96 protein-coding genes, 1 tRNA gene and 1 riboswitch (2 of these 98 cut by a window edge) are annotated in these 115,343 nt (G+C 63.9%); of the genes, 43 read left to right on the top strand and 54 right to left on the bottom strand.

Going from position 1 to position 115,343, the window contains the following annotated elements:
* Window positions 1–445, bottom strand: the 5' end (the start) of a protein-coding gene (locus D3227_RS01600) for an ABC transporter substrate-binding protein (RefSeq protein WP_120011929.1). It extends 566 nt beyond the left edge of the window; 445 of the gene's 1,011 nt are visible here — the first part of the coding sequence; it begins with the start codon at window positions 443–445; the stop codon falls past the left edge of the window.
* Window positions 446–1,231: 786 nt separating this feature from the next.
* Here D3227_RS01600 and D3227_RS01595 point away from each other — a divergent pair.
* From D3227_RS01595 to D3227_RS41055, 3 genes are all read left to right on the top strand, one after another.
* Window positions 1,232–1,768, top strand: coding sequence for a FecR domain-containing protein (locus tag D3227_RS01595; RefSeq protein ID WP_120011928.1), 537 nt, complete (start codon window positions 1,232–1,234; stop codon window positions 1,766–1,768).
* A 5-nt stretch (window positions 1,769–1,773) separates the two neighbouring features.
* Window positions 1,774–3,639 carry a CHASE2 domain-containing protein gene (locus tag D3227_RS01590; protein ID WP_120011927.1) on the top strand — a complete coding sequence of 622 codons (1,866 nt, stop codon included), beginning with the start codon at window positions 1,774–1,776 and terminating at the stop codon, window positions 3,637–3,639.
* 595 nt (window positions 3,640–4,234) lie between these two features.
* Window positions 4,235–4,456 (top strand): hypothetical protein, encoded by a 222-nt coding sequence (locus tag D3227_RS41055; RefSeq protein ID WP_147377568.1) that lies wholly within the window; start codon window positions 4,235–4,237, stop codon window positions 4,454–4,456.
* A 140-nt stretch (window positions 4,457–4,596) separates the two neighbouring features.
* On the opposite strand, the gene D3227_RS01585 is transcribed toward D3227_RS41055, so the two are convergent.
* Both D3227_RS01585 and D3227_RS01580 read right to left on the bottom strand, forming a co-directional pair.
* Window positions 4,597–4,672, bottom strand: a tRNA-Ala gene (locus D3227_RS01585).
* Between the two features lie 173 nt (window positions 4,673–4,845).
* Window positions 4,846–5,238 (bottom strand): TIGR02300 family protein, encoded by a 393-nt coding sequence (locus D3227_RS01580; RefSeq protein WP_120011926.1) that lies wholly within the window; start codon window positions 5,236–5,238, stop codon window positions 4,846–4,848.
* A gap of 193 nt (window positions 5,239–5,431) precedes the next feature.
* Between D3227_RS01580 and aroA the strand changes: the two genes are divergently transcribed.
* From aroA to rpsA, 3 genes are all read left to right on the top strand, one after another.
* Window positions 5,432–6,790, top strand: a complete 1,359-nt coding sequence (gene aroA, locus D3227_RS01575; protein ID WP_120011925.1) for a 3-phosphoshikimate 1-carboxyvinyltransferase — start codon at window positions 5,432–5,434, stop codon at window positions 6,788–6,790.
* A gap of 277 nt (window positions 6,791–7,067) precedes the next feature.
* Window positions 7,068–7,718 carry a (d)CMP kinase gene (cmk, locus tag D3227_RS01570; RefSeq protein ID WP_120011924.1) on the top strand — a complete coding sequence of 217 codons (651 nt, stop codon included), beginning with the start codon at window positions 7,068–7,070 and terminating at the stop codon, window positions 7,716–7,718.
* A 206-nt stretch (window positions 7,719–7,924) separates the two neighbouring features.
* Complete coding sequence (rpsA, locus tag D3227_RS01565; protein ID WP_006204006.1) at window positions 7,925–9,622, top strand: 30S ribosomal protein S1; 1,698 nt, start codon at window positions 7,925–7,927, stop codon at window positions 9,620–9,622.
* 76 nt (window positions 9,623–9,698) lie between these two features.
* Here rpsA and D3227_RS01560 read toward each other — a convergent pair whose 3' ends face one another.
* From D3227_RS01560 to D3227_RS01550, 3 genes are all read right to left on the bottom strand, one after another.
* Entirely contained in the window at window positions 9,699–10,406 is a 708-nt protein-coding gene (locus tag D3227_RS01560; RefSeq protein WP_120011923.1) for an SDR family NAD(P)-dependent oxidoreductase, read from the bottom strand.
* Window positions 10,407–10,584: 178 nt separating this feature from the next.
* The gene (locus D3227_RS01555) at window positions 10,585–12,165 is read right to left on the bottom strand and encodes a 5-guanidino-2-oxopentanoate decarboxylase (protein WP_120011922.1); all 1,581 of its coding nucleotides are present in this window, start codon (window positions 12,163–12,165) and stop codon (window positions 10,585–10,587) included.
* A complete protein-coding gene (locus D3227_RS01550) occupies window positions 12,162–13,010 on the bottom strand; it encodes a dimethylarginine dimethylaminohydrolase family protein (RefSeq protein ID WP_120011921.1) in 849 nt (282 codons plus the stop codon). Before D3227_RS01550 ends, D3227_RS01555 begins: the two co-directional genes overlap by 4 nt.
* A gap of 221 nt (window positions 13,011–13,231) precedes the next feature.
* Between D3227_RS01550 and D3227_RS01545 the strand changes: the two genes are divergently transcribed.
* The 7 genes from D3227_RS01545 (at window position 13,232) to D3227_RS01515 (ending at window position 19,669) form a co-directional block, all read left to right on the top strand.
* A complete protein-coding gene (locus D3227_RS01545) occupies window positions 13,232–14,044 on the top strand; it encodes an ABC transporter ATP-binding protein (RefSeq protein WP_120011920.1) in 813 nt (270 codons plus the stop codon).
* Between the two features lie 57 nt (window positions 14,045–14,101).
* Window positions 14,102–14,896 carry a transporter substrate-binding domain-containing protein gene (locus tag D3227_RS01540; protein ID WP_120011919.1) on the top strand — a complete coding sequence of 265 codons (795 nt, stop codon included), beginning with the start codon at window positions 14,102–14,104 and terminating at the stop codon, window positions 14,894–14,896.
* A gap of 215 nt (window positions 14,897–15,111) precedes the next feature.
* Window positions 15,112–15,777 carry an ABC transporter permease gene (locus tag D3227_RS01535; RefSeq protein WP_120012204.1) on the top strand — a complete coding sequence of 222 codons (666 nt, stop codon included), beginning with the start codon at window positions 15,112–15,114 and terminating at the stop codon, window positions 15,775–15,777.
* Window positions 15,777–16,586 carry an ABC transporter permease gene (locus D3227_RS01530; protein ID WP_120011918.1) on the top strand — a complete coding sequence of 270 codons (810 nt, stop codon included), beginning with the start codon at window positions 15,777–15,779 and terminating at the stop codon, window positions 16,584–16,586. The genes D3227_RS01535 and D3227_RS01530 overlap by 1 nt, the downstream gene beginning before the upstream one ends.
* A gap of 85 nt (window positions 16,587–16,671) precedes the next feature.
* Window positions 16,672–17,673 (top strand): Ldh family oxidoreductase, encoded by a 1,002-nt coding sequence (locus tag D3227_RS01525; protein WP_120011917.1) that lies wholly within the window; start codon window positions 16,672–16,674, stop codon window positions 17,671–17,673.
* A 383-nt stretch (window positions 17,674–18,056) separates the two neighbouring features.
* Window positions 18,057–18,509 carry a DoxX family protein gene (locus tag D3227_RS01520; RefSeq protein WP_120012202.1) on the top strand — a complete coding sequence of 151 codons (453 nt, stop codon included), beginning with the start codon at window positions 18,057–18,059 and terminating at the stop codon, window positions 18,507–18,509.
* Window positions 18,510–18,694: 185 nt separating this feature from the next.
* Window positions 18,695–19,669: a complex I NDUFA9 subunit family protein gene (locus tag D3227_RS01515; protein ID WP_120011916.1), complete on the top strand. Its 975-nt coding sequence runs from the start codon at window positions 18,695–18,697 to the stop codon at window positions 19,667–19,669.
* 23 nt (window positions 19,670–19,692) lie between these two features.
* Here D3227_RS01515 and D3227_RS01510 read toward each other — a convergent pair whose 3' ends face one another.
* Window positions 19,693–21,069, bottom strand: coding sequence for a cytochrome P450 (locus D3227_RS01510; protein ID WP_120011915.1), 1,377 nt, complete (start codon window positions 21,067–21,069; stop codon window positions 19,693–19,695).
* A gap of 199 nt (window positions 21,070–21,268) precedes the next feature.
* Here D3227_RS01510 and D3227_RS01505 point away from each other — a divergent pair, with 199 nt between their 5' ends.
* From D3227_RS01505 to gyrB, 3 genes are all read left to right on the top strand, one after another.
* A complete protein-coding gene (locus tag D3227_RS01505) occupies window positions 21,269–21,838 on the top strand; it encodes an NADPH-dependent FMN reductase (RefSeq protein ID WP_120011914.1) in 570 nt (189 codons plus the stop codon).
* 87 nt (window positions 21,839–21,925) lie between these two features.
* Window positions 21,926–24,544, top strand: a complete 2,619-nt coding sequence (locus D3227_RS01500; protein ID WP_120011913.1) for a caspase family protein — start codon at window positions 21,926–21,928, stop codon at window positions 24,542–24,544.
* A gap of 161 nt (window positions 24,545–24,705) precedes the next feature.
* Window positions 24,706–27,177: a DNA topoisomerase (ATP-hydrolyzing) subunit B gene (gyrB, locus tag D3227_RS01495; RefSeq protein ID WP_120011912.1), complete on the top strand. Its 2,472-nt coding sequence runs from the start codon at window positions 24,706–24,708 to the stop codon at window positions 27,175–27,177.
* A gap of 42 nt (window positions 27,178–27,219) precedes the next feature.
* Here the strand turns inward: gyrB and D3227_RS01490 are convergent, their stop codons facing one another.
* On the bottom strand, window positions 27,220–28,989 hold the full coding sequence (locus D3227_RS01490) for a hydantoinase B/oxoprolinase family protein (protein ID WP_120011911.1): 1,770 nt from the start codon (window positions 28,987–28,989) through the stop codon (window positions 27,220–27,222).
* A gap of 1 nt (window position 28,990) precedes the next feature.
* The gene (locus D3227_RS01485) at window positions 28,991–31,063 is read right to left on the bottom strand and encodes a hydantoinase/oxoprolinase family protein (RefSeq protein WP_120011910.1); all 2,073 of its coding nucleotides are present in this window, start codon (window positions 31,061–31,063) and stop codon (window positions 28,991–28,993) included.
* Window positions 31,064–31,273: 210 nt separating this feature from the next.
* Here D3227_RS01485 and D3227_RS01480 point away from each other — a divergent pair, with 210 nt between their 5' ends.
* From D3227_RS01480 to D3227_RS01460, 5 genes are all read left to right on the top strand, one after another.
* A complete protein-coding gene (locus D3227_RS01480) occupies window positions 31,274–32,101 on the top strand; it encodes a ferredoxin--NADP reductase (protein ID WP_120011909.1) in 828 nt (275 codons plus the stop codon).
* 165 nt (window positions 32,102–32,266) lie between these two features.
* Window positions 32,267–33,316: a deoxyribose-phosphate aldolase gene (deoC, locus tag D3227_RS01475; RefSeq protein ID WP_120011908.1), complete on the top strand. Its 1,050-nt coding sequence runs from the start codon at window positions 32,267–32,269 to the stop codon at window positions 33,314–33,316.
* A 47-nt stretch (window positions 33,317–33,363) separates the two neighbouring features.
* Window positions 33,364–35,736, top strand: coding sequence for an aldehyde dehydrogenase family protein (locus D3227_RS01470; RefSeq protein ID WP_120011907.1), 2,373 nt, complete (start codon window positions 33,364–33,366; stop codon window positions 35,734–35,736).
* A 190-nt stretch (window positions 35,737–35,926) separates the two neighbouring features.
* Window positions 35,927–36,658 (top strand): SDR family oxidoreductase, encoded by a 732-nt coding sequence (locus tag D3227_RS01465; protein ID WP_120011906.1) that lies wholly within the window; start codon window positions 35,927–35,929, stop codon window positions 36,656–36,658.
* Window positions 36,659–36,816: 158 nt separating this feature from the next.
* Window positions 36,817–37,662, top strand: a complete 846-nt coding sequence (locus D3227_RS01460) for a fumarylacetoacetate hydrolase family protein (RefSeq protein ID WP_120012200.1) — start codon at window positions 36,817–36,819, stop codon at window positions 37,660–37,662.
* 207 nt (window positions 37,663–37,869) lie between these two features.
* Here D3227_RS01460 and D3227_RS01455 read toward each other — a convergent pair whose 3' ends face one another.
* The 6 genes from D3227_RS01455 to D3227_RS01430 all read right to left on the bottom strand — a co-directional run bounded on the left by D3227_RS01455 (window position 37,870) and on the right by D3227_RS01430 (window position 44,165).
* Window positions 37,870–38,868, bottom strand: coding sequence for an ABC transporter ATP-binding protein (locus tag D3227_RS01455; RefSeq protein ID WP_120011905.1), 999 nt, complete (start codon window positions 38,866–38,868; stop codon window positions 37,870–37,872).
* A gap of 15 nt (window positions 38,869–38,883) precedes the next feature.
* Entirely contained in the window at window positions 38,884–39,945 is a 1,062-nt protein-coding gene (locus tag D3227_RS01450; protein ID WP_120011904.1) for a Gfo/Idh/MocA family protein, read from the bottom strand.
* The gene (locus D3227_RS01445; protein ID WP_120011903.1) at window positions 39,942–40,781 is read right to left on the bottom strand and encodes a carbohydrate ABC transporter permease; all 840 of its coding nucleotides are present in this window, start codon (window positions 40,779–40,781) and stop codon (window positions 39,942–39,944) included. The genes D3227_RS01450 and D3227_RS01445 overlap by 4 nt, the downstream gene beginning before the upstream one ends.
* A 10-nt stretch (window positions 40,782–40,791) precedes the next feature.
* Window positions 40,792–41,721, bottom strand: coding sequence for a carbohydrate ABC transporter permease (locus D3227_RS01440; RefSeq protein ID WP_120012198.1), 930 nt, complete (start codon window positions 41,719–41,721; stop codon window positions 40,792–40,794).
* A gap of 222 nt (window positions 41,722–41,943) precedes the next feature.
* Complete coding sequence (locus tag D3227_RS01435; RefSeq protein ID WP_120011902.1) at window positions 41,944–43,203, bottom strand: ABC transporter substrate-binding protein; 1,260 nt, start codon at window positions 43,201–43,203, stop codon at window positions 41,944–41,946.
* A 2-nt stretch (window positions 43,204–43,205) separates the two neighbouring features.
* Window positions 43,206–44,165, bottom strand: coding sequence for an N-acetylmuramic acid 6-phosphate etherase (locus tag D3227_RS01430; RefSeq protein ID WP_120011901.1), 960 nt, complete (start codon window positions 44,163–44,165; stop codon window positions 43,206–43,208).
* Between the two features lie 199 nt (window positions 44,166–44,364).
* Here D3227_RS01430 and D3227_RS01425 point away from each other — a divergent pair, with 199 nt between their 5' ends.
* Genes D3227_RS01425 through D3227_RS01405 form a run of 5 tightly spaced genes read left to right on the top strand, consistent with a single transcriptional unit; the run spans window position 44,365 to window position 49,351 of the window.
* On the top strand, window positions 44,365–45,246 hold the full coding sequence (locus tag D3227_RS01425) for a glucosamine kinase nucleotide-binding domain-containing protein (RefSeq protein ID WP_120011900.1): 882 nt from the start codon (window positions 44,365–44,367) through the stop codon (window positions 45,244–45,246).
* A complete protein-coding gene (locus D3227_RS01420) occupies window positions 45,243–46,022 on the top strand; it encodes a GntR family transcriptional regulator (protein WP_006202301.1) in 780 nt (259 codons plus the stop codon). Before D3227_RS01425 ends, D3227_RS01420 begins: the two co-directional genes overlap by 4 nt.
* Window positions 46,019–47,053 (top strand): SIS domain-containing protein, encoded by a 1,035-nt coding sequence (locus tag D3227_RS01415; RefSeq protein ID WP_120011899.1) that lies wholly within the window; start codon window positions 46,019–46,021, stop codon window positions 47,051–47,053. The genes D3227_RS01420 and D3227_RS01415 overlap by 4 nt, the downstream gene beginning before the upstream one ends.
* Window positions 47,050–48,228: an N-acetylglucosamine-6-phosphate deacetylase gene (nagA, locus tag D3227_RS01410; protein ID WP_120011898.1), complete on the top strand. Its 1,179-nt coding sequence runs from the start codon at window positions 47,050–47,052 to the stop codon at window positions 48,226–48,228. The genes D3227_RS01415 and nagA overlap by 4 nt, the downstream gene beginning before the upstream one ends.
* 10 nt (window positions 48,229–48,238) lie before the next feature.
* Complete coding sequence (locus D3227_RS01405; RefSeq protein WP_120011897.1) at window positions 48,239–49,351, top strand: NAD(P)/FAD-dependent oxidoreductase; 1,113 nt, start codon at window positions 48,239–48,241, stop codon at window positions 49,349–49,351.
* Between the two features lie 36 nt (window positions 49,352–49,387).
* Here D3227_RS01405 and D3227_RS01400 read toward each other — a convergent pair whose 3' ends face one another.
* The 13 genes from D3227_RS01400 to bcoG form a co-directional block, all read right to left on the bottom strand.
* On the bottom strand, window positions 49,388–50,917 hold the full coding sequence (locus tag D3227_RS01400) for a malonate--CoA ligase (protein WP_120011896.1): 1,530 nt from the start codon (window positions 50,915–50,917) through the stop codon (window positions 49,388–49,390).
* 63 nt (window positions 50,918–50,980) lie between these two features.
* Window positions 50,981–51,727 (bottom strand): GntR family transcriptional regulator, encoded by a 747-nt coding sequence (locus tag D3227_RS01395; RefSeq protein WP_120011895.1) that lies wholly within the window; start codon window positions 51,725–51,727, stop codon window positions 50,981–50,983.
* 343 nt (window positions 51,728–52,070) lie between these two features.
* Window positions 52,071–52,748: a ribulose-phosphate 3-epimerase gene (gene rpe, locus D3227_RS01390; protein WP_120011894.1), complete on the bottom strand. Its 678-nt coding sequence runs from the start codon at window positions 52,746–52,748 to the stop codon at window positions 52,071–52,073.
* A gap of 792 nt (window positions 52,749–53,540) precedes the next feature.
* A complete protein-coding gene (locus D3227_RS01385; protein WP_245451609.1) occupies window positions 53,541–54,953 on the bottom strand; it encodes a hypothetical protein in 1,413 nt (470 codons plus the stop codon).
* A 116-nt stretch (window positions 54,954–55,069) separates the two neighbouring features.
* The gene (locus tag D3227_RS01380) at window positions 55,070–58,918 is read right to left on the bottom strand and encodes a DUF7929 domain-containing protein (protein ID WP_120011893.1); all 3,849 of its coding nucleotides are present in this window, start codon (window positions 58,916–58,918) and stop codon (window positions 55,070–55,072) included.
* A gap of 10 nt (window positions 58,919–58,928) precedes the next feature.
* Window positions 58,929–60,890 (bottom strand): hypothetical protein, encoded by a 1,962-nt coding sequence (locus D3227_RS01375; RefSeq protein WP_120011892.1) that lies wholly within the window; start codon window positions 60,888–60,890, stop codon window positions 58,929–58,931.
* 420 nt (window positions 60,891–61,310) lie between these two features.
* Window positions 61,311–62,252, bottom strand: coding sequence for an alpha/beta hydrolase (locus tag D3227_RS01370; RefSeq protein WP_120011891.1), 942 nt, complete (start codon window positions 62,250–62,252; stop codon window positions 61,311–61,313).
* 21 nt (window positions 62,253–62,273) lie between these two features.
* Window positions 62,274–63,056 (bottom strand): carnitinyl-CoA dehydratase, encoded by a 783-nt coding sequence (locus D3227_RS01365; protein ID WP_120011890.1) that lies wholly within the window; start codon window positions 63,054–63,056, stop codon window positions 62,274–62,276.
* Window positions 63,049–65,127 carry an acetate--CoA ligase family protein gene (locus D3227_RS01360; RefSeq protein WP_120012196.1) on the bottom strand — a complete coding sequence of 693 codons (2,079 nt, stop codon included), beginning with the start codon at window positions 65,125–65,127 and terminating at the stop codon, window positions 63,049–63,051. The genes D3227_RS01365 and D3227_RS01360 overlap by 8 nt, the downstream gene beginning before the upstream one ends.
* Window positions 65,128–65,179: 52 nt before the next feature.
* On the bottom strand, window positions 65,180–66,343 hold the full coding sequence (locus tag D3227_RS01355) for an acyl-CoA dehydrogenase family protein (protein ID WP_120011889.1): 1,164 nt from the start codon (window positions 66,341–66,343) through the stop codon (window positions 65,180–65,182).
* A gap of 4 nt (window positions 66,344–66,347) precedes the next feature.
* Entirely contained in the window at window positions 66,348–67,442 is a 1,095-nt protein-coding gene (locus D3227_RS01350) for a carnitine 3-dehydrogenase (protein ID WP_120011888.1), read from the bottom strand.
* Window positions 67,439–68,068 carry an HD domain-containing protein gene (locus D3227_RS01345; RefSeq protein ID WP_120011887.1) on the bottom strand — a complete coding sequence of 210 codons (630 nt, stop codon included), beginning with the start codon at window positions 68,066–68,068 and terminating at the stop codon, window positions 67,439–67,441. The genes D3227_RS01350 and D3227_RS01345 overlap by 4 nt, the downstream gene beginning before the upstream one ends.
* 25 nt (window positions 68,069–68,093) lie before the next feature.
* Window positions 68,094–69,011 (bottom strand): 3-dehydrocarnitine:acetyl-CoA trimethylamine transferase BcoG, encoded by a 918-nt coding sequence (bcoG, locus tag D3227_RS01340; RefSeq protein ID WP_120011886.1) that lies wholly within the window; start codon window positions 69,009–69,011, stop codon window positions 68,094–68,096.
* Between the two features lie 77 nt (window positions 69,012–69,088).
* Between bcoG and D3227_RS01335 the strand changes: the two genes are divergently transcribed.
* The gene (locus tag D3227_RS01335) at window positions 69,089–70,069 is read left to right on the top strand and encodes a GlxA family transcriptional regulator (protein WP_120011885.1); all 981 of its coding nucleotides are present in this window, start codon (window positions 69,089–69,091) and stop codon (window positions 70,067–70,069) included.
* Between the two features lie 87 nt (window positions 70,070–70,156).
* Here D3227_RS01335 and D3227_RS01330 read toward each other — a convergent pair whose 3' ends face one another.
* Both D3227_RS01330 and xylA read right to left on the bottom strand, forming a co-directional pair.
* Window positions 70,157–70,360: a hypothetical protein gene (locus D3227_RS01330; RefSeq protein ID WP_006202320.1), complete on the bottom strand. Its 204-nt coding sequence runs from the start codon at window positions 70,358–70,360 to the stop codon at window positions 70,157–70,159.
* 203 nt (window positions 70,361–70,563) lie between these two features.
* Window positions 70,564–71,889 (bottom strand): xylose isomerase, encoded by a 1,326-nt coding sequence (gene xylA / locus D3227_RS01325; RefSeq protein ID WP_120011884.1) that lies wholly within the window; start codon window positions 71,887–71,889, stop codon window positions 70,564–70,566.
* 110 nt (window positions 71,890–71,999) lie between these two features.
* On the opposite strand from xylA, the gene D3227_RS01320 reads away from it, so the two are divergent.
* On the top strand, window positions 72,000–72,362 hold the full coding sequence (locus tag D3227_RS01320) for a nuclear transport factor 2 family protein (RefSeq protein ID WP_120011883.1): 363 nt from the start codon (window positions 72,000–72,002) through the stop codon (window positions 72,360–72,362).
* Between the two features lie 32 nt (window positions 72,363–72,394).
* On the opposite strand, the gene xylB is transcribed toward D3227_RS01320, so the two are convergent.
* From xylB to D3227_RS01305, 3 genes are all read right to left on the bottom strand, one after another.
* Window positions 72,395–73,849 carry a xylulokinase gene (gene xylB, locus D3227_RS01315; RefSeq protein WP_120011882.1) on the bottom strand — a complete coding sequence of 485 codons (1,455 nt, stop codon included), beginning with the start codon at window positions 73,847–73,849 and terminating at the stop codon, window positions 72,395–72,397.
* An 82-nt stretch (window positions 73,850–73,931) separates the two neighbouring features.
* Complete coding sequence (locus tag D3227_RS01310; RefSeq protein ID WP_120011881.1) at window positions 73,932–75,254, bottom strand: tetratricopeptide repeat protein; 1,323 nt, start codon at window positions 75,252–75,254, stop codon at window positions 73,932–73,934.
* Window positions 75,255–75,377: 123 nt separating this feature from the next.
* On the bottom strand, window positions 75,378–76,001 hold the full coding sequence (locus D3227_RS01305) for a LysE family translocator (protein ID WP_120012194.1): 624 nt from the start codon (window positions 75,999–76,001) through the stop codon (window positions 75,378–75,380).
* A gap of 228 nt (window positions 76,002–76,229) precedes the next feature.
* On the opposite strand from D3227_RS01305, the gene D3227_RS01300 reads away from it, so the two are divergent.
* From D3227_RS01300 to D3227_RS01275, 6 genes are all read left to right on the top strand, one after another.
* The gene (locus D3227_RS01300; protein ID WP_120011880.1) at window positions 76,230–76,991 is read left to right on the top strand and encodes a L,D-transpeptidase; all 762 of its coding nucleotides are present in this window, start codon (window positions 76,230–76,232) and stop codon (window positions 76,989–76,991) included.
* A 99-nt stretch (window positions 76,992–77,090) separates the two neighbouring features.
* A complete protein-coding gene (locus D3227_RS01295) occupies window positions 77,091–78,257 on the top strand; it encodes a diphosphate--fructose-6-phosphate 1-phosphotransferase (RefSeq protein ID WP_120011879.1) in 1,167 nt (388 codons plus the stop codon).
* Window positions 78,257–78,991, top strand: a complete 735-nt coding sequence (locus D3227_RS01290; protein WP_167480562.1) for an MBL fold metallo-hydrolase — start codon at window positions 78,257–78,259, stop codon at window positions 78,989–78,991. Before D3227_RS01295 ends, D3227_RS01290 begins: the two co-directional genes overlap by 1 nt.
* A 217-nt stretch (window positions 78,992–79,208) precedes the next feature.
* On the top strand, window positions 79,209–80,750 hold the full coding sequence (locus D3227_RS01285) for a DegQ family serine endoprotease (protein WP_120011878.1): 1,542 nt from the start codon (window positions 79,209–79,211) through the stop codon (window positions 80,748–80,750).
* A gap of 134 nt (window positions 80,751–80,884) precedes the next feature.
* On the top strand, window positions 80,885–81,496 hold the full coding sequence (locus D3227_RS01280; RefSeq protein ID WP_120011877.1) for a molybdopterin-dependent oxidoreductase: 612 nt from the start codon (window positions 80,885–80,887) through the stop codon (window positions 81,494–81,496).
* The gene (locus D3227_RS01275; RefSeq protein ID WP_120011876.1) at window positions 81,493–82,239 is read left to right on the top strand and encodes an FAD-binding oxidoreductase; all 747 of its coding nucleotides are present in this window, start codon (window positions 81,493–81,495) and stop codon (window positions 82,237–82,239) included. The genes D3227_RS01280 and D3227_RS01275 overlap by 4 nt, the downstream gene beginning before the upstream one ends.
* 11 nt (window positions 82,240–82,250) lie before the next feature.
* Here the strand turns inward: D3227_RS01275 and D3227_RS01270 are convergent, their stop codons facing one another.
* Complete coding sequence (locus D3227_RS01270; RefSeq protein WP_120011875.1) at window positions 82,251–83,351, bottom strand: FAD-binding oxidoreductase; 1,101 nt, start codon at window positions 83,349–83,351, stop codon at window positions 82,251–82,253.
* A 12-nt stretch (window positions 83,352–83,363) separates the two neighbouring features.
* Complete coding sequence (locus tag D3227_RS01265) at window positions 83,364–84,611, bottom strand: aromatic ring-hydroxylating oxygenase subunit alpha (RefSeq protein WP_120011874.1); 1,248 nt, start codon at window positions 84,609–84,611, stop codon at window positions 83,364–83,366.
* A gap of 113 nt (window positions 84,612–84,724) precedes the next feature.
* A riboswitch (cobalamin riboswitch) is annotated at window positions 84,725–84,927 on the bottom strand.
* 512 nt (window positions 84,928–85,439) lie between these two features.
* Between D3227_RS01265 and D3227_RS01260 the strand changes: the two genes are divergently transcribed.
* From D3227_RS01260 to D3227_RS01250, 3 genes are all read left to right on the top strand, one after another.
* Entirely contained in the window at window positions 85,440–85,646 is a 207-nt protein-coding gene (locus tag D3227_RS01260; RefSeq protein WP_120011873.1) for a DUF680 domain-containing protein, read from the top strand.
* A 71-nt stretch (window positions 85,647–85,717) separates the two neighbouring features.
* Window positions 85,718–85,924: a DUF680 domain-containing protein gene (locus tag D3227_RS01255; RefSeq protein WP_120011872.1), complete on the top strand. Its 207-nt coding sequence runs from the start codon at window positions 85,718–85,720 to the stop codon at window positions 85,922–85,924.
* 69 nt (window positions 85,925–85,993) lie between these two features.
* Window positions 85,994–86,233 carry a DUF680 domain-containing protein gene (locus D3227_RS01250; protein WP_120011871.1) on the top strand — a complete coding sequence of 80 codons (240 nt, stop codon included), beginning with the start codon at window positions 85,994–85,996 and terminating at the stop codon, window positions 86,231–86,233.
* Between the two features lie 103 nt (window positions 86,234–86,336).
* On the opposite strand, the gene D3227_RS01245 is transcribed toward D3227_RS01250, so the two are convergent.
* From D3227_RS01245 to D3227_RS01225, 5 genes are all read right to left on the bottom strand, one after another.
* A complete protein-coding gene (locus tag D3227_RS01245) occupies window positions 86,337–87,449 on the bottom strand; it encodes an ABC transporter ATP-binding protein (protein WP_120011870.1) in 1,113 nt (370 codons plus the stop codon).
* Window positions 87,450–87,479: 30 nt separating this feature from the next.
* A complete protein-coding gene (gene bglA / locus D3227_RS01240) occupies window positions 87,480–89,144 on the bottom strand; it encodes a beta-galactosidase BglA (protein ID WP_120011869.1) in 1,665 nt (554 codons plus the stop codon).
* Window positions 89,145–89,149: 5 nt separating this feature from the next.
* Window positions 89,150–90,304, bottom strand: a complete 1,155-nt coding sequence (locus D3227_RS01235; RefSeq protein ID WP_120011868.1) for a carbohydrate ABC transporter permease — start codon at window positions 90,302–90,304, stop codon at window positions 89,150–89,152.
* Window position 90,305: 1 nt separating this feature from the next.
* A complete protein-coding gene (locus D3227_RS01230) occupies window positions 90,306–91,319 on the bottom strand; it encodes a carbohydrate ABC transporter permease (RefSeq protein ID WP_120011867.1) in 1,014 nt (337 codons plus the stop codon).
* A gap of 227 nt (window positions 91,320–91,546) precedes the next feature.
* Window positions 91,547–92,902 (bottom strand): ABC transporter substrate-binding protein, encoded by a 1,356-nt coding sequence (locus D3227_RS01225; RefSeq protein ID WP_120011866.1) that lies wholly within the window; start codon window positions 92,900–92,902, stop codon window positions 91,547–91,549.
* 362 nt (window positions 92,903–93,264) lie between these two features.
* On the opposite strand from D3227_RS01225, the gene D3227_RS01220 reads away from it, so the two are divergent.
* Window positions 93,265–94,287, top strand: coding sequence for a substrate-binding domain-containing protein (locus D3227_RS01220; RefSeq protein WP_120011865.1), 1,023 nt, complete (start codon window positions 93,265–93,267; stop codon window positions 94,285–94,287).
* Between the two features lie 191 nt (window positions 94,288–94,478).
* Here D3227_RS01220 and D3227_RS01215 read toward each other — a convergent pair whose 3' ends face one another.
* The 13 genes from D3227_RS01215 to puuE all read right to left on the bottom strand — a co-directional run bounded on the left by D3227_RS01215 (window position 94,479) and on the right by puuE (window position 109,020).
* The gene (locus tag D3227_RS01215; protein ID WP_120011864.1) at window positions 94,479–95,951 is read right to left on the bottom strand and encodes a S8 family serine peptidase; all 1,473 of its coding nucleotides are present in this window, start codon (window positions 95,949–95,951) and stop codon (window positions 94,479–94,481) included.
* Complete coding sequence (locus D3227_RS01210) at window positions 95,941–96,609, bottom strand: anti-sigma factor (RefSeq protein WP_120011863.1); 669 nt, start codon at window positions 96,607–96,609, stop codon at window positions 95,941–95,943. The genes D3227_RS01215 and D3227_RS01210 overlap by 11 nt, the downstream gene beginning before the upstream one ends.
* A complete protein-coding gene (locus D3227_RS01205) occupies window positions 96,606–97,172 on the bottom strand; it encodes a sigma-70 family RNA polymerase sigma factor (protein ID WP_120012190.1) in 567 nt (188 codons plus the stop codon). The genes D3227_RS01210 and D3227_RS01205 overlap by 4 nt, the downstream gene beginning before the upstream one ends.
* Window positions 97,173–97,350: 178 nt before the next feature.
* Window positions 97,351–98,190, bottom strand: coding sequence for an alkaline phosphatase family protein (locus tag D3227_RS01200; protein ID WP_120012188.1), 840 nt, complete (start codon window positions 98,188–98,190; stop codon window positions 97,351–97,353).
* 98 nt (window positions 98,191–98,288) lie between these two features.
* Entirely contained in the window at window positions 98,289–99,944 is a 1,656-nt protein-coding gene (locus tag D3227_RS01195) for an ABC transporter ATP-binding protein (protein ID WP_120011862.1), read from the bottom strand.
* Window positions 99,944–100,768, bottom strand: coding sequence for an ABC transporter permease (locus tag D3227_RS01190; RefSeq protein ID WP_120011861.1), 825 nt, complete (start codon window positions 100,766–100,768; stop codon window positions 99,944–99,946). Before D3227_RS01190 ends, D3227_RS01195 begins: the two co-directional genes overlap by 1 nt.
* A gap of 10 nt (window positions 100,769–100,778) precedes the next feature.
* Window positions 100,779–101,738 (bottom strand): ABC transporter permease, encoded by a 960-nt coding sequence (locus tag D3227_RS01185; protein WP_120011860.1) that lies wholly within the window; start codon window positions 101,736–101,738, stop codon window positions 100,779–100,781.
* Between the two features lie 16 nt (window positions 101,739–101,754).
* Window positions 101,755–103,341 (bottom strand): ABC transporter substrate-binding protein, encoded by a 1,587-nt coding sequence (locus tag D3227_RS01180; protein WP_120011859.1) that lies wholly within the window; start codon window positions 103,339–103,341, stop codon window positions 101,755–101,757.
* A 154-nt stretch (window positions 103,342–103,495) separates the two neighbouring features.
* Window positions 103,496–105,481, bottom strand: coding sequence for a CocE/NonD family hydrolase (locus tag D3227_RS01175; RefSeq protein ID WP_120011858.1), 1,986 nt, complete (start codon window positions 105,479–105,481; stop codon window positions 103,496–103,498).
* 83 nt (window positions 105,482–105,564) lie between these two features.
* Complete coding sequence (locus D3227_RS01170) at window positions 105,565–106,158, bottom strand: nucleoside deaminase (protein WP_120011857.1); 594 nt, start codon at window positions 106,156–106,158, stop codon at window positions 105,565–105,567.
* Window positions 106,158–106,661, bottom strand: a complete 504-nt coding sequence (locus D3227_RS01165) for an ureidoglycolate lyase (protein ID WP_120011856.1) — start codon at window positions 106,659–106,661, stop codon at window positions 106,158–106,160. Before D3227_RS01165 ends, D3227_RS01170 begins: the two co-directional genes overlap by 1 nt.
* Window positions 106,658–107,521 (bottom strand): bifunctional allantoicase/(S)-ureidoglycine aminohydrolase, encoded by an 864-nt coding sequence (locus D3227_RS01160; RefSeq protein WP_120011855.1) that lies wholly within the window; start codon window positions 107,519–107,521, stop codon window positions 106,658–106,660. The genes D3227_RS01165 and D3227_RS01160 overlap by 4 nt, the downstream gene beginning before the upstream one ends.
* 74 nt (window positions 107,522–107,595) lie before the next feature.
* Window positions 107,596–109,020 carry an allantoinase PuuE gene (gene puuE / locus D3227_RS01155; protein WP_120011854.1) on the bottom strand — a complete coding sequence of 475 codons (1,425 nt, stop codon included), beginning with the start codon at window positions 109,018–109,020 and terminating at the stop codon, window positions 107,596–107,598.
* A 175-nt stretch (window positions 109,021–109,195) separates the two neighbouring features.
* Here puuE and uraH point away from each other — a divergent pair, with 175 nt between their 5' ends.
* The 4 genes from uraH (at window position 109,196) to xdhC (ending at window position 114,358) form a co-directional block, all read left to right on the top strand.
* Window positions 109,196–109,567, top strand: coding sequence for a hydroxyisourate hydrolase (uraH, locus tag D3227_RS01150; protein ID WP_120011853.1), 372 nt, complete (start codon window positions 109,196–109,198; stop codon window positions 109,565–109,567).
* Between the two features lie 3 nt (window positions 109,568–109,570).
* Window positions 109,571–111,052, top strand: coding sequence for a xanthine dehydrogenase small subunit (gene xdhA / locus D3227_RS01145; protein ID WP_120011852.1), 1,482 nt, complete (start codon window positions 109,571–109,573; stop codon window positions 111,050–111,052).
* Window positions 111,052–113,394: a xanthine dehydrogenase molybdopterin binding subunit gene (gene xdhB, locus D3227_RS01140; protein WP_120011851.1), complete on the top strand. Its 2,343-nt coding sequence runs from the start codon at window positions 111,052–111,054 to the stop codon at window positions 113,392–113,394. Before xdhA ends, xdhB begins: the two co-directional genes overlap by 1 nt.
* Before the next feature lie 61 nt (window positions 113,395–113,455).
* The gene (gene xdhC / locus D3227_RS01135) at window positions 113,456–114,358 is read left to right on the top strand and encodes a xanthine dehydrogenase accessory protein XdhC (RefSeq protein WP_120011850.1); all 903 of its coding nucleotides are present in this window, start codon (window positions 113,456–113,458) and stop codon (window positions 114,356–114,358) included.
* Between the two features lie 22 nt (window positions 114,359–114,380).
* Here xdhC and dps read toward each other — a convergent pair whose 3' ends face one another.
* The gene (gene dps / locus D3227_RS01130) at window positions 114,381–114,869 is read right to left on the bottom strand and encodes a DNA starvation/stationary phase protection protein Dps (protein WP_120011849.1); all 489 of its coding nucleotides are present in this window, start codon (window positions 114,867–114,869) and stop codon (window positions 114,381–114,383) included.
* A 246-nt stretch (window positions 114,870–115,115) separates the two neighbouring features.
* Here dps and D3227_RS01125 point away from each other — a divergent pair, with 246 nt between their 5' ends.
* Window positions 115,116–115,343 carry the 5' end (the start) of a PhzF family phenazine biosynthesis protein gene (locus D3227_RS01125; RefSeq protein WP_120011848.1) on the top strand. 609 nt of this gene lie beyond the right edge of the window, so the window shows 228 of its 837 coding nt (coding positions 1–228); the start codon lies at window positions 115,116–115,118; its stop codon lies off the right edge, out of view.

Raw genomic sequence — 115,343 nt, 5'->3', positions numbered from 1 at the left:
GCGGCGAATCGAGTGTAAAGACCCCAACACGCTTTCCCCGCAAGTCCGAGATACGTTTGACACTGTCGTTGGCGATCAGTTCGAGGCATCCGGAGTGCAGTCCGGTCAGTACCCTGATCGGCACGCCTGCATCGATCGACGCCAGATGAATCGGCACATAATTCACACTGAAATCCGTCTCGCCGTTTGCGATCCACGCCGAATGATCAACCTTCTTGTCACCTTGCACATAGCGGACATCGGTGAACCCCTCGGCGCGCAGCATCTCTCCGGCGAGGTACAGGCCCGCCCAGCAATAGGCGCCGCCGATGTACCGCGGGAGGCGGACGGAGGTGGTCTCCGGCGGCGGCTCGGCCCAGGCGGGTGTCGAGGTGCCGATAAGGCCCGCGGCGCTGGCTGCCGCAGCGCCGGCCAGGAATCGGCGGCGGGTTTGCATGATCTGCATCCGAACGCTGCTCTCCCGAATCGCAAACGACAATTCTGGCCGGAACCGAGCAAAAGAGGTTTCGGCAGAGGCAGATGGTCTCGTGGGCGCGACGAGTAGTTGTGGATTCTAGCGCGCCCAGTCCGCTGCGGGAGTCTTGCGCTCTCAGTCGACGGCTCATTTATTAGCAACCGACGATATGCCACGATACGCCCAATTTGTGTTGGCTGCGAGCGCAAAACTTACTCGCGCCAAACGTCACGCCAGCGCCTGGCTGTCAGGGAGACCGCTTCCGCGGTTGCGAGTGCCACTTCGAGTCTACTGCGGCCTGCATCGGGTCAGGTTCAGACCCTGGTCTCACCGGGCTGAACGTCCGCTGTCGTTCTTCGGACACCAAAAGCCGCCATTCCGCTGTCGGTCCAACTGCGGTCATTCGAGAACTGGCGGTGGATGTCCGTTTTTGGCGCTCGTGGTCGGTTGGCGCGTTCAGATTTCAGATTGTCTGATGAGGATCGGGAAGGTCCGGCCGGGGTGGAAAGTTGCCGCTCGGCAGCGTCGCCGCGTGACGTTCGCGACATTCGCATCGCGGCCGCTTCAAACGGCTTGATGTCGCCTTATTTGGTGTTGGAGCAAGCTATCATGTTAAGATCGCTGGTCGGCATCGTGCTACCTTTAGGGCAACGCGGCTGCAAGTGCCGATTCGTACGCATGACGCATGACGCATGAGTATACTGCCAAGCTGCTGACCGCAGAAGACAATGCAAAGATTTTCTTGCCGCAGATTTTCGCAAAAGCAAGGAGGCGTTCATGAGCGCAAGTGGCCGATATCTCCGGAGCCTGGTGGCATGCATGCTTGCCTGTGTCTTCTGGGTGGATACCGCTTCAGCGCAGTCGAATAACGCCGGCTGTACGTTCGAACTGGTAGCAGGTACGTCCCGACAAATTCTGAGATGCCGGGAAGGCCTTACCATCATTGCGGAAGATGGCGCTCGTTTTGCGCTGGTGGACCGTGATCGAAATGGTAGTGCCGATGCGGTCAGATTACGGCGCAAGGCGCTGTTGCTCGATGCTCCAGCCGGTAGGGTCCGGGGTGGCTTCGCTGTCGTCACACCGCAGGCGATCGCCGCGGTGCGAGGTACAAAATGGGCAGTCGACGTTGCCCGAGGCAAGACGTCTGTTTTCGTCGTCAAGGGTCGCGTCGCCGTGCAAAGGCCGGCGTCCAATGCTGGCGTAGTCCTCGGGCCGGGCGAAGGCGTCGATGTGGAAGCCGGAACAGGCACACTGACGGTCAAGCGCTGGCCCGCCGCACGTGTTTCGGCTTTGATGGCCCGTTTCGGTCAGTAAGCTAAATGAGCGGGCGAGCGCTTCAGACGCTGATCGCGCTCGTTCTGGCGGGTCTTTGGGGGGCCGGCCTTGGCTTTGCGCACTGGCGCGGCAACATGTGGTCCCTCGATCGTGTCGAAGCAACGATGACGGATCTTCGAACGCTTGTTCGGGGAACGGCAAAGCCGCCGGAGCTGATTACCATTGTCGCAATAGACGACGAAGCGGTCCGAAACGAGGGCCGCTATCCCCTCAGCCGCGCCACGCTTGCCCGGATTGTCGATACGATAGCTCGCTTTGGACCGAAAGCCATTGCGGTCGACCTGCTGCTGGTCGATCCCGGGAAAAAAGGTGATGATGAGGCGCTCGCGCGTTCGCTGCGTGGGACTTCAAGCGTAATCGCTGCTGCAGCGGTCTACTCGGGAGGTAAACAATCGATTGCAGCCGAGGGCGATGGCCCTCTCGCCCGAGTGCCGAATGCCAAGCGGTTTCTGTGGCCCCTGAAAGCGTTCTCGGATATCGCCGCTGTCGGCGTCGTGAACGTGGTTACCGACTGGACGGGAACGCCTCGGTTCGTCCCGTTGCTGTTTCGGGCCGGAGATCGGACGGAAGCGTCTTTCTCCCTGCGCGTTGCCGCCATGGCGGTGGGAGAGGATCCGGGAATTGCGCCCGACTATCTATCTCTGGGCGGACAGCGGATTCGGACGGACATTGGTCACATACTCCCTCTGACATTCTATGGCCCCCGCGGCACGATCCGCACGATCAGCGCCACGACGGTGCTGGGGGGCCAAGTCGATGGCGGCATTATTCGGGATCGAATTGTTGTGATCGGAGCAACTGCAACCGGCGCCGGCGATGTTTTCCCGACACCGTTTGATCCCGTGCTCCCAGGCGTCGAGGTCATGTCGACGGCCATTGCCCATCTGATGACCGGCGACGGCTTAGTGCGAGATCAGTACGTTCGCCTTGCAGATGCCGGCTTTGCAGTGGTGCTGCCAGTGGTTCTTGTGGGGCTGTTGGCATGGCGTCGCAACGCCATCGGCCTTGCAGCGATCGTCGGCGTGGTTGTGCTCTGGTTCGTGGTCAATATGACCGCATTCTCACACCATATCTGGCTGAGCGCGGCGTTGCCGATGGCCGCCGCCGTTCCGCCAGCTATTTTGTTCGGGGCCGCGCAGCTTTGGTTGGGCAGGAACCAGGCCCAGTATTTCGCCACGCAGAGCGAATTGCTTCAACGAGTTCAGGCCCCGGGCTTTGCGGGGTGGCTCGCGAAGCATGGCGACTTTCTCCTGGAACCTGTCCGGAGGGACGCCGCCATCATATTCATTGACCTGTCCGGTTTCACCGGACTGAGCGAAACATTGGGGCCGAACGCCACACGCGAACTTTTGAACACGTTCCATGCGTTGGTGGACGAAGAGGTGACAAGCTGCGGTGGCGTTGTCACGAATTTCATGGGTGACGGAGCCATGATCCTGTTCGGTCTACCGGAAGCAGCGACAGATGATGCTTTCAATGCTGCCCGCTGCTGCGCAGCGCTCGCCAGCCGTACCAACAACTGGCTCGTCTCGTTGCCCGCATCAACTGCATCTAGGCTCGGCTTCAAGATCGGAGCGCATTACGGAACAATCGTTGCGTCGAGACTCGGTGGCAAAGGCCGTCAGCACATCGCGATTACGGGTGATACGGTTAACGTCGCCAGTCGCCTGATGGAGATCGCGGCCGACCAAAATGCCGAAGTCGCGGTGAGCGACAAAATGCTGCAAGTCGCCGGCCGCGACTGCGAGTTGTTCAAATCTGGTGCTCTAAGAGGACCTGTGGAAGCACAGGTCCGCGGGCGTTCAGGCTCGCTCGCAATCTGGCTGTGGCAGAGTTCGCAGACGCTGTAGGATACCGGGCCCCGCGAACAATGATGGTACCGGAATGTCTGAATGGCGCCCGTTTGGCCGCGACACTTCAAATCCTGCGTGAGGCCTCGGCCAACCCGAACGGGAGATTCTGAAAAAATCCGCATTGATGGAAGGCAGCTTCGGGTCATGGGCGTGAATTCGGCCGGGGGCGAACGAGCTTCCGCTTAGGGTCGTATCAGGCTGTAGCGCGAACGGCAGGTTTGGAGAAGCGCAATTAAGGTCGGCAAATGGCGCCACCACGACCTCCAGCGCGGTCGCCTGCGACGTCAGCTTTCAGGACACGGCAAAGCGGATCTATACGGCCGAGATTGGCGCATTCCGGAACTTCGCAACGCGAACACCTGCGGCTACGGATGGATTGGAGCTGGGACTGCTTCTTACCTGGCTTTTTCGAAATAGCTAACCGCGAAGGCACATTCGGCTGGACTTCGTTCCGCAGGCAAGCATTGCTTGCTTAGCGGCATGGAGGTCGTTCGCCTCTGCCTCGACCAAGGTCCACTCCAGCCCGATAGCGGGCTCAAGTCAGTACAGGCGCCGGATTGGCCGGCAACTGCAAAACTGATGGAGAAAGACGATGGCAACGCCCAACCCCGAGAAGAGCAGTGTATCGGAGCGCGACGAACTTCAAATCCCGCCGACCCCGCATGAGCACATTTGGGATGCTCCGCCGACAACACCCAAGCGAGAGCCGCATCCTCGCCCCATCATGGCGGCCCATGCCCAGATTGCTCCTCGTCCGAGTGATATCGCAAGCATCAACTCTGAAAACGGCTGGAACGGCTATCAGGTCTCCTGAGACTAAGCGCCCGCGAAAGCGGAAAGGCCGCCGAATCTTAAGTCTCTCGTCCAGGCGTTTCCAGAAACACGGAGCTAAGCCTCGGAAAAGACGAAACTATTTTCCAGAGTCCGGAAAACTGTGGTTAGAAAAGGACTGTTTGGTGGAGCCAATCGGAATCGAACCGACGACCTCTTGAATGCCATTCAAGCGCTCTCCCAACTGAGCTATGGCCCCACTCCCGGCAGTCAGCCGGCGCCGTTTCCGGCGAAGAGATCGACGCGGGTTGTGAAGACCGCGCCGTTAGTGCAGGCGGCTTCTAACCCCGCCTTCCGTCAATATCAAGCCTTCCAGAGCCGCTTTTTCGTCACAACCCAAGAAAGCCTGCGGGCGCTTGCGCCCGCGGCCGATCAGACTTCGTCGTCGTCGTCGCCAACACCGATCATGTCGGCAACATCGTCGTCTTCTTCCTCTTCGTCGGCGAGGAACGTGTCGTCCTCGTCGTCGCCAAGGTCCACATCGTCTTCGTCGTCGCCCAGATCGGGAAGATCGTCGCCGCCCTTCGCCTCGTCGTCAGCCTCTTCGAGCGAGACGACCTCGGCGCCCTCTTCCTCCTCGGCGTCGACTTCCTTCTCCGCGACTTCCTCGTCCTCCTCGATCGCGGTGATCTTGCCTTCGTCGAAATAGGAACGCGGATAGCTCTTGCCAGTATAGGGCGAGACGATCGGGTCCTTGTTCAGGTCATAGAATTTGCGGCCCGTTTCCGGGTCTATGCGTTTGGTGCCAAGTTCGGGTTTTGCCACGGCAAGCCTCGTAGATAAAAGGTTGGTCCCCTTAACCACTGTTTACGGCGCTGTCAAAGCCAAAAGCCGGCGTTACAAAAGCCGGCCGTCGAGGGCCCGGCACAAGGGGATGACCATTTCCGTCCGCCGTGATACGAGACCGCCGCAACAAAAGAAAATGGCCGGTCCGCCGGCATTCCATCCAGGGAAAACCATGTCTCACGCTGCCGCCCCGAAACCGGCCACGGCCCGCAAATCACCAGCTCTTTCCGGCGCCGCGCGCGTGCCCGGCGACAAGTCGATCTCGCATCGCTCCTTCATGTTCGGCGGCCTGGCCTCCGGCGAGACCCGCATCACCGGTTTGCTGGAGGGCGAGGACGTGATGCGCACGGGTGCGGCCATGAAGGCGATGGGCGCGCATATCGAGAAGCATGGCGACGAATGGGTCATCCGCGGCACCGGCAATGGCGCGCTGTTGCAGCCGGAAGGCCCGCTCGATTTCGGCAATGCCGGCACCGGCTCGCGCCTCACCATGGGTCTGGTCGGCACCTACGATATGGAAACGACCTTCATCGGCGACGCTTCGCTGTCCGGCCGGCCGATGGGCCGCGTGCTCGAACCGTTGCGCCAGATGGGCGTGCAGGTACTGAAGGCGACGCCCGGCGACCGCATGCCGATCACGCTGCGTGGTCCAAAGCATGCCGCCCCCATCACCTACCGCGTGCCGATGGCGTCGGCGCAGGTGAAGTCGGCGGTGCTGCTCGCCGGCCTGAACACGCCCGGCATCACCACCGTCATCGAGCCGGTGATGACGCGCGACCACACCGAAAAGATGCTGAAGGGGTTCGGCGCCAATCTGACGGTCGAGACCGACGAGCGCGGCGTGCGCCACATCTTCATCGAGGGCCAGGGCAAGCTGACCGGACAGACCATCGCGGTGCCGGGCGATCCGTCTTCTGCCGGTTTCCCACTGGTGGCGGCACTGATCGTGCCGGGTTCCGACATCGTCATCGAAAACGTGCTGATGAACCCGACCCGCACCGGGCTGCTGCTGACCTTGCAGGAAATGGGCGGCCGGATCGACATCCTCAACCCGCGCAATGCCGGCGGCGAGGACGTCGCCGATTTGCGCGTGCGTTACTCCGAACTGAAGGGCGTCATCGTGCCGCCCGAGCGGGCACCATCGATGATCGACGAGTACCCAGCGCTGGCGGTAGCGGCGAGCTTCGCCGAAGGCGAGACGCTGATGCAGGGGCTGGAGGAACTGCGGGTGAAGGAATCCGACCGGCTGTCGGCGGTGGCCAACGGGCTGAAGCTCAACGGCGTCGACTGCACCGAGGGCGAGGCGACGCTTGCCGTGCGCGGCAGGCCGGGCGGCAGGGGCCTGGGTCAGCACCCGAATGGACAGGGCACGACGGTGCAGACCCATCTCGACCACCGCATCGCCATGAGCTTTCTGGTGATGGGGCTGGCGACGGAGAAGCCTGTCACGATCGACGATCAGGCGATGATCGCGACCAGTTTTCCGGAGTTCATGGGGCTGATGAAGGGATTGGGCGCGGAAATCGGATAGCGGTCGATGGCAATGGCAACCTTGGGAAATTGGCGCCTGACATCTCTCCCTTCGTCATCCTGGGCGGAGCAAGGAGCGAAGCGACGCGGCGCAGACCCCAGGATCCATGCCGTTACATCGAAGCGCCGCTACGGTGCAGAATTCTGGTCCGCAGCAATCTTCGGCTGATGTCACGGCATGGATCCTGGGGTCTTCGCTCCGCTTTGCGTTCGCTGCGCCCTGGGATGACGAAGGCGCGAGGGCATGCTGCCAAGCGAACAAGGGCGTTGACCTACTAATGACCTCAACCTTCACCATAGCCATCGACGGACCCGCCGGAGCCGGCAAAGGCACGCTCGCCCGCCGGCTCGCCGACCACTACCGGCTGAACCTGCTCGACACCGGCCTCACCTATCGCGCGGTCGCGCATGCGCTCATCCAGCACGCCCTGCCGCTCGACAATGTCTCGGCGGCCGAGACCGCGGCGCGTCAGGTCGACCTTGCCAAGCTCGACCGCGCCGTGCTGTCGGCGCATGCGGTCGGCGAGGCGGCCTCGAAGGTGGCGGTGTATCCGACCGTGCGGCGCATCCTGGTCGAAAAGCAGCGCGACTTCGCCAAGACGCCGCCGGGTGCGGTGCTCGACGGGCGTGACATCGGCACCGTGGTGTGCCCCGATGCCGACATTAAGCTCTATGTCACCGCAAGCGCCGAGGTGCGGGCGCAGCGGCGGCTGGCCGAGATCGAAAGCATCGGCGGCACCGCCAATTTCAACGAGATCCTCGCCGATATCATGCGCCGCGACGAGCGCGACATGGGCCGCGCCGACTCGCCGCTGAAGCCGGCAGCCGACGCGCACTTGCTTGATACCAGCGAAATGGCTATAGAAGCCGCGTTTCTTGCAGCCATGGCGATCATCGACGACGTGCTGGCCAAGAGAAACAAGGCCTGATCCAGGTTTTTCCTCGCGCTGCCGATTGCCGGCGGCGAAGAAAATACCCATATCGGGCACGAACCAGCCTGCCAGCATTCTTCATGCGCCGGAATTGCCGCTTAAAGCGGCCCAGGGCTTTTGTAGCCCGGAACGCCGGCAGGCCAACGCAACGCTAACCCACGGCGCCCGTCCCGCTTGAGATGCGGGGCACTCCAGGAGAAAATATGTCAGCTGCAAATCCCACTCGCGATGATTTCGCGAGCCTGCTCGAAGAATCTTTTACCGCCGGCCATTCCGGCGAAGGCCAGGTCGTCAAGGGCACGATCACCGCGATCGAAAAGGACATGGCCATCATCGACGTCGGCCTCAAGGTCGAAGGCCGCGTGCCGCTGAAGGAATTCGGCGTCAAGGGCAAGGACACCACCCTCAAGGTCGGTGACACCGTCGAAGTCTATGTCGAGCGCATCGAGAATGCGCTTGGCGAAGCGATGCTTTCGCGTGAGAAGGCTCGTCGCGAAGAGAGCTGGGTCCGTCTCGAAGAGAAGTTCACCAAGGGTGAGCGCGTCGAAGGCGTCATCTTCAACCAGGTCAAGGGCGGCTTCACCGTCGACCTCGACGGCGCCGTGGCCTTCCTGCCGCGCAGCCAGGTCGATATCCGCCCGATCCGCGACGTTTCCCCGCTGATGCACAACCCGCAGCCCTTCGAGATCCTCAAGATGGATCGCCGCCGCGGCAACATCGTGGTGTCGCGCCGCACTGTGCTCGAGGAGAGCCGCGCCGAACAGCGTTCGGAAATCGTGCAGAACCTCGAAGAGGGCCAGGTTGTCGAAGGCGTCGTCAAGAACATCACCGACTACGGTGCGTTCGTCGACCTCGGCGGCATCGACGGCCTGCTGCATGTCACCGACATGGCATGGCGCCGTGTCAATCATCCGACCGAAATCCTCAACATCGGCCAGACGGTCAAGGTGCAGATCATCCGCATCAACCAGGAAACCCACCGCATCTCGCTCGGCATGAAGCAGCTCGAGAGCGATCCGTGGTCCGAGATCGGCACCAAGTTCCCGATCGGCAAGAAGATCAAGGGCACCGTCACCAACATCACCGACTACGGCGCGTTCGTCGAGCTGGAGCCGGGCATCGAAGGCCTCATCCACGTTTCGGAAATGTCGTGGACGAAGAAGAACGTGCATCCCGGCAAGATCCTGTCGACGACCCAGGAAGTCGACGTGGTGGTGCTCGAAGTCGATCCGGCCAAGCGCCGCATCTCGCTCGGCCTCAAGCAGACGCTGGAAAACCCGTGGGAAGCCTTCGCGCGCACCCATCCGGTCGGCAGCCAGGTCGAGGGCGAGGTCAAGAACAAGACCGAGTTCGGCCTGTTCATCGGCCTGGAAGGCGATGTGGACGGCATGGTGCACCTCTCCGACCTCGACTGGACCCGTCCGGGCGAGCAGGTCATCGAAGAGTACAATCGCGGCGACATGGTCAAGGCGCAGGTGCTCGACGTCGACATCGAGAAGGAGCGCATCTCGCTCGGCATCAAGCAACTGGCCAAGGATACGGTCGGCGAAGCGGCGACTTCGGGCGAACTGCGCAAGAACGCCGTCGTCACCTGCGAAGTCATCGGCGTCAAGGATGGCGGTCTGGAAGTGCGGCTGGTCGACAGCGGCATCGAGACCTTCATCAAGCGCTCTGACCTTAGCCGTGACCGCGACGAGCAGCGCCCCGAGCGCTTCACCGTCGGCCAGAAGGTCGACGCCCGCGTCATCGCCTTCGACAAGAAGACCCGCAAGCTGCAGGTCTCGATCAAGGCGCTGGAAATCGCCGAAGAGAAGGAAGCGGTCGCCCAGTACGGCTCGACCGACTCCGGCGCTTCGCTGGGCGATATCCTGGGTGCCGCGCTGAAGAAGCAGGGCAGCTAAGCGCCTTCGCAACGACTGAAACCAAAAACCCCGCCGGAGCGATCCGGCGGGGTTTTTTTGGGGATGTGCCGAAGGATCAGGCCCGGCCGTAAAGCGGCACCAGCGTGCCGCTCATCGCCAAATTGGCCGGCGAGGCGAGATAGGCGATCGCCTCGGCGGCGGCTTCAAGGCTAACCCATTTGGTGAAATCGGCCTCCGGCATGTCGGTGCGGTTTGCCGGCGTGTCGAGCGTCGAGGGCGCCACGGCGTTGACCAATATGCCCTTGCCTTTCAATTCCTCGGCCATGGCCAGCGTCATTGCTGCGACCGCCGCCTTGCTGGCGGCATAGGCGACCATGCCGGAGCCACGCCTGGGCTCGAGCCCGGGGCGCGCCGTGACATTGACGATGCGGCCGGCCGTGCTCGACGCCAGCATCGAGCGCACCGCCGCGCGACAGCACAGGAAAGTGGTGCGGGCGTTGGTGTCCATCATCTCGGCAAAGGACGCCGATTCGATCTTCTCCACCGGCGCCATGGTGAAGCCACCCGCCAGATGGATGGAACCCCAGAGTTCCGGAAGCTGGTGGTAGAACGCCTCAACCTTGGTGGCGTCCGACAGGTCGACATTGTGCGCCAGCCTGACGCGGTCATGCGTGGTGAAAGGAAAATTCGAAGGTGCGGCGGCATGGGCATTGGGCACATGGCAGACCGCGCCCTGCTCCAGGAGCTTGGCGACAACCGCGCCGCCCAGCGCCCCGGTGCCGCCGGTCACCACGATATGCCTGCCGTCCAGTGTTTCCGTCATATTCGACTGCTCCAGTGTTCTTATGCTTAGGCCACGCCGGCGGCGAAAGTCGCGCCTTTCGCTCGATCACTCAACTGAAATATCGACATGGCTGGGTCGCGTCTTTGCATCGCTCGGGCCGCCGGCCAGACGGAGGCCTCGCCAGGCTGATGCATAACGCAAATTGCCCGGCCAAAATTCAGTCGACGGTGATTTCGATGACGTAGGGCAGCCCGGTGGCGCGTGCGCGCCTCAGCGCATCCGCCAGCCCGCCGACGCCGGCAAGCCTTTCGGCGGCAATGCCATAGGCCTCGGCCAGCTTGCAGAAATCCGGCGGCGCCGGCGACACACCGACCGGCTCGACGCCGACGTCGAGCATGGAGGTCTCGATCTCGCGATAGCCGCGATTGTTCCAGACGACGAAAATGACCGGCGCATCCGCATCGAGTGCGGCGCCCAGTTCCGGCAAGGTGAATTGGAAACCGCCATCGCCGGTGAGGCAGACCACCGGCGCCTCAGGCACGGCAAGGGCGGCGCCGATCGCCGCCGGCGGGCCAAAGCCCAGAGCGCCGAAGCCGGTGGCGGCATTGAACCAGCCACCCGGTCGGTCATGGTCATAGTAAAGGTTGGCGGCGTAGATCGGCTGTGTGGAATCGCCGACGATGATCGATCCAGGCAAGGCATCGCGGATCACTTCGACCGCGCGCATTTGCGCCTGCATGGCCGGGCCGAGCTCGGCAAGGGCGGCCTGCCGGGCAGCGGCCGCGCGGGCCGGGCCGTCGGCCGATGCAGCCGGCACATCGCCAAGCCGAGCCAGCATGGCTTCGATCGCCTCGGCGCAGTCGGCCTGGATGGCGACGGTGGCCGGGCGGCGCGCCAGCTGGTCGGCGCCGATGTCGATGCGGATCAGATTGGCGGGCAGGACAAAACCGCCATCGCTATAACCGTCATATTCGGTCGGACCGAATTCGGTGCCGGCCGCAATGACCAGATCGGCCTCCGCCATCAGCGCCCGCACCGCCTTCAGGCTGGGGCCTGCCGGCACGCAAAGCGGATGACGATGCAGCAGGCCGCGTGCATTGGCGGTCTCGACGACCGGCGCGCCGAGCCTTTCGGCCAGCCGCCGCAACGGCGCCTCGGCCCGCCTGGCGCCGCCGCCGGCGAGGATGAGCGGACGGCGGGCGGCCGCGCAAAGCCTGGCCGCCTCCTCTATCGCCGCCGCGTCGGGAACCGGCGGCGCGGCATTGCTCAGCAAGGCTTCGATGCCGTCGCCCGGCTTGACCATGACATCGGTCGGGATCTCGATGTGAACCGGGCCCGGACGCGAGGACGAAAACAGGGCGAAGGCGCGGGCGAGTACGCCGGGCAGTTCGCCGGCCTCGGTGACGCGGTGCGAGAACAGCGCCACCTTCTCCATCATGCCGCGCTGGTCGGGCAGTTCGTGCAGATGGCCAAGACCCTTGCCGAGCGTCGGCATGGCGTTGACGCCCGAGATCACCAGCATCGGCACCGAATCGGCGCGCGCCTGCCCCATGGCGGTGATGGTGTTGGTCAGCCCCGGCCCGGTGATGACGAAGGCGACGCCCGGCCTACCGCTGGCGCGGGCATAGCCGTCGGCCATGAAGCCGGCGCCCTGCTCGTGACGCGGCGTGACATGGCGGATATTCGAGCGCGCCAGGCCGCGATAGAGTTCGACCGTATGGACGCCTGGAATGCCGAAGACGGTGTCGACGCCATGGGCCTCGAGCAAGGTGATGAGCGCTTCGCCGATCGTGGTCATTGTCTGAGCACCGGACGCGTGAGGCAGGTCGGGCCGCCCTCGCAGGCGATGCACAGCGCATCCGCCTCGAAAGTCGAGACCGTGCAGCGGGCAGCCTGCATGGCGGCTGCGGTCTTCGGAAAACCGGCGACCGCGATCACCTGGCGCGGCGCGGTCGGCAGCACGTTGAGGCTGAGCCCGTTGGAGGCGAAGAATTCGTCGGCGTCGCCCTCGACCAGGCGAATGCCGCGGGCGCGCAGCATCTGGTAGAAGGCCGCCGGCAGGAGCGGCGCGTAGACCAGTGCCAGATCGTCGGCCAGCGGGCTGATCACCGACATCAGATGCAGGCAGGCTTCCTCGCCGTGCCAGAGCGGCAGGTCGAAGCCATAGACATGGATGCCCTTTGGCGAAAGCAGGTTCGCAAGCTGCTGGATGCCATCCTGGTTGGTGCGCACGCCGCGGCCTACGGCGAGCGTGGTTTTGTCCACCCAGACACAGTCGCCGCCCTCTACCTGGCCGGGGCTTTCGATGCAGCCAAGGATGGGAATGCCCATGCGACTGTAGGCAGCTTCGTGCAAAGCCGGTTCAGTCCGGCGTAGCGTTTTGCCCATGGCCAGGATGATGGCGCCATGGTCAGTCATCAGCGAAGGGTCGTGGGTGAAGACGGAATCGGCCAGCCCGTCATCGGCGTCGGTCAGCCATTCGATCTCGGCGCCCGAGCCCGCCACCAGCCTGGTCAGCGCCTCGTGCTGGGCGGCGGCCTTTTGCGGATCGAAGCCCGGGCCATAGTGCCATTCCGAAGCCCTGGCATTGCGCATGGCGCTGGCGGCGGAGCGCATCAGTACGCGCTCAAGCTGCCCGGCCATGGACTGCGACCCGAATGTTTTGCCCACCAACTTCTCCCTGAAACGTCCGTTGCGCCACTAACCACCACAACAGGCTGTGATCAATGGTCCAAAAACCATGGTTGACGGATGCAAGCGGAACGGTCCATCTTGCGAAAGGAAACTTCTGTTTCGTGACGGGTAATGGGTAAAAGATTTCAGCAGCGACGGCTCCGGCGGCTCCGCGGAGCACCAAAAGCGTAATGGCGTCGGCTACGGCTCCCGCACTGAAACATACCGCGCAGGACGGCGCTGCCGAAGCCATCCATGTCGAGAACCTGCACAAGAAATTCGGCGAACTGCATGTGCTGAAGGGCGTTTCGCTGTCGGCGCGCGACGGTGAGGTCATCGCCATCATCGGCGGTTCAGGCTCCGGCAAGTCGACGCTTTTGCGCTGCATCAACTGCCTGGAAAATCCAACCAGCGGCATCATCCGCGTCAATGGCGAGGAGATCAAGCTGAAGGCCGACAGCCACGGCCACACCATTCCCGCCGACCGTAGGCAGATCGAGCGCATCCGCTCCAAGCTGGGCATGGTGTTCCAGAACTTCAACCTGTGGAGCCACATGACGCTGATCGAGAACGTCATCGAGGTTCCGGTGCACGTGCTCGGCGTCAAGCGCGACGAGGCGATCGCCCAGGCTGAAAAGCTGCTTGCCCGAGTCGGCCTCGCCGAAAAGCGCGACGTCTATCCGGCCTATCTGTCTGGGGGACAGCAGCAGCGCGCGGCGATCGCCCGGGCGCTGGCGATCAATCCGCGCGTCATGCTGTTCGACGAACCGACCTCGGCGCTCGATCCGGAACTGGTCGGCGAGGTGCTGAAGGTGATCGGCGACCTGGCGCGCGAAGGCCGCACCATGGTGCTGGTTACCCATGAGATGAAGTTTGCCCGCGAGGTCGCGACGCATGTCGTCTACCTCTACAACGGGCTGGTCGAGGAAGAAGGACCGCCGGAGCAGATCTTCGGTGCGCCCAAATCCGAAAGGCTCAAACAATTCATCCGCAACATCGGCTAGATCCAGACCGAAAGCGGGCGAAGAACCGGGAACCAATAACAAACTGGGAGTTCTGACATGAAGACTGTTCTGAAGACATTCGCCGCAGCGCTGCTGCTCGGCGTCGCCGCCATGGGCGTGGCCAAGGCCGATCCGGTCAAGATCGGCGTCGCCGCCGAGCCCTATCCGCCTTTCACGTCGCCTGACGCTTCGGGCAAATGGGTCGGCTGGGAGATCGATTTCATCGACGCCGTCTGCGCTGAAGAAAAGCTCGAGTGTGTCATCACCCCCGTCGCCTGGGACGGCATCATCCCGGCGCTGACCACCAAGAAGATCGACGTCATCGCCAGCTCGATGTCGATCACCGAGGAGCGCAAGAAGACGATCGACTTCTCCGACAAATATTACAACACGCCGACCGCCATCATCGGACCGAAGGACCAGAAGTTCGGCGCCACGCCGGATGACCTCAAGGGCAAGGTCATCGGGGTGCAGGTGTCGACCGTGCATGCCGTCTACGCCAAGAAGCACTTCACCGGTGCAGCGGAAATCAAGGAATACCAGACCCAGGACGAGGCCAATCAGGACCTCGCAGCCGGCCGTGTCGACGCGGTGCAGGCCGATTCGATCGCACTCGGCGAGTTCCTCAAGTCCGACCAGGGCAAGGGGTGCTGCGACCTGAAGGGCATGGTGGCTCCGGATGTCGAGGTTCTCGGACCCGGCGTCGGCGCCGGCATCCGCAAGGAAGACACCGAGCTGAAGGACAAGCTCAACGCCGGCATCAAGGCCATCCGCGCCAACGGCAAGTATGAGGAGATCTCGAAGAAGTACTTCGATTTCGACATCTACGGCGAAGACAGCCAGTCGAACTGACGACCCGCAGTTGAGCGAACAACCATGCGGAGTGCTGCCCATTCCGCATGGTTTGGTCGAGACCAGTCCATCCAAGCTTGCTGCTGGCGGAAAACTCCAGCAGTCCTGGCGCCAGCCATTCGGGGGCGAAGCTGATCGACGCACTTCTTCCGGCCTCGGCGGCCGGCATCATCGAGCTCCTCTCGCCCGTGCCGCCCGGCTGGGGCGGGACTCTGTTGCTCGGTCTGCTTCATTCGATAGAGATCGCGGTCGGCGCAACGTGCCTCGGCCTGCTGATCGGTACGTGCGGCGCCTATGGCAAGCTCTATGGCGGCCCAGTGGTGCGCGATCTCCTCGCCGTCTACACGACCGTGGTGCGCGCCGTGCCGGAACTTGTGCTGATCCTGCTGCTCTACTACGCCGGCACCGACCTGATAAACCAGCTGCTGACGGCGATGGGCTATCAGCGCATCGACATCAGCGGGCTTGTGGCCGGTATTGCGGTGCTGGGCTTCGTCCAGGGCGCCTATTCGACCGAGGTCATTCGCGGCGCGATCCTTGCCATTCCGCAGGGCCAAATTGAAGCTGCCCGCGCGTACGGCATGTCTCCCGGCCTGCTGCTGCGGCGCATCACATTGCCGGCGATGCTGCCGTTCGCCATACCCGGCCTTGCCAATCTCTGGCTGATCGCCACCAAGGACACCGCCCTGCTGGCAGTCGTCGGCTTTTTCGAACTCGCGCTGGCAACGCGGCAGGCGGCGGGCGTTACCAAAGCCTATTTCACCTTCTATGTCGCGGCGGGCGCGCTCTATCTCATGCTGTCGCTGTTTTCCAACCTGATCCTCGGCCGCGTCGAGGCCTGGTCGCGGCGCGGCATGCCTTCGGTCAAGGAGGCACGTTGATGGCCGGCGAAGCGACCGTCATCAACGTTGCCGCGCGTACATCGCTGTGGCTGCAGCCGCATCGCATCGTGCTGATCCTGATCGCCCTGGCGCTGGTCCTCGGCGCCGCCTTCTTCATGCGCTGGGACTGGCTGCCGCAATACTACCAGATGGGCCTGGTCGGTATCTGGCGGTCGCTGTGGATTCTGGCCGTCACCTGCTTCCTGGGCTTCCTGCTCGCCGTGCCGCTCGGGCTGGCGCAGGCCGCCGGCCCGTTCTGGTTCTCCGCCCCCGCCAAGGCTTTCTGCACCGTCATCAGAGGAACGCCGCTGCTGATCCAGCTCTGGCTGCTCTATTACGGGCTGGGCTCGCTGTTTCCGCAGTACCCGTGGATCCGCGAGTCCTGGATGTGGCCCTATCTCCGTCAGGCCTGGCCTTATGGCGTCTTGGCGCTGACACTGTCCTTCGCCGGCTATGAGGGCGAAGTGATGCGCGGCGCCTTTGCCGGCGTGCCGAAAGGACAGTTGGAGGCAGCGCGTGCGTTCGGCATGAGCCGCTGGAAGATCTTCCGGCGCATCTGGCTGCCGCAGGCCATCTATCGGGCGCTGCCGACGCTGACCGGCGAAACCGTGCTGCAATTGAAGTCGACGCCGCTGGTGGCGACGATCAGCGTCATCGACATCTTCGCCGTCTCCTCCAAGGTGCGGCAGGACACCTATCTCACCTATGAACCCTTGCTGCTGCTGGCGTTGATCTATATGGCGATCACCGGCATTCTCGTCTTCGCCTTCAGCCGGATCGAAGCGCGAATCCCGAACAAGATCGGTTAGGATTTTGGTGAGTAGTCAGTAGTGCGCAGGCAGTCGCTCCCACCACTCACTAATCCCTACTCACTACTCACTTAAGGCAATCGCCATGCAACTCAGTCTCGACCAGGCAACCGGATTGTGCCGGATGGCGGCGCTCGGCGCCGGCGCCAATGAGGAAGCAGCGCAGTCGCTCGCCGCTTCGATCGTCGCGGCCGAGGCAGAAGGGCTCGTCTCGGTCGGGCTGACGCATTTCATCGACTATCTGGAAGCCATCGAAGCCGGCCGCATCGACGGCAATGCCGACCCCGTCATCACCAGGCCAGCGCTCGCCGTCTATCTTTCCGACGCGCGTGGCGGCCTTGCCCATACCGGCTTTGACCGCACGATCGACGATCTCGCCAAGGCCGCAAAACTGTTCGGCGTCTCGATCTTCTCGCAGAAGAACGCCTATACGTGCGGCGCGCTCGGCTATTTCACCGGCCGGCTGGCTGCACTTGGGCTGGTGTCCTTCGCCGCCACCAACGGGCCGGCGGTGCTGGCCGGTTCAGGCTCGGTCAAGCCGGTCTACTGCACCAACCCGATGTCGTTTGCCGCACCCGCCGCCGACGGATCACCTTTAGTCATCGACCAGTCGTCGAGTGCCACTGCCTTCGTCAACATCCGCAGGGCGGCCGAGGACGGCAAGAAAATCCCCGAAGGCTGGGCGCTCGATGCCAGCGGCAACCCGACCACCGATGCGGCGGCGGCCATGAAGGGCGCCATGCTGGCCTTCGGCGGCCAGCGCGGCGCCAACATCGCGCTGATGGTCGAGGTGCTGGCGGCCGGCCTTTCGGGCGCTAACTGGTCGCTCGACGCACCCTGGTTCAGCGGCGGGCCGGACAGCCCGGGAACCGGCCTGTTCGTCCTTGCGGTCGAACCGAAGCTGCTCGATCCGGATTTCGAGAAGCGCATGAAAGACCAGCTCGACCGGCTGCGGCGGCGCTATGGCGTGCACGTGCCGGGACGCGCCCGCGCCGAAGCGGCGGAGAAGGCGCAAGCGCGCGGCATAAACGCCCCCAAGGCGGTGGTGCAGCGCATTTCCGAATTCGCCGAACGCTACTCGGCCTGAAATCCTTATCCATCAGTAAACAGCTGACCTCTCCCGCGAGGCTGTGTTCAGGCGTGGATTTTTTTGCGTCCGTCGCTGAACCTTCTGGTGCGTCCCGGCAACCAATGCCTGACCGGGTCGGGGGCCCGGTCGGTGCCTACTGTCGGATGCGTCCAGGGCTGAGGCGGGCGTCTCACGCCAAGCTGATACCGTCTCAGGTCAGGCCGTCTCGTTGGACCCTGGTTTCGACACGAACGTCACCCGGAAAACCCCGCTTCGGCGGGGTTTTCTGCGTTTTGTCTGCTGTCAAGAAAAACATGTGCACGATGATCAACTTTTGTTTATTTGACACCGCCCGACCCCATCGGGCGTTTGCCGATGACAGCAATCCAGAGGAGACCGCCTTGTCTGCAGCCACCGACAACACAAGCAAAAGCCTTTTCGTTCCCGCCCTTGGCGGCCTCTACGCCACACTGAACAATGCCGCGGAAACCATGCTGCGGGCCGTCGCCGGCATCTTCCTAACCATCCATGGCTCGCAGAAGATCACCGATCCGTTCGGCGCCGCCGAGATGGTCGAGGGCCTCGGCTTCTATCCCGGCGCGTTCTGGTCGCTGCTTCTGTCCTGCACCGAATTCTTCGGCGGCATTTTCATCGCCATCGGCCTGCTCACCCGCCCGGCTGCCTTCGCCGGGATGGTCGTGCTTCTGGTTACGGTCTGGTTCCACTGGGTCACTGTCGGCCAGGGTTTTTCCGGCGCCGAAAAATCGCTGCTGTGGGCGGCGATCCTGCTCTTCTTCGTCATCCGTGGCGGCAACCGCCATTCGGTCGACGCGCGCATCGGCAAGGCGTTCTGAGGCGGGTCTGTCTAAACGCAATTCCCAAGGGAAAGCGTTATGCGCTTTTCCCGGGAAAGCGCTTCACACTTTTCCTGGAATTGCTCTGAAACAAGGTCACGAGCGACCTCCGGTCGCTCTTTGCCTTTGCCTCGAAACGGATTAAGAAGCGGCTTCAGCCAAGCTTGCGAGCGCCGGAGCCAGCCATGACCGAAATCCTGCAGACCCCGAAGCTCGTCGTCGTGTTCGGCGGGTCCGGTTTTGTCGGCCGCCATGTCGTTGGGGCGCTGGCCAGGCGCGGCTACCGCATCAGGGTGCCCGTCCGCCGCCCCGATCTCGCCGGCCATCTGCAGCCGCTCGGCAATGTCGGTCAGATCCAGCCGGTGCAGGCCAATGTGCGCGTGCGCTGGTCGGTCGACCGTGCCGTGCAGGGCGCCGACCATGTCATCAACCTGGTCGCCATCCTGCACGAGAGCGGCCGGCAGAAGTTCGGCGCCGTGCATGAGTTCGGCTCCCGCGCCATCGCCGAAGCCGCGCGCTCGGTTGGCGCAGGCCTCACCCATATTTCGGCGTTGGGAGCGGACCTCAACGCGCAATCCGACTATGCGCGCACCAAGGCGCTCGGCGAAAAGGCGGTGCTGGAGACGATCGCGGATGCCGTCATCTTCCGTCCGTCGATCAATTTCGGACCCGAGGACGCCTTCTTCAACCGCTTCGCCAGCATGGCGCGCTATTCGCCGGTGCTGCCGTTGCTTGGCGGCGGCCAGACCAAGTTCCAGCCGGTCTATGTCGGCGATGTCGCCGAAGCGGTGGCGCGCTCGGTCGAGGGCAAGGTCGAAGGCGGCCGGATCTACGAGCTCGGCGGGCCGCAGGTGCTCACCTTCAAGGAATGCATGGAAGAACTGCTCACCGTCATCGAGCGCAAGCGGATTTTGCTGCCGGTGCCGTGGTGGGTGGCGAACATGCAGGCGTCGATCCTCGGCCTGCTGCCCAACCCAATGCTGACCAAGGACCAGGTGCTGCAGCTGCGCTCGCACAACATCGTTTCCGATGCCGCCGCCAAGGAAGGCAGGACTCTTGTCGCGCTCGGCATCCAGCCGCAGTCGATCGGCACGATCCTGCCAAGCTACCTCTGGCGCTTCCGCGCCGCCGGTCAGTTCCAGCGCAAGTCGGCAGCCTAAGCGGCAGGGGCTCGCTCGGCCGGCTATGACGCGCGTCTGGCGGTGACCTGCATCGGCAGGCCACCTTGCGGCTGCGTCGTCAGCTTCTGCACCGGCCAGGGCTTCGTCTCAGGCGTTGTGTCGAAGCGGAAGCGCGACAGCATGATGGCCAGCGCGATGATCGCCTCCTGCATGGCGAAACTGGCGCCGATGCAGACGCGCGGGCCGGCACCGAACGGCAGATACTGGTAGCGGTCGATTTTTTCACGATTCCCTGGATGGAAACGCTCGGGCATGAAGGCGTCCGGCCTGTCCCACAGTTTTCTGTGGCGATGCACGACCCACGGCATCACCAGCACCGCGGCGCGCCTGGGAATGTAGAGCTCGTTCCAGGTCTCCGGCTCGATCGGCTCGCGATTGATCGACGGCGCAGGCGGATAGAGCCTGAGCGCCTCTTCGAAGGCGGCGCGGGTGAGCGGCATGGCATCGAGCCATTTCGTCGGATCGGGCTCGCGCGCCAGTACTGCGTCGATCTCGCGTTCGACCTTTTCGCGCTCCCAGGGCGCTTCGGCCAGGCAATAGATCGTCCAGCCCAAGGCGCGGGCGGTGGTCTCGTGGCCCGCTCCGATGAAGGTGATGATGTTGTCCTCGACCTCGGCGCGGGTCAACCCGTCCGGCCCCTCGGCCTTGAGCAGAAGCGTGAGGAAATCCTGCGGCACGGCATCGGGATCGCGCTTCAGCCGCTCCTCGCGCATCCGGACGGTGTCGGTGACTATCTTGCGGAAATAAGCCATCGTCTTGCGGCCGCGGATGCGGGTCAGGCGCGGCAGCCATTCGGGTGCGCGCAGCAGGTCGAGCGGATCGACGCGGCCCATGGTCTCGAACAGGCGGTCGATCTCCCTGGCGAGGCTCCCCGGCTCGCCCGATATCTCGCCGGAAAACAGCGTCTCAGCCAGGATATCGTAGGTGAGCAGCGTCATGTCGTGGGCGATGTCGGAGGTGCCGCCAGCCTCGTAGCGGCTGACGAAGTCCAGCGTGCGCTTCAGCATCGGTTGGGCAAAACCGAAGATGTGGCGCGGCGTGAACACCGGCGCCATCGCCTTACGCGAGCGCTTCCACACCTCGCCCTCGGCAGTCAGCAGGCCGTCGCGCAGGATCGGGCGCAGGATCATCTGGCGCACCGTCGCCATCTTGTAGTTCCTGGCATTATCGACCAGCACATGGCGGATGAGGCCGGGATCGTTGGCGACGACCAATGGTCCGCCAACGCCGTTCACCGAGATCCAGGGTTCGTTGTAGGTGTGCTCGCCCCACAATTCGAGCGGATTGCGGTAGACGATGCGCATCATCTCCAGCGTCGAAGGCGGCGTCGTGCGCGGCTTCGGTGCGGGCGGAACGAAAGGGGCGGGCTGCGTGTCCATGGGATGCTCCGCTGATACCCCAATGTAGTGAGCGGCTAAGCCGGCGTCCATGTGGCCGAACGGCAGAGCACCAGCATCCGCTCTCCGGAATGTGACCGGTCCCCTTGCCGTGCCTTCTTGCCGCCTTGCAGCGCGTGGCTTAGGTGGCGGTCACCAACAGATACCGCCACTCCCAATCCCGCCATTCCAGGAGCCCGCCTTGAAACACCGGTTGAACGTCATCATCGGCAGCACGCGACCGGGCCGCACCGGGCCGGTTTTCGCCAAGTGGCTGGATGGCTTTGCGCGCGAGCACGGCAAGTTCGAGCCCGTCCTGACCGACATCGCCGCGTTCAACCTGCCGCTGCTGGACGAGCCGCACCATCCGAAGCTCGCCAAATATGAGAAGGATCACACCAAGGCCTGGTCGAAGGCGATCGACGCCGCCGACGCCTTCGTCTTCGTGGCGCCGGAGTACAATTATTTCGTGGCACCCGCGATCGTCAACGCGGTCGACTATCTCTCTCGCGAGTGGAAATACAAACCCGCCGCCATCTTCAGCTATGGCGGCGTCTCCGGTGGTCTGCGCGCGGCGCAAGCGGTCAAGCCGCTGCTGACTTCGGTCGGCGTGATGCCGATCCCCGAGGGCGTGGCGCTGCATGCCTATCAGAAGCTGCTCGATGAGGATGGCGCTTTCGAGCCCAGCGAGCAGGTGCTTGGCGGCACCAGGACCATGCTCGACGAGTTGTTGCGCTGGAGCCAGGCGCTGAAGCCGATGCGTGCCGGCTAAGCCCCATTTGCCGGCAGAACAACCCGGCTTGTTCACGCCATAAAGAAATGAAATGCTCCGCCATTGACCGGGCCGGGGCGGTTCGACTTGCGATTTCTGTTTGCGCTATTGCTGATCCTGTCGACGGTCGCCGCCGCCATGGCGGAGCGGCGCGTGGCGCTGATCGTCGCCGATGACGACTACCGTCTGATCCGGCCGCTGGCCAATCCCGTCAATGACGGCGAGGCGATGGAGGCTGCGCTGAAGAAGCTCGGCTTCGAGGTTGTGCTCGAGACCAACCGGGATCTGCGCCGCATGCGCCGCGCGCTCGACGATTTTCGCGAGGATGCCAGGGGCGCCGACGTGGCGCTGGTGTATTTCTCCGGCCATGGCGTCGAAATCTCCGGCGACAACCGGCTGCTGCCGGTCGATGCCGACGCCTCTTCGCTCGATGCGCTGAAAAGGACCAGCCTGCCGCTGGAAGAGGTGCGCGATGCCGTCGCCGCTACGGCCAAGGTCGGGCTGATCGTGCTCGATGCCTGCCGCAGCGATCCGTTCACGGCAAGCGCCGGCGAAGGCCGTGGCGCGACATCGCTGGCCAAGGATGTCTCGGACAAGGTCCGGCCCGGTCTCGGCCGTATCGGGAAGGCGGAAAATACCCTGTTTGCCTTTTCCGCCGCGCCCGGCGAGACGGCCGCCGACGGCTCGGGCCAGAACTCGCCCTTCACCGCGGCGCTGGCGAAATATCTCGGCACCGACGGGCTCGAAATCCGCTCGGTGCTGACACTGGTGCAGCAGGAGGTCTACGACCTGACGCGCGGCAAACAGCTTCCCTATATCGAGAGCGGTCTGCCGCAACTGTTCTTTGCCACATCCACCAGGGAGCAGTTGCCGGAGCGCGAACGGCTGCTGCTGGCCATGGCCGAGGTGACACCACAAATGCGCGGCGAAGTCGAGCAGATCGCCAGCGATGCCGACATGCCGCTGGCGCCGCTCTACGGCGCGCTGATCAGCGCCGATACCAGCCAGCTTTCGGCGGAAAGCCTGAACGCCAGGTTGCGCGAGGCGGCCGACGCCTTCGTCAAGGTGCGCAGCGAAATGAAGGTTCTCGGCGCCAGCGATCCGCAGGTGAGCGCGTTGCGCCAGCAGGCGCAAGAGCAGCTTTCGCTCGGCGCTTTCGACGCCGCGCGGGCAAAACTCGCCGAGGCTGCCGGCATCGACAGCGTGTCGCGCAAGGCGCTGAAGGCCAACTTCGCCAGTCGCACTCTGTCCGAAGCCGCGACGCTCTTTCTGTCGGGCGGTGCGGCCCGCGCCGACCTCAACTATGCCGCCGCCATCAAGGATTACGAGGCGGTGCTGACGCTCTATGGCGAGGCCGGGCCGTCGGCGCTCGAGCCTGACGATTTCGACCGCCAGATCCGCACCCAGGACGAACTGGGCAAACTCTACACCACCGTTGGCAACATCACCGCCGCCGGTCGCGCCTTCGAGGCGCTGCGGGCCAATCTCGAACAGAGGTCGCGGCAGGAAACCGACCCGGGCGTGCGGCGCGATCTCGCCATCAGCCACACCAAGCTCGGCAACATCAGGATGGCGCAAGGCGATCTGCCGGCTGCTTTGCAGAATTACCAGGCGGCGCGCGCGATGCTGCACGAGTTGGCCTCGGCCGAACCGGGCCGCCTGGAATGGTTCGGCGATCTGGCCATGAACGACGATAAGATCGGCGACGTGCTGGTGACGAACGGCGATCTGGCCGGCGCCTCACAAGTCTACCAGGAAAGCCTGTCGATCAAGAAGGTGCTCGCCGCCAACGAGCCGGAGCGCGCCGAGCTGCAGCGTGACCTGACCATCTCCTATGACGAGATTGCCCGTCTTGCGCGTGCCGCGGGACAGCTGGACAATGCGCAGGCGGCCTTTGAAGAAAGCCTGAAGATCCGCCTCGCCTTGGCCGCGAAGGCGCCTGACGACGCGCAAAGGCAGCGCGACGTCTCGGTCAGTCACGACACGATCGGCGACCTGAAGCGCGAGCGCGGCGACGCCGCCGGCGCGCTTGTCGCCTACCGCGAAGGCCTGGTGATCGTCGAAGGGCTGCTCAGCCGCGACCCCGATAACACCGAGCTGAAGCGCGATCTGTCGGTCGGCAACACCAAGATCGGCAACGCGCTCAAGGATCAGGAGGATTGGCCGGCTGCGCTTGCAGCCTATCAACAAGGGCTGGCGCAGGCTCGCCAGCTCGCGGACGGCGACCCCGAAAACACGGAGTGGCAGCGCGATCTCTCGGTCAGCGTCGAAAAGGTCGCCGGCGTGCTTGCCATCCAGGGCGACCGCAAGGGCGCGCTCAAGCTGTATCTCGACAGTTTCGTCATCGTCGACAGGCTGGCGAAGCTCGACCCGGCCAATTTTGACTGGCAGCGCGACCTGTCGATAACGCTGTCGGAGATAGGCATGCTCAAGGTCAAGCAGCGCGACATCAAGGGTGCGCGGCAGGCATTCGAGGATTGCCTGGACATCCGCCAGCAGCTTGCCAGATCCGACCCCGACAACGCCACCTGGCAGCGCGATCTGGTGGTTGCGATGATCGACTACGCCCAGGTCGCCAAGAACCCGAAGGCGGTTCTTTCCGAGGCGCTGGACATCACACTGGAACTCGACCGCAGCGGCCGGCTGGCGCCGCGCTACAAGTTCATGATCAAGTTTCTCAAGGATCGATTGGCCCGCGTGAAATAGGCCTGACCGAAGCCGGTCGTTGATAGCCGGCTCTTCCGCCCCAGAAATGCTCGCAAACCTTGGAAAAACCGCCTTTTGCGCCTATATCTAGGACATCAAAACGGCGCGATTCGGAGCCAATTTCCGGCACCGGGACAGCGCCATCAATCAGACAGGTTTTCATGAGCGATCAGACTGAAAGCGCCAATGGCGCGGAAGCCGAGTACGGCGCCGATTCCATCAAGGTTTTGAAGGGGTTGGATGCCGTCCGCAAGCGGCCGGGCATGTATATCGGCGACACCGATGACGGCTCGGGACTGCATCACATGGTCTACGAGGTGGTCGACAACGCCATCGACGAGGCGCTGGCGGGCCATGCCGACCTCGTCACAGTGACGCTCAATCCCGACGGATCGGTCACCGTCATCGATAATGGCCGCGGCATTCCGACCGATATCCACACCGGCGAAGGCATTTCGGCGGCCGAAGTGATCATGACGCAGCTGCATGCCGGCGGCAAATTCGACCAGAATTCCTACAAGGTGTCGGGCGGCCTGCACGGCGTCGGCGTCTCGGTGGTCAACGCGCTGTCGGCCTGGCTGAAACTCAGGATCCGCCGCAACGGCCAGATCTTCGAGATGAGCTTCACCCATGGCAATGCCGACGCGCCGCTGAAGGTCACCGGCAGCTACGAGCAGAACAAGGCCGCCGGCACCTATGACGGACGCAGCGGCAGCGAGATCACTTTCTTCCCGTCGTCCGAGACCTTCACCATGGTCGAGTTCGACTACGGCACGCTGGAGCACCGGCTACGCGAGCTGGCCTTCCTGAACTCCGGCGTGCGTATCGTCCTGACCGATGCCCGCCATGCCGACATCGTGCGCCACGAACTGCACTATGACGGAGGACTGGAGGAGTTCGTCAAATATCTCGACCGCGTGAAGAAACCGCTGATCGACAAGCCGATCGCCATCAAGGCCGAGCGCGACGGCATCACCGTCGAGGTGGCGATGTGGTGGAACGACAGCTACCACGAGAACGTGCTGGCCTTCACCAACAACATCCCGCAACGCGATGGTGGCACGCATCTGGCCGGCTTCCGCGGTGCGCTGACGCGCCAGATCACCGGCTATGGCGAATCCTCCGGCCAGACCAAGAAGGAGAAGGTTTCGCTGATCGGCGATGATTGCCGCGAAGGGTTGACAGCGGTGCTGTCGGTCAAGGTTCCGGACCCGAAATTCTCCTCGCAGACCAAGGACAAGCTGGTCTCGTCCGAGGTTCGCCCGGTGGTGGAAGGGCTGGTCAACGAGGCCCTGGGCACTTGGCTGGAAGAACACCCGACCGAGGGCAAAGTGGTGATCGAGAAGGTGATCCAGGCCGCCGCGGCGCGCGAAGCGGCGCGCAAGGCGCGCGACATCACCCGCAAGAGCTCGCTTGGCGTCACCTCGCTGCCCGGCAAGCTGGCGGACTGCCAGGAACGCGACCCGGCGAAGTCGGAAATCTTCATCGTCGAGGGCGACTCGGCCGGCGGCTCGGCCAAAGGCGGCCGTTCGCGCCAGAACCAGGCCATCCTGCCCCTGCGCGGCAAGATCCTCAATGTCGAGCGGGCGCGTTTCGACCGCATGCTCGGTTCCGACATGATCGGCACGCTGATCACCGCGCTCGGCACTTCGATCGGCAAGGACGAGTTTAACGCCGACAAATTGCGCTACCACAAGATCATCCTGATGACCGACGCCGACGTCGACGGCGCCCACATCCGTACCTTGCTGCTCACCTTCTTCTTCCGGCAGATGCCGGAGCTGATCGAGCGCGGGCATCTCTACATTGCCCAGCCGCCGCTCTACAAAGTGACGCGCGGCAAGAGCTCGCAATATATCAAGGATGAAGGCGCGTTCGAAGAGTTCCTGATTGGTTCAGGGCTGGAGGAGGCGTCGCTTTCGCTGGGTTCCGGCGAGGTGCGGGCGGGACAGGATCTGCGCAGCGCTATCGACGACGCGCTGGCGGTGCGGCAGCTGATCAATGGCCTGCATACGCGCTACAATCGTGGCGTGGTCGAGCAGGCGGCGATCGCCGGCGCGCTCAATCCGGATGTGCTTGGCGATCTTGGCCGTGCCAATGCAATGGCCGACCGCGTCGCCAAGCGCCTCGACATCATCGCCGAGGACACGGAGCGCGGCTGGACCGGCCGTATGTCGACCTCGAACGAAGGCGTCGGCGGCTATGTGTTCGAGCGCACGGTGCGCAGCGTCAAGGAATTCGCACAGCTCGATCTCGGGCTGATCAATTCGGCCGACGCCCGCCAGCTCGATCGCTATGCGCCGCGCCTGACCGAAGTCTACGGCGCGCCGCCGGTGCTGCGCCGCAAGGATGTTTCCGAGACCATTTCGGGACCGCTGGCGCTGCTCAACGCGGTGTTCGCGACCGGCCGCAAGGGCCTGACCATGCAGCGCTATAAGGGCCTTGGCGAGATGAACGCCGAACAGCTCTGGGAAACCACGCTCGACCCGAATGTGCGCTCGCTGCTGCAGGTCAAGGTCAATGACGCCACCGACGCGGACAGCCTGTTCTCGCGGCTGATGGGCGACGAGGTCGAGCCCCGGCGCGAGTTCATCCAGGACAATGCACTGTCGGTTGCCAATCTGGATATTTGAAGCCGGCTTAGATTCACGCCTTGATGGCGCCATTCTGTTTCATCAGGGCGTGAATGAGTTGGAGAGGTTTTGGCCGGCGCGCCGCTTCTCGGTTGCCACCCGATCTACAGTCAGCCCGTCCGCCGCCAAGGTGACGCCGAACTTATCACTGGCCTCCTTGGACGTGTAATAGCCGAGCGCCACATCTCTCAGCACCAGATCCGCCTCGCGCTGGAGCGGATCGCCATAGCCGCCACCGCCGGGCGTGCCGACGCGGACGCGGTCGCCGGCCTTGAGCGCGATATCCTGCTCCTTGGAGAGATGCGGCGGGACATGTGCCTCGCCGCCACGGAACACTGTCACCGTGTTGGGCGCGCCGTCCTTGCCGCCAAGCGCGCCTTGCGGGCCGAAGCGGCCGTGGTCCATGACGAAGGAGGCGCGGGCGTCACCGCGCAAAATCTCGACCTCATAGGCGAGCCCAAAACCGCCGCGCTGCTTGCCGGCACCACCGGAGCCTTCGCGCAAGGCGTAGTGCCGATAGAGCACCGGAAAAGCCTGCTCCATGATCTCGACCGGCGGCGATTTGGAAATGCCGATGGTCGAGCAGCCATTGGTCAGGCCGTCATGGCCGGCATTGCCGCCATAGCCGCCGCCGGAGATCTGGTACATGACGTAATCGCGCCCGCGCACCGGGTCGTTGCCGCCAAGCGCGAAATTGCCGCTGGAGCCAGCCGGAGCCGCCGTCACCTTGTCCGGCAGCGCCTGCACCATGGCCGCGAACACTGCCTCGGCAATGCGCTGCGAAACCTCGGCCGCGCAGCCCGACACCGGACGCGGATATTTGGCGTCGAGGAAAGTGCCCTCCGGCCGCTTGACGATGAGGGGTTCGAAGGCGCCGGCGCTGATCGGCACGTCCGGGAAAATATGACGCATGGCGAGATAGACTGACGACAAGGTCGTCGCCAAGACACTGTTCATCGGCCCGGCGCAGGGCTTTGATGAGCCGGCAAAGTCGAAAGTCAGCGTGTCGCCCTGCTTCTCGACGGCGAGCGCGATGGTCAGCGGCTCGTTCACCACTCCGTCGGAATCGACGAAGGCTTTTGAACGGTAGGTGCCGTCGGGTATGGCGGCGATGTTGGCGCGCATCTGCTCGGCGGCGCGGCGGCGCAGTTCGGCGATCGCCTCGACAACCGTTTCATCGCCGTAACGATCGAGGATTCCGTTGAGCCGGTCCTGCCCGATCAGCAGTGCCGCGGCCTGCGCCCGTATATCGCCGATGCGCTGGTCAGCGACGCGGATGTTGGAACAGATGATGGCGTAGATCTCCGTGTCGAGCACGCCCTTCTTGAACAGTTTTACCGGGGGCAGCCGCAGCCCTTCCTGCTCGACGGCGGTTGCCGAGGCCGAGAAGCCGCCCGGCACCGAACCGCCAATGTCGGGCCAGTGGCCGGTGTTCGACAGCCAGCAGAAGATCTTTCCGCCCCTGTAGACCGGCATGGCGAAGCGGACATCCATCAGATGCGTGCCGCCGAGATAGGGGTCGTTGACGATGTAGATGTCGCCAGGCTCCGGCGGCAGGCAGCGGCCGTCGGCAATCATCTCGATCACCGTTTTGGTCGAATATTGCATCACCCCGACGAACACCGGCAGGCCCTGCGAGCCTTGCGCGATCAGCGAACCGTCGAGCGCCGAATAGATGCCGTCGGAGCGGTCGTTGGCTTCGGCGATGACGGGCGAAAAGGCGGCACGCGAGAAGGTCAGGTCCATCTCGTCACAGACCTGCTGCAGGGCTGCCTGGAGCACCGAAAGCGTGATGGTGTCGAGCTTTGCCATATCAGGCCTCACCGATGTCGATGATGATGTTACCGTCGGCGTCCGAACGCGCCCTGTCGCCGGGTTCGAGCACCGTGGTGGCGTCCATCTGCTCTAGGATCGCCGGACCTTCTATCACTGCATCGAGCGGCAGTTTTTCGCGTGCGTAGACAGGCGTGTCGTGCCAGGCGCCGGCATACCAGACCGGCCGGATTTCGCGCCGTGCCTCGTCGAGTGTTTTTACGCGTCCGGCCGGGTCGATCAGGCGAGAAAGATCGATTGCTGGCCTGACACCGGTCACCGAAGTGTTGAGGTTGACAAGATTGGCGCGGATCTCCGGCAGTTCGACCTTGAAGCGGGCGAAATAAGCCTTTTCGAACAGAAGCTGCAGCATTTCACGTGTGACCGAAGACGACGGCAGCGACACATTGATGATGTGGGTCTGGCCGACGAACTGCATGTCGGCGGAGTGGGTGACGCGGATCGTCTCCGGCTTCACGGCTTCCTTGCCGATCAGCTCCTCGCCTTCGTTCCGGTGCCGTTCCAATATTCCGTGAAGCTGGCTTTCATCGAGGCCGGACACCGGCTGGTTGACGGTGTTGACGAAGTCGTGCCGGAGATCGGCGACCACGCAGCCGAGCGCATTGGTGATACCGGGCCGCGCCGGTACCAGTACCTTGGGCAGGCCAAGCTCGCGCGCCAGTGCTGTCGCATGCAGCGGCCCGGCGCCGCCAAAGGCGAACAGCGCAAAATCGCGCGGATCGTGACCGCGCGACACCGAGACCATGCGGATAGCGCCGGCCATCTTCATGTTGCCGAGCCTGAGCACTGCGCCCGCCGCTTCGACACCGGAGAGCGCGGTGGCCTTGCCGATCCGGTCCTCGAAGATGCCGGTAACGCGCTCGACAGTTACCGGGTTTTCGACCGCCAGCAATTTCTTCGGCGCCAGCCGCCCTAGCACCAGGTTGGCGTCGGTGATGGTCGGCTCGCTGCCGCCGCGCCCGTAGCAGATCGGGCCAGGATTGGCGCCGGCACTTTCCGGGCCGATCTGGATCAGGCCCGCCGCATCGACGCGGGCGATCGAGCCGCCGCCGGCACCGACCGTGTGCACCGCCACCATTGGCACATGGATCGGCATCGCATATTCGATCTCGATCTCGTTCGACACCGCCGGCTCCGCATTGCGGATCAGCGCCACGTCGGTCGACGTGCCGCCCATGTCGTAGGTGACGAGGTTTTCGAAGCCGGCACGCTTGCCCGTATAGGCGGCGGCGATGACGCCGGAGGCCGGCCCCGACATGACGGTCTTTGCCGATTCACGGGTAACGAAACGGGCCGAGATCATGCCACCATTGCCGTTCATAATCAAAAAATCGCGGGCGTAGCCTTTCGTCCCAAGCTCCTTGCGCAGCCTCTCGACATAGCGCTCGAGGATCGGCTGCACCGAGGCATTGACCGAGGCCGTCACCCCGCGTTCGAACTCGCGCGCTTCCGACAGCAGCGCATGTCCCGTGGTGATGAAGCCGTTCGGCCAGAGTTCGGCGGCGATCTCGGCGGCGCGACGCTCATGTCCGGGATTGGCATAGGAATGCAGGAAGTGGATGACGAGGGATTCGCAGCCGGCCTCGATCAGCTGTGAGACGGCCGTGCGCATCTCGGCTTCGTCGAGCGGAACGCGAACCGCGCCAGAGGCCTCCACCCGCTCCGACACTTCGAGCCTGAGATTGCGCGGAATGACCGGCACGAAAGTTCCTGTCATGCCATAGGGCTGCGGCCGGGTGCGCCGGCCGAGCTCGATCACGTCGCGAAAGCCGCGCGTGGTGATCATGCCGGTTTTCGCCAGCCGGCGCTCCAACACGGCGTTGGTCGTGGTAGTCGTGCCGTGCACGATGAGGTCGATGCCGTCGATGGGAAATCCGGTGGCGCCAAGTGCTGAAACCACGCCGAAAGCCTGGTTGTCGACCGTGGTCGGTGTCTTGGCAATATGCACCCGGCCGCCGTCTTTGCCGTCGATCAAAAGCAGGTCGGTAAAGGTTCCGCCAACATCGATGCCGGCGACGACATTGCCCGGCAACGCCGAAAAATTCTCTTTCATTGTCGAAACCCGAAATGCCCGGACTACGGATATGTCTCAGTTTGGAAAGGTGTTTTACGCTGGTCTCTTGACGCAAATATCATTTGTATACTAATAAATTCGGGACACAAGAGCTTACCGCTTCGCAGTGTGCAAAGGGCACGCCGGAACCTGACTGGTTCGGGCGCGCAGGAGAGAGTTTGGCCTCGGCGTCCTAGAAGGTTCGGTTTGATGAACACCACATCCGCGTTCAATATCGCTGGCGCCCGGCCGCTGCAGTTTCCGATTCCGGCCAATGTCTATGCCGAAACGGTCGTCTCGGTGAAGCACTACACCGACCGCCTGTTCTCGTTCCGCATCACCCGGCCGCAGTCGCTGCGCTTCCGCTCCGGCGAGTTTGTCATGATTGGCCTGCCCAATGCCGAGAAGCCGGTGTACCGCGCCTATTCGGTCGCCAGCCCGTCCTGGGACGACGAACTAGAATTTTTCTCGATCAAGGTGCCGGACGGCCCGCTGACCTCCGAGTTGCAGAAGATCCAGGTCGGCGACACCGTCATCATGCGCCAGAAGTCGACCGGCACGCTGGTGCTCGACGCGCTGACCCCGGCAAAGCGGCTGTTCATGATCTCGACCGGCACCGGCATCGCGCCCTTCGCCAGCCTGCTGCGCGATCCCGACACCTATGAGAAGTTCGAACAGGTCATCCTGACCCATACCTGCCGCGACAACGCCGAGCTGGTTTACGGCCAGGAACTGGTGGCGGCACTTGAGAACGACCCGCTGATCGGCGACCTGACCGGCGGCCGCGTCACCCTCTACAATTCGACGACGCGCGAAGAGTCGGCGCGCATGGGCCGCATCACCGCGCTGATCGGCTCCGGCAAGTTTTATTCCGACCTAGGCATCGACAAGCTCAACCCCGAGACCGACCGCATCATGATCTGCGGCTCGATGCACATGCTGAAGGACGTCAAGGAACTGGCCGAAAGCCTGGGCTTCGAGGAAGGCTCGCTGCATCATCCGTCGAGCTTCGTCGTCGAGCGCGCCTTCGTCGGTTGAGACGTCGCGACGCTTCGGCGTCAGTCTCCGAACGCGTTTTTTGACCGCACGGTCAAAAATCTGCTGCTTTCGCTGCCTTTTTCAGCTATGAGCCGCTTGAGGACTCGTGAAGCGCACCTTCACGGGCTATCTTCGGCGCACGCCGCTGAATGAAGAGGGCAGGAGATGAGCAGCACTATCCGTGAAGCCGACACCGGCGCGTCCAAGGTCACGCCGCTGCCGGCGCGCACCGCCGCCAACACGCCCGTACTGCCGGACCATGCCATTGCCCGCAATCCCGGCATGCGGCTCGATCTCGGCTTCATGGAATCGGTGCGCAGCGTCAACCGCTCGGCGCTGGAGCGCCGCGTCGCCAGCCTGACCAAGCGGCGCTCGATCAAGGCCGACAACCAGGCGGCCTGGCTGCTGCGCGCCGTCGCCTGCATGGACCTGACGACGCTGAATTCCAATGACACCGAGGAACGCGTGCGCCGGCTCTGCGCCAAGGCGATCAATCCGTTTCGCCGCGACATCGTCGAAGGCCTGGGCATAGCGGGCGAGACCATCCGCCCGGCGGCGGTCTGCGTCTATCATCCCTTCGTCGCCACCGCCGTCGACGCGGTGCGCGGCACCGGCATCCATGTCGCCGCCGTTTCGACCGCCTTTCCGCACGGTCTCGCGCCGCTTTCGACGCGCCTGCAAGAGATCGAAGCCTCGGTCCGTGACGGCGCCGACGAGATCGACGTCGTCATCCCGCGCGGCCTGGTGTTCGGGGCGAAATGGCAGGAACTCTACAACGAGATCGTTTCGATGCGCGAGGCCTGCGGCGAGGCGCATCTCAAGGTCATTCTCGGCACCGGCGATCTCGCCACGCTGCGCAACGTCATGCTGGCCTCGATGGTGGCGATGATGGCGGGCGCGGATTTCATCAAGACCTCGACCGGCAAGGAAAGCGTCAACGCGACGCTGCCGGTGGGCCTGGCGATGGTGCGCGCCATCCGCGCCTATTTCGAGGAAACCGGCTATCTCATCGGCTTCAAGCCGGCCGGCGGCATTTCCACCGCCAAGGTTTCGCTCGACTGGCTGGTGCTGATGAAGGAAGAGCTGGGCCGGCCATGGCTGGAGCCCGACCTGTTCCGCTTCGGCGCCTCGAGCTTGCTGACCGACATCGAGCGCCAGCTTGAACACCATCTGACCGGCCATTACTCGGCCAACCATCGCCACGCGATGGCTTGAGCGCTACACCGCGCCGCACAAAAACCTCCTCCTAGCGGAGACGCCCGATGAACATTCTCGAACGCTATCACGCCATGGATTACGGCCCGGCGCCGGAGGCCCGCAACGAGGCGGATGCCTGGCTTGCCGCGCGAGATTTCGGCAAGGCGCTGTTCATCGGCGGCGTGTGGAAGGCGGCGGGCAGCGGCAAGACCTTCGATACCAGTGATCCCTCCTCCGGCAAGCTGCTGGCCAAGGTGTCCGATGCCGGTGCTGCCGATATCGACGCCGCGGTTTTGGCCGCCGCCAAGGCCCTGCCGAAATGGAGTGCTACTTCCGGCTACAGCCGAGCCAAGGTTCTCTATGCCATCGGCCGCGCCATGCAGCGCCATCAGCGCCTGTTCGCGGTGCTGGAATCGATCGACAACGGCAAGCCGATCCGCGAAAGCCGCGACATCGACGTGCCGCTGGCCATCCGCCATTTCATCCACCATGCCGGCTGGGCGCAGGCGCTGGACAAGGATTTCCCCGAGCATAAGGGCGTCGGCGTCGTCGGCCAGATCATCCCGTGGAACTTCCCGCTGCTGATGTTGGCCTGGAAGATCGCGCCGGCACTCTCCGCCGGCTGCACGGTGGTGCTGAAGCCGGCCGAGTTCACCCCGCTCACCGCCATCCTGTTCGCCGAAATCTGCGAGCGCGCCGGCGTGCCCAAGGGCGTCGTCAACATCGTCCAGGGCGGGCCGGAGGCCGGTGCGGCCATCGTCAACCATCCAGGCATCCAGAAGATCGCCTTCACCGGCTCGTCCGAGGTTGGCAAGATCATCCGGAAAGCCACGGCAGGATCGGGCAAGAAACTGTCACTGGAGCTCGGCGGCAAGTCGGCCTTCGTCGTCTTCGAGGATGCCGATCTCGACAGCGCCGTCGAGGGACTGGTCGACGGCATCTGGTTCAACCAGGGCCAGGTCTGCTGCGCCGGCTCGCGCCTTCTGGTGCAGGAAGGCATCGCCGACGCCTTGATCGCCAAGGTCAAGACCAGGATGGGCCGGCTGCGCGTCGGCAGCCCGCTCGACAAGAACACCGATATCGGCCCGCTGGTCGACATGACCCAGCTCGAGCGCGTCAAGAGACTGGTCGCGGAAGGGGCAAAGCAGGGCGCAGTCTGCTGGCAGCCGGACGCCGCACTGCCGGCCTCCGGCTGTTACCATTTGCCGACGCTCGCGACTGGTGTTTCTCCGGCTAACATCCTGGCGCAGGAGGAGGTGTTCGGCCCGGTGCTGGCCACCATGACCTTCCGCAACACCGAGGAAGCGATCGAGCTCGCCAACAACACACGTTACGGCCTGGCGGCCTCGGTGTGGAGCGAGAACGTCAACCTTGCCCTGCATGTCGCACCGCAGTTGAAGGCCGGCGTCGTCTGGGTCAACGGCACCAACATGTTCGATGCCGCCTGCGGCTTCGGCGGCTATCGCGAGAGCGGCTTCGGCCGCGAAGGCGGCCGCGAGGGCATGTTCGAATATCTGTCTGTGAAACTGCCGCTCGGCCCTGTGATCAAACCGGCGACTTCTTCCGTGCAGCCTGTCGAGCAATCGGAAGGCGACGCCATCGACCGCACGGCAAAGCTGTTCATCGGCGGCAAGCAGGTCCGGCCGGACGGCAACTATTCGCTTGGCATTGCCACCGCCAAGGGCAAGCTTGCCGGCGAGGTCGGTCTCGGCAACCGCAAGGACATCCGCGATGCCGTCACTGCTGCCCGCGCCTGCAAGGGCTGGCCGGAAGCGACCGCCTACAATCGCAGCCAGGTGCTCTATTACCTGGCCGAGAACCTGTCCGGCCGTGCCGATGAATTCGTCGCCCGCCTCACGGAGCTTACCGGCACCGCCGCCAAGGACGCGCGTGCAGAGGTCGAGCTGTCGATCGAGCGACTGTTCCTTTATGCCGGCCTCGCCGACAAGTTCGAGGGCCGTGTGCACCAGCCGCCTGCCCGCGCCGTGACTTTGGCGCTGCATGAGCCGGTCGGCGTCATGGGCATTGTCGCGCCCGACAGCGCGCCGCTACTCGGCCTGATCTCGCTGGTTGCTCCGGCGCTCGCCATGGCCAACACGGTGGTGGCGGTGCCTTCGGAAAGATATCCGCTGCTTGCCACCGATCTCTATCAAATCATCGAATATTCCGACGTTCCGGCCGGCGCCATCAACATCGTCACCGGCCGCAGCGCCGAGCTTGCCGGCGTGCTGGCCAAGCACGACGATGTCGACGGGCTCTGGGTGTTCGCCGATGCCGAGACCTGCGCCAAGGCGGAAGCCGACTCGATCGGCAACCTCAAGCGCGTCTGGACCGGCAATGGCCGCAGCCTCGACTGGACGTCGAGCGACGCCGCGGGAGACGCCTTCTTGCGCCGTGCCGTCGAGGTCAAGAACGTCTGGGTGCCCTACGGCGACTGACAGTCCGCGCAAACGGCCAGCGGTGACGTTCGGGCTTGACGGGTCAATGGATGTTCTTTAACGAGAAAAAACAATTGGCCTGCACATCAACGGGTGTTTGAGGCGGCACGATAGTGCTTGCCTGGCACATTGCACCTTGGCCGAATGCCCTTAGACATCCGGGCGGCGTTAGACAGTCGAGGAGAACAGCATGGCGGATCTGGCGGGCAAGGTCGTTGTCGTCACGGCGGCAGCGCAAGGCATCGGCAGGGCGAGCGCGCTAGCCTTCGCCAAGGCAGGCGCCGTTGTGCACGCCACCGACATCAACGAGGTGCTGCTGGCCGAAATCGGCAAGACAAGCGGGATCAACACCCGCAAGCTCGATGTGCTGAACGACGAGGCGGTGAAATCGGGCTTCGCCGAAATCGGCCCTGTCGATGTGCTGTTCAATTGCGCCGGCTTCGTCCATTCCGGCTCGATCCTCGAAATGGCGGATGCCGATCTCGACTTCGCCTTCAACCTCAATGTGCGCGCGATGATCCGCACCATCCGCGCGGTGCTGCCGGGCATGCTGGAACGTGGCGACGGATCGATCGTCAACATGTCGTCGGTCGCCGGTGCCGGCAAAGGTGTGCCCAACCGTTTCGCTTATGGCGTCACCAAGGCCGCGGTCATCGGACTGACCAAGGCGATTGCCGCCGACTATGTCGGCAAAGGCATACGCTGCAACGCCATCTGCCCTGGCACTGTCGAGAGCCCGTCGCTGCAGGATCGCATGCATGCGCAAGGCGACTACGAAGCCGCCCGCGCCGCCTTCATCGCCCGCCAGCCGATGGGCCGTCTTGGCACGCCGGAGGAAATTGCCGATCTCGCCGTCTATCTAGCCGGCGCCACCTATACGTCGGGGCAGGCCTACAATATCGACGGTGGCTGGTCGATCTAGCAGTCTGAAAAACATGGTCCCCAGGCATCTAAGGCGGCTTCCGCGCTTGCCCCGGGATAGGTCCATTCGGTACTTTCCGCCCGGTTTCTGAAAACCATATCGTCGCCTTGGCGGAGAGTTTGCAAAAGGCCACGGGCCGCAATCAGGAGAAAGACTGCATGAAACTGCTGCGCTATGGCGAGGTGGGGAGCGAACGTCCCGGCCTGCTCGATGCGGATGGGACGATCCGCGACCTCTCCGCTTATGTCGCCGACATCGCCGGCACGGTGCTTCACCCGGCTTCGCTGGACATGCTGTCGAAGCTCGACCCGAAATCGCTGCCCGCGGTTTCCGGCAGTCCACGCATCGGCGCCTGCGTCGCCGGCACGGGAAAATTCATCTGCATCGGGCTCAACTATTCCGACCACGCCGCCGAGACCGGCGCCACCGTGCCGCCGGAGCCGATCATCTTCATGAAGGCAAGCTCGGCCATCGTCGGGCCCGACGACGACGTGCTGATCCCGCGCGGCTCGGTGAAGACCGACTGGGAAGTCGAACTCGGCGTCGTCATCGGCAAGACCGCCAAATATGTCAGCGAAGCCGAGGCGCTGGATTATGTCGCTGGCTACTGCGTCTCGCACGATGTTTCCGAGCGCGCCTTCCAGGCCGAGCGGCAGGGCCAGTGGACCAAGGGCAAGTCCTGCGACACGTTCGGCCCGATCGGACCGTGGCTGGTGACCAAGGACGAGGTGGCCGACCCGCAGAACATCAAGATGTGGCTGACGGTGAACGGCAAGACGATGCAGGACGGCTCGACCAAAACCATGGTCTACGGCGTCGCTTACCTCGTCTCCTACCTCAGCCATTTCATGTCGCTGCATCCCGGCGACATCATCTCGACCGGCACGCCGCCCGGCGTCGGGCTCGGCATGAAGCCGCCGGTGTTCCTGAAGGCGGGTGATGTGGTCGAACTCGGTATCGAAGGGCTGGGTCAGCAGAAGCAGACGTTCAAGGCGGACGTGTAGGCGTATACCTCTCCCCTTCTCCCCTGTGGGAGAAGGTGGATCGGCGCGCAGCGCCGAGACGAATGAGGGGTGCTGGAAGAAACTCGGCATCAAAATATCGAGGTATTGGAAGCGCTTACACCTTCAGCGTAGCGATCCTTCCAACACCCCTCATCCGACCGAGCTTCGCTCGGCCACCTTCTCCCACAGGGGAGAAGGAAGTGGCAGCTACTTCAACACCTTCCCATCCGCTCCAAACCGATAGGTCTTCGCCGGGTCCGGCGTCGCGTAAAGCGTCGCGCCCGGTTCGGCATTGTAGACGCCGAAGATGCGCACGGTGATCAGCCCGGCCTTTTCGCAGTCGAGATAGAGATTGGTGTCGGCGCCGAGATGCTCGGCATGCACCACCGTCCCCTTCCAGGCGCCGGACTTTGGATCGACGGTCAGGTGCTCAGGCCGCACGCCGATGGTATTCGCCGTCTCGCCCAGTCTGGCGCCGTCGATGAAATTCATCTTCGGTGAGCCGATGAAGCCGGCGACGAATTCGTTCGCCGGCGAATTGTAGAGCTGCATCGGCCCGCCGATCTGCTCGATCTTGCCGGCATTGAGCACAACGATCTTGTCGGCCAGCGTCATCGCCTCGACCTGGTCGTGGGTGACGTAGATCATCGTTGCCTTCAGCCGGCGATGCAGCTGGGCGATCTCAAGCCTGGTGTTGACGCGCAGTGCGGCGTCGAGGTTGGACAAGGGCTCGTCGAAGAGAAACAGCTTGGGCTCGCGCACCACGGCGCGGCCGATGGCGACGCGCTGGCGCTGGCCACCGGAGAGTTCGGCCGGCCGCCTTTCAAGATAGGGCTCCAGCGACAGCATCGAGGAGGCAATGCCGATGCGTCGGTCGATCTCTGCCGCCGGCGTGCTGGCCTGCTTCAGCCCAAGGCCCATATTGTTCTTCACCGTCAGATGCGGGTAGAGCGCATAGGTCTGGAACACCATGGCGATGCCGCGCTTGGCCGGCGGCGTGACGGAAACGTCCTCGCCGTCGATGACGACGCGACCCGAGGTCGAATCCTCCAGTCCGGCAATGACCCTCAGCAAGGTCGACTTGCCGCAGCCGGAGGGGCCGACGAAGACGACGAACTCGCCGTCCGTTACTTCGAGGTTGATGCCCTTCAGCACCTCGACCGGCCCGAAAGCCTTCTTCACATTCTCGATCTTCAGCGAGCCCACGGCGTCGTCCCTGTTCTAGAGTTTGATGGCGGCGCCGCTGCGCACGCTCTCGTCGGCGGCAAGGCAGACGGCGAGCGACTTCACTGCATCGTCCATATGCCTGTTGAGATCGAGATCCTCGCGGATCGCTCTGAGCACAAAGGCCTGCTCGAGATCGCACAGGTCCTGGTGGCCTGGTTCGCCTTCCATCGACAGCATCTCGTCGGGCCTGGCGAACTTGCCGTCCGGCCCGGTCACGGCACTGTGCAGGCGGATGGTCGAAGTCTTGGTGTGGGTGTCGATATCGTCGGACTTGACACCTTCCTTCATGACGATCGACACGCAGCCATTCGGCGAGATGACGTCCTTCACGAAGAAGGCCGTCTCCGAGATCATCGGCCCCCAGCCGGCCTCGTACCAGCCGACCGAGCCGTCATCGAACAGCACCTGCAGATGGCCGTAATTGTACATCGTCGGCGCGACCTCTTCGGTCAGCCGCACCCCCATGCCGCGCACCTCGACCGGCCTGGCGTCGGTGATCTGCAGCATCACGTCGAGATAGTGCACGCCGCAATCGACGATCGGCGAGGTCGTCTGCATCAATTGCTTGTGCGTGCCCCAGGTATGGCCCGAGGATTGCTGGTTGAGGTTCATGCGGAAAACGTAGGGGCCGCCGAGCTTGCGCGCCTCGGCAATCAGCCGGATCCAGGACGGGTGATGGCGCAGGATATAGCCGATCACCAGCTTCTTGCCGTTGGCCTTGGCCGCGGCGACGACACGCTCGGCATCGGCGACCGTCGTTGCCAGCGGCTTTTCGACGAAGACATGGCAGCCGGCCTCGAAGGCCCTCACCGCATAGTCGGCATGGCTGTCCGAATAGGTGGCGATGCAGGCGACATCTGGCTTTTCGTCGCGCAGCGCCTCGTCGAAGGAGCGCCTGATGCCGTAGCCGGAGAGCCCTTCCGGCAGCGGCACGTCGGAGCGGTTGATCAGTGCCGCGATCTCGAAACCCGGATTGGTGTGATAGGCCAGCGCATGGCTGCGGCCCATATTGCCGAGGCCGGCGACGACGACGCGAAGGGGTTTTTGCGAACTCACTTGACGGCTCCAGACGTGATGCCGCGGATCAGCTGCCGCGAGAAGATGACGTAGAGGATCAGCACCGGCATGATCGCCAGCGAGAGTGCTGCCAGGATGGCGTTCCAGTTGGTGACGAACTGGCCGAGGAAGAGTTGCGCGCCGAGCGTCACCGTCTTGGTCTCCTCCGACGGCGCCAGGATCAGCGGGAACCACAGATCGTTCCAGATCGGGATCATGGTGAAGACGGCAACCGTCGCCATCGATGGCCTGACCAGCGGCAGGACCAGGCGGAAGAAGATCGTGTATTCCGACAGGCCGTCGATGCGGCCGGCGTTCTTCAAATCGTCGGACACCTGCTTCATGAATTCCGACAGGATGAACACCGCCAGCGGCAGGCCTTGCGCGGTGTAAACCAGGATCAGCGCCGTCAGCGTGTTGACCAGCCCGCTCGCCACCATCAATTGCAGGATGGCGACGGTGCCGAGGCGGATCGGGATCATGATGCCGAGCGCCAGATAAAGCCCCATCAAAGTATTACCGCGGAAGCGGTATTCCGACAGCGCGAAGGCGGCCATGGCGCCGAACAGAAGCACGAAGAACAGCGAGGCGACGGTGACGACGAGGCTGTTCTGGAAATAGTGGATGAAGTCGCCCTGGCCGATCACGGTCGTATAGCCGATCAGGTCGAAGGTTTTGGGCGTCGGCGGCGTCAGCGGCTCGCCGAAGATGCCGGCGCGCGACTTGAACGAATTCATGATCACGAGGATGACTGGAAACAGCGCGATCGCCGTATAGGTCAACAGGATCGCGTGGGCGCCGATGGTGCGGGGCAGCGAACGGGTTGCGGTGCTCATCTGTCGCCCCTCAGAACTGATAGCGACGCAGGCGCGTCTGCACGAGGAAGAGATAGACGCAGACGCCGCCCAAAATGATCAGGAACATCATCGTAGCGATCGCCGCGCCCATGTTGGGATCGCCGATTTGCAGCTGGAAGCCGAAGAAGGCGCGGTACAGGAAGGTGCCGAGAATGTCGGTCGAATAATTCGGCCCGGCCAGCGCGCCTTGCGCGGTGTAGATCAGGTCGAAGGCGTTGAAATTGCCGACGAAGGTGAGGATCGAGATGATGCCGATCGACGGCAGGATCAGCGGCAGCTTGATCTTCCAGAACTGCGACATGCCGGTGATGCCGTCGCATTCAGCCGCCTCGAGCACCTCGTCGGGGATCGACAGCAGGGCGGCATAAATCAGCATCATCGGGATGCCAACGAACTGCCATACCGAAATCAGGCTGAGCGCGGTCAGCGCGTATTCTTCCTTGCCGAGCCAAGGCGTGAACAGGCTTTTCAGGCCGATCAGGTCGAGCATATGCGGCGCCACGCCCCACAGCGGCGACAGGATCAGCTTCCAGGCGAAGCCGACAATGACGAAGGACAGAATGGTCGGCACGAAGATCGCCGTGCGGTAGAAGGCGGAGAACCTGAGCCTGGGGCTAGAGAGCAGCGCCGCCAGCAGAACGCCGATCGGATTCTGCACCAGCATGTGGATGATGAAGAACCAGACGTTATTGCGCAGCGCATTCCAGAAGCCCACGGACCAGTTGGGGTTACCGAACAGGGTGCGGAAGTTCTCCAGCCCGACGAAAACCTGGGACTGGTTGATGTTGCGGAACAGCGACAGCTGCAGCGTGCCGGCCAGCGGCAGGATCATGATCGCCGTATAGACCAACACCGCCGGTGCCAGGAAGATGCCTATGTGCCAGCGGAACGGTCGTTTGGGTCGTGTTTGTGCGGCCATGAGTTCGGTCTCCGCCGTCTCTCGGTTCCAGGTCATGCAATGCTAGTTGATGCCTCGATGCACAGCCTGCATCCTAGGATGGAGGCCTGCGACACGTCAGCTTCGCCTTCCCCGCAAAGCGAGGGTGAGGCCGAGAGGCAGGGCCGACAATCGCAATCTCAAAAGCAGGCGCTGTTCGAATGCCGGCCGGGCATATGCCCGGCCGGCCCGTTGCCTGAGCTCTTACTTGGCCGGCTTGTACCAGCTGTCGAGACCGTCCTGCAGCTTCTTGGCGGCAGCTTCCGGCGTATCGGTGCCGTTGATGACGTTTGCCGATTCAACCCACGTCTCGTTCTCGAGGTTCGGCGTGCCGCGCCCCAAGATCTGGTAGGTCGAGCGGATCGTCGACTTGCACTTGCCGCGCCAGGAGACGAATTCCTGCGCCAGCGGGTCTTCCATCTTCACCGGCGTGTTGTTCAGGCTGAAGAAGCCCGGCAGCGCGTTGGCGTAGATGGTGGCGAAGTCAGGCGACGCGACCCAGGACAGGAAGGTCTTGGCCGCATCGGCATTCTTCGAAGCCGCATTCAGACCCATGCCGATGTCGGTATGGTCGGAGATGTAGCAGGTGTCGCCGGCCTTCTCGACCGGCGGCGGGAAGGCGCCCATCTTGAACTGCGCCTGGGTGTTGAACAGCGCGATCTCCCACGAGCCGGCCGGGTAGATGGCGGCGCGGCCGAGCGTGAACAGGTTCTGGCTGTCCGGATAGGTCTGCGCCTCGAAGCCGTCGCCAAGATAAGGCTTCCACTTGGCAAGTTCTTCATACGGCGCCACCCAGTCTTTGTCGGTCAGCTTCTGCTCGCCTTTGATGAGCGCTGTCCGGCCATCCTCGCCTTTCCAGTAGTTCGGGCCGATGTTCTGGTAGCCCATGGTCGCGGCTTCCCAGAGATCCTTGGTGCCCATCGCCATCGGGATGTAGGTGCCGTCGGCCTTGATCTTGTCGAGCGCGGCGAAGAATTCGTCGCGCGTCTCCGGCACCTTGATGCCGAGCTTGTCGAAGGCGTCCTTGTTGTAGATGAAGCCGTGGATGACCGAGGCCATCGGCACGCAGAAGGTCGCCTTGCCGTCGTCGGTCTGCCAGGCAGCCTTGGCTACCGGAGAGAAGTTTTCCGTACCGGGTAGCGAAGAGAGGTCGGCGAGGTTGCCCTTCTTGTAGAGTTCAAGCGATTTGTCGAACGGACGACAGGTGATCAGGTCACCCGCCGAGCCGGCGGCGAGCTTGGCGCCCAGCGCCGCGTCATATTCGGTCGGCGCCGACGGCGCGAACACCACCTTGATGCCGGGGTTCTTGGCCTCGAAGGCCGGGATCAGCTTGTCTTTCCAAATGGCAAGGTCGTCGCCGCGCCAGCTTTCGATGTTGAGGGTTACGTCGTCGGCATAGGCCATCCCGGCGGTGCCGAGAATGCTGGTGCCTAGAAGAAGGGCCGTCAGTAGTTTCGTTGTCATGCTCAGTCTCCCTGTTGACCTTTTTCAGGTTCGGTTTTGATGAGAACAGAGGCTTGCGGCCCCTTGCTCCCCTCGATCGCGGAAAGCGCCGGCCGCAGCTTCTGGCCGGTTCTTTCCAGTATCTTCTCGGCCGCATCGGCATTGGCGGCGCCGGCGGCGAGCAGAATGGCTGTCTTGACGACGCCGCCGCTCTTTTCGAGCAGGCGCGCCGCATCGTCCCTGCCGCACCCGCTGATGGCGGCGACGATGCGTGCCGCGCGATCGCGCAGCTTGATGTTGTCGGCGGTGAGATTGACCATGTAGCCATCATGGACATGGCCCAGATGAATGGCGGTGAGCGTCGACAGCATGTTGAGCGCTATCTTCTGCGCCGTGCCGGCGCCCATGCGCGTCGAACCGGCAATGATCTCCGGCGGTGTCTCGAGCAGGATAGCGACATCGGCCAGCTTGAGCAGCGGCGTGTCCTTGTTGTTGGCGATGGCCACGGTCGCAGCGCCGCTGCTGCGGGCATCCTCCAGCGCCTTGACCGCATAGGGCGTCGAGCCGCTGGCCGAAATGGCGATCAGGCAGTCGCCCGAGCCAATTCCGGCGCCGGCAATTGCAGCCGAGGCCTCCTCGGTGTCGTCCTCCGGGCCACCGGCCAGTGTCTTGAAGGCTTCGTCGCCGCCGGCGATCAGGATGGCGATCCGATCGCGCGCAATGCCGAAGGTGCCCGGCAATTCCAGGGCATCGGCCACTGCCATCAGGCCCGAGCTGCCGGCTGCCGCATAGGCAAGCTTGCCGCCGCCCGCCAGCCGGCCGGCGATGATCTCGGCAGCGTTGGCGATGGCGGGAATGGCGCCGCGCACGGCCCTGGCAGCCTCGATCTGTGCGTCGGCCAAGAAGGAAAGGATGGTGTCCGGGGCCTGGATGTCCAGTCCCTCGGCATTCTGGTGATGCGCTTCTGTGCGCTTCTCGGCCATCCAATTCCCTCCAACTCGCAAAACAATACCAAAAAAATACCACTTGTCTACACGCATTAACGAAATCGTCGCTCAGAAATTGGGTCGCCGGCAAAATTCGCTGATTTTTCAATAAACTACGCCTTAATCTTTTTGAACCCGAAATTAACTCTTGGCTATTGGTATTTTATTGGTATTATCCGCCCGGAGGAGAAATCGCGTGAATTTCGTGCTTGGCATCGATGGCGGCGGCACCAGCTGCAGGGCGGCCCTTGCGACAGCAAGCGGCACGGTCGTGGGCCGCGCCAAGAGCGGCGCCGCCAACATCCGCACCGACCTCACCGGCGCGCGGACCAACATCGTCGAGGCGGCACGGCAGGCCTTCATTGCTGCCGGACAGGATCCTGAGCTCATCCCGCAAACCCCGGCCATTCTCGGTCTGGCCGGCGCCAATGTCGGCACCTACAGGCAGCAGCTCGAGGCGATCCTGCCGTTCAGCCAAAGCCGCGTCGAGACCGATGCCGAGATCGCGCTGGAGGGCGCGGTTGGATCCGGCGACGGCGCCATGGCCATCCTCGGCACCGGCACCGCCTATATGGCGCGCAAGAATGGCACGTCGCGCGCCATCGGCGGCTGGGGTTTTCAGGTCGGCGACCAGGGCAGCGGCGCGCGCATCGGCCGCGACCTGCTCGAACAGACGCTGCTCGCCTATGACGGCATTCGCCCGGCCTCGCCGCTGACTGAGGCCATGCTCGCCATCTTCCGCAACAATCCCGAGGACGTGGTCGAGTTCACCACCAACGCCAAGCCCGGCGATTTCGGCGGCTTCGCACCCAAGGTCTTCGATCACGCCGCCAAGGGCGACATCGTCGCCAACTGGATCCTCGACAAGGCAATCGCCGATGTCGAGGCCTCGCTCGGCGCGCTCGATCTCTCGAGCGGTGCGCCGCTCTGCCTGCTCGGCGGGCTGGCGCCGCTCTATGCGCCGCGCCTGTCGGCGCGCTACCAGGCGCTGCTCAAGCCGCCGCTCGACGATGCGCTGGGCGGTGCGGTGCAGATGGCGGTGCGCATCTTCGCCAATACCGTGGAGACGGCCGGATGAACGCCGCCGACCAGATCTTCGCCATGCTGAAAGAGTCGTCGCAAAGCGGCGCCCCGCTCTATCTGCAGCTCAGGAAGAGCATCGAGGACGCGGTCAATCGCGGCCTGATCGGACCCGGCGACGCGCTGCCGTCCGAGCGCGACATCGCCAGCAAGGCCGACATATCGCGCGTTACCGTGCGCAAGGCGGTGCAGGATCTGGTCAAGGGCGGCATTCTCGTCCAGCGCCATGGTTCCGGCACGTTCGTCGCGCCGCGCATGGAGCGTGTCGAGCAGTCGCTGTCGCGGCTGACCTCGTTCACCGAGGATATGGCGCGGCGCGGCATGGCGGTGCGTTCGGCCTGGCTCGACCGCGGCCTTTACGCGCCCTCGCCCGACGAGATGATGGTGCTCGGCCTGTCGTCGAGTGAACTTGTGGCGCGCGTCGCACGCCTGCGCATTGCCAACGACACGCCGCTGGCGATCGAACGCGCCTCGCTGTCGGCCAGCGTGCTGCCCGACCCGGAGGCAATAGGCTCGTCGCTCTACGCGGCGCTGGAAACATCGGGCAACCGGCCGGTGCGCGCGGTGCAGCGCATCTCCGCCGCCAATCTCGGCGACAGCGATGCGCGCCTGCTCGAAGTGCCGCCAGGCATTGCCGGACTGCATATTGAACGTATTTCATATCTGGCGAGCGGCAAGGTGATCGAATTCACCCGCTCCATCTACAGGGGCGACGCCTATGATTTCGTCGCCGAACTCCGGCTGAGCGGGCCGGGCGAAGAGGGCCGGCCATGAGCGCAACATCAACCACCCACATGCGGCGCGAGATCGAGGAGATCCCGGAAGCCACCGCCCGCCTGCTCGACGGCTCGGCGGCGGTGTTGAGCGAGGCCGGGCGCGGCATTCGCGAGCGCGATCCGAGCTTCGTCGTCACCGTGGCACGCGGTTCGTCCGACCATGCCGCCACCTTCATGAAATATGCCGTGGAGCTGACCGCCGGGCTAGCCGTGGCGTCGGTCGGCCCGTCCATCGCCTCGATCTATGGCGCGAAGCTGAGGCTTGCCGGCTCTGCCTGCCTCGCCATCTCGCAGTCGGGCAAGAGCCCGGATATCGTCGCCATGGCGCAGTCGGCACGGGCCGGCGGTTCGCTGACCGTCGCCATCACCAACACCGCCGATTCGCCGCTGGCGCGCGCCTCCGACTATGCGATCGACATCCTTGCCGGGCCGGAGCGCAGCGTCGCAGCGACCAAGACCTTCGTCAATTCGGCGGTCGCCGGCCTGGCCCTGATGGCGCACTGCACTGGCGACGACAAGCTTCTCGCCGCTCTCGCCCGCTTGCCCGAGCATTTCCGCAAGGCGATCGCCTGCGACTGGATGGGGCTGGCCGGCGCATTGGAGACGCCGAAATCGTTGTTCATCCTCGGTCGTGGCCCATCCTCGGCCATCGCCAACGAAGCGGCGCTGAAATTCAAGGAAACCTGCGCCATGCATGCCGAGGCCTATAGTGCCGCGGAGGTGATGCATGGACCGCTGGCGCTGGTCGGGCCGGGCTTTCCGGTGCTGGCGCTCGCCGCGCGCGACGCCTCCGAACCGTCAGTTGCCGAGGCGGCTGACAGCCTGGCCGGCAAGGGCGCTGCGGTCTTCGTGACGTCGGACAAGGCCAAGAGCGCGCTGCGCCTGCCGCATGTCGCCACTGGCCACCCGCTGACCGACCCGCTGGCGCTGATCGTGTCCTTCTATGGCTTCGTCGAGGCCTTTGCCCGCCACCGCGGCCTTGACCCGGACACGCCGCCCAATCTGCGTAAGGTGACGGAAACCGTATGAGCGACCGTTTCGCCCTGACTGGCGCTCGCATCTTCGACGGCGCCGACTGGCACGACAACGCCGCCCTTGTCGTGCAAAGCGGCTTGGTCGAAGCCATCGTCGCGGCTAGCGCCATCCCGTCCGGGGTTGCCCGTATCGAGACCGGCGGCGGGCTGCTCACGCCTGGCTTCGTCGATTTGCAAGTCAATGGCGGCGGCGGCGTCATGCTCAACGACCACCCCGACGTCGCCTCGATCGAGACCATCTGCCGGGCGCACGCGCCTTTCGGCACGACGGCGCTGCTGCCGACTTTAATCACCGATACGCCCGCAATCACCGCCGCCGCGGTTGCCGCAGGAGCCGAAGCCGCGCGGCAGAAGGTGCCGGGCTTTCTCGGCATGCATCTCGAAGGTCCGCATCTGTCCGTTGCCCGCAAGGGCGCACATGATCCGGCCTTGATCCGGCCGATGACGGATATCGACCTGGCGGCGCTGATCGCGGCTCGGAAAGAGCTGCCCGTCCTGCTGACCACGATCGCGCCTGAATCCGTCGAGCCATCGCGCGTTGCAGCACTTGCCAAGGCCGGCATCGTCGTCAGCCTCGGCCATTCCGACACCGGCTACACCAGGGCACACGCCTTCGCCGGCGCAGGTGCGACCGTAGTCACCCACCTGTTCAATGCCATGAGCCAGATCGGCAATCGTGAGCCGGGGCTGGCGGGAGCCGCCATCGACACTGGCACATTGTTTGCCGGCATCATCGCCGACGGCATCCATGTCGATCCCGCCACCATGGCGATAGCACTGCGCGCCAAGCAGGGGCCGGGCAAAATCGTGCTGGTCACCGACGCCATGGCGACGATCGGCACCGACATGACGTCGTTCACGCTGAACGGCCGCACCATCTACCGCAAGGATGGCAGCCTTCGGTTGGCCGACGGAACGCTGGCGGGCGCCGATCTCGACATGATCTCGGCGGTTCGATACGTCCACCGCGTCGTCGGGTTGGACCTGTCGGAAGCGCTGCGCATGGCCTCGCTCTATCCGGCGCAGGCGATCGGCCAGTCGCACCGGCTCGGCCGCTTTGCCAACGGCACCGCGGCGGATATCGTCGCTTTGTCGGACGATCTGAACGTCAAAGGCGTCTGGATCGACGGCGCGAAAATGTTTACGGACAGCACAGCTACTTTGCGCTGAAGGCGGACCGATGCACACAGTCGATTGCGTTGTTGCCGGGGCGGGTGTCGTCGGCCTCGCCATCGCCCGCGCTCTCGCTTTGTCCGGCCGCGAGGTGCTGGTGGTCGAAAAGGCCGCGGACATCGGCACCGGGACGAGTTCGCGCAATTCCGAAGTCATCCACGCCGGCATCTACTATGCGCCGGGAAGCCTGAAGGCCCGGCTCTGCGTCGAAGGGCGCGAAAGGCTCTATGCCTATTGCCGCGAGCGCAACATCGGCCATGCCCGCACCGGCAAGCTGATCGTTGCCGTCGAAGCGGCGCAGCTCGACAGACTGCAGACGATCCGGGCCAATGCGCAACGTAGCGGCGTTGACGATCTCGAATTGCTGACGCACGTAGAGGCTGAAGGCCTTGAGCCGCAGCTCAATTGTGCCGGCGCGCTGCTGTCGCCCTCGACCGGCATCGTCGACAGCCACGCGCTGATGCTGTCCCTGCGCGGCGACGCGGAAGCCGCCGGCGCCTCCTTTGCTTTCCTGACCACGGTTGCGGCGGCGGTCGTCGAAGCCGATGGCGTGCAGATCCGCACGCTCGACGCCAGCGGTGAGCCGTTCGAGTTGAAGGCTGGCGCCTTCGTCAACGCCGCCGGCCTTGACGCGCAGGCCCTGGCTGGGCGGATCGAGGGTTTCCCGCAGGGTCTCATCCCCCAGCAGTGGCTGGCGCGCGGCAACTATTTTGCGCTTTCGGGCCGTTCGCCCTTCTCGCGGCTGATCTATCCGGTGCCCGTCGATGGCGGCCTTGGCGTCCACCTCACGCTGGATCTCGGCGGCAGTGCGCGCTTTGGACCCGATGTCGAATGGATCGACCATGTCGACTATACGGTCGATCCCGGCCGAGCCGATTCATTCTATGGCGAAATCAGGCGTTACTGGCCGGGCCTTGCGGACGACGCCCTGCTCCCGGCCTATGCCGGTGTCAGGCCGAAACTGTCCGGGCCGGGCCAGCCGGCGGCCGATTTCGTGCTGCAAGGCCCTGCCGACCATGGCGCCGGCGGTATTGTCAATCTGTTCGGCATCGAGAGCCCCGGCCTGACCGCGAGCCTCGCCATCGCCGAGTATGTTTTCGGGCTGTTGTATCCGAACTGATCTCGCGCAGATTGCGATGTCCGGACCGAGTTCAGATCATGAGCCGGCTTTCGATGGCGCGAAAAGCTCCTTGTAGGTTTCGCGCAAAAAATTCTTCTGCACCTTGCCCATGGTGTTGCGCGGTAGCTCGTCGACGAAGATCACCTGCTTGGGATGTTTGTATTTGGCGAGCCGTGCACCGATCGCCGCGATGATATCGGCGGCGCTGATAGCCGAAGCCGGTGCCCGCACCACGACCGCCGTGACGCCCTCGCCGAAATCTGGGTGGGCAATGCCGATTACGGCGCTTTCGCTGACGCCGGCAAGCGCGTCGATCTCGCTCTCGATTTCCTTCGGATAGATGTTGTAGCCGCCGGAGATGATCAGGTCCTTGCCACGTCCGACGATGTGCACATAGCCGTCGGCATCGATCAGGCCGAGATCGCCGGTGATGAAGAAGCCGTCGTTGCGAAACTCGGCCTTGGTCTTCTCCGGCATGCGCCAATAGCCGGCAAAGACATTCGGACCCTTCACTTCGATCATGCCGACCTCGCCCTGGGCGAGCATGCCGCCGCCGTCGGGATCGGCGATGCGCAGCGAAACACCCGGTAGCGGAAAGCCGACCGTGCCGGCGCGCCGCTCGCCATCATAGGGGTTCGAGGTGTTCATATTGGTCTCGGTCATGCCGTAGCGCTCGAGAATGGCGTGGCCGGTGCGCTCGCGCCAGGCCACATGTGTTTCGGCCAGAAGCGGCGCCGACCCGGATATGAACAGCCGGATGTTTTTCGCCGCCTGGCCGTTCAGGCCCGCCTGCTGCAAAAGCCTGACATAAAAGGTCGGCACGCCCATCAACGAGGTGGCGCCGGGCAGCAGCGAGACGATACGGCCTGCGTCGAATTTCTGCTCGAACAGCATCGAGGCACCGGCCATCAGGACGACATTGGTGGCGACGAACAGGCCGTGCGTGTGGAAGATCGGCAGCGCATGGATCAGGACGTCGTTGCTGGTGAAGCGCCAATGCTCGACCAGCACCCGCGCATTCGAGGCGAGGTTGTCGTGGCTGAGCATGGCGCCCTTCGAGCGGCCGGTCGTGCCTGACGTGTAGAGGATCGCAGCGAGATCGTCAGGCCCGCGCGCAACATCGCGGAACTCCTTTGGCTGGTGTGAAGCACTCTCCGTCAGTGAACCTTCGCCCTTGCTGCCAAGCGTGGCGACGGCGGCGCCCGATCTCTCAGCCAGAGTCCCGATATCGGCTGCCTTCGCGGGCTCGCAGACAACCAGCCGCGGTTCGGCGTCGCCGAAGAAATAGCCGAGCTCCGCCAGCGTGTAAGCGGTGTTGAGCGGCAGGAACACGGCACCGGCACGCAGGCAGGCAAGGTAGAGAAAAATGGCCTCCGGGCTTTTCTCGACCTGGACGGCGACGCGGTCGCCCGGCTTGACGCTGAATTGGACCAGCGCATGCGCCAGCTGCGCGGACTGGGCCAGCATGTTGCCATAGGTGATCGTCCGCCCGTCATCCGTCTCCATCAACAGCCGCTCGGGCGCGGGCATGCGGGCGCGGAAAGCGTCGAACAGGTGATTGCTCATGGTTTTCCCTGATATGGCGTCTGCTGCAGCGCAAATATCAGATTTTTGGTGCCGGACGAGCAGCTATTTGCGGCCGCGCGATGCCTTGCCGGGGCCGGCCTTGGCCTCAGCGTCCTGGGCGAAGCGCTCGATGCACATGGTCGCCGTCAGACGGTAGTGGCTGAGCAGGGCTTCGACCGCGCCGTCGGCGTCGCCGTCCAGCGTGCGTTCGGCGATCAGGCGATGCTCGGCGAGATCGTCGCGTTCGATTGACGGGCTGACCTGCGACATCAGCCGGTAACGGGAGGCCTGATCGGAAAGCTGGTCGCAGAACCCGATCAGCCAGTGCGACCGGCAGGCCGCAATCAGTGCCCGATGGAAGGCGCGATGCAGCTTCTCCCAGTCCGAATTGTTCGACGAGGGCTGCTCCGGCAGGCGGCGAGGGGCGCGCGCCAGGCGATGCAGCGCCAGCACCAGCTGCTCTTCCCATTCCGCCGTGCGGTGGGCGATCGATTCGCGCAGCGCCCGCTCTTCCAGCCAGCAGCGCGTGCGGGTCAATTCCTCCAGTTCCTCGGCGCTTACAGGCATGAGGAAGAAGCCGCGCTGGTCGTGGCGACCAAGCAGACCTTCTGAGGCGAGACGGTTGAGAGCTTCGCGCACGGGCGAAGCCCCGGCGCCATACCGCGAAACCACCCACTCGACCCGAAGCTTGCTTTCGGTTTCGAGCACGCCACGCAGAAGATCGTCGCGAAGCTGATGATAGACCGTGCTGGCGAGGGTGCTCTTGGGTCCGGCCCCTTCATCGCCCAGATCGGCGGTTCCGTATGTCAATATAGCTCCTGTTGCCTGCTTGGCCCGTTGTGGATTCTTGTGTCAAAGCAGCATTGATCCCGTACGCGTACTATAACGCGCCCTGCTTTCGACCCTCAAGCAGAAGATAGCGGTATTCGACTTAAAGAGGAGAGATGGTAGTACACCCCATCGGCCAATGTAACTATTGTCAGGAAAATCTCTTTGTCTCGAAGAAACCCGCGGGCGCCGAACAAGAGGCGTTTGGTGCGTTTCCTTTGCCGTTACAATCGGAAGTTTTAGCGACCAACCCCATGCCTGGCCTAGCATTTCGGGTTTCATCGTCAGGGTCGGCTGAAGCTGTCGAATCTTGCTGCAATCGATTTCAGACGGCGGCGCGGTCCGCTGCCGTCCTGATCGCCTCGATGTTTGCCCGATAGGCTTCGACGCTGCCGCCCTTGAAGATGGCCGCACCCGCGACCAGCACGTCGGCGCCGGCAGCGGTGACCAGGGGCGCCGTCTCCGGCGAGACGCCGCCGTCGATCTCTATCCGGATCGGGCGCTTGCCGATCATCGCCTTGACCCGCCTCACCTTGTCGACAATCGCCGGAATGAAGGCCTGGCCGCCGAAACCCGGATTGACGGTCATGATCAGGATCAGGTCGAGCCGGTCGAGCACATATTCGATCGCGCTTTCGGGCGTCGCCGGGTTGAGTGACACGCCCGCCTTCTTGCCGAGGTTCCTGATCGTCTGCAGCGAGCGGTCGAGATGCGGGCCGGCCTCGGCGTGCACTGTGATGCCGTCGCAGCCGGCCTCCGCGAAAGCGGCCAGATAGGGATCGGCCGGGGCGATCATCAAATGGCAGTCGAAGAAGGCCTTGGTGCGGTTGCGGATCGCCTTGACCACCGGCGGGCCGAAGGTGATGTTTGGCACGAAATGGCCGTCCATCACGTCGAGATGGATCCAGTCGGCGCCGGCCGCAGCGACGGCCTCGACCTCGTCGCCGAGCTTCGAGAAATCCGACGCCAGCACCGATGGCGCGATCAGGGTCTTTTGAGCCATGTCCGCTTCCCGTTCTTGGAACCCACTCCCGCCCTAACGCATCGGCCCGAAAATCGGAACCGATTTTCGGAAAGCACGATGCGTAGATTCAAAAGTGTAGAGCGTACTTTGTGCGTCCAAACGGACGCACGTCGCTCTAATCGTCCCGGCGCTGCTTGTCGACAGGAATCCGGCGCTGGTGCCTTCTCCACACAAGAAGAGAAGCAGCCTCAGCCGCCTCTCTCCTTCATATGTTCATATATGCGTAAGGATTTCAGTTCACCTGCCGCCGCAGCTTGGCCTGTCCCTGCAGAAACGGCTTGGCCCTGCCTTGCTTCAACTTCTGCAAGTCGGTCACGCCCGGCTTGGGCACGCAACGTCCACGCACCAGTTTTTCGGTTGCCCGGCAGCCCGTGGTGATGACCGCATCCTTGACGCACGCCTTGCCTACCAGATGATAGCCGCGTTTGCAGTCGATGATGACGGGAGGCTTGCGCACGCATTTGCCGTTGATGCGCAGTTCGTCGCGTCTGCATGTGTCGGCGATCACCGGGTTCTTCACGCATTTCAAGCCGACCTGACGATAACCCGGCAGGCAGTGGATGCTGACGCCGATGCACCTGCCGTTGACCAGCTTTTCGGTGCTTTTGCATGCGGCAACGAGCGGCCTGTCGATGCATTTGCCGCGCAGCAATGTCTGGCTGGGCAGGCATTTGCGGCCGGGATCGACGACAACCGGAGGCAGTCTCGGCTTGCCGAAGTCCGGGCGCGTGCTGGAGACGAGATCGTCGGCTTCCGGTTCGAAGGTGCGCTTTATGCAGGTGAAATCCTCCTTGTCCGTATCGACGGTGGCGATGGAGCCGTTCTGCTTGATCTCCTGCAGCGTGCACTGGATCGCGCGGGTTCTGACGATGCTGAGATCGTGGGAAGCGCTCGCCTTGAACACGCCGCCATTGTTGAAGGCGACCTCGGTTCCGGTGAAGAAGGCGCCATTGGAGCAGCTGATCCGGTAGTGGAACGCGCCGGGCTCGTCGCGGTCACTTCGAATGCGACCTGGCCCTTGCGTGGGCACAGTTTCTTTCCTCCAGCGCTATCGGAAACTGTCACTTCGCCTTGCCAGCCAGCTTGCGCCGGCGGGTTGTCGGGATCGGTCTGCGGTGCGTCGGCGAAGCCACCGCCGCCGGCGCCGGTACAATGTACCGTGATGTCCTTCCAGCCGTCGAAGGGTTCGAACGGTCCGTTGCCGACGATCTCGGTCTTGTACTGGAAGTAGGCCGTGGCGCCGACATTCTCCCATTTCTCGTAGGTCGCGAAATAGCCGTTCTTGGCCGCGTCATATGACGCCCACGCCTGCTTGAACTCGGAGGTGATCGGGCCGCCGTCCTTCTGTCGCCAGATGCGCATCGAGACCGGCCCGGCCTGGTTGGCCTGCGCCCGGCTGGTAACTTTCAGCGCGGGGCAGACCGTGCCGGGCGTCGAGCCCGGTTGGTTCGACTGGTAGGTGGTCAAGAACAGCTTGACGCTGTCGACCTCGAACTTGCCGAAGTCGGTGGCGATGTCCTGCACCGTGGGCTTGATCACCGGGTCGCAGACGATTTGGACCTGGAACGTGCCGTGCTCGGCGTAATGCGAGTCGAAGAGTGGATAAGGCCAGCTGCCCGGCTGGGTTTCGGCGACGGCATTGTCCATGTCGAGCGCCTTGTCGGTAAGCGCGGTGAAGCTGGCGTGGAACGTGTGGCTGAACGTATGGGATTTCGTCGGTCCGTCGGCCTGCAGGTGCTGGTTGCACTTGGCAATGATCTGGTCGCCATAGGGCACGACGGCAATGCCGGTGTCCGACGACAGCGGTATTTTGGACGGGTCAAAGGCGAAGTTTTCCTGGTGGTCGTAGTCGCGGCTGACTGGCGCGTCGCTCCAGATCGGCGGAAACGGGCCGCATTGGCCGGGTCCGCAGACGCCGAGTGCGACGCCGACATCCTGAACATAGCCGGGCCAGCGTGTGTTGATCTTCATGTGACCCCAGAACTGGACGGTGCCGCTCTTCAGCGTATCCCATTTCTGTTTGTCGCTCGAAACGACATGGAGCGTGGTGTTGACGCTCTGCGTGTCGAAAGACATCGACTTGATATTGGCCTGTTCGGCGAAGGCAGAGGTGGTGGCTAGTCCGGCTGCGAGCAAGGCAACGGTCGCAACCGTATTGCGAAAGGCGTAGCTGACTGAAGACATATCTCTCTCCTGATGTGTTCCTTCAGGCGTTGGTCGCCGCTCACAGCCGCAAGGTTCACGCCAAGCAAAAACCCCGCCGGATTGCTCCGGCGGGGTTGGTCTTGTGGTGCCAAGGATTACGGCTTGGAGTTCAGGGTGGCCGGATCCTGCTGGTCCACCTGCGGCGTACGCCTTGGCAGGACCTGCTGGAGGATGTTCGGATTGAGCAGCAAGTTCGGGTTGATCTCCGGCTGCCTGCGGATCGGCACGCAGTTCGGATACCTTCCAGTCGTCCCGGCCGGGCAGCGCCTGATGATGATCGGCTGGCACTGGCCGTTGATCAACTGCGAGCCGGGCGCGCATTCCTGCCGAACGTTACGGCAAGCGCCGTCACGGACCTCGGTGCCACGCGGGCAGACACATTCGCCGCGCTTGTTATGCACCTGACCGCGGATGGTGCACTGCTCCAGCTGGGGCTTCTTCTGCCGGCAGGCGCCATTGCGGATCTCCGTACCCTTCGGGCATACGCAATTGCCGCTGGAGTCGTGGACCTGGCCGCGGATCGTGCACTGCTCCGGCTTTGGCCGGACCGGACGACAGGCACCATTGCGCACCTCAGTCCCTTTCGGGCAGACACAATCGCCATTGGCGTTGTGGACCTGGCCGCGAATGGTGCACTGCTCCGGTTTCGGCCGGATCGGCCGGCAGGCACCATTGCGCACCTCGGTCCCTCTCGGGCAGACGCAATCGCCGTCAGCGTCATGAACCTGGCCGCGAATGGTGCACTGCTCGGGCTTCTCCTTGTCCCGCACGCAGGCATTCGCATTCCTGTCGAGATGCGTGCCGGCGGGGCAGCGGCAGTTGCCGTCCGCTGTCGGGACCGAACCGGGGATGGTGCAGCCCTGCGTGACCTTCACGCAGGCACCATTCTCAAGCTCGGTTCCGCGCGGGCAGATGCAACGTCCGTCCTCGGTGCGGATCTGGCCCTTCAGCAGGACGCAGGGCTTCGGCTTCGGGTCGGTGATGACGCCGCCGCCGGGCGAGCACTGGCCATTTCGGAAGGTGGTGCCGGGCGGGCAGACGCACCTGCCGGCATCGTTCATGACGAAGCCTTGCGAGCATTCCTTCTCCACCTCGTTCCTTATGGTGAAGGGATGGCAGGCATAGGCCTTGCCGCGATCACCCTGGATGTTGGCCTGATTGCCGGAAAGCACGTCGCCGCCGCCTTGCACCCGCGTGTCGGGAGACAGGACGCCAACGCAGTTCTGGCCGTTCACCGTGCCCCGCAGATCGGCCAGACGGCCATCGTCGGGAATGACCACGGTGATAGTGTGCACGTGGCTTTCCCCCGCGCCGAGCGTCAGGTTGGCGATGCAGGACAGAGGCAAGGTTGCCGGTTCCGGCGAGCAGCCGAAGGGCGGTTCGATCGAGGTGATCGCAACGCCGTCCAGCCTGCCGAGTCCTTCCACGCCGATCGCATCACCGATGCGGACCGGACCTGAGAAGGGGGTCGTCCCGTCGTTCGTGATGGTGATCTCGAACGTGCAGGGCGCACCGGGCTGGCACTCGCTGTCGCCGGTCTTCTCGACACGGATGGTCGAGGCACCGCCGCCCTTGGCGCAAGCCTGGCCGATCGGATAGACGATGTCGTCTCCCGGCGCCGGCCCGTAGGAGCCGCGCGCGCAGTTCTCGAACTCACCATTGGCCGAGACCGTCACGTCGAAATGCCTGGATGTTCCGGGCGTCATCACGGCGCCGGGAATCTGGCACGACAGCGCATTGGCAGGGACTGGCCCGCAAGCCCATTCCGCGCCGTCAGAAGTGACGGTCTGGATCTGGACCGGCGCGCCGCCGGCCACCAGCGTCGCGGCATCGTTGACCCGCACCGGACCGGTGGGGGCAGCGGTGCCGAGGCTGATGACGGTGATGCGGCACGAGATGACCGCGGCACCGGCGAGCGAGCCGTTGCACACTTTGGTGATGCGCAGGGTCGGCTTGCCGCCATTGGGATGACGGAAGCGTTCCTTGGCGCAGGCCTTGTTGTTGGTGAGGTCGACCTCACCGGGGACGGGCTTCAGCGCCGCGCAGTTCTCGACGGTGTCCGACTGGTAGCCGGCCGGCATCACCGCCTTGACGACGATCGGCGTCGAGGCGCCCGGCATCAGCACGATGCCGGCATTGTCGCAGCGGAACTGGCCGGGGCCATTCGGTCCGCATGTCCAGGGCGGGCTCGGACCGAAGGTCGAGGATGCCGGCGCGCCGCCCGGATAGTTGTCGATGACCGTCAGCGGCCCATTATAGGGGACGCTGCCGTTGTTGATGATGTCGATCACGAAGTAGCAGATGCCGTCGGGCGTGCAGACCGGAATGCGGGCACGCTTCTTCAGGATCAGGTCGACCTTCTTCTCGACCGGCGGCCGGCAGTCCGGGTTACGATCGCCGCGCCGGCAGATCGGGATCGAGGCGCAGCCGCGATCGTTCTGCTGGCTGCCGAAAAGCGGCTTGCCGCTGGCGCCATAATTGTAGGTGGCGCAGTTGCGTAAAGCACCGCCTTGCCAACCCCCGGTCGGCTTGAAGCCGAGCTTGAGGTCGACGGAAGCCCCCGGATTGAGCGTGGTCACCGGATGGGTGCACGTCATCGGCGTTGCTCCGGGTACGCAGACCCAGGGCGGATTGGGCCCTGAATCGAGCGTGGAACCGGCCGGCAGCGTCACTTCGTCGAGCACGATCTTGCCGTGATAGGGCGCTCCGCCGACATTGGTGACCCGGATGGTGAAGTCGCAGCCACCGCCCATCGTGCAACGCGTCACGTCGGCGCGCTTCTCGACCTTGAGGTCCGGCTCCTTGTCGGGCGGGCATCTGAGGTCGCGCGGAATGACGATGTCGATGGTCTGCGAGCAGCACAGGCCCCAGCCTTCCTCCGGCCCGGCATAGGTCTCGATGCCGGTGACGATGAGGTGGATGACGTCGCCGGGCGATGCACCGACGATCTTCCAGTTGAGCACACCGCCGCCAGCCGGCACCAATTGCGTGTCGGGGATGATGGTGATGCCGGGCGTCGTCGTCGAGACCTGCACCCACTTGCCGCCCATCTCCGGGCCAACAGGCATGTGGTAGATGAAGGCGCCGCCGCCGGGCACGCAATCGACCTTGCCGCGCTCCACCTTGAAGCACTCCTTGCCGGGAGGTGGCGGCGGCCGATTGCACTTGGTCAGGTCGATCTTGATCGAGGTCTTTTCGCCGGTGAGGTAATCGCCGTCATCCGGCTTGCTCGGATCCTGCGACGGGATGATCTTCGCGGTGCCCGGTCCGGCGGTCACCGTGATCAGACCCTGGTTGTCGACGATCGTCGGCGCGGGAAACGCCGCATGATCGATCTTGGCCGTGATGCGGAAATTCATGATGCGCTCGTTCGGGGCGCCGACGCCGTCGAGATCGGCGGCGGAAATCCGGAAATCGGAAACCGTCGCCGTATCGTTCGGATCTGCCGACGTGCTGACGGTCGCACCCGGCAGCGGGCCGCCTGACGAATCCGTACCGTCGCCGGACACATTGACATTGACGATCTCAAGGCCGTGCGGAAGCTGGTCCTTGAAGTCGACCCTGACCTTTTTCAGTCTGGCCACGAAGCTTGGATCTGCAAAGCCCTGCGGATCGCCGCGCAAGCCGAAGCTCAGGGAATAGACGACGTAGTCGCAGCCTCTTTGAGTGCCTTTCTTGGTGAAGAAGGGCACGATCCGGTCGGGCCTCGGATTGACGACCCGCGAATTGTCGAGGTCGAGCTTCAGCTCCGGGCTGATCGGGGCCGCGTCTTGCGCGAAGCCTTGTACTGGCGTCAGCATGGCGACCGCGATACCGGCCGCCATCAGCCAGCGCGCGCCGCGCCTGGCGAGTGACAGGGGTTTCATGATCGTCTCCATGACGGTTGGTTGCGTGCTGGTTGACCGGTTGCTCTGGGCGAGCGGGGAAAGTGCGAGATTCATCATCTTTCCCTCCTCACGGTTCGCAGCTGACGGCTGGCATTCTGAGCGGCACGGTCATCTTGCAGCAAGGGAAGTAGCCGCCCTTGTCGCGGTCGGACTGCCTGTAGAAGCAGAGCCCGACATTGACGGTGTCGCCCGGATCATGGCCGGTGATGTTGATCGTGTAGGGCGCGCCGGGCGCATGCGACATGGGTGAAGTCACCCCGACGCCTGGTGTCCTGGACGAAGCCTTGATCGAATCGCCGCCAAAGCCGGCATGGTCATGGAGATAGAGATCGGCCTCGAGGCCGGAGGGCGTGCAGAAATACCTGACATCCTCGACATCGAGACAGGGAGGCAGATCGCCGGGCGGCGGAAAATCCGGCGGATAGAACGGTGGCAGATAGCCGCCCGGTATCTCCTCATAGTAGCCGGCACGGCCCTCGCAGGGGCGCCACACCTCGACGTCACCGACATGGCCTTCTACCTCGGGGTCTTCGAAATAGCCGTCGAAGTCGACGAACCATGAGCCGAAAGGCGGCACGTTGGCCGGCTTGACCAGCGGCGTCGGCGTGATCTGCACACCGTGCACGGCGGACGGCCCACCGGCGGCGAGCTGTTCGGCTAATGCCGGATTGTCGCGCAGCTTGTCGCCGGTGTTGACCAGCGTGTCGGCGCAGGAGCGGGTGTCGAGATTGCCCTCGGCGTCATAGCCATATTGCAGGTCCAGCCCACCGGCCGACTGCCGGTTGCCCTGCGGGAAGCCGACCGCATATTCCTGCGGCTCTTCCACCCAGATCGATTCCGTCTCCGGATCGTCCGGGTTCTCGCGCCAGTAGCGGATGACCCCGCCTTTGCCGGAATCGGCGAACTGGCTGTAATCGTAGCGGTTTTCCACCGGACCGCGCTGCGCCAGGTACATGAAGCCCTGGTTGTCGAAGGCGATGTCGGTGACGGCGTAGTCCCTGTCGGCCTTGACTGTCAGCTCCCAGCGCGGATCGCCGGCGAAGCTGCCGTCACGGGTAATGCCTACCGACCATATCTCGGCCTTTTCGCCGACCGAGTAATAGACCCGGCCGCCATGATAGGCGACGGACCAGACGCGGCGTTCGTCCTGCGTGTAGCCCCAGCTGTCGGGGTCTTCACTGTCGAAGGCAGCACCCTGGATGTCCATCACCGCGCCGTCGTCGGCGACAGGGGCGAGCCCGTGCGCCGGGCGCCCGGCAACGCCGTGGTCGAAGCTGTCGATCAATGCGCCGTTGGCGTCGATGCGATGGATGAGGCCGGTGTCGAGGTCGCTGACGAAGAACTGGCGGTGAATGCTGTCGAAGCTGATGTCGCCGATGCCGGGACCGCTGTTGGTGTCGAGGTCGGTGAATTTGGAGACCGCGCCGGTGATGCCGTCGATCTTCCAGATCGCGCCGGGGCCGCCGCCGTTTTCGGTGCCGAACTGGCCGTCCATGAAGGTGGCGCCCGCAGTGCCGCGGCGTTGCCGTTCCGGCCGTCCGTCGGCGTCTTCGTCCGGGGTGACGATGCGGATGCCGTGCAGCGAGGTGGCGCCGGCATAGAGGTTCGGAATGCCCGAGGGAACGCCATCGCGCACGCCGTCGTCATAGGTGAGCGCAAATACGTGGCCGATCTGCTCGGCCGTCACCTCGAAGGGCGGCGGCGTGTAGATGAGCTGGCCCGAGGCCGGTCCGCCCAGCCCTGAAACGTCGAAAACGCGCAAGGTTGCGCGCGTGGTGTCGATGAAGGTCTCGTCGACCGGATCGACGCCAGGCGGCAGACCTTCCTCGAAGCCGGGAATGATGGTGCCGGAAAATCCGGTCACCGCCATCGAACCGGGATAGATGATTTGGGTTTCCTGCGCCTGGGCGTGGCCGCCCAGCCACAGGCTGGCGGTCAGCGCCAGTGCCAGCAAGGCGCTGGCGGTCTGCCCCGCGCGGCGCAAACGGCCGGCGCGAGAGGGCACGAACGAGCCGTGATCGCGAGACATGACATTCCCCCCACAGGATACGGGAGAAACGTCCGGATTCGCCGCGCGAATCAGGGCAAGGCGCGGCGTTCCGTCACGTTCGTCCCTGATCGAATTGTCTGCTTTCCTCACAGTCACGATACGCCGGCTCTTACGCAGGGTCAACGGAATCAGCGAAAAGCCCAGCGCATCGACCCCATCCCGAAGGCGGTGGTCGCGCTGAGCTCCTGTTGTTCCCGGAGACCGTGGAGCCTCTGGGTGTCTGGTCATGGCGGGCTTTCCTTTCCGGGCCGCACCATGCGGCACCTCACGTCAGTCGCGGACGGAGGCGGAAAGGTTCACTGGCCGGGACGAAGGGCCCGTGCGCTGGTCGCTCAGTTTGATCGAAGTGACCGACGGCAAGACGCCGTCATTGCGCATCGGCGCAAATGTCGAAGGGGCTCACCAGATCCAGTCGCCCCTGCCCAGCGCCGACACCGCATCGACGATGCGGGTGAAGCTCGCGCGAGCACGTCCGACCATATGCCGACCCCTGAGATAGGCATGCACCAGCCCCGGCTCCTCGAACCACCAGGCCCGCCCGCCGGCGGCAAGGATACGGTCGCGATAGGCTTCGCCGTCTGACGACAGCGGGTCGCATTCGGCGGTGATCAGCACCGTTGGCGGCAGGTTGGCGAAATCGGCGTCGGCCAGCGGCGACAGGGTGATGTCGCCGGTTCGGTCCACGCCGCCGGTGCGGATGTGCTTGTAGTATTCGATGTCGCGCACCGTCAGCATCGGCGCCTCGGCATGCGTCACATAGGAACCCTTCGAACGGTCGCCGAAAAGGCCCGCATAGATCAGCATCTGGCCGACCGGCCTTTTGGCGTGGCCGCGCGTTGCATGGCTGACGGCGGCGCAGAGATTGCCGCCGGCGCTGTCGCCGCAAAGCAGGACCGGGCATCGATAGGTCTTGGCGGCCCATTCGAAGGCGCCCAATACGTCATCGAAGGCGGCGGGGTGCAGATGCTCCGGCGCCAGCCGGTAGTCGATCGACACCACCTCATGGCCGGTACGGGCGCAAAGCTCGGCGCAGACATCGTCATGGCTGTCCAGTCCGCCGAGGATGAAGCCGCCGCCATGGACATAGAGTACCGTCGCAGCGTTGTTCGGCGTCGCGTTGCGGTAGACTCGGATCGGGATATTGTGCGCGACTAATGCAATGGCGGTGGTTTCTGCCGTCACGCCTTGCGGATAGCCGGCAAAGAATTCTCGGCACATGCGATCGTAGATCGCGCGCTGCTCGGCGATCGTGTAGTCGATCGTGTCGGGCGGATAATAGGAATTGATCCGCTCGATATAGGCCCAGGTCTCGGCGTCGATGAGGGTTTTGTAGTCGGTCATGGCTGCTGAACGGACGGCGTCCTACCTGCCCTTCCACACCGGATCGCGCTTTTCGGCGAAAGCGCGAAAACCTTCCATACCGTCCTCGGAACCGTAGAGGGCGTCGACGGTCGGCAGCTGGCGGCGCGTCACTTTGTTCATCGCCTCCTGAAAGGTGAGCGCCTCGGCAACGCGCGCCGTCTCCTTGATCGCGGCGAAGACCAGCGGCGGACCGCTGGCGAGCAGCCGGGCGATCTCCCAGACACGATCCTCGAGCTTTTCCTTGGGCAGAACCTCGTTGACCAGGCCCCAGCGATGCGCTTCGGCGACATCCATCCAGCGGCCGGTGAGCAGCAGGTCCATGGCGACATGGTAAGGAATGCGCTTCGGGAGCTTGATCGTCGCCGCATCAGCCAGCGTGCCGGCGCGGATTTCGGGCAGCGCGAAGGAGGAATGGTCCGAAGCGTAGATGAGGTCGCAGGACAGCGCCAGTTCGAAGCCGCCGCCGACCGCCATGCCGTTGACGCAGGCGATGACCGGCTTGTTGAGGTCGCGCAGTTCCTGCAGCCCGGCAAAGCCGCCGACGCCATAGTCGCCGTCGACCGCGTCGCCGCCGGCAGCCGCCTTGAGGTCCCAGCCGGCGCAGAAGAACTTGTCGCCGGCTGTCTTGACGATCGCGACGCGCAACTCAGGATCGTCGCGGAACGCCTTGAACGTCTCGCCCATCAACCGCGAGGTCTTGAGGTCGATGGCGTTGGCCTTCGGCCGATCGAGCGTAACTTCGAGGATCGTGCCCTCGCGGCGGGTCGAAATGACGTCAGCCATTCTTCTTCTCTCCCAGCACCAGCAGCGCGTCGGCGATCCAGGCGCCCTTGCCTTCAGCGCAGACGATCAGCGGGTTGATGTCGAGCTCCTCGATCTCGCCGGCATTCTGCTGCACGAAGGCTGCGATGCCCGATATCGCCTCGATGGCCGCCGCGACATCGGCTTTCGGCCGGCCGCGATAGCCTTCGAGCAGCGGGTAGAGTTTGAGGCCGCGCAATGCCGCCTCGATGTCGTCGCGTGTCGCCGGCAGCATCAGGGTGACGCTGTCGCGCAGCAGCTCGACCAGAACGCCGCCGGTGCCCAGCGTCATCACCGCACCGAACATCGGGTCGCGGGTGAAACCGACGATCAGCTCGGCGACACCGTCGCGCACCATGCGCTCGACATAGAGACCGGTGCCAAGCGGACCGAGATCATGGGCGGCGGTGCTGACGGATTCGGCATCCTTGAGGTTGAGCAGCACCGCGCCCATCTCGGATTTGTGGGTGACGCCCAAAGCCTTCAGTGCCACCGGGAAGCCGAGCGCCATGGACGAGATCACCGCTTCGACGGCGTTGCCGGCGCGCTCGCCCTTCGGCACCGGCAGACCGGCCTCGATCAGCCGCGATTTTGCCTCGGCCTCGTCCGGCGTGATGTGGCTGCCAACCGGTGCACCGGATGCCGAGGTGTCGATCGGCTGCGCCTGCGGCTCGCGCCAGGCCCAGCCGATGAAGGCTGCCGCCTGGGCTGCGTCCATCGCCTCGGAAATGCCGAACAGAGGCACCATGCCGCGCGCCATCAGGCCTGCCGTGTATTCTTCGGGCAGGTTTTCCGGCAGCGAGGAGACGATCGCGCCTTGCGCCTCGTTGGACTTGAGCGCCGCTTCGAAAGCGCGCAAGGTTGCCCACCAGTCGGTATCAGAGCAGCGGTCGGGGCGCGGGAAATCGAGCACCAGCATGTTGAGGTCGAAGCCACCCGACACCATGGCGGTGAAGGTAGCGGTCATTGCCGGCTCGTTGTTCCAGATGAAGGTGTGGTAGTCGAGCGGATTGGCCACCGCGACCAACGGCCCGAGCGTTGATTTGACATGGGCGCGGTGCTTGTGGGTGAGCTCCGGGAAATTGACCCAACGCCCCTCCGCGCTGTCGGCCATCACGGACGCCTCACCGCCCGAACAGCTCATCGACGACAGCCTATAACCGGGCAATGGACCGGTGACATGCAGCAGCTTCAGCGCCTCGATGAAGGCGGGGATGGAATCGACGCGGGCGATACCGAGCCGCTTCAGGAACGCGCCCGAAGCGGCATCGGAGCCGGCCAGCGATGCGGTGTGCGACACAGTCGCTTGCCTGGCCTGTTCGGAGCGGCCGACCTTCATGGCGATGATCGGTTTTTTCAACTCGCGGGCGCGTGCTGCCAGGCGCTCGAAGCCGGCTACCGAATCGAAGGCCTCAATATGCAGCCCGAGCGAGGTGACGCGCTCGTCTTCGATAAGGCCGAGCGCCATTTCGGACAGGCCGGTCTGCGCCTGATTGCCGGCCGTCATCAGGAAGGCGATCGGCAGGCCGCGCTTCTGCATCGTCATGTTGATGGCGATGTTGGACGACTGGGTGATGATGGCGACACCGCGGCCGCCCTCGGGCAGCCTGATGCCGCCATGCTGGTCGGGCCACAGCAGCGCGCCGTCGGCATAGTTGATCAGGCCGTAGCAGTTCGGGCCGATGATCGGCATCTCGCCCGCCGCCGCGACGAGCTCGGCCTGCAGCCGTTCGCCATCCTCGTCATAGGCTTCCGTCTCGAGGAAGCCGGCTGCAAAGCAGACGGCACCGCCGGCGCCACGCTCGGCTAGTGCCTTGACCACCTCGATGGAGAGATGCCGGTTGACGCCGACAAAAGAGGCGTCCGGTGCGGAAGGAAGGTCGGCAACGGAACGATAGGCCTTGCGTCCGGCGACCTCGTCCTTGGTCGGGTGCACCGGCCAGATCTCGCCGGCAAAGCCCATCTTGATCGATTGCGCAACGACGGCGGCGGCCTGCGCCCCACCGAACACGGCAATCGATTTCGGGCGCAGGAGACGTTCGAGTTTATGCATGGTCATCTTTTCGTTTGAGCACGATCTGGTTCCCGGTTTTGGGGATCATGCTCTAAGCCCCGAACGGACGCAGCAGCGCCCGCGAAATAATATGTCGCTGAATCTCCGAAGTGCCTTCCCAGATGCGCTCGACGCGCGCATCGCGCCAGATGCGCTCCAGCGGCAGGTCGTCCATCAGGCCCATGCCGCCATGGATCTGGATCGCCTCATCGGCGACGAAAGCGAGCATCTCGGTGGCCTTCAGCTTGGCCATGGCCATGTCCTGATCGGTGACGGTACCCTGATCGTACTTCCAGCCGGCTTCGAACACCATCAGGTCGGCGGCCTTCAATTCGGTCGCCATGTCGGCGAGCTTGAACGATACGCCCTGGAACTTGCCGATCTGCTGGCCGAACTGCTGGCGCTGGGCGGCATATTCGACGGCGTGGCCAAGCGCCCGCTCGGCGCGGCCGAGACAGGTGGCGCCGACCTGCAGGCGGGTGGCGCCAAGCCAGGAATTAGCGACGTCAAAACCCTTGTGAACCTCGCCGAGCACCTGTCTTGCCGGCAAGCGGCAGTCGTCGAATTCCAGGATGGCGTTGGTGTAGCCGCGATGCGAGACATTGCGGTAACCGTCGCGCATGGCAAAGCCCTTGGTGCCCTTGTCGACGAAGAAGGCGGTGATCTTCTTGCGTTTGCCGCGTGGTGAATCCTCTTCGCCTGACGCCATGAAGACGATGGCGAAGTCGGCGAGGTCGGCGTGGGAGATAAAGTGCTTGGTGCCGTTGAGCAGCCAGTCGTCGCCGTCCTGCACAGCGGTCGCCTTCATGCCGCGCAGGTCGGAGCCGGCGCCCGGCTCGGTCATCGCCAGGCAATCCCATTTCTCGCCGCGAATGCACGGGAACAAATATTTTTCGCGCTGCTCCGGCGTGCCGGCCAGCAGGATGTTGGAAGGACGCGCGACGCAGGTCCAGTGCAGCGCATAATTGGCGCGGCCGAGTTCCTTCTCGTAGAGCAGCCAGGTCACCGTATCCAGCCCGGCGCCGCCGACTTCCGTCGGCATGTTGGCGGCATAGAGACCGGCTTCGATCGCCTTGACCTTGATCTCCTCGATCAGTTCGCGGCGCAACACGCCAGTGCGCTCCACCTCGCGCTCGTGCGGGTAAAGCTCGTTTTCGACGAACGCGCGCGTCGTCTCGACGATGAGTTTCTGCTCCTCCGACAGACCGAAATCCATGGTCTTAGCCCTTCTTCTTTTTCTTCGGCTTGTCGGCTTTCTTCACCGGCTTGCTCGCCTTGGCCTTCTCGGCCGCCTTGGAGGCCGTCGGCTGCTTCGCCGCCAGCTTGGCCAGTTGCCTAGTGTAGTCCTTGTGCAAGGCGCCGGCACCCCAGCCCTTGCCCTTGTTCTGCTTCGACAGCGCTTCCATGATCGCGACCAGATTGTCGTCACGGATCTTTTCCAGCTCGCGGATCGACAGGCCATGTGCCTGATCGTCCGACTGCGTGGCGATGAGGTCAACCAGTTCGTCGTTGAACTCCGGCACGTCCATCAGCTTGGTCCACGGCCATTGCAGGCAGGGCCCGAACTGCGCCATGAAGTGGCGCATGCCGGCCTCGCCGCCGGCGACACGATAGACCTGGAACATGCCCATCTGCGCCCAGCGCAGGCCGAAGCCATAGCGCATGATGTCGTCGAGCTCCTCGACCGTGCAGATGCCGTCCTTGATCAGCCACAGCGCCTCGCGCCAGGCCGCTTCGAGCAGGCGGTCGCCAACGAAGGCCTCGATCTCCTTGCGGATGACGACAGGCTTCATGCCGATCGAGGCATAGATCTCCCTGGCGACCTCGATCGCCTCGGGAAAAGTCTGCTCGCCGCCGACGATCTCGACCAGCGGCAGCAGATAGACCGGGTTGAACGGATGGCCGACGACCAGCCGCTCCGGATGCTTCTTCATCGCCACCTGCATGTCAGTCGGCTTGATGCCCGAGGTCGAGGAGCCGACAATAGCGTTGGCCGGAGCATGAGCATCGATCTCGGCCAGCACGCGGTGCTTGAGGTCGAGCCTCTCAGGCACGCTTTCCTGGATGAAGTCGGCGTCGGCGACCGCTTCGGCGATGGTCTTGGCGTAGGTGAGCTTGCCTTCCTTGGGCAGGCCGCCGGGCAGCATCTGCTTGTAGGCGCGGCGCGCGCCCTTCATCACTTCGCCGACCTTGCGCGAGGCTTCCGGGTCGGGATCGAAGATCGCCACGTCGATGCCGTTCAAGAGCAGCCGCGCCACCCAGCCGGCGCCGATGACGCCGCCGCCAATGGCGGCCGCCTTGTTGATGATGCTCATAAGGAGGCTCCGGTTCTTGTGTTCGCCATGACGGGATCGGTGAGGGGCACGCGCTCGCCGGCGCGGATGACCGAGGGGTCGTAGACCTTGCGGGCAAAGACTTCGAGCACGAAGGGCCGCAAGAAGTCGATCGGCAGCGTCTCGTAATCCGGGTCGAAGCTCGACTGGTCCCAGCGCTCGCAGAACTGGTCGCAATCGTCGAAATAGGCATGTCCGGCGAAGCGGTCGCGGGCGTGGCGGTTGCCGCCGAGATGATGCGCGTAATAGAGGCGCTGGAAGTCACCGTGCTTTTCCACCACCCAGGTGCATTGCTCGCGCACGAAAGGCTTCAGGATCGCAGCCGCATATTCGTCGTGGTTGTAGGGCGCGTAGATGTCGCCAATGTCGTGCAGCAGCGCGCAGACGATCCAGTCCGTGTCGGCGCCGTCGCGCCAGGCGCGGGTGGCCGCCTGCAGCGAGTGACCGAGCCGGGTGATCTTGTAGCCGGACAGGCCCTCGTCGAGCTGCACCAGCGCATCGAGCAGCCGTTCGCCGGTCTTCGCGGCATAGTCGATTTCATGCGCGGTCAAGAACTCATAGTCGTCCTTGTCGCCATCCTTCATCGCGGTGAATTTGACGGTAGCCATGCCGACCTCCCGGCTATCCCAGTCCTTATGCCGCTATCGGCGCCCGCTTGGTCAGGTTCAGCTTCTTGCGCACTTCCTCGGGCCCAATGATCCTGGCGCCCAGGTTGGTGACGATGCTGGCCGCGCGCTCGACCAACTGTGCGTTGGTGGCGAGCACGCCCTTGTCGAGCCACAGATTGTCTTCGAGGCCAACGCGGACATTGCCGCCGGCCAGCACCGCCGCGGCGGCATAGGCCATCTGGTTGCGGCCGATCGAGAAGGCCGACCAGTTCCAGGTCGACGGCACGTTGTTGACCATGGCCATGAAGGTGTTGAGGTCGTCGGGCGCGCCCCACGGCACGCCCATGCAGAGCTGCACCAGCGCGTCTGGCTTCAGCACCTGTTCCTCGACCAGCTGCTTGGCGAACCACAGATGGCCGGTGTCGAAGGCCTCGATCTCGGGCTTGACGCCGAGCGCCGTCATCATGCCGCCCATGGCGCGCAGCATGCCGGGCGTGTTGGTCATGACATAGTCGGCTTCGGCGAAATTCATCGTGCCGCAATCCAGCGTGCAGATCTCCGGCAGGCACTGGCGCACATGCTCGACGCGGTTGGTGGCGCTGCCCATGTCGGTGCCTTTTTCATTCAGCGGCAGCGGCGCCTCGGGCGAGCCGAACACCATGTCGCCGCCCATGCCGGCGGTCAGGTTCAGCACGACGTCGACATTGGCGTCACGGATGCGCTCGGTAACCTCGCGGTAGAGATGCACGTCGCGGCGCGGTTTGCCGGTTTCGGGATCGCGCACATGGCAGTGGACGATCGCAGCACCCGCCTTGGCCGCGTCGATCGCCGAATCGGCGATCTGCTTGGGCGAACGCGGCACATGCGGGCTGCGGTCCTGCGAACCGCCGGATCCGGTCACGGCACAGGTAATGAAAACCTCACGGTTCATCGCGAGCGGCATGAAATTTCCTCCCAATCAAGACAGACAACAACAATGACTGACTTGCCGGAAACTGTTTTGCGTTTTACGAAGCACTCATGACCAAAAGCGAAAAATCGGATATCTTTCGTGCTGAGCGCTCGCGGCTCAAGGTGACGCTGCTGGTGTTCTCGGGCTCATCGATCATGTGCGTGGCCTCGGCCATCGATCCACTGCGCGCCGCCAACCGCATCGGCGGCGAGACACTGTTCGACTTCAAGCTGGTTTCGGTGACCGGCGAGGCGCCGGTGACGACTTGCGGCCTGCCGGTTGCGGTCAGCGGCCGCTTCGATGCCACCGAAGTCACCGACGTGCTTATCGTGGTCGCCGGTTTCGGCACACAGAACTATGCCACGTCGGCGCTGCTTGCCGGCCTGCGGCGGGCGGCGCGTGCCGCGCGGGCCTGCGGCGGCGTCGAGGCCGGCACGTGGCTGGTCGCGCGGGCCGGTCTGCTGGAAGGGCGCAGCGCCACCACCCACTGGGAGGACATGGAGGACTTTTCATCGGCCTTTCCTGGTGTCGACGTGCGTCCTGACCGCTATGTCATCGACGGTCCCGTCTTCACCTCGGGTGGTGCCTCGCCGACCTTCGACCTGATGCTGCATTTGATTCGCACGCGGCTCGGCATGGCGGTGGCGCTCGATGTGGCGAGCGTGTTCATCTACGACCAGGCGCGCGCCGCCACCGATGCGCAGCCGCTGGTCTCGCTTGGCCGGCTCGATGGCTACGATCCGCGGCTGGCGCAAGCGATCCGGCTGATGGAAGCGCATGTCGACCAGCCGCTGACCATCGCCGCGGTGGCCAAGCGCGCCGGGGTGACGGCGCGTACACTGGAAAGCATCTTTCGCAAGTCGATCGGCGAAACGCCGGGCGCCTACTACCTCAGGCTCAGGCTGGGCGCCGCACGCCGGCTGGTGGTCGACACGCGCATCGCCATGGCAGACATCGCCGGGCGGACGGGATTTTCGTCCGCCGCAGCGTTTTCCAGAGCGTTTTCAAGAGCTTTCGGCGAAGCGCCGGTCAGGCTGCGCCGGGGCTAATGCATGTCGCCCAAAAGTGTGTAGCGGTTTTGGGACAACGACATGCATAGAAACAAAGATTCCAAAGCGCGGAGCGCTTTGGTGAGATCAAGCCGCGTTTTGACGATCGCTGCCATTGTCGATCTGCGAGCGCATCTGTCTCGCCAGACGGACTTCGAATCGGCTGCTGACGGCGCGATCCCATTCGTTCTTCACATCGTCGGTAGGTCTCGGCAACGCCATCAGCCGATCGATGATCGATCCGGTCTCGCCGGACGAGAGCAGGGCGTCGATTTCGCGTTCGTGCTGCATATCGGTTCGCCTCCTTCTTCTTCACCCGCCACAGGAGCCATACTTATACGAGATCCGTGACGGCTGTTTGAAGGCAAGAGCGAGGCGATTGAGGGGCGATGCGGGGCAGAACCGTGTCGCCGGTCCTGCCCATCGCGCAAAGCCGTTCCGGGGCAGCAATGTGCTTGGCCGCCCCTGGAAAGGGTATGGACGGAATTTCGCGCTCAGACGTAGCGGTTGACGATATTCTCGAGCAGTTCCTGGCGACCCGAGCGCGGCTGCGGCTCGATCTTCTTCTTCACCACACGCTCGGCGATCTCCTCCAGCGTGCGTTTGCCCGACAGCATCGCCTTGGCCTCGGCCGAATTCCAGCCGGCATAGCGTTCTGCCAGCGGTCCCGACAGCGCCTTGTCCTCGACCATACGTGCCGCGGCCTTGAGACCGCGAGCGCAAGCGTCCATGCCGCCAATATGGCCGATCAGCAGATCCTGCGGGTCGAGCGATTGGCGGCGCAGCTTGGCGTCGAAATTGGTGCCGCCGGTCTTGAAGCCACCGGCCAGCAAGACCTGGTAGTAGGCCAGCGCCATCTCCGGCACATTGTTGGGGAACTGGTCGGTGTCCCAGCCGGACTGGTAGTCGTTGCGGTTCATGTCGATCGAGCCGAAGACGCCGAGCGCATTGGCCAGCGCCAGTTCGTGTTCGAAGGAATGGCCGGCAAGGATGGCGTGGCCCTGCTCGACGTTGAGCTTGACCTCCTTCTCCAGACCGAAGCGCTTGAGGAAGCCGTACACCGTCGCGACGTCATAGTCGTACTGGTGCTTTGTCGGCTCCTGCGGCTTCGGCTCGATCAGGATGGTGCCCTTGAAGCCTATTCTGTGCTTGTAGTCGACGACGAGGCTGAGGAAGCGTCCAGCCTGGTCCTGCTCGCGGCCAAGGTCGGTGTTGAGCAGCGTCTCGTAGCCCTCACGTCCGCCCCACAGCACGTAGTTCTCGCCCTTCAGCCGCTTGGTGACGTCGATGCAGCTTTTCACCGTCGCCGCCGCATAGGCAAAGACATCGGGATCGGGATTGGTGGCCGCACCCGACATGAAGCGGCGGTGCGAGAACAGGTTGGCGGTGCCCCACAAGAGCTTGACGCCGGTCTGCTTCATCTTTCCCGCAAAATAGTCGGCGATCTCGTCGAGACGCGCCGCACTTTCGGAAAAGTCCCTGCCTTCCGGCCGCACATCGGCATCGTGGAAGCAGAAATAGGGCGCGCCGAGCAGCGAAAACATCTCGAAGGCGACGTCGGCCTTGAGCTTTGCCAACTCCATCGTGTCGATGCCACCGGCCTTGGCGAACCAGGGACGATCGAAGGTCTGGCCACCGAAGGGATCGCCGCCCTGCCAGGCGAAGGAGTGCCAGTAGGCGACGGCGAAGCGCAGATGGTCTTCCAGCCGCTTGCCGGCGACAATTTCGTCGGGATTGTAGAACCGGTAGGCCAGCGGATTGGTCGAATCCGGTCCCTCATATTTGATCTTCTGGATGTCGCCGAAAAATCCGCTGCTCATGATTTCTGTCCTCTCGAAAGTTTGCCCTGATTACCTCAGGCGTAATTGGTTTCACGCTCACGCCGGTCGAAAAGGCTCGTGTCAAAGCCACTCAACGAAGGAGACAGACCATGACCGACCTCAACACGATCGCCCAGAACTACATCACCGCCTGGAACGAGGGTGATGCGGATCGCCGGGCGGAATTGCTCAAGGCGACCTTTACCGAGGACGTCAGCTATCGCGATCCGATCATGCAGGGCGACGGCCATGAAGGTGTCGCCGCACTCATCGATGGCGTGCAACAGCGCTTTGCCGGCTTCCGGTTCTCGCTGAAGGGCAAGCCGGACGGGTTCGCCGACACGATCCGCTTCTCGTGGAACCTCGGGCCGGAAGGCTCCGAGTCCGTGATCGAAGGCACCGATATCGGCGTCATCGAGAATGGCCGCCTGAAGAGCGTCACCGGCTTCCTCGACAAGGTGCCGGCGCAGTGAGCCGTGATGCCGCGGCGTGGGCAAGAACCCGCTCACGCCGTGGCGCCTCTGATCGCCGGGTAAAGAGCCCGGTAGCGGTGATAGGCATCGGCATAGGCGCCGATAAGCGCCGCATCCGGTTCGACGGTGGTGTCGGTGGCCGGCGCGGTGCAGACGGCAAGCGGATCGGCGCCGGTCGCGGCGATCAGGCCGAGCCGGGCGGCACCGAAGGCGGCGCCGAAATCGCCATCGGCGGGAATGTCGACCGGCACCTGCAGAGCGGTGGCGATCGCCTTCAGCCAGTAGCGCGAGCGCGAACCACCGCCGATCGCCGTCACCCGCGTCAATGTCGTGCCGGCTTTCTTCAGCGCTTCGAGGCTGTCGCGGAAAGCAAAGCCGACGCCTTCGAGCACCGCCTGGGTCAGCACGGCGCGGCTGGATTCATGCGCCAGGCCGGTGAACGAGCCGCGAATGGCGGAATCATTGTGCGGCGTGCGCTCGCCAGAGAGATAGGGCAGGAACGATACGCCGGTCGGAGCCTTGAGTTTCTCTCCGAGCTCGGCGGTCAGTTCGCCAGCGCTCTTGCCTGATATCTCCGACAGCCAATTGAGCGAATCGGTGGCCGACAGGATGACGCCCATCTGGTGCCAGGTGTCGGGCAGCGCATGGCAGAAAGTGTGCACCGCGCTTGCCGGATTGGGGAGGTAGGAGGCGTTGGCGGCAAACAGCACGCCCGACGTGCCGAGCGAGACGAAGGCGTGGCCGGCACCCACCGTCCCCATGCCGCAGGCGGAGGCCGCATTGTCGCCGGCGCCGCCGGCGATCGGGATGGCTGATTGTATGCCCCATTTCGAGGCCAGCTCGGCGCGCAGCAGGCCAGCGGGCGCTGTGCCTTCGACCAGCGCCGGCATCTGCCTTTCGTCGAGCGAGGTGGCGGCGAGCAGTTCCAGGGACCAGCGCCGCTTGCCGACATCGAGCCATGAGGTGCCGGCGGAATCCGACATTTCCGACATATGCTCGCCGGTCAGCCAGAGCCGCAGGAAATCCTTCGGCAAGAGCACCTTTGCCACCTTGGCGAAAACACCGGGCTGGTTGTTCTTCACCCAGGCGAGTTTAGGTGCGGTGAAGCCGGGAAAGACGATGTTGCCGGTGAGTTTGCGAAAGCGCGGATCGGCATCGAGCGCGGCCGCCTCAGTGTGGCTGCGCGTGTCGTTCCACAGTATGCAGGGGCGCAGAACCTTGTCTGCGGCGTCGAGCAAGGTGGCGCCATGCATCTGGCCGGAGAGGCCGATGCCTTTCACCGAGGCAAGCTGCCTTGGATGCGACGCCTTCAGCTCGGCGATTGCCGTCTCGCAGGCCTGGATCCAATGGGTAGGATCCTGCTCGGACCAGCCGGGATGCGGTCGCGATACGTCGAGCGAACCATGGCCGGAGCCGACGACAGTCTGCCCGGCATCGATCAACAGCGCCTTGACGCCCGACGTGCCCAGATCGAGGCCGAGATACATGCTTTCCTCCCACTGCCAATAATTTTTTCGGATCTCGAAAAAATCTGGCTTGGCCAGTTTTTAAGGCAAGATTCGCCGCCGGTCAATTCTCGGACAATTCGGCGGCGCGTTGCGAAAACAATGCCGAGAGCGGGCTGTCCGGTCGCGCCAGGGTGCGTTCCGCCGTTAGCGCCCGCGACAATGCATGGTCGCCGCAACGCAGCGCCGCCTCGATCAAAGTGAGATCGATGACGTCGCGCTGCGCGTGGCTGCCGCCGAAGCGCTGGGCGATGGCGCGAATCGGCCGGATCAGGCGGACCGTCTCGGCATAATTGCCGTCGCCGAACGCCTTGATGGCGAGCGTCAGAGGGCGGCCGACATCCCGGGTGAAGGCAGCGTTGTCGTCACTGCCGCGCATCGCCTCGCGCTGTGCTTCGAGCAGGGCTCGGGCCGGCGCCTCGAGGCCGGCGCCAACGAAGGCCATCATCGCATGCGCGTCGTTGAAGGCATAATTGCCGGCGCCGGCCTTGGGCCAGTTGGCCGCAAGGGCTGCCCAGCGCCCGCCGACATCGGCGCCGCCGAGATGCAGCCGCCACAGGATCGCCGAGGCATCGACCATGTTGAGCGCCAGCGTCGACGGCGTGCCGTAGATCGGCCCGTCATAGAGCGCCAGCACCTCGTCTGTCTCGCCGAGATCGTAGTGGAACAGCGACAGATGCCACCAATTGTGCACCTGCAGGAAGCTGTCCTTCGTCCACGCCTCCGGGTTGGCGCGCATCCAGGCGATGCCGTCTCTTTGCCGGCTCTGCATTTCCATGACATGAGCAACGGCGTGCTGCGCCCAGCCGTCGCGCGGCTCGATGTCGACCGCCGTGCGGCCCAACTTCTCGGCGCGCGCGTAGTCGCCCATCTCCTCCAGCCCGAAGGCCTGCATGCCGAGGACGGCGTGGTAGCCCGGCATGTCGCTTTGCCAGGACGGCAGAGCGCGGCCGATGCGGTCGCGCAGCATGCGGGCATTGCCGGTGAAGAAGTCGATCTGGTGCCCAGTCTGCAGCGCCACCATGTCGAGCGGAAAGTCGATGGCGACGTCCTCGAGCATTCGCGAAGCCTCATGCCAGCGACCGGCGGCGAGATGGCCAAGGGCCGCAACATGCGCCTGCTCGCGCGGCGTCGCAGCCAGGGGCAGCGCAGCCTCGTGACATCTGCTGGCCACCAAACTTGCCTCGCGCTCGGTGGCGAGGCCGAAGAGATAGCCCTTGAACACATGCGCCATGACGAAATCGGCGTTTTCGGCAATGGCGCGGTCGGCCGAGGCGACCGGGTCGCCGATGAAGCACTGCAGTTCGCGCACGGCCTGGGCGTAGGGGGCGAAGCCGGCCTCCGTCGCACCCGACAATGTCAGGCCGAATGCGTCCTTGATTGCCATGCCTAGCCCTCCATCAGATGCCGGAGCCAGCCTATCTTAGGCCAACAAAGGCTGGCGCGCCAACCTGCGGCCCAGGCTCATCGAGCACGCAAATCAGCCAGGGCAGGTGAATTTCTCCTGCCCTCAATTTCCCGAGCGCACCGCCATGGTGGCGATGCCGGCACCGACCAGCAGCGTGCCGCCGGTGCGGTTGAAGATGCGGATCGCCCGGGGATTGCGCACCACGTTGCGTGCCCGTGCCGCGATCAGCGCGTAGCCGAAGGCATTGGCGAAGGCGAGCGCCAGGAAGGTCGTCTCGAAGATCAGCATCTGCGTCCAGAAATCCGCGTGGCGGTCGAGGAACTGCGGCAGGAAGGCGACGAAGAAGGTGATGCTTTTCGGATTTAGCGCGGTGACCAGCCAGGCATGCGCCATCATTTTCGCCGAGGACACCACATCGGTGCGCGGCTCGGCCTTGAGCGCGCCGCCGGCGCGGAACAGTTTTACGCCGAGATAGATCAGATAGCAGGCGCCGATCACCTTCAGCACGGTGAACACGGTGGCCGATGCCGCAAGCAGCGCGCCGATGCCCAGCATCGACAGCGTCATGGCGGTGAAGTCGCCCAGTGCCACGCCGACCGCCATCGGCAGCGCCGTGCGCCAGCCCTGGCCCAGCGCATAGGACACGACCAAAAGGATGGTCGGGCCCGGAATGACGAGAAGGATGGCGGAGGCGGCGGCGAAGGCGGCCCAGTTTTCGAAGGACATCGATGTCTCCTTGAGCGCAAAGAAAAGGATAAATCCTTGGGTGCGCAAGAATGTAAAGAGGCTTTTTCGAAATCCCGCGGCGGCCGTTTCGCCTTGCCTGCGCGGGCAACGGCAGAACAGGGTTAAGACCAAAGTCCGGCCCTTCACGCTTTTTCAACCATGATTGGCGAAACTGCCCCCTATCCGGCCGGACCGTGTTTTCCCGCCGACAGCGTAGGGTTTGGGTGCATGCGTAAGCCGCAAGATCTGACGCCGCCAGTGAATGGCGACGCAAGCGAAACCGACAATCTGCTTTCCCGCCGCACGGTGCTGTCAGGCGCCGGCGCCATGGCACTGCTCGGCATGGCCGGCTGCAGCCAGACGCTCGACCTGCCGCAGTTGCAGCTCGACGACACCACCACCGGCTCGGTGCGGCCGATCCGCCCGGCGATCAGCGTCGACAAGAACATCACCGGCCCGGACGTGATGTACGCCTCGCTGACCGACGGTGGCTTCGAGGTGCCGGCGGTGCCCTATCAGAAAGTCAAGGCGGAGTTCCGTCGCCAGATCGTCGTCGACCAGACCGGCGAGGCGCCCGGCACCATCGTCGTCCATCTGCAGGAGCGCATGCTCTATCTGGTGCAGCCCGGCGGCGAGGCGATCCGCTACGGTGTCGGCATCGGCAAGGATGGCTTCCGCTGGTCGGGCCGCGCCAACATCCAGTACGGCAAGGAATGGCCGCTGTGGACACCGCCGCCCGAAATGATCGCGCGCAAGCCTGAGTTGGTGAAATGGCAGGGCGGCCAGCCCGGCGGCCTCACCAACCCGCTCGGTGCAAGGGCGCTCTACATCTACCAGGACGGCAAGGACACCGGCTACCGCATCCACGGTTCGCCCGAATGGTGGAGCATCGGCCAGGCGATGTCGTCGGGCTGCGTGCGCCTGATCAACCAGGACATCATCGACCTCTACAGCCGTGTTTCCAAGAAGAACCCGGTCGTCGTCGTCTGATCCTTCGTCGGCTGCTCGCAGCCGTTTGACTCTCCCGTTGCGTGATGCCGCAAGACAGGCGAATGTGCCTGCGAAGCCACCATCCGGGAGAACTGAAGAATGTCAGGAACGTTTGTGATCGCGCAGGGCGGCGGACCGACCGCCGTCATCAACCAGACCATGGTTGGTGCAGCACTGGAGATCCGCAAGCGGCATCCCGGCGCCAAGGTCCTGGGCTCGATCCATGGCGTGCGCGGCATTCGTGACGGCAACTACGCCGACCTTTCGGCCATCCCCGAGGAACAGCTCAGGCTGATCGCGGCGACGCCAAGTGCGGCGCTCGGCTCGACGCGCGACAAGCCGGACGCCGCCTATTGCGAGGTCATCCTCAACGGCCTGAAGAAGGCCGGCGCCGACGCCTTCATCTATATTGGCGGCAACGACACGTCGGGCACGCAGCAGATCCTGACCGATGCCGCCGGCGGCACGATGGCCTTCGTGCATGCGCCGAAGACCATCGACAACGACCTCGAGGAGAACGACCACACGCCGGGCTTCATCTCGGCGGCCGAGTTCGTCGCCGGCGCCTTCCTCTCGGTCGATCTCGATTTCCGCGCTTTGCCCGGAATCTATGTCGGCATCGTCATGGGCCGGCACGCCGGCTTCCTCACCGCCGCCGCCGCCGCATGGCAGCTCGATCCGGACAGCGGCCCGCATCTCGTCTACGTGCCGGAGCGGCCGTTCTCGGCCGCCGGCTTCATCGACGACGTGCGCGCCACGCTCGACCGCCACAAGCGCTGCATCGTTGCCGTGTCGGAAGGCGTCAGCACCGCCGACGGCAAGGCGCTGGTCGAAAGCCTGGTGCCGCCGGATAAGCTCGAGCGGGACGCCCATGGCAACGTCAAACTGTCGGGCAGCGACCTGCCGGCAGCGCTGGAGCGGGCACTGGCCGAGGGACTGCCGGGCAAGCGGGCGCGCGTCGATGCGCTCGGCTACATGCCGCGCGGCTATGTCGGGGCGATCAGCGCCGTCGACGCACAAGAAGCCTTCGACGCCGGTGCTTTTGCCGTTGCCGTCGCCGAAGAGGGAGGCGGCTCGGTGGCGCTGCAATATGACGGCACGAAAACCGTACTGAAGAAGGTGCCGCTGAAGAATGTCGCCGGCAAGACCCGCCATATGCCCGACGATTTCATGAAGCCCGATGTCAATCAGCTGTCCGAGGCCGGGATGGCCTATCTGAAGCGGCTGGTGCCGGAGAAGTATAAGGTTGGAAAGCCGTTCGTCTAATGGGTGACCGTCTGGTGGGCGACTGGTTCAGCAAGACCAGTATCGACGCCAGGACGACGATGCTGACCGAGCCGTTCGTGCACGATTTCGTGCGCGCCAACATCTGGCATTTTCGCGGCCGCGACGTCGACCTGCTCGTCGACACCGGCATGGGGATCTGTCCGCTGGCGCCTCAGATCGACACGCCTGCCGGCAAGCCACTGCTGGTCGTCGCCACGCATATCCACCTCGACCATGTCGGCTCACTGCACGAATTTCCGCTGCGGGCGGGACCGGCAATGAGCGCCGAAAAATTCGACACAATGGATGAGGTGGTCACCTACGCCTACATGTTCCACAATCTCGACGACGCCGTCTCGAAATTGCCGGCGCCGGGCTGGAAAGCGGCCGACTACAGGATCCCACCGGCACCGCTGGCACGAACGCTTGCCGAGGGCGATGTCGTCGATCTCGGCGACCGGCAGTTCAAGGTGCTGCACCTGCCGGGACATTCGCCTGATTCGATCGCGCTGTTCGACGAGGCCGACGGCCTGTTTTTCGCCGGCGACGCCATCTATGACGGCATGCTGATCGACGACCTGCCGGATTCCGACCGCGTCGCCTATCGCCGCACGATGCAGCGGCTGCTCGACCTGCCCATAAGCGTCGGCCATGGCGGGCACGGGCCGAGCTTCGATGGCAAGCGGATGCGGGAGATCGCCTCGGCCTATCTCAGGCGCACCAATGGGCGTTGATGCGCCGACCGACGCGCCTGCGGACATTAAATCTTCGTAAGATGGCACAAGAACCCTAATTCGGACCCATCCAGACCCTAGATGCAGGGCTGTCGATCCGGTCGGCTGCCATGCCAGGCGAGACAGGCAATCGCGACCGTCGACACGCCGGATGGCCGGTTTCCCATACAGGGGAGCGGCCACGGCGCCGGATCAACTCTCGCCCGGACAAACGACCATGTCAGATATCCTTCGCAGACATCGCGTCGCGGCCTTGCTGGGCGCTGCGCTGATCCTATCCCCCTTCGTCGTGTCTTTCGCAGACAGCGCCAACAACATGGGCGCAAGCAGCACCGTTCCGACTACCCAGACGCCTGTCGCCGGCATAACGGCGCCGAACGGCTCGTTCGCCCCGATCGTGGCGGCCGACAAGCCGGCGGTGGTGACGGTCACCACCGTCATGAAAGCACAGCCGGAAACGATGAGCGAGGACTCCCCCTTCGACGGTGGTTCGCCCTTCGACGACTATTTCCGCCAGTTCTTCGGCGACCAGGGCATGCCCGGGCCCAAGACCCCGCCGCAGCAACAGTCGCAGCGTGCGGAGGCGCTTGGGTCCGGCTTCATCGTCGGAGCCGACGGCACCATCGTCACCAACAACCACGTCATCGATGGCGCCACCTCGATCAAGGTGACGCTCGACGACGGTACCGAGCTTCCCGCCAAGCTGGTCGGCCGCGACGCCAAGAACGACCTCGCCGTGCTCAAGGTCAAGGCCGACAAGTCCCTGCCGACCGTCAAATGGGGCGATTCCGACAGACTGATGCCGGGCGATCAGGTGCTGGCTTTCGGCAACCCGTTCGGCATCGGCACCACCGTCACCGCAGGCATCGTTTCGGCGCGCGGCCGCGACCTGCACAGCGGCCCGTTCGACGACTTCATCCAGATCGACGCGCCGATCAACCACGGCAATTCCGGCGGCCCGCTGGTGGATGTCGCGGGCAATGTCGTCGGCATCAACGCGGCGATCTATTCACCCAATGGCGGCAGCGTCGGCGTCGGCTTCGCCATCCCGTCGGACCAGGCCGAGAAGGTGGTCGCCAAGTTGATGAAGGGCGGCGACATCCAGTACGGCTATCTCGGCGTCCAGATCCAGGAGGTGACGCCGGACGTCGCCAGTGCCATGGGCCTTGACCATCCCGGCGGCGCGCTGGTTTCCGAAGTCACGGACGGATCGCCGGCCGCCAAGGCAGGCATCAAGACCGGCGACGTCATCACTAGCTTCGCCGGCCAGGAGATAAAGGATCCGAAAGACCTGTCGCGTGCCGTCGCCGACATAGCGCCGGGCGCCAGGGAAACGCTCAATGTCTGGCGCGACGGCAAGGCCATGCAGATTTCCGCCGATGTCGGACACAATAGCGATGATGCTAAGACCGCCTCGGCCGAAGGCAATGGCGGCAAGTCCCCGGAACAGGCCTTGCGCGTGCCCTCGCTCGGCCTCGGCCTCACCGACCTCACGCCGGATGTTCGCGAACAACTGAACCTGACCGACGACCAGCGTGGCGCGCTGGTCGAGCGCGTCAATCCGGACAAGGCGGCCTCGGCCGCCGGCATCCAGCCGGGCGATGTCATCGTCGGTGTCGACCAGACCCCGGTAAAGAACGCCAAACAGGCAAACCAGGCGATCGCGCAGGCCGGCAAGTCCGGCAGGAAATCCGTGCTGCTGCTTGTCGATCGCGGCGACGCGCAGATCTTCGTCGCGGTGCCCTTCGCCGCCGGCTGAGGCATGACGCTCGACAGGCTTGCCGCATCGGCGGCCAGCCTGTCGGGTCGCCCAAGATTCCTGTTGCCCGCCGAGATATCTTCGAGAACACTGGCTGCGGTCGGTTTCGGCCGCAGCGCAAACGGATACTCCCGATGGTTACCCGCGGCTTCTCTTCCGGGCGAAAGCCCCCGACGGATACGGACGCGCGCATCCCGCCCGGGCAGTATCTCGAGCAAGGCTTTCCCGTCCTGTCGGCCGGGCCGACGCCGCGCGTGCGCACCGAGGACTGGTCGTTCACGCTCAAGCACGGACCGCGGCCAATCAAGAAATGGAACTGGGCCGAGTTCAATGCGCTGCCGCTGAGCAGAATGACACGCGACATCCATTGCGTGACCGCCTGGACCAAATTCGACACGGCATGGCAGGGCGTGCTGATCGACGACATCCTCGCCGATGCCGGCATCGAGGCGCCGACCGCCTTCACATTGGCGCATTCCTTCGACGGCTACGCCACCAATGTGCCGGCGAAGGACCTTGTCGCCGGCAAGGCGATGGTTGCGCTGCTCTATGAAGGCAAGCCGATCACGCCGGACCATGGCGGGCCGGCGCGGCTCCTGGTGCCGCATCTCTATTTCTGGAAGTCGGCCAAATGGCTGAACGGGCTGCAGTTCACCGAACGCGACGAGCCGGGCTTCTGGGAATTGCGCGGCTATCACATCTATGGCGACCCGTGGCGCGAGCAGCGCTACACGGGCGACCCATGAGCGAGGCGTCGGCGGCGCAATCGCCCTGGCAGACGGCGAAAATCATTCGCATCGAAAAGCGTACGCCGCGCGTCACCAGTTTCTTCTTCAAACTGTCGCGGCCTTTCGTCCATCAAGCCGGACAGCATGTCGATGTCCGGCTGACGGCGCCGGACGGCTACCAGGCGCGCCGCTCCTATTCCATTGCTTCGGCGCCGGAGAGCGGCGGGACAATCGAGCTGGCGATCGAAAGGCTTGAGGACGGCGAGGTCTCGCCCTTCTTCCACGAGGTGGCGGCGGTCGGCGACGAGATCGAATTGCGCGGTCCGCTCGGCGGCCATTTCGTCTGGTCCGACAAAGACGGCGGACCGCTGCTCTTGGTCGGAGGCGGCTCCGGCGTGGTGCCGCTGATGGCGATGGTGCGCCACCGGACGGCGCGGAAATCTTCGGTGCCGACAGCGTTGGTGTTTTCGGCGCGGATCTGGGACGAAGTGATCTTTCGCGATGAACTGATCAACCTCGACGACCGTCGCAACGGCTTCGACCTGGTGCTGACGCTGACGCGCGAGGCGGCACGACGCCCCGAGGACTATTCGCGGCGGATTGACGCCCAGATGATGATGCAATCCATGGCGCGGCTGCCCGAGCCGCCGAGGCTTGCTTTCGTGTGCGGTTCGAACGCCTTCGTGTCGGCCGCTGCCCAGGCCTTGATCGATGCCGATGTCCCCGCCGACCTCATCCGCACCGAGCGCTACGGCGTTTGAACCGCTACGCTTCAGGCCTCGATTTCGAGCGCCGACAGCGGCTTCGAGCAGCAGGCCAGGATAAAGCCGTCGTCGATCTCGTGATCGAGAATGCCGCCAATGTGGCTCATCTCGACGTCGCCGGAGACCTTCTTGACCTTGCAGGTTCCGCACAAGCCGAATTCGCAGGCCGCTGGAATCCTGACGCCCGAGGCGCGCGCCGTCTGCAGCACGGTCTGCCCGGCAACGCATTCGGCATCGATATCCGAAAGCGCAAAGCGGATCGGGGTTGCCGCCTCGGCAGGCACTCCGGTGCCGCCGTCCGCAGGCACGGCAAACGGCGCCGGTATTTCCTCCACCGCGGGAGCGGCGAAGCTCTCCTGGTGGTATCCGGCCATGTCGAAGCCCGAGGCTTCAAGCATGCCGCGCACCGCGCGCATGAACGGATCGGGACCGCAGCAGAAGATTTCGCGCTCGCGGAAATCGGGCGCCAAGAGCGGCAGCCGGATGGCGTCGATACGGCCCATATGGCCGAACCAGCCTTCACGGCTCGACCGTTCCTCGATCATGAAGCCGAGCGACAGGCCAGGCATCCGGCTACCCAGCAATTCCAGTTCCTTGCGGAAGATGATCTCTTCCGCCCGCCGCGCGCAGTTTACGAAGCCGACATCGGTCCATGGCGCGCAGTCGTTCAGCCAGCGCAGCATCGACATCATCGGCGTGACGCCGGAGCCGGCCGATATGAACAGGTATTTCGCCGCGGGATGGCTGTGCAGCGAGAAGTCGCCCGCCGGCCCGTAGGCTTTCACATGAGCACCGGGCTTCAGATGATCGAACATCCAGCGCGTGCCGAGGCTGCCTGCCTGTGCCTTAACCGTCACCGCGATCGAGAACGGCCGCGACGGCGACGACGACAGCGTGTAGGTGCGCATCAGCGGACCGTCGGCGGTCGGCAGCTCCAGGGTCACGAACTGGCCCGGCTTGTAGCGAAACCAGGTCTGGTTGTCGGAGCGGAAGGTGAAAGTCCTGACGTCGGGCGCCTCGTCGGCAACGCCGATCACCTCCAGCACCTGCAGCCTGTCGTTCCAGGGCGCCATCTCGTCGAGGTGCCGGTAGAGCCCGAGGTCGGTCATCGCATTCACCCCTCAGGCGACGCTGCGCAGCGCCGGACGGCCGCCTTCGGCAAGGCGCGGGCCGATGAAGGACGCGTACCATTCGACGAACTGGATGACGCCGCCCTCATGCAGCTCCGAATAGGGGCCGGGCTCGTAGGCTGGCGACAGGATGCCGAAGGCGTTTTCCTCGACGATGCGGCGATCCTGGTCGTTGGTCTCGGCCCAGACATGGGTGAGTTCGGCGAGATCATAGTCGACGCCCTCGACCGCATCCTTGTGGACCAGCCACTTGGTCGTGACCGCGGTTTCCGTGGCGCTGATCGGCAGAACGCGGAAGGTCACCGCGTGGTCGATGAGGATGTGGTTCCATGTCGTTGGGTAGTGATAGTGCATCAAGGTGCCGATCCGATCGGCAGAGACCGTGTCGGACAGGTTCTTCTTCACCGCGCGCTTGCCTTTCATCGTATAGCTGACGGCGTCGCGCAGCAGCGGCGCGCGGGTGGCACGATATTGTCCGGCCGGGTCGATGCGGAACTTGCTCGGCAGGCCCGCCGCCTCGCATTTCGCCCAGTGGGCCAGCATTTCAGGGTCGCTGTCGGCGCCTTGCACGCCGGTGACCGTCGGTGCTTCCGGAAAAGTCTTGCAGAGTTCCGGATGGTTGCCGGCGCAGTGATAGCACTCGCGGTTGTTTTCCCAGACGAGCTTCCAGTTGCCCTTCTCGACGATGGTCGATTCGAAAGCGACCTTTGCCTCACGCAGCCGGTGCGGCAGCAAATAGGGCTCGATCATGGCGCGCATCGGCGCGAAGTCGGCCGGCTCCCTGGCCAGGCAGATGAAGATGTAGCCGCCGACGCTTTCGCAAGCGACCGGCTTCAGGCTGAACTGGCTCTTGTCGAAACCATCGGCCATCTGGCGGGCGAACAACAGCCGGCCGTCGAGTTCGTAGGTCCACTGGTGATAGGGACAGACGAGCTTTGCCGCCGTGCCTTTCTCGGTGTTGCAGACGCGGCTGCCGCGATGGCGGCAGGAATTGTGGAAGGCGTTGATCTTGCCTTGCTGGTCGCGCACCAGCACGACCGGATAGTCGCCGATCTGGGCGGTGATGAAGCTGCCGGGCTTCGGCAGTTCGCAGTCATGGCCGATGAACAGCCAGTCGCGATACCAGATCAGCTCCATGTCGAGCTTGAAAAATTCGGCGTCGGTATAGAAGGGCTGCTCGAGTGAATAGCCCTGCTTGCGGCCGTGCAGCAGCCTCAGCATGTCGTTGCGCGCATCCATGTCCTGTCCTCGTGTTCAAGGACTGAACTGGTGGTGATGGAGGAAAGACCGGCGCAATCCGGCGCCAGGCCGGACATGCACCATCCACCTCTTGACCGCCCACCGCGATCAGTCGAGTCTAGAAATCTCCGGCTGGTTTCCGGGCTCTGGAGTGTCCTTGCGGACGGTCGCGACACCTTCCCAGGCTTGTGGCCCAGTGGTCTCCCGTTGCGACTTGAACTCCACCACCGTTGCGGGGGCAGCGCCGGGTTTCGACCGGCTTCCCAATTCTCCGCTTCGTCGGCGACGAGGCGGCACCCGAGATGCCAAGATCTAATCACGGCGGCCGGTTCGGTGTCGGCATGAAAGCGACATCGCATCCATGCGGGCGCGACACGGGAAGGTGAATAGCGCAGCGAACTCCAGGGACGCCGATTTGGCGCTTCTGCCGCACCTGGCGCCGGTCACGAATCGCCCGCCGATCGAGCTTTTGACCGCGTCAAAATGATTAACGGTATCGAAAAGTGACTATTAGAGCATTCTAAAATCGAACCGAACGGTTCGTTTCTGTTGACGGTGCGTGCAGGACGGTGTGAACACTGGCACTCCGACACAGTTGGTGATGTGTAGGCGGCTTTTTGATAACCAATTGATAAAGTTGATAAAAGGCTCGGTAGTAGTAGGCTCTGGTACAATTTCAAGATGCAGAGTCATGGTCCAAGCGGAACAACTTCGTGATTGGAAACCGCCACCTGGCTTTCCCACATCGGAGCTGTCCGAACGACGCGATTTCCTGCCCAAGACACGCCGCTAGACGGACGGAAAAACTAAAATACTGGAGTATTAAAAATGAAAAAGATTGTTCTCACTGCCGCCGCCCTTCTGGCCATTTCCGGCAGCGCCTTCGCAGGTAGCGACAACTATGGTTCCAACGGTGCGAGCCAGCCAGCCGCCGCAGTCGACAGCGCGCACACCGCTTCGATCCAGCAGCCGGCTCATGCCGACAAGCAGCCCGTCGTTCAGGGCAGCGACCGTAACCTCTTCGGCAACAACTAAGCCTGTCCCCGGCTAAGAAAGCGGCAGGCAGGGCCTGCCGCCCGGGACATCAAAATTCAGGAATATTTGACATGAAAAAGTTCATCCTTGCCACCGCCGCCATTCTGGCCATCTCCGGCAGCGCTTTCGCCGGCAGCGACAACTATGGCTCCAATGGCGCCAACCAGCCGGCCGCTGCAGTCGACAGCTCGTACACCGCTTCGATCAAGAAGTCGGAACCGGCTGCCGAGAAGCCTGCCAACCAAGGCAGTGACCGTAACCGGTTCGGCAACAACTAACAGCCGATCCCATCAGCAAGGCGGGCATGCCCGCCATGCTTGTGGATACGAAATCCAGGAGTACCCAAAATGAAGAAGATCGCTCTTGCCGCCGCCGCGCTTTTGATTGCCGCCGGCAGCGCCTATGCCCACAACGACAGTGTTGGTTCGAGTGCCGTCAACAAGCAGACGACGGCCAACATCGACACCACGCAGACCTCGTCGGTGCGCAACACCGAGTCGCCGGTCTACAAGCTGCTGAATTCGTCGGGCGACGTGCAGAAGTCCGCCCCTCAGGGCAGCGACCGCAACCTCTTCGGCAACCACTAACCGCCGAAATCGTTACCCAAAACAAGAGCGGCGGGCTTGTAGCCCGCCGCTCTTGTTTTTGTCTTGCTCATAACCCGGAGGATCTATGTCCGGGCAGCCAGTCTCAGGCCGCCTTTGCGTCCGCCGCGAGCAACGAAAAAGAGTGCCCGTCAGCGTCGAATATATGCAGGTCGCCGGCGTCCGCGCTCAGCCGCAGCGTCGTCCCGCGCTTGACCTCGACATTGCCCGGCATCTTGGTCACCAGCGGCAGGTCGGCGCGGCCGATATCGACATAGACGAGTTGGACCTCGCCGAGCTGCTCGACATAATCCACCGTTCCCTCGAACAGATAATCCGCACCGGTGGCGATCACCAGATCCTCCGGCCTGACGCCGAAGCTGACCGCAGCACCTTTCGCCGACGCCGGCGTGGCGATCGGCACCGTCGCCTTGCGGCCGCCGACATGGCTGACGACGGTCGGGTTGCCGGTCTTGTCGATCGTCGCCGGCAGGATGTTCATGGCCGGTGAGCCAATGAACTGGGCGACGAACAGATTGCCTGGCCGCTTGTAGAGTTCCATCGGCGTGCCGACCTGCTCGATATGGCCTTCCTTCAGCACGACGATGCGGTCCGCCAGCGTCATCGCCTCGACCTGGTCGTGGGTGACGTAGATCATCGTCGTATTCGGCATCGATTCCTTCAGCTTGGCGATCTCGATGCGGGTGGCGACGCGCAGTGCCGCGTCGAGGTTCGAAAGCGGTTCGTCGAATAGGAACACTTTCGGATTGCGCACGATGGCTCGGCCGATGGCGACGCGCTGACGCTGGCCGCCCGACATCGCCTTGGGCAGCCGGTCGAGATATTTGGTCAGCTGCAGGATCTCGGCCGCCTGCCGCACGCGCTTGTCGATCTCGGCCTTGCTTTCCTTGCCGATCTTCATCGAGAACGCCATGTTGTCGTAGACCGTCATGTGCGGGTAGAGCGCATAGGACTGGAACACCATGGCAATGCCGCGCTTCGAAGGCGGCACGTCGTTCACCACTTCGCCGGCGATCTTGAGCTCACCCGAGGTGATCTCCTCCAGCCCGGCGATGGACCTCAGCAAGGTCGACTTGCCGCAGCCCGAAGGGCCGACGAAGACGATGAACTCGCCCGACTTTATGTCGAGGTCGATGCCATGGAGAATGTGCAGATTGCCGTATGATTTCTTCACTTGTCTCAGCGTGACATCAGCCATGATTTCCTCCCAGTGAATCTCATTTGCAACTCAGTCGATACGCCCGAACCAGGCGCCGTAAGCGCCGAGACGAATAGAACCGGCGCCAGACTGTCCTGAAAAGCCGTGCCCGGGCAAGGGCTGCAGCGCCTGGCTGCCGAGGGCGACCTCGGCCGGTTTGCTGCCCAGGTTGAAGACGCAGACGACCTGTTCGTTGCCCTCGCGGCGGGTGAAGGCGACAGTGTCGCCTTCACTTTCGATGAAGTCGATGTCGCCCTTGGCCAGCGCCGGATGCTGGCGGCGGAAGGCGAGGAAGCGCCGGTAGTGCTCGAGCAGCGAGTTGGTGTCGCCCTGCTGCACGTTGACGGCTTGCGAGAGATGCTTTCCCGGTACCGGCAGCCACGGCTTTGCCGTCGAGAAGCCGCCATTCCTGGCGGCGGCATCCCATACCATCGGCGTGCGGCAGCCGTCGCGGCCCTTGAACTCCGGCCAGAAGCGGATGCCGTAGGGGTCCTGCAGATCCTCGAATTGCAGTTCGGCTTCGCCCAGCCCGAGCTCTTCGCCCTGATAGATGCAGACCGAGCCGCGCAGCGACATCAGCAGCGCCGAGATGACCTTGAGATAGGCGGCCGGATCGGCTTCGCCGGCGGCCCAGCGCGAGGCCGGCCGCATCACGTCGTGATTGGAGAAGGCCCAGCATGACCAGCCATCGCTGGCGACCTTGCCGAAGGCTTCCAGTACCGAGCGCACCTTGGCGGCGCTGATCTTCTCCGGCGCCAGGAAGTCGAACGAATAGCACATATGCACGCGCTTGCCGCCGGCGGTATAGGCCGCCACCACTTCCAGCCCGCGCTGCGAATCGCCGACCTCGCCGACCGCGGCCTGTGCCGGATACTCGTCGAGCAGCGCGCGGAAACGTTCGAGGAAACCGAGGTTTTCGGGACGGCTCTTGTCGTAGAGATGGTCCTGGTAGTTGTAGGGATTGACTGCCGGCGCCGTCTGGTCGTTGCGCTCTTCCGGCGGCAGCGGCGGGTTGTTTTCCAGCCCCTGGCTGTGGAAGTAGAAATTGATGGTGTCGAGGCGGAAACCGTCGACGCCGCGCTCCAGCCAGAAGCGGGTGACGTCGAGCAGCGCGTCCTGGACTTCCGTGTTGTGGAAGTTGAGATCCGGCTGCTCGGCCAGGAAATTGTGCAGGTAGTATTGCTGGCGGCTGGTGTCCCATTGCCAGGCCGAACCGCCGAAGATCGACAGCCAGTTGTTGGGCGGTGTGCCGTCGGGTTTTGCATCGGCCCAGACATACCAGTCGGCCTTCGCATTGGTGCGGCTCGAGCGGCTTTCCTTGAACCACGGATGGATGTCGGCGGTGTGCGACAGAACCTCGTCGATCATCACCTTGAGGCCCAGCCGGTGCGCTTCCGCCGTCAAGGCGTCGAAATCGGCCAGCGTGCCGAACATCGGGTCGACGTCGCAATAGTCCGACACGTCGTAGCCGAAATCCTTCATCGGCGACTTGAAGAAGGGCGAGATCCAGATCGCATCGACACCGAGCGAGGCGATGTAGGGCAGCCGTTGGACAATGCCCTTCAAGTCGCCGATGCCGTCGCCGTTGGAGTCCTGATAGGAACGCGGATAGATCTGGTAGATCACCGCGCCTCGCCACCAATCGCGATCGATGGCGGGGTCCGGTCTCGATGTCACCTTCAAAGCCGATTGCATTACTTTCAACCTCCTTTCACCGAGCCGGCAAGCAGCCCGCGTACGAAATAGCGCTGCAGCGAGAAGAACACGATCAGCGGCACGATAATGGTCACGAACGCCGATGTCGTCAGGATCTCCCAGTCGCCGCCGCGCGAGCCGAGCAGCGCATTGAGCTTGGCGGTCAGCACGATCTGATCCCCCTCGGTACCGAGGAAAACCATCGCCACCAGCAGATCGTTCCATACCCACAGGAATTGGAAGATGGCGAAGGAGGCGAGCACCGGGAACGACAGCGGCAGCACGATCTTGACGAAGATCTCGAAATCGCTGGCGCCGTCGATGCGCGCCGATTCCATGATCTCGCGCGGCAGGCCGGCAATGTAGCTCCTGAGCAGGTAGATGGCGAAGGGCAGGCCGAAGCCGGTATGCGCCAGCCATATGCCGAGATAGGTCTTCGACGGCACGCCGAAGAAGGTACCGACGCCGTTGTAGAGTTTCAGCAGCGGGATCAGCGACATCTGCAGCGGCACGACCAGCAGGCCGATGATGACCGCGATGAGCAGCGCGCGGCCGGGAAAGCGCATCCAGGCCAGTGCGTAGGCGGCGAAGGCCGCGATCAGGATCGGGATGACGGTCGCCGGAATGGTGACGGTCAGCGAGTTCATGAAGGAACGGCCGATGCCTTCCGAAAACAGCACCGTCTTGTAATTGTCGGTGGTGAATTTCGGCGGCGCCGACGAAGCATAGTAGACGCGCTGGCCGCGGTCGCCCTCGAAGGCTTTAGGCGACTGCATGACGAAAGTACCGTCGGCGTTGAGCTGCAAGGTCACGCCGTCGCCGAGATCGGCGGTCGTGCCGGCCGGATATTGCGTCGGCGCGGCCGACTTGACGCCAAAGGCGCTGATGTTGCGGGCAGCGCCATCGCCGAAGATGTTGCCGGCAAGCACGAACTTGCCGTCCTTTTCGACCTGCGCCGAGGCCGGCGGCAATCGGCCAGCTTCGGTCTGACTGGAACTGGCGAATGAATTCCACCAGCCGGAAGCGATGATCTGGTCCTTGTCGCGCAGCGACGAGACGAGGATGCCGAGCGTCGGCACGGTCCAGATCGCCACGAAGATGAGCACCGCGATGTGGACGCCGAAGCGACTGGCAAACGACTTTCCGGTTGCGACGGCCATCTCAGTGCCCTCCCGTCTCTTTGTTGGCCTGGCGGATGTTCCAGACCATGATCGGAATGACTGCGATCATGATGATGATGGCGATGGTGGCGCCGCGGCCGAAATCGCCGCCGCCGCGGAACATCCAGTCGAACATCAGATTGGCCAGCACCTGGCTGTTCCACTGGCCGTTGGTCATGGTCAGCACGATGTCGAACACCTTCAGCACCAGGATGGTGATCGTGGTCCACACCACCGCAATGGTGCCCCAGATCTGCGGCACCATTATCTTCCAGAAGATCTGGAACGGGTTGGCGCCATCGATGACGGCGGCTTCCAGCGTCTCCTCGGGAATGCCGCGCAGCGCGGAAGACAGGATGACCATGGCAAAGCCGGTCTGGATCCAGATCAGGATGATCATCAGGAAGAAATTGTTCCAGAACGGCAGCGATATCCAGACCTGCGGCTGGCCGCCGAAATACTGGATGATGGCGTTGAGCAGGCCGATCTGCGTCTGGCCCTCGCCGCGATATTCGTAGATGAATTTCCAGATGACGCTGGCGCCGACGAAGGAGATCGCCAGCGGCAGGAAGATCAGGCTCTTGGCGATCGTGCCCCACCAGATCTTGTCGGTGAGCACGGCGATGATCAGCCCGAGGAAGGTACAGGCAGCCGGCACCACCGCCAGCCAGACGATGTTGTTGAGGATCGAGTTGCGGAACTCGCGGTCGCCGAAAGCCCATTCGTAGTTGGCGAAGCCGACGAAATTGCCGCCGCCGCGATCGAGGAAGGACAGCCTTAGCGTCTCGACCACCGGGTAGATCAGATAGATGGTGAGGATGATCATGGCCGGGCCGACGAACAGCCAGGGGCGGATCATTCCCTGCCGGCGCAGATTGTCGATGGCTGCGGCACCCTGGACGCCGCGCGACGGGAAAATGATGTCCACAAGCTTGTTGGCGCCCCAGAAATAGGCGACGCAGCCGCCAACGCCGACGATGATGACGAATATGGCCGAAAAAATCTGAGCCGCCATGGGTCCCTCTCCCCTGCGCATGATCCGCCAATCGAGAAAAAAGCCTGGATCACGAGCCGATTCAGTTGTGAAGCGCGAGCCGGTGCCAGGCGGGTACTCGCCGCGGCAGGCCACGCTTCATGCCGGAACTCTATGCTTCACGAAAAACGCTACAGTCGGGCTGACGGTGGGACCCGGGCCAACGCGGCCCGGATCCTGTCAGGACGGGTAAGCCTGCCATCGGCGGCTTACTTGATGGCGTCCCAGCTCTTCTGGATGTCGGTGGCGACATCCTGGGCCGACTTGCCGCCGACCAGGTCGATCATGCCGGTCCAGAAGGAACCGGCGCCGATCTTGCCCGGCATCAGGTCGGAGCCGTCGAAGCGGAAGGTCGAGGCATTGGCCAGGATCTCGCCCTGCTTCTTCAGCGCATCGCTGGCATAGGCATCCTTGTTGACGCCCTTGAACGGCGTCACGAAGCCGCCCTGAGCCATCCAGATCTCATGGGCGAGCGGCATCTTCAGGTATTCGATGAAGGCACGCGCGGCCTTGCTATCCTTGGTGATCATGGCGAGCGTGCCGGCGCCGAGCACCGGGGTGCCAAGCTCAGGCTTGGAGGCGTAGGGCGGGAAGTAGAAGAAGTCGGCGTCCTGGCCGAGCTTCGTGCCTTCCGGGAAGAAGGTCGGGATGAACGATGCCTGGTGGTGCAAATAGCATTTCGGCGGCACCGCGAAGAGACCTTTCGGGCTGTCGCGGAAGTCGGTCGCGGCAACCGCCTTGGCGCCGCCGTCGACCATTTTGTCGTCGGTGGCGATCTTGCCGAAGATGTCGATGGCGTTGACGACCGCCGGATCGTTGAACGGGATCTCGTTCTTCACCCACTTGTCGTAGGTTTCCGGCGGCTGGGTGCGCAGCATGATGTCTTCGACCCAGTCGGTCGCCGGCCAGCCGGTGGCGCCGCCGGAGCCGAGCCCGATGCACCATGGCGTGCCGCCGTCGGCGATGATCTTCTTCTCGAGTTCGGCCAGCTCTTCCTGAGTCTTCGGCACCTTGTAGCCGGCTTCCTCGAAATTGTCGGGCGAGTACCAGACCAGCGATTTCACGTCGGCCTTGTAGGGGAAGGCGAAGAAGCCCGGCTTGCCGTCCTTGTCCTTGAAGGTGCCGAGGTCGACCCAGGACTGACCGGCGCCGTAATTGTCCTTGACCCATTTGGCGGTGTCGTCGCCGAGCGGCGTCAGAAGACCCTTGGATGCCAGGTCCTGGATCAGGCCGGGCTGCGGCAGCACGGCGATGTTGGGCGGGCTGCCGGCCTGGGTATCGATGACGATCTGCTGTTCGTAATTCTCGGACGAGGAGTACTTGATCTCGACGCCGGTGGCGTCCTGGAAATACTCGAGAACGGTGCGGATTAGGCCCTCGTCCTCGCCGCGCCACGGCCCGAAGATGGTCAGCGTCTCACCCTTGAGATCGACTTTCTTCAGCTCTTCGTAATTTGCCCAGTTGAAGCGGGGATCCTCGCCCGGCTTGAACTTCAGTTCGGCTTGCGCCGGCAGGCTCAGGGCGAGCGTTGCGAACGCAGCGCCCAGCAGAAGCATTTTCTTCATCGCTATTCCTCCCAGTGGTCATGAACACCCGGACGGAACCTCCATTCCGCCCGCCGACGCCGCAGGACTGTGACTCAGTCAGAAAGGAACCGCAACCTTTCGAAGAGTCTTCCAAAGCGCTTTGGTCTTTTTGATCTCGCCATTGAATCGCTCGGGAGTCAAGAGGGCCACTGACTAATCGATTTAGTTTCGGCAAATAAGCGGCAGCTAAACTGCACTGCAGCACAGTTTTATGGCGGCGCAACAGCAATTCTGCTTCAAACTGGCCAGACCAGTGCGTATGCTCACTCTGTTCGGCAGCGCCAAGCTTGGCGCCTGCTTGGATTCCAAATTAAAAGCGCTTTGAGGCTTGGAGGCCTCCGGTGAACCTGAAGCAGCTCTCGCACATGCTGGCGCTTTCACAGACGACGGTAAGCCGCGCGCTGAACGGCTATCCGGAAGTCAACGAGGAAACGCGGCGCCGCGTGATGGACGCAGCCAAGCGCCACGGCTACCGCCCCAATCCGAGCGCGCGCCGGCTGGCGACCGGCAAGACCGGGATGATCGGCTATGTGCTACCGACCGGCGCGGCCGTCGAGATCGACCCGCACTTCGTCGAGTTCCTCTCCGGCCTCGGCGACTATGCCCGCTCGCACGAGCTCGACCTGGTGCTGTCCCCGGCCGACGCCGACGACCAGGAGACCACCTACCGCCGCATCGTCGCCAACCGCCAGGTCGACGCCGTCTACATTTCCTCGCCGCGGCCAGTTGACCGGCGAGTGGCGTTGCTCAATACGCTCGGCATCCCCTTCATCGTCCATGGCCGCAGCGAAGGCTTCGGCTTCGACTACCCCTTCACCGACATCGACAATGAGGGCGCCTTCCACGAGGCGGCGCGGCTGCTGATCCAGCTCGGCCACCGGCGGCTGGCGCTGATCAATGGCGACGACCGCGAGACCTTCGCCATCCATCGCGAGCGCGGCATGCGCCGGGCACTCACTGCCAGCGGCCTGACGCTTGGCGAGCGTCATATCTGCTCCTTGACGATGACCGAGGAGAACGGCTATCGCGCCGCCCGGCGGTTGCTCGAGCAGAGCGAGCCGCCGACGGCGATCGCCTGTTCCAGCCTGATCATGGCACTGGGCGTGGTGCGCGCGGTGCGCGATCTCGGCCTGACCATCCCCGGCGACCTGTCGCTGATCGCCCATGACGACGTTTTTCCTTGGCTGAAGCCTGAGAATTTTTCCGTGCCGCTGTCGACGACGCGATCGTCGATCCGCCTCGCCGGCGCGCGCGTCGCCGAGCGGCTAGCGGCGCGGATATCGGGAGTGGAAGAAGGCGCGCGCGGCGAGGTCTGGCCAGTCGACTTGGTGGTGCGGGGGTCGGTCGCCGGCGCGCCGGCGTAGAGGTCCAGAATGACCGCGTTCGATCCCCTTGCGGACGTCTGCCACCCTCGTTCATAAAACCGTTCTAGAAATTTCAAACAAATGCGACTGCGACCACTGTGTAATATAAGACCGAGGACCAGACGTATTTTGCCATTTGAGAGCTACTCATCCATCTACCTTGTCGTAGACAAATCAATTCAAAATTCGAACTATTCCTTCGCCGCCTCGGCTGCCTTGGTGTCCAAAAGACCGTAGCCGAAATCATTGTCGCGGCCTTTCGGGCCGAGATCCCTGGCGGTGTCAGCCAGCGCCTTCTCAATCTCGTCGGCTGAGCGGTCGGGCGCGGCGTGGATCAGATTGGCGATTGCCCCGCTCACGATCGCCGCCGCGAACGAGGTGCCGGTGACCACTTCCGAACCGGCACCACTCGGCGCCACCATCTCGACGCCGGGGGCGGAGATGAAGACATAGGCGCCGCGATTGGCCTGCGGCATCAGCCCGTCCTTGGCATCGGTGGCGGTGACCGCGATGACGTCATCGAAGGCGGCCGGATAGCCGTAGGGCGCCTTCGGCCCGTTGTTGCCGGCAGCGGCGACCAGCACGATGCCGAGCGCGCGGGCATTGCGGCAGGCGATGCCGAGCAGGTCGTTCTTGGGGCCGACGAAACTCATATTGATGATGCGCACATCCTGCTCGGCCGCCCAGTCGAGCGCCGAAAGGATGACGTCCATGGTCGACTTGCCGCCCTCGAAGGCGCGAGCGTGGTAGATCTTCGCTCCCGGCGCCATGCCCTTCAGCGCGCCGACCCCGGCGATCAGGCCGTCGATCGAGGTGCCGTGGTCGCGCTTTTCGATCGGCACCTCGGGCATGGCGTCGAACTGGCCGGCGATGACGCCGGAGAGCGCCGGATTGGTGTCGTCGATACCGGTGTCGATGACGGCGATGCGTACATTCTCGCCGCTGGCCTGTTTCTCGTCGAGTTCGATGCGGTCGAAGGCATAGTTGACGATGCCGGCGGCCTGCTGCAGCGAATAGACATGGTTGGGCTCGCGCCGCCTTGTGCGGCCGTCGGCGGCCAACTGCGCCAGCACGACGCCGACCGGGCGGCCGTCAAGAATACCGAAGCGCGCCAGCGTGGTGCCGAGCAGCCGCGACTGGCGCTGCGAGCGGACTTCGAGGCCGAAGGAAGCGGCGATCTGCTGCACGACGCCGGCATCACCGTCGACCGTCACCAGCACCTCGTCGGGCACGTGTTCACCGACGATGGCGCGCTGCGGCTCGGTGGCGACGAGATCGGTGGGCGAAATGATCGGACCGCCGGGCAGGGCGGCCGGGACCACCGGTGCATCGGCGGGCGCGCTCGGCGAAGGCAAAGCGCTGGCCGGGTCGCGGCGCGGATCGGGCGTCGGCAGCGGCGTCCCGCCGCCTCCGGCAGGATTGGGGAACAGGTCGACGATGAGCGCCGGCAGGAAGACGGCGCCCGCCGCGCCAGGCCCAGCACCGGGCGTTCCGTCACCGCCATCCTCGGGGCAGTCGGCGCCGGCCGCGTTCGTCCGGTCGAGACAGTCGGTTTTGGTCTGCGGCTGGTTGGGATCCTTGCTCTGCGCAAAAACTGGCGTGGCGGCGATTGTCGTCGCCGCCAGCAGAAATCCAGCAAATCCAAACGCCGCCCTAGCCGCCACTCGCCGGTTTCCTTCCCTCTATCACAGCTTCCGCGAAAGGCTGGGCGGCAATAAGGCTGACCAGCTTCTCGTAGTTGGCAACGGTCTCGGCCGCGATGGCGATGCGGAAGACGCCGTCGGCGGTCGGTCCGCCAGCGATCTTAAGGCCGTTCTCGCCGAGGAAGACGGCGATGTCCGACATCTTCGCCTCCGGTTTGAACTTCACCAGCGCGAACGGCATTTTCGCCAGATCGTCCTCCGTGCCGGCGATTTCGAAATCACTGCCCTTGCCGCCGGGCTGCACGAAGGACTGCACCATGACGAGCGCCAGCAACACCGCGGCCGCCGCCCAGGCGACGCCGACCGGAACCGCCATGAAGCGGTCGAGCGCCTGCACCAGCCATGACCGGCCTGCCGGCGCCCGCGCCGGACCGGCCTCGGCATCGAGCGCCTTGGCAAAGCGGCTGAGCGCATCGGCCGGCGGGCGGATCGCTTCGTTGGCGGCGGCCGTGCCGGAGAATTCGGCCTCCGCCTCGCCGAGTGCGGCAAGCGCTGACGGGTCGGTCGCCAGCCATTCCTCGACCGCTTCCAGCTCGGCGCCTTCCAGCGAGCCGTTCAGGTAGAACGGCAGCAGCGTTTCCATCTCGTCGCGGCGCGACATTTTTTCAGCGGCGCTCATGGCCACCCCTTGTCGTAACCGGCGGCCTTCAAGGCTTGGCCGAGTTTCTTGCGGGCATAGAACATCCTGGTTTTGACGGTGGCGACCGGAATGCCGAGCACCTCGCCGATCTCGGTCACCGACTGTCCGTGGTAGTAGGCAAGGTCGATCACGGTGCGGTGCTCTTCCGGCAGCGCATCGATGAACCGCCGCAGGGCAGCAGCCTTGTCGTCCTTCATGGTGACGACTTCCGGCGTGTCGGCGCTGTCGGGGACCTGCGCCGCGTCATCGTCGTCGATCCAGTCTTCCTTTTTCTTGCGCAGCAAGGACAGCGCCTTGAAACGGGCAATGCCGAGCAGCCATGTCGAGACTTCCGAACGCCCTTCGAAGCCCGGCGCCTGGCGCCAGAGCTCGAGAAAGACCTCGTTCGCGATATCGTCGGCCATCATTTCCGATCCCGTCTGGCGCACCACGAAGCGGTAGACCCGCGCGTGGTGGCGCATGAACAGGAGCCGCACGGCGGCCCTGTCGCCCTTCGCGACCCGGTCGACAAGCGCGCGATCGGTCTCCGTCGCTGCCGTCATGGCCGGTCGAGCCGCCTGGCTCCTGTCTGCTCTGTCGCCGATCGGTCCAAAAAGGTTCATCCTCCGCCAAGGAATTTTGCGAGGCTAACCGAAGAAGGTGAGGGTTGCCAGAGTGTCTCCCTTCTCCCCGTCACTATACGGGGAGAGGGGGCGCGAACGTTGGTGGTCGCCTCCTCCGTCAACTCAAAAACGGCTTCGCCTTCATCGTCGCCGGCACCGGCACGCCAAGCCGCTTCAACACAGTCGGCGCGAGCTGCAGCTGGTCGAGCAAGGTTCCGGCCTCGGGGCCCTTGCCGTCGCCGAAATAGTAAAGCGCGAAATCCTGCATCTCGTCGTCATGGCCGCCATGGTGGCCGCGGTCGGTCTGGCCATGGTCGGCGGTGACGATCACCTCATAGCCGGCGGCGCGCCAGCCCGGCAGGAAGGCGGCCAGCATGGCGTCCATTGCGTAGACGGCATGATCCATCTCGTGGCAGTCGTGACCGAAGCGATGGCCCATCGAATCCAGCGTGCAGCTGTGCAGGATGCCGTAGTCGATGCCGTGGCGCCTGGTCAGCATGGTCAGCGTCGCGAACAGGTCGACGTCGCTCGGTGTCATCTGGTTCTTGAGATTGTAGCCGGTCATGGTGTGGAAGCGGCCATGCGTGATCGGCCCGGCCGGTTCGTCGAACTCCATATCCTCGACCAGATCGAACGGGTAGGACCGGAAGAATTCGGACCAGTAGGAATGGGTAACCGCGCCGGTCTTGCCGCCGGCCTTGCTGACCTCGGAGAAGATATCCGGCTGCTTGACCCGGAAGCGGTTCTCGTTGGAGAGGATGCCGTGCACTTGTGGCGACACCCCGGTGTGGATCGAGGCATAGCAGCAGGCCGAGGTCGAAGGCAGCACCGAGCGCATCTTCCAGACGCGCGCCTCGCCCGATTGCACCCAGCCTTCGAGATTGCCCATCAGCCGGCGCCAGTTCCGGTAAGGCACGCCGTCGAGGACGATGAGCAGAAGTTTGGTCTCGAGCGCCACGGGCGGCTCCATGCGATGTGTCATTTGAAATCAAAACGCCGCGGGTCTCTGGGACTCGCGGCGCGTTACTGTGAAACAGTGTTTTCCGGATTTCGCCCCTAGTTGCCCGCGCTCGCCATGCGCCGGCCCTTGATCGCCTTTTCCAGCCAGCCGATCTCCATTTCGGGAACCGACGACAGCAACAGGTCAGTGTAGGCGTCGAAAGGCGGCGTCAGCACCTTGCTCTTCGGCCCATAGCGAACCACCTCGCCGCGATACATCACCGCGATCGAATCGGCGATCGACTTCACCGTGGCGAGGTCATGGGTGATGAACAGATAGGCGACGCTCTCCTCCTTCTGCAACTCGAGCAGCAGCTTCAGGATGCCGTTGGCCACCAGCGGGTCGAGCGCCGAGGTCACCTCGTCGCAGATGATCAGTTTCGGCTTGGCGGCGAGCGAGCGGGCAATGCAGACGCGCTGCTTCTGGCCGCCGGAAAGCTCGGCCGGGTAGCGGTCGGAAAAGCCCTTGCCCATCTCGATCTTGTCGAGCAGTTCGGCGACACGCTTGTCGCGCTCGCGGCCGCGTATGCCGAAATAGAATTCCAGCGGCCGACCGATGATGGTGCCGACTGTCTGGCGCGGGTTCATCGCCACGTCGGCCATCTGGTAGATCATCTGCAGCTGGCGCAGATCCTCCTTCGGCCGGTCGGCGAGCTTGTTGGCAAGCGGCCTGCCGTCGAAGGTGACGGTGCCCTCTTCAGGCGGCAAAAGCCCGGTGATGGCGCGCGCCAGCGTCGACTTGCCGGAGCCGGACTCGCCGACCACGGCCAGCGTCTGGCCCGGATAGATATCGACCGAGACATTCTTCAGCACCTTGATATGGCTGCGGCCATAGGCGGCGGTGACGTTCTTGACCGACAGGAACGGCGTCGTGCCGGGCTGCTGCTCATGGTGCTCGATCTCGTGCACCGAGACCAGCGCGTTGGTGTATTCCTGGCGCGGCTCCTTGATGATCTGGCGGGTGCCGCCCCATTCGACCAGCCTTCCGTGGCGCAGCACCATGATCTCGTCCGAGACTTGCGCGACGACGGCAAGATCGTGGGTGATGTACAAAGCCGCCACATGGGTGTCGCGGATGGCGTCCTTGATCGCCGCCAGCACGTCGATCTGCGTCGTCACGTCGAGCGCCGTGGTCGGCTCGTCGAAGACGATCAGATCCGGCTCGGAACACAGCGCCATCGCCGTCATCACGCGCTGCAACTGGCCGCCCGATACCTGGTGCGGAAAGCGTTCGCCGATGGTTTCGGGGTTCGGCAGGCTGAGCTTCTTGAACAGTGCGACGGCGCGCTTCTCGGCCTCGGCGCGCGTCGCCGTGCCATGCAGCAGCGTGGCTTCCACCACCTGGTCCATCAGCCGGTGCGCCGGGTTGAAGGCCGCCGCCGCCGACTGCGCGACATAGCAGACCTCGCGGCCGCGCAGCTTGCGGAAGCCTTCCTTGCCGCCCTTGAGGATGTCGCGGCCATTGAGGATGACCTCGCCGCCGGTGATGCGCACGCCGCCGCGACCATAGCCCATCGACGACAGGCCGATGGTCGACTTGCCGGCGCCGGACTCGCCGATCAGGCCGAGCACCTTGCCCTTCTCCAGCGTCAGCGAGACATCGTGGACAAGCACGATGTTCTTCGGCGCCTCGCCGGGCGGATAGACCGTGGCCTCGATGCGCAAATTGCGGATATCGAGCAGCAGGCCGGATTTCGCTTTGCTGTCAGCCATCACCCGCGCCCTCCCTTCAGGCTTGTCGTGCGGTTGAGCACCCAGTCGGCGACGAGGTTGACCGAGATCGCCAGTGCCGCGATCGCCGCGGCGGGAATAAGCGCCGCCGCAATGCCGAAGACGATGCCGTCCTTGTTTTCCTTCACCATGCCACCCCAGTCGGCATCCGGCGGCTGCACGCCAAGGCCGAGGAAGGAGAGCGTCGACAGGAACAGCACCGCATAGATGAAGCGCAGGCCGAGTTCGGAGACCAACGGCGACAGCGCGTTGGGCAGGATCTCGCGGAAAATGATCCAGGCCTCACCTTCGCCGCGCAGCTTTGCCGCTTCGACATAGTCCATGACGTTGATGTCGACAGCGACGGCGCGCGACAGGCGGTAGACGCGGGTCGAATCGAGAATGCCCATGACCAGGATCAGCGTCACCAGGTTAGTGGGCAGCACGGACAGCACGACCAGAGCCATGATCAGCGTGGGAATCGACATCAGCAGGTCGACGAGGCGCGACAAGAGCGTGTCGAACCAGCCGCCGAAAACCGCCGCCGAAAAACCGAGGATGGCGCCGAGCGAGAAGGACAGCGCGGTGGCCAGCACCGCGATGAACAGCGTGATGCGGGCGCCATAGATCATGCGCGACAAGAGATCGCGGCCGAGATTGTCGGTGCCTAGCAAATGCGCCGCCGACATCGGCTCCCAGACGTCGCCGACGATCTCGCCATTGCCGTGCGGCGCGATCAAGGGCGCGAAGATCGCCGCCAGCACGAACAGCGTCGTCAGCACGATGCCGATCAGTGCCGGGATCGGGATGCGTTTGATATCGAGCATACCCGCCCCCTTACTTCGGATGTCTGAGACGCGGATTGGCGACGATCGCCGCTATGTCCGCAATGATGTTGAGGCTGATGTAGACGGCGGCGAAGATCAGGCCGACCGCCTGCACGACAGGCACGTCGCGCTTGGTGACGTGGTCGACGAGATACTGCCCCATGCCGGGGTAGACGAAGATCACTTCGACCACGACGACGCCGACGATCAGGTAGGCGAGGTTGAGCATGACGACGTTGATGATCGGCGCGATCGCATTGGGGAAGGCATGCCTGCGAATGACATTAAAGGCCGACAGGCCCTTTAACTCCGCCGTCTCCACATAGGCCGACTGCATGACGTTGAGGATCGCGGCGCGTGTCATGCGCATCATGTGGGCAAGCACCACCAGCGTCAGCGCGGCGGCCGGCAGCGCGATCGCCTGCATGCGCTCGCCGAACGGCATGCCGTCATAGACGGTGGAGATGCCGGGGAATATCTGCCATTTCACGGCGAAGAAATAGACCAGCACATAGCCGATGAAGAATTCGGGAAACGAGGTCGAGGCGAGCGCCAGTCCGGAGATCAGCTTGTCGACCCAGCCATTGCGGTAACGCACCGCGATCAGACCGAGAATGATCGCCAACGGCACGGCGACGACCGCCGCCCAGAAGGCGAGGAACAGCGTGTTCCACAGCCGCCCCTTGATCGAGGTCGCGATATCCTGCCCGCTCGACATCGCCGTGCCGAGGTCGCCGGTGACCACGCCGCCGAGCCAATGGAAATATCTGACATAGGCCGGGTCGTTCAGGCCGAGCTGCTCGCGCAGATTGGCGAGCGACTCCGGCGTCGCCGACTGTCCGAGGATGGCTTGCGCAACGTCGCCGGGCAATATCTGGGTGCCGGCGAAGATCAGGACCGAAATGGCCAACAGCAGGACGACGCCCAGCGCAACGCGCTGGGCCACCAGTTTCACGATGGGTGAGGACATCTCGACAAGGCCAGGCTCAGGCTTCGAGCCAGCACTTGGCCAGAGCGTAGCCGTTCATCAGTTCCTGATGCGGATCGTCGACCCAGCCGGCGACCTTGGCGCCCGTCGCATCGATGAACTGATTGAACATCGGCAGGATCAGGCCGCCCTCGTCACGCACCATGACGGCCATGTCGTGGTACATCTGCTTGCGCTTGGCCTCGTCGAGCTCGGCACGTGCCGCCAGCACCATCTTGTCGAAATCCGGGCGCAGGAAACGCGTATCGTTCCAGTCCGCGGTCGACAGATAGGCGGTCGAGTACATCTGGTCCTGGGTCGAGCGCCCACCCCAGTAGGAGGCGGAGAAGGGCTGCTTGTTCCAGACCTCGTTCCAGTAGCCATCGCCGGGCTCGCGCTTGAGCTCGAGCTTGATGCCGGCCTTGGCGGCGCTTTGCTGGAAGAGCTGGGCCGCGTCGACGGCGCCGGGGAAGGCAACGTCCGATGTCCGCAGCAGGACAGTGCCGTCGTGACCCGACTTCTTGTAGTGGAATTTGGCCTTGTCGGGGTCGTATTTGCGCTGCTCGATCTCGGTGAACAGCGGGTAGGAAGCATTGATCGGGAAGTCGTTGCCAAGCGAGCCGTAGCCTCTGAGGATCTTGTCCAGCATCTCCTCGCGGTCGATCGCCAGCTTCAGCGCCATGCGCAGGTCGTTGTTGTCGAACGGCGCCGTGTTGCAATGCATGATGAAAACGTAGTGGCCGGGGCCGGCATGGTTGCGGATGGTGACGCCCGGCAGGCGCTTGATCAGGTCGACGATCTTCGGCTCGACGCGGTTGATCATGTTGACCTGGCCGCCCTGCAGGGCCGACGTACGCGCCGTAGCATCGTTGATGACGATGACCTCGACCTGGTCGGCATGGCCCATCTTGTCGCCCTGCCAGTAATTGGCGAAACGCTCGCCGCCATGGCGCACGCCAGGCTCATTGGTGGTGATCTTGTACGGGCCGGCGCCGATGCCGGCGTCGGCCTTGTCCTTGCCGCCGTTGGGCTGGACGATCAGGTGGTAGTCGCTGAGCAGGTAGGGCAGGTCGGCATTGGCCTCCTTCAGCGTCAGCACCACTTCCTTGCCGCTGGCCTTGATGCTCTCGATGCCCTTCATATAGCCGAGCGCGCCGGACTTCGACTTTTCGTCCGAATGGCGTTCCAGGGTGGCGGCCACGTCCTCGGCCGTCACCGTCTTGCCATTGTGGAATTCGACGCCGTCGCGGATCTTCAGCGTCCAGGTCTTGGCGTCGTCCGATGCGCCGATCTCCTCGGCGATGCGGTTCTCGAGCTTGCCGTCGGGGGAGAGCTCGACGATCATTTCGCCCCAGCACTTGCCGAAGATGGTCGGTACCTGGGTCATGAACAGGGCAGGATCGAGGCTGTTGGTGGACTCGCCGCCGACCAGGCCGGCCTTCAGCGTGCCGCCCTTGACCGGACCTGCGGCGCGCGCCGCACTCGAAAGCAGCGCGTTGGCGAAGGTCGCGGTGATGCCGAGAGCGGCGGCGCGGCCGAGAAAATCACGGCGGCTGAGTTTGCCGGATGCAACGCGGCGGCTCAGAAATTCCAGTTCGTTGGACATGATGAGTTCCTCACTCTGTTGGTTTGACCTGAATGGTCTTTTTCTTGTTTCTTGTGAGGAGAATAATGACCGCAAGGGAAAGCAGTAAGCAAGACCGAATGCGACATGCCGTGGCGTAAATCGTACGTCGCAATTGGACCAATCGGGTGAGCACTCACAGCAGAGCGCGGGGGATTTTCTCCTCGAAGTTGCGCTCGAAAACCAGCTTTCCGCCTTCATAGGCTTCGATTCTGGCGCTAACCGTGAAGCTTTGGGCATCGGATCGCATTGCAGCCGATGTTTCGGTACGCACCGACCATCCATTTCGCGACAAGGTCTGTGTCCAGTGGGTCTTTCCAGACGCCGACAGCGGATCGTCGGGATGGATCGACCACGTCTCGCGCGCGACGCTGCCATTGGCCAGACCATGCTGGAGATCGCGCACCTCGCCGAAATCGTCCGTTATGGACAGCGTGACCATGCCGGTCTTCTCATCGCGGTCGATATGGCGTTCGGAATTGGCGGGCCGGACCGTCTCCGTCGCCCAGGGCGTGGCCCCTTCCGGAGCGGCGAAAGTGATCTCGTCGCCTTGCGCCAGAGGGCGCAGCGGCAACGTCAGCGTCGCGGCCTTGAGCTCGAGGCGGACCGGTTCGGGCGACGGCCAGATCATTGGCCAATAGGCGTTCGACATGGCAATGCGCAAACGGTGGCCGGCCGGCACGCGGTAGGCGCATTGGTCGAGCACGACCCTGGCGGTGGCGGGCTCGCCGGGCACCAGCGGCTCGGGGAATTCATGCGAGTTGCGATGCGTCAGGTTGAGCAGGCCATAGGAGATCAGCTCCGAGGCGCCGTCGGGATGTACATCGCAGAGCCGCACGGCGATGTTCGCCTGAGGCCGATCCGACGAGACCCAGACCAGCACCTCCGGCGCGCCGACGATATCGATCGCTTCGCTAAGCGGCGGCTGATCGAAACAGACCGACAGCGCATCGTCCGGACGCTGGTCGCCTGGCAGTTCCGGACCGAAGGTGAAGGGAAAGTATTCGCCGCCGGCAAGGCCGCAGGATTGCGGCGAGGCGATGATGACCGGCCTGTCGCCCTCGGCGATGAGTTCGATCGTGTGCGCCTTGATGTCGGGCGACGGCCAATTCTGTTCGGCGATCCAGCGTCCGGGACGTTCGGGATGCCACCGCGCCGGGCGAACGCTGTCCATGACATAGGCGCGATAGGCGGGATCGGCATCGAGGCCGGTGTCGAGGCCCTTCAGCCAGCGGTCCCACCAGCGCAAGGCTTCCTGCAGGAAGCCGATGGCGGGCTGGGGTGCCGCGTAGTGCGGGTATTTGTGGATCCACGGGCCGACGATGCCCTTGACCGGCGCCTCTATGTTGCTGGCGAGGTGGGAAATCGTGTTGCGGTAGCCGTCGTGCCAGCCGCCGATCGACAGCACGGCGGCATGGATGGCGGAATAGTCCTCGCAGATCGAGCCGCGTTTCCAATAGGCGTCGCGGTGCTGGTGTTTCAGCCATAGCGGCGCCAGGAATGGCTGGTTCTCCAGCCGGGTCAGCCACAGATCGCGCCAGCGGTTGTCGCCGGCGATCAGCGGATCCGGCGGCCGCGACGAATAGGACAGCATGGTCGAGGCCCAGCCGAAATTCTCGATCAGCAGGCAGCCGCCCTTGTAGTGGATGTCGTCGGCATAGCGGTCGACGGTCGAGCATAGGCTGATCACCGCCTTCAGCGCCGGCGGTTGCATCGCCGCCACCTGCAGGCAATTGAAGCCGCCCCAGGAAATGCCCATCATGCCGACCTTGCCGTTGCACCAGGGCTGCGCGGCCACCCAGGCGATGACGTCGCAGGCATCCTGCAATTCCTGTTCGGAATATTCGTCGTCCATCAGCCCTTCGGAATCGCCGTTGCCGCGCATGTCGACGCGGATCGAGGCGTAACCGTGGCCAGCGAAATAGGGATGCGTCAGCTGATCGCGAAAGACGGTGCCGTCACGCTTGCGGTAGGGCAAATGCTCGAGGATCGCCGGCACCGGATCGTCGCCGGCATCTTCCGGCATCCATACCCGCGCCGAAAGCCGGCAGCCGTCCGGCATGACGATGCCCATATCAGGGAATTCGACGACTTTGCGCGGGAATTCGGTGACGGTTTTCATGCTAGGACTCCAGGAACGCCAGATGATGGAGCCCGCTGGGTCGCGTCGTGGGCCAGCCAACGAATTCGGCTGGTCAATCCGCGTCAGTTCAGCGGAATGTCGTTTTCGGCCTTGCTCGCCTGATAGGCGCTCGACAACTCATCGTAGCGAGCGGAAATCTTGCCGATCCGCTCTTCCAGGCGCTGGCGTTCGACCTCCGGCAGCGAGCGCGCCAATCTGCGGATCGAAAAGCTCTTCCAATAGGCGTTCTCGGCATTGTAGCCGCCGGGATCGAGGGTGAAAACCTCCTTCAGTATCTTCAGGTCGTGCGGGATGGCGAAAGAGTCGCGCGAATCCTCGTGGCTGAACAGATAGTAGAAATTGTCGAAGCCGGTCCAGGTGATCGCCGACAGGCAGAGCGAGCAGGGCTCGTGCGTGGCGAGGAAGATGGCGTCTTTTGTGTCGACACGCTCGGCCCTGGGCATTTCATAGAAGCGTTTCAGGCAGTGCACCTCGCCATGCCAGAGCGGGTTTTCCGTCTCGTTGTTGGTTTCGGCCAGCACCAGAGAACGGTCGTCCTTCCTGAGGATCGCGGCGCCGAACAGCTTGTTGCCATGGGCGACACCGTCGGCCGTCTTCGGCACGATGTCGTGCTCGATTACGTCGAGCAGGCGGTCGATCAGCGAAATGTCGGTCATTATTGCTTTCCGTCGGGAAGGTGGATTTCGTAGGGGTGCGAGAAATGGCACTCTTCGAGGTTGGAACCGTCGCCGCCACGATCGACGATGACAAAATCCTGGGCCTCGCCGATCGGCGTCAGCACGCCGTGCCAGAGGTTGCGCGGATAGTTGATGCCTTGGCCGGGCGTGGTGATGAAGGCGTGCGGCTCGCCGGGACCGTCCTTGCCGTCATGGCAGACGACGACCAGGAACGGGCGCGGCGACAGCGGGATGAAGGCCTGGCTGCCGAACGGGTGGCGCTCGACCATGCTCAGCTTCAGCGGCAATTCGTAAGGCGTGCCGCGCACCATGGAGATAAGCACACGCGCGTTCGGCCCCTGCGCTTCGGCGGTGGCGAGATCGTGGTAGCGCTCGGCCTTGCCGCCATTGATCGGGTAGTGGTTGTCGCCGCCCATATCGATGACGTCGCCGAATTGGGCGAAGCTTTCGCGGGTCAGCGGCCGGGCGACGATGCGGCTCACCGCGCGCGATCCCCGAGGCCCGCTCCGCCGAGCCTGGCGTGGCGGTTGACGTCCTTGTAGAGCAAATAGCGGAACTTGCCGGGACCGCCGGCATAGCAGGCTTGCGGACAGAAGGCGCGCAGCCACATAAAGTCGCCGGCCTCGACCTCGACCCAGTCCTGATTAAGGCGGTAGACCGCCTTGCCTTCGAGCACGTAGAGGCCGTGCTCCATGACATGGGTCTCGGCGAAGGGGATGACCGCGCCCGGCTCCAGCGTGACGATGGTGACATGCATGTCGTGGCGCATGTCGGCGGGGTCGACGAAGCGCGTCGTTGCCCAGCGGCCCTCGGTGCCGGGCATCGGGCTCGGCGCAACATCTCGATCGCTGGTGAAGAAGGCCTCCGGCACGTTGAGGCCGTCAACCGCTTCATAGGCCTTGCGCACCCAGTGGAAGCGGACCGCGGCGCCGCTTTCGTTGCGAACAGTCCAGCCGCTGGCCGGCGGCAGGAAGGCAAAGCCGCCCGGCTTCAGCATATGCGTCTTGCCCGCAAGCGACACGCTGAGCTCGCCCTCGACCACGAACAGCACGCCCTCGGCGCCGGCATCCGGCTCCGGCCGGTCGCTGCCGCCACCCGGCTCAACCTCGACGATGTATTGCGAAAACGTCTCGGCAAAGCCCGACAGCGGCCGCGCGATGATCCAGACTCTGGTTTTGTCCCAGAACGGCAGCGCGCTGGTGACGATGTCCTGCATCACGCCCCTGGGGATGACGGCATAGGCCTCGGTGAAGACGGCGCGGCCGGTCAACAGCTCGCTCTGCCCGGGATGGCCGCCATGCGGCGCGTAGTAGGTTCGCTCGGGTGTCTTTATCATATCCATGTGTCCTGATCCTCAGAGCAATTCCAGGAAACTGTGTGACGGTTTTCCGTCTGGAATTGTGTAAAACCAAACATTTAGAGTGGCAGCATGTCTCTCAGCCGAAGCAGCGCAATGCGCTCGACCTGTTTGCAGGCGGTGTCGAATTCGGCGCCGCGGCTGTTGCCGATGCGCGCCTCGAACTCCGCCAGGATTTCTTCCTTGGTCTTGCCCTTCACCGCGATGATGAAAGGGAAGCCGAAAGTGGTGACATAAGCGGCGTTGAGCTTGGAGAACAGCTCGCGCTCCTTGTCGGTCAGCGCGTCGAGCCCGGCCGAGGCCTGCTCCTTCGTCGACTCAGCCGTCAGCCGCTTGGCCTTTGCCAATTTGCCGGCAAGGTCCGGATGGGCGTTGAGCACGGAGAGACGCTCGGCCTCGCTGGCGGCGCGAAAGACGCGGCAGAGTGCGTTGTGCAGGCCGCCGGCGCTGTCATGCGCCGCGCCGAGCTCCAGCTCGTAGGCGCGTTCGGCGATCCATGGCGAATGTTCGAAGACGCCGCCGAAGGCATGGACGAAGGCCTCGAATTCCATTTTCGATGGGCGCAGCGAGGGCTGCCGGAACGGATGGTTTTCGTGCCAGTGCCTGGCGATGTCGATGCGCCGCGCCAGCCAGACCTTGTCGTGCGACTTGACGTAGTCGACGAAGCGCTTCAGCGCCGCGACCCGGCCGGGACGGCCGACCAGACGGCAGTGCAGGCCGATGTTCATCATGCGCGGCCGCCCTTGCCTGCCCTCGGCATAGAGCGTGTCGAAACTGTCCTTCAGATAGGCAAAGAACTGGTCGCCGGAGTTGAAGCCTTGCGGCGTGGCGAAGCGCATGTCGTTGGCGTCGAGCGTATAGGGAATGATGAGCTGCGGCTTCTCAGCACCGTCGTGCTCGAACCAGTAGGGCAACTCGTCGTCATAGGTATCGGAGACGTAGTCAAAGCCAGCCTCCTCCGCCACCAGCCGCACGGTGTTGACCGAGGTGCGGCCGGTGTACCAGCCGGTCGGACGGGCGCCGGTCACTTCGTAGTGCAGCTTGATCGCCGCTTCGAGGTCGCGGCGCTCGTCTTCCGGCGCATGGTCGCGGTAGTCGATCCATTTCAGCCCGTGCGAGGCGATCTCCCACCCCGCCTCCTGCATCGCCGCCACCTGGTCGGGCGAACGCGCCAGCGCCGTGGCGACACCATAGCAGGTGACCGGCACCTGCGCCTCGGTGAACAGGCGGTGGAGCCGCCAGAAACCGGCGCGGGCGCCATATTCGTAGATCGATTCCATGTTCCAGTGGCGCTGGCCGACCCAGGGGGCCGCACCGACGATCTCGGACAGGAAGGCTTCCGAGGCCTTGTCGCCGTGCAGCACGCAGTTCTCGCCGCCTTCTTCGTAGTTGACGACGAACTGCACCGCCACATGCGCGCCACGCGGCCATTTCGGATCCGGCGGATTGGCCCCGTAGCCGCGCATGTCCCGTTCGTAACGCATTGTCACTCCTGCCGGATATTGAGATGAAGATATCGAAAGGAGTGCTTGCGCATTCCCCCGAAAATTTTTGAAAGAGCTTTTTGTCGCGCTCCGCTCGACCGGGACTTATGCATCGCCTTTAATGGGCGCACAATTCACCAGAAACGTTCGACTGTACCGGAATGGGAGACGGCCAGTGGCAGAAACGTCGAAAGCCGATGGCGGGCGTCTGACGACCCATGTCCTCGACACCGCGACCGGCAGGCCGGCCAATGGCCTGTCGATCGAGCTTTACCGCATCGAACGCCAGGCCCGCACGCATCTGAAAACGGTGGTCACCAACGATGACGGCCGCTGTGATGCGCCGCTGCTTGCCGGCGCGGACTTCCGCACCGGTGAGTACGAGCTGGTCTTTGCCGCCGGCGACTATCTGCGCCGGCAAGGCGCGCTGCCCGAACCGGCCTTTTTAGACAGCGTGCCAATCCGCTTCGGCATGGCCGAGTTGGTGCACTATCATGTGCCGCTGCTGATTTCGCCCTACGGCTATTCGACCTATCGGGGGAGCTGAGACATGGCCAAGATCAAGATACGCAACGAGATCCGCTTCATCCTCAACGGCGAGGATGTCGCGCTCACGGCGGTCGCGCCCGACGAGACCTTGCTCGACTGGCTGCGGCTCAACCGCACGCTGCGCGGTACCAAGGAAGGTTGCGCCGAAGGCGATTGCGGCGCCTGTACCGTGCTGGTCGGCAGGCTTTCCGCCGGCAGACTGGTCTATGAATGCGTCAATGCCTGTATCCGCTTCCTCGGCTCTCTCGACGGAACCCATGTCGTCACGGTCGAGCATCTGCGCGGCGACGGCGAAAAGCTGCACCCTGTGCAGCAGGCGATGGTCGATTTCCACGGTTCGCAATGCGGTTTCTGCACGCCGGGCTTCGTCATGTCTCTCTATGCGCTGTGGATGCGCTCGCCCGAGCCGTCGGACGCGGCGATCGAAAAGGCGCTGCAGGGCAATCTCTGCCGCTGCACCGGCTACGAGGCGATCGTGCGCGCAGCCCGCGCCATCTCCAGCTACGGCAAGGCGGCGAAGGACCCGCTGGCGGCGGAGCGCAAGGCGATCACGGCGAAGCTTAAGGCGATGAAGGACGGTTCGCGCGTCGAGATCGGCTCGGGCAAGCAGCGGCTGGTCGTGCCGGCCAATGCCGATGACCTGGCCAGCGTGCTCGACAAGGAGCCCGGCGCCACCGTCGTTGCCGGCTCGACCGATGTCGGCTTGTGGGTGACCAAGCACATGCGCGACATCTCGCCGGTGGTCTTCATCGGCAATCTCGACGGTCTCAGCACCATTTCCGAGGACAAGGGCGTGATCTCGATCGGCGCCGGCGTCACCTACAGCGAGGCGTTCTCGATATTGGCGAAGCGCATCCCGGCGCTCGGGCCGCTGTTCGACCGCATCGGCGGCGAGCAGGTGCGCAATATGGGCACGATCGGCGGCAACATCGCCAACGGCTCGCCGATCGGCGACACGCCGCCGCCGCTGATCGCGCTGGGTGCGCAGCTGACGCTGCGCCGCAGCAAGAAGCGGCGCACGATCCCGCTGGAAAATTTCTTCATCGCCTATGGCAAGCAGGACCGGCAGCCCGGCGAGTTCGTCGAAGCTGTGCATGTGCCGGTGCCGGCCAAGGCAACAAAGTTTGCCGTCTACAAGATCACCAAGCGCCGCGACGAAGACATCACGGCTGCGCTGGGTGCATTCCACCTGACATTGGCCAAGGACGGCACCGTGGCCGATATCTGTATCGCTTATGGCGGCATGGCGGCGACGCCGCAGCGGGCTTTTGGAGTCGAGAAGGCGTTGCTCGGCAAACCCTGGACGGAAGCGACAGTGGAAGCGGCGATGGCCGAGTACGCAAAAGACTTCACGCCGCTGACCGACATGCGGGCAAGTGCTGAATATCGCGCGCTGGCGGCGAAGAACCTGCTGCTGCGTTTCTTTGTCGAAACCACCGGCACCAAGGCGCCGTTCCAGGTTTCCCGGTACGAGGCGGCGTGATGACCAAGCACACCCCCAACCTCAAGGCCCAAAAGATCTCCGGTGGCGTTGCCACCGACCAGCGCCATGATTCCGCGCACAAGCATGTCAGCGGCACGGCGGTCTACATCGATGATATGCCGGAACCGGCTGGCACGCTGCATGGCTGCCTCGGGCTTTGCACGGCCACCCATGCCACGATCACCAAAATGGACCTGTCGGCGGTGCGCAGCGCTCCCGGTGTCGTCGACGTGCTGACGGCGAAGGACGTGCCCGGCGAAAACGACATTTCGCCGACCGGCCGCCATGACGAGCCGGTGCTGGCCGACGGCAAGGTGCAGTTCTACGGCCAGCCGATCTTCTGCGTCATCGCCGAGACGCGCGAGCAGGCGCGCCGCGCCACCAGGCTGGCCAAGGTCGAATACAAGGAACTGTCTTTTGTCACCGACATTGGCGACCTCGATCCACGGAAGGACAGACTGGTCACGCCGCCGCTGACGCTGAAGCGCGGCGATGCAGCCGCTGCGATCAAGGCGGCGCCGCGCCGGCTCAAAGGGCAGATGCGCGTCGGCGGGCAGGAGCATTTCTATCTCGAAGGCCATATCGCCATGGCTATTCCCGGTGAGGATGAGGACGTCACCATCTATTCGTCGACCCAGCATCCGAGCGAAGTCCAGCATATGGTCAGCCACGCGCTTGGCGTGCCGAGCAACGCCATCACGGTGGAAATCCGCCGCATGGGCGGCGGTTTTGGTGGCAAGGAGACGCAAGGCAACCAGTTTGCCGCATTGGCCGCGATCGCCGCCAAGCGCCACCATCGTGCCGTGAAAATCCGGCCCGACCGCGACGACGACATGATCGCCACCGGCAAGCGCCACGATTTCCTCGTCGACTACCAAGTCGGCTTCGATGACGAGGGCAACATTTTAGGCGTCGACTTCATGTTCGCGGCGCGCTGCGGCTTTTCGTCGGACCTGTCCGGCCCGGTCACCGACCGTGCGCTGTTCCACTGCGACAACACCTATTTCTGGCCAGCGGTGCATGCGCAGTCGGCGCCGCTCTACACCAACACCGTCTCGAACACCGCCTTCCGGGGCTTCGGCGGCCCGCAAGGCATGGTGGGTGCGGAGCGCGTCATCGACGAGGTTGCCTTTGCGGTCGGCAAGGATCCGCTCGAGATCCGCAAGCAGAACTTTTATGGCACCTCGGATCGCAACATCACGCCCTATCACCAGACGGTCGAGGACAACATCATCCATCGCATCGTCGCCGAGCTGGAGGCGAGTTCGGACTACGCAAGGCGCCGTCGCGTCATCGAGGCGTTCAACGTCAACAGCCGCTTCATCAAGCGCGGCCTGGCGCTGACGCCGGTGAAGTTCGGCATCTCGTTCACCGCCACGCATTACAACCAAGCCGGCGCGCTGGTGCATGTCTACACCGATGGTTCGGTGCATCTGAACCATGGCGGCACCGAGATGGGGCAAGGCCTCTACCTCAAGGTGGCACAGGTGGTGGCGGAAGAATTCCAGATCGACCTCGACCAGGTCAAGATCACCGCAACGACCACCGGCAAGGTGCCGAACACCTCGGCCACGGCAGCGTCGTCCGGCTCCGACCTAAACGGCAAGGCGGCGCAGAACGGCGCCAGGCAGATCAAGGACCGGCTGACCGATTTCGCCGCCGAAAAATACCAGGTGCCGCGCGACCAGGTGGTGTTCCTGCCCAACCGGGTGCGGATCGGCAACCAGGAGATCGCCTTCGCCGACCTGATCAAGCAGGCCTATATGGCCCGCATCCAGCTTTCGGCGGCGGGCTTCTACAAGACGCCGAAAATCCACTGGAACCGCGACAAGGGCCAAGGCCGCCCCTTCTATTACTTCGCCTATGGCGCGTCGTGCTCGGAAGTCTCGATCGACACGCTGACCGGCGAATATGTGGTCGAGCGCACCGACATATTGCACGAGACCGGCCGCTCGCTGAACCGTGCCATCGACCTCGGCCAGATCGAGGGTGGCTTCATCCAGGGCATGGGCTGGCTGACGACCGAGGAACTTTGGTGGGACGGCAAGGGCCGGCTGCGCACGCATGCGCCGTCGACCTACAAGATCCCCTTGGCTTCCGACCGGCCGAAGATCTTCAACGTCACGCTGGCCGACTGGCCGGAGGCCAGCGAGCCGACGGTGCACAGATCCAAGGCGGTCGGCGAGCCGCCCTTCCCGCTCGGCATGTCGGTGCTCCACGCGCTGTCGGATGCGGTGGCGAGCGTTGCCGATCACAAGGTCTGTCCGCGCCTCGACGCTCCGGCAACGCCCGAGCAGGTGCTGATGGCGATCGAGCGGCTGAAGGCCAAGACGAGAGTGTGAAACGGCCAAGCCGTGCAAATCCGGCCGAAACCGCCTATATTTCCCAATTGGGAACGCGAAAATGAACTCGAAAGTGCAAAGCCTGAAAGCCTTTTTAGCCGACGCTAGCCGGGTTGCCCTGGTAGAAGTGGCAGGCACAAAAGGCTCGACGCCACGCGAGAAGGGCGCCTTCATGCTCGTCTCGCAGGCATCGATTTTCGGCACCATCGGCGGCGGCCAGCTCGAATACATGGCAATCGACAAGGCGCGGCAGATGCTGGGGACACGCTCGTCGCCGCGGGCGCCAGCCAAGGAAGCCCGCATCGAGGTCGACGAGGTCTGCGCCACGCTCGATGTTCCGCTGGGGCCAGAAATCGGCCAGTGTTGCGGCGGCAGGGTCAAAGTATCGATACGACTGCTCGACGCTGCGCTCGAGGCGGAACTCATCCGCAATGCCGAGGCCGAGGAGGCGGATCTGCCGCATGTCTATCTCTTTGGCGGCGGTCATGTCGGCCAGGCGCTAGCCTCGGCGCTGGCGCTTTTGCCCATCCATGCCGTCGTCGTCGAGACGCGGGCCGAGGCGCTGGAAGGCATGCCGGAAACGGTCGAGACGAGGCTGACGCCGATGCCCGAGGCCGTGGTGCGCGAAGCGCCGGCGGGAGCCGCCTTCGCCATCCTCACGCACGACCATGCACTGGATTTCCTGATCGTCACCGAGGCACTGAAGCGCGACGATGCCGCCTATGTCGGCATGATCGGTTCGAAGACCAAGAAGGCGACCTTCAAAAACTGGTTCCTGAAATCGGCGGACGGCAGTGAGGCGGAATTCGCCCGCCTCGTCTCGCCGATCGGCGGCGACGCCGTCAGGGACAAGCGCCCGCCGGTGATTGCAGCGCTCGCCGCCGCCGAGATCATGACGGCATTGGTCTCCCATGCCGCCTTGGCGTCGAGTTCAAGCTCTCCGGAGAAAGCCATGGCCGGCTGATGCCAGCCGGCCTCCAGGCGGCCTATTCCTTTTCCTGTGTATGGGCTTCCAGGAACCACAGCAATTTGTCGAGCGAGCGCGAATAGGCGGTGAAGATGTCGGCGGTGTCGGCGTCGCCAGCATCGGCTGCCTCGTCGATTGCCGCGCGGGTCAGCTTGGCCGCCGCCGCATAGCGGTCGATCAGCGCGGCCAGATGATCATTGGTCTTGTGGATGTCGGTCGGATAGGGCTTCAGCTTGGTCGCTTTTGCCACTTCCTGCGAGGTGCCATGCGCGGTGCCGCCAAGCTGCGCGGCACGCTCGGCGATGATGTCGACATGGCCATCGATCTCCTCGCGGAACGTGTCCAGCATTTCATGGATGGCGATGAATTGCGGCCCCTTGACGTTCCAGTGCGCCTGCTTGGTGATCAGCGCCAGGTCGATGGCGTCGGCGAGGCGGGCATTGAGCAGATCGATCGACTCCTTTTTGGCATCGGATTTCAGATCGTTTTTTGTGACGATGGCGTCCATGACTGGCTCCTGTGGGGAAAGTTGGGGAAGGCTGGGCGAAATGATCTCGAATGGCGGCCGCAGGCTGGGCTTGCCATCGCGCGGCCGGCAGAGCCAAAAACGGCATTGCGTGGCTTTCGTTCCGCGGAGCCGCCAGGATCGGAACTCGGGGTATGACCCCCGCTCACAGCTGCTCCTCGCTTTCTTCGTTTCACAAATGGCCAAGGACAGTGTTTCCTGCGCGCCTTTCAACAGGGCGGACTTCACATGGACATACTGAGAATCGCGGCCTTTTCGGACGGCGACGCCGGCGGCAATCCTGCGGGCGTGATGATAGACGATGCCTTGCCGGATGCCGCCACAATGCAGCGCGTCGCAGCCGAGGTCGGATTTTCGGAAACCGCCTTTGCCGCACCCGAGGGGGACGGCTGGCGGGTCCGCTACTTTTCGCCTGAAACCGAAGTTCCCTTTTGCGGCCATGCCACGATTGCGCTC

Origin of the sequence: Mesorhizobium waimense, from assembly GCF_003601975.1 — a bacterium.
GTDB classification, from domain to species: Bacteria; Pseudomonadota; Alphaproteobacteria; order Rhizobiales; family Rhizobiaceae; genus Mesorhizobium; species Mesorhizobium waimense.
The sequence above is the reverse complement of the archived record's forward strand: the minus strand, read 5'-3'. Positions and strand labels throughout refer to the sequence as shown.

What these genes read in the sequence shown, in the direction of transcription:
- D3227_RS01595 (WP_120011928.1), top strand. Translation starts at nt 1,232, where the DNA reads ATGAGCGCAAGTGGCCGATATCTCCGGAGCCTGGTGGCATGCATGCTT.
- D3227_RS01590 (WP_120011927.1), top strand. Translation starts at nt 1,774, where the DNA reads ATGAGCGGGCGAGCGCTTCAGACGCTGATCGCGCTCGTTCTGGCGGGT.
- D3227_RS41055 (WP_147377568.1), top strand. Translation starts at nt 4,235, where the DNA reads ATGGCAACGCCCAACCCCGAGAAGAGCAGTGTATCGGAGCGCGACGAA.
- aroA (WP_120011925.1), top strand. Translation starts at nt 5,432, where the DNA reads ATGTCTCACGCTGCCGCCCCGAAACCGGCCACGGCCCGCAAATCACCA.
- cmk (WP_120011924.1), top strand. Translation starts at nt 7,068, where the DNA reads ATGACCTCAACCTTCACCATAGCCATCGACGGACCCGCCGGAGCCGGC.
- rpsA (WP_006204006.1), top strand. Translation starts at nt 7,925, where the DNA reads ATGTCAGCTGCAAATCCCACTCGCGATGATTTCGCGAGCCTGCTCGAA.
- D3227_RS01560 (WP_120011923.1), bottom strand. Translation starts at nt 10,406, where the DNA reads ATGACGGAAACACTGGACGGCAGGCATATCGTGGTGACCGGCGGCACC.
- D3227_RS01555 (WP_120011922.1), bottom strand. Translation starts at nt 12,165, where the DNA reads ATGACCACGATCGGCGAAGCGCTCATCACCTTGCTCGAGGCCCATGGC.
- D3227_RS01550 (WP_120011921.1), bottom strand. Translation starts at nt 13,010, where the DNA reads ATGGCCGGGCAGCTTGAGCGCGTACTGATGCGCTCCGCCGCCAGCGCC.
- D3227_RS01545 (WP_120011920.1), top strand. Translation starts at nt 13,232, where the DNA reads ATGGCGTCGGCTACGGCTCCCGCACTGAAACATACCGCGCAGGACGGC.
- D3227_RS01540 (WP_120011919.1), top strand. Translation starts at nt 14,102, where the DNA reads ATGAAGACTGTTCTGAAGACATTCGCCGCAGCGCTGCTGCTCGGCGTC.
- D3227_RS01530 (WP_120011918.1), top strand. Translation starts at nt 15,777, where the DNA reads ATGGCCGGCGAAGCGACCGTCATCAACGTTGCCGCGCGTACATCGCTG.
- D3227_RS01525 (WP_120011917.1), top strand. Translation starts at nt 16,672, where the DNA reads ATGCAACTCAGTCTCGACCAGGCAACCGGATTGTGCCGGATGGCGGCG.
- D3227_RS01515 (WP_120011916.1), top strand. Translation starts at nt 18,695, where the DNA reads ATGACCGAAATCCTGCAGACCCCGAAGCTCGTCGTCGTGTTCGGCGGG.
- D3227_RS01510 (WP_120011915.1), bottom strand. Translation starts at nt 21,069, where the DNA reads ATGGACACGCAGCCCGCCCCTTTCGTTCCGCCCGCACCGAAGCCGCGC.
- gyrB (WP_120011912.1), top strand. Translation starts at nt 24,706, where the DNA reads ATGAGCGATCAGACTGAAAGCGCCAATGGCGCGGAAGCCGAGTACGGC.
- D3227_RS01490 (WP_120011911.1), bottom strand. Translation starts at nt 28,989, where the DNA reads ATGGCAAAGCTCGACACCATCACGCTTTCGGTGCTCCAGGCAGCCCTG.
- D3227_RS01485 (WP_120011910.1), bottom strand. Translation starts at nt 31,063, where the DNA reads ATGAAAGAGAATTTTTCGGCGTTGCCGGGCAATGTCGTCGCCGGCATC.
- D3227_RS01480 (WP_120011909.1), top strand. Translation starts at nt 31,274, where the DNA reads ATGAACACCACATCCGCGTTCAATATCGCTGGCGCCCGGCCGCTGCAG.
- deoC (WP_120011908.1), top strand. Translation starts at nt 32,267, where the DNA reads ATGAGCAGCACTATCCGTGAAGCCGACACCGGCGCGTCCAAGGTCACG.
- D3227_RS01470 (WP_120011907.1), top strand. Translation starts at nt 33,364, where the DNA reads ATGAACATTCTCGAACGCTATCACGCCATGGATTACGGCCCGGCGCCG.
- D3227_RS01465 (WP_120011906.1), top strand. Translation starts at nt 35,927, where the DNA reads ATGGCGGATCTGGCGGGCAAGGTCGTTGTCGTCACGGCGGCAGCGCAA.
- D3227_RS01460 (WP_120012200.1), top strand. Translation starts at nt 36,817, where the DNA reads ATGAAACTGCTGCGCTATGGCGAGGTGGGGAGCGAACGTCCCGGCCTG.
- D3227_RS01445 (WP_120011903.1), bottom strand. Translation starts at nt 40,781, where the DNA reads ATGAGCACCGCAACCCGTTCGCTGCCCCGCACCATCGGCGCCCACGCG.
- D3227_RS01440 (WP_120012198.1), bottom strand. Translation starts at nt 41,721, where the DNA reads ATGGCCGCACAAACACGACCCAAACGACCGTTCCGCTGGCACATAGGC.
- D3227_RS01435 (WP_120011902.1), bottom strand. Translation starts at nt 43,203, where the DNA reads ATGACAACGAAACTACTGACGGCCCTTCTTCTAGGCACCAGCATTCTC.
- D3227_RS01430 (WP_120011901.1), bottom strand. Translation starts at nt 44,165, where the DNA reads ATGGCCGAGAAGCGCACAGAAGCGCATCACCAGAATGCCGAGGGACTG.
- D3227_RS01420 (WP_006202301.1), top strand. Translation starts at nt 45,243, where the DNA reads ATGAACGCCGCCGACCAGATCTTCGCCATGCTGAAAGAGTCGTCGCAA.
- D3227_RS01415 (WP_120011899.1), top strand. Translation starts at nt 46,019, where the DNA reads ATGAGCGCAACATCAACCACCCACATGCGGCGCGAGATCGAGGAGATC.
- nagA (WP_120011898.1), top strand. Translation starts at nt 47,050, where the DNA reads ATGAGCGACCGTTTCGCCCTGACTGGCGCTCGCATCTTCGACGGCGCC.
- D3227_RS01405 (WP_120011897.1), top strand. Translation starts at nt 48,239, where the DNA reads ATGCACACAGTCGATTGCGTTGTTGCCGGGGCGGGTGTCGTCGGCCTC.
- D3227_RS01400 (WP_120011896.1), bottom strand. Translation starts at nt 50,917, where the DNA reads ATGAGCAATCACCTGTTCGACGCTTTCCGCGCCCGCATGCCCGCGCCC.
- rpe (WP_120011894.1), bottom strand. Translation starts at nt 52,748, where the DNA reads ATGGCTCAAAAGACCCTGATCGCGCCATCGGTGCTGGCGTCGGATTTC.
- D3227_RS01385 (WP_245451609.1), bottom strand. Translation starts at nt 54,953, where the DNA reads ATGTCTTCAGTCAGCTACGCCTTTCGCAATACGGTTGCGACCGTTGCC.
- D3227_RS01380 (WP_120011893.1), bottom strand. Translation starts at nt 58,918, where the DNA reads ATGATGAATCTCGCACTTTCCCCGCTCGCCCAGAGCAACCGGTCAACC.
- D3227_RS01375 (WP_120011892.1), bottom strand. Translation starts at nt 60,890, where the DNA reads ATGTCTCGCGATCACGGCTCGTTCGTGCCCTCTCGCGCCGGCCGTTTG.
- D3227_RS01370 (WP_120011891.1), bottom strand. Translation starts at nt 62,252, where the DNA reads ATGACCGACTACAAAACCCTCATCGACGCCGAGACCTGGGCCTATATC.
- D3227_RS01365 (WP_120011890.1), bottom strand. Translation starts at nt 63,056, where the DNA reads ATGGCTGACGTCATTTCGACCCGCCGCGAGGGCACGATCCTCGAAGTT.
- D3227_RS01360 (WP_120012196.1), bottom strand. Translation starts at nt 65,127, where the DNA reads ATGCATAAACTCGAACGTCTCCTGCGCCCGAAATCGATTGCCGTGTTC.
- D3227_RS01355 (WP_120011889.1), bottom strand. Translation starts at nt 66,343, where the DNA reads ATGGATTTCGGTCTGTCGGAGGAGCAGAAACTCATCGTCGAGACGACG.
- D3227_RS01350 (WP_120011888.1), bottom strand. Translation starts at nt 67,442, where the DNA reads ATGAGCATCATCAACAAGGCGGCCGCCATTGGCGGCGGCGTCATCGGC.
- D3227_RS01345 (WP_120011887.1), bottom strand. Translation starts at nt 68,068, where the DNA reads ATGGCTACCGTCAAATTCACCGCGATGAAGGATGGCGACAAGGACGAC.
- bcoG (WP_120011886.1), bottom strand. Translation starts at nt 69,011, where the DNA reads ATGCCGCTCGCGATGAACCGTGAGGTTTTCATTACCTGTGCCGTGACC.
- D3227_RS01335 (WP_120011885.1), top strand. Translation starts at nt 69,089, where the DNA reads ATGACCAAAAGCGAAAAATCGGATATCTTTCGTGCTGAGCGCTCGCGG.
- D3227_RS01330 (WP_006202320.1), bottom strand. Translation starts at nt 70,360, where the DNA reads ATGCAGCACGAACGCGAAATCGACGCCCTGCTCTCGTCCGGCGAGACC.
- xylA (WP_120011884.1), bottom strand. Translation starts at nt 71,889, where the DNA reads ATGAGCAGCGGATTTTTCGGCGACATCCAGAAGATCAAATATGAGGGA.
- D3227_RS01320 (WP_120011883.1), top strand. Translation starts at nt 72,000, where the DNA reads ATGACCGACCTCAACACGATCGCCCAGAACTACATCACCGCCTGGAAC.
- xylB (WP_120011882.1), bottom strand. Translation starts at nt 73,849, where the DNA reads ATGTATCTCGGCCTCGATCTGGGCACGTCGGGCGTCAAGGCGCTGTTG.
- D3227_RS01310 (WP_120011881.1), bottom strand. Translation starts at nt 75,254, where the DNA reads ATGGCAATCAAGGACGCATTCGGCCTGACATTGTCGGGTGCGACGGAG.
- D3227_RS01305 (WP_120012194.1), bottom strand. Translation starts at nt 76,001, where the DNA reads ATGTCCTTCGAAAACTGGGCCGCCTTCGCCGCCGCCTCCGCCATCCTT.
- D3227_RS01300 (WP_120011880.1), top strand. Translation starts at nt 76,230, where the DNA reads ATGCGTAAGCCGCAAGATCTGACGCCGCCAGTGAATGGCGACGCAAGC.
- D3227_RS01295 (WP_120011879.1), top strand. Translation starts at nt 77,091, where the DNA reads ATGTCAGGAACGTTTGTGATCGCGCAGGGCGGCGGACCGACCGCCGTC.
- D3227_RS01290 (WP_167480562.1), top strand. Translation starts at nt 78,257, where the DNA reads ATGGGTGACCGTCTGGTGGGCGACTGGTTCAGCAAGACCAGTATCGAC.
- D3227_RS01285 (WP_120011878.1), top strand. Translation starts at nt 79,209, where the DNA reads ATGTCAGATATCCTTCGCAGACATCGCGTCGCGGCCTTGCTGGGCGCT.
- D3227_RS01280 (WP_120011877.1), top strand. Translation starts at nt 80,885, where the DNA reads ATGGTTACCCGCGGCTTCTCTTCCGGGCGAAAGCCCCCGACGGATACG.
- D3227_RS01275 (WP_120011876.1), top strand. Translation starts at nt 81,493, where the DNA reads ATGAGCGAGGCGTCGGCGGCGCAATCGCCCTGGCAGACGGCGAAAATC.
- D3227_RS01270 (WP_120011875.1), bottom strand. Translation starts at nt 83,351, where the DNA reads ATGACCGACCTCGGGCTCTACCGGCACCTCGACGAGATGGCGCCCTGG.
- D3227_RS01265 (WP_120011874.1), bottom strand. Translation starts at nt 84,611, where the DNA reads ATGGATGCGCGCAACGACATGCTGAGGCTGCTGCACGGCCGCAAGCAG.
- D3227_RS01260 (WP_120011873.1), top strand. Translation starts at nt 85,440, where the DNA reads ATGAAAAAGATTGTTCTCACTGCCGCCGCCCTTCTGGCCATTTCCGGC.
- D3227_RS01255 (WP_120011872.1), top strand. Translation starts at nt 85,718, where the DNA reads ATGAAAAAGTTCATCCTTGCCACCGCCGCCATTCTGGCCATCTCCGGC.
- D3227_RS01250 (WP_120011871.1), top strand. Translation starts at nt 85,994, where the DNA reads ATGAAGAAGATCGCTCTTGCCGCCGCCGCGCTTTTGATTGCCGCCGGC.
- D3227_RS01245 (WP_120011870.1), bottom strand. Translation starts at nt 87,449, where the DNA reads ATGGCTGATGTCACGCTGAGACAAGTGAAGAAATCATACGGCAATCTG.
- bglA (WP_120011869.1), bottom strand. Translation starts at nt 89,144, where the DNA reads ATGCAATCGGCTTTGAAGGTGACATCGAGACCGGACCCCGCCATCGAT.
- D3227_RS01235 (WP_120011868.1), bottom strand. Translation starts at nt 90,304, where the DNA reads ATGGCCGTCGCAACCGGAAAGTCGTTTGCCAGTCGCTTCGGCGTCCAC.
- D3227_RS01230 (WP_120011867.1), bottom strand. Translation starts at nt 91,319, where the DNA reads ATGGCGGCTCAGATTTTTTCGGCCATATTCGTCATCATCGTCGGCGTT.
- D3227_RS01225 (WP_120011866.1), bottom strand. Translation starts at nt 92,902, where the DNA reads ATGAAGAAAATGCTTCTGCTGGGCGCTGCGTTCGCAACGCTCGCCCTG.
- D3227_RS01210 (WP_120011863.1), bottom strand. Translation starts at nt 96,609, where the DNA reads ATGAGCGCCGCTGAAAAAATGTCGCGCCGCGACGAGATGGAAACGCTG.
- D3227_RS01205 (WP_120012190.1), bottom strand. Translation starts at nt 97,172, where the DNA reads ATGACGGCAGCGACGGAGACCGATCGCGCGCTTGTCGACCGGGTCGCG.
- D3227_RS01195 (WP_120011862.1), bottom strand. Translation starts at nt 99,944, where the DNA reads ATGGCTGACAGCAAAGCGAAATCCGGCCTGCTGCTCGATATCCGCAAT.
- D3227_RS01190 (WP_120011861.1), bottom strand. Translation starts at nt 100,768, where the DNA reads ATGCTCGATATCAAACGCATCCCGATCCCGGCACTGATCGGCATCGTG.
- D3227_RS01185 (WP_120011860.1), bottom strand. Translation starts at nt 101,738, where the DNA reads ATGTCCTCACCCATCGTGAAACTGGTGGCCCAGCGCGTTGCGCTGGGC.
- D3227_RS01180 (WP_120011859.1), bottom strand. Translation starts at nt 103,341, where the DNA reads ATGTCCAACGAACTGGAATTTCTGAGCCGCCGCGTTGCATCCGGCAAA.
- D3227_RS01175 (WP_120011858.1), bottom strand. Translation starts at nt 105,481, where the DNA reads ATGAAAACCGTCACCGAATTCCCGCGCAAAGTCGTCGAATTCCCTGAT.
- D3227_RS01170 (WP_120011857.1), bottom strand. Translation starts at nt 106,158, where the DNA reads ATGACCGACATTTCGCTGATCGACCGCCTGCTCGACGTAATCGAGCAC.
- D3227_RS01160 (WP_120011855.1), bottom strand. Translation starts at nt 107,521, where the DNA reads ATGGATATGATAAAGACACCCGAGCGAACCTACTACGCGCCGCATGGC.
- puuE (WP_120011854.1), bottom strand. Translation starts at nt 109,020, where the DNA reads ATGCGTTACGAACGGGACATGCGCGGCTACGGGGCCAATCCGCCGGAT.
- xdhA (WP_120011852.1), top strand. Translation starts at nt 109,571, where the DNA reads ATGGCCAAGATCAAGATACGCAACGAGATCCGCTTCATCCTCAACGGC.
- xdhB (WP_120011851.1), top strand. Translation starts at nt 111,052, where the DNA reads ATGACCAAGCACACCCCCAACCTCAAGGCCCAAAAGATCTCCGGTGGC.
- xdhC (WP_120011850.1), top strand. Translation starts at nt 113,456, where the DNA reads ATGAACTCGAAAGTGCAAAGCCTGAAAGCCTTTTTAGCCGACGCTAGC.
- dps (WP_120011849.1), bottom strand. Translation starts at nt 114,869, where the DNA reads ATGGACGCCATCGTCACAAAAAACGATCTGAAATCCGATGCCAAAAAG.